The following is a 110026-nucleotide window of genomic DNA, read 5'->3' on the forward strand; positions in this document are numbered from 1 at the left end:
CGCGATCGGCGAGCTCAGCGGCAGAGAGCCCGTTGAGCGACCGCCACCGTCGGACGTTCTCGCCGAACTCGCGCAATTGCCTTTGCCGCCGAAGCGACGAGCGTTGAACCATGGAGACCTCCTGTACGGAAATCATTGCACAAATGGCACATATAGCAATGATTTCCGTACAGCAGAGCGCACCTACATCGACGCAGCGAACGCAGCCACCCGCGACCGCAGCCGAACGACCTGCTCGTCGCGGGCGGCGTCGGCGTCGAAGCCGAGGTACGCCTCGGGTGGACGGCGCCGGGCATTGGTGGAGCACTCGAAGTCGGCGCAGACGAGGGTGCCGAGCGTGTTGCCGTTGCGGCCCGAAGCACCGGAGCGCTTGGCGCTGTAGAACACGACCGGGCTCGGCAGCGTGACGTCCTGGAACCAGGCGCACTGGGCACGAGCGGTCGGCGCCACGTCGCCCTGCCGCAGGAGGATCGCGGTGACTCCGTCGCCGCCGGACCGGATCGCGGTGACTCCGTCGTCGGAGAACGAGATCGCGGTGACTCCGCCGCCTGCGGAGGGGATCACGGCGTAGGCCCGGCGCGGCATCTTGGGGTCGCGCCAGCCCAGGAAGTCGAGGGCATCCCACTCGATTTCGCCGAACGAGGGCGGCAGCGTCAGGTCGGAGACCTCTTTGCGGGAGGCGTTCGAGAACGAGGAGCGGATGGTTTTTTCGGTCAGAGGAAGCACGGGTGATCACCAGTCAGAAGAAGGCGCGCGAGGGCGCAAGAAATCGGAAGCCGGCGGTGGGAACACCGGAGAAGGGAGGGTCGGGGCTACCTGCCGCCGGCGAAAATGCCGCCGACGACCTCCCGACGCCCGCTGGGCTTCGCTGATCCGATGGTGTTCACGCCTCAACGGTAACCCTTGAAGGCGTTCCGTGGATCCTTGTCGCTACGCTCGCGTCGTGCTCGCCGCTCCTCGCGCCGATCGCAGCCGGACGACGACGGTCGCGCCCACGATGACGACGACAGCGACGATCGCGGCCACCGCGGTGGGTGTCGACTCGGGCGAGCCGGACACCCGCGCCTGGGCGATCCACGCGAGCCCCCACCCGAGCGACAGGGCCGGGGCGATGCGCCCGCGGCCGAGGGTGGCCACGGCGAGGCCCACCAGGCCGGCGACCGCGACGATGACGACCGCCCACAGATCGGGCGAGATGCCGAAACCCTCGAAGCCTTGTGCAACGAGGAGAGCGGTGACGTTGGCCGCCGTCGCCACCGACACCCAGCCGAGGTAGAGCCCGACTGTTCCGTCGGTGACGACCGCGTCGACAACACTCGCGGACTTCGTCGTCGCGGTGATGCGGAAGGAGATGACGAGCGAGACGAGCAGTGCCGCGATGACGGGCACACTCAGCCACAGCTGATCGAACTGGATGCTCAGGATCCAGGCCGCGTTCAGCACGAGCGACCACGCGATCGGGTAGCCGAGTCGGCGGTGCCTCTCCGCGGTCGCCTGCGCGGGCAAGAACTGCCAGACCGCGTAGGCGACGAGGCCGAGGTAGATCAGACCCCAGATCTGGAAGGCACCCGTGCCAGGAGCGATCAGTGTGGCGTCGGCGGCGAGCGCGCCACCTGCGGTATCGGCGATGGGAGTGCCGAAGAGCACGCCCGACCCGACGAACGAGCCGACGATCGCGATCACAGCGCTGACGGCGACCGTCAACTGCCGCCGGCGATCGCTTCGAGTGGGAGTCGACATGACGATCATCTTGCCCTAGACGGCTCGCCGGCGACCTGACGCGAATCGGCCGATGTCACAGCGCAGTTCTGGGGCAGGGCTGCAACGGTACGACTCGTGTTCACCACGTGGTCGCGTGTCGTTCCGCGCCGATCGCTATCGTCCGGCGCTGTGAAGAACTCGCCCCGTGATCCCGAGCACACGCCCCTCTCCCGCCGCGGCTTCCTCGTCGGTTCCGGCCTGGCCGGTGCTGCCGGCCTCGCCGGAGCGAACGCTCTGCAGAGCGCGCCCGCTGTCGCCGCACCACTCCCCCCGACCGCCGGCGCGGCCCTGCCGCTGACCGCCACAGCGGTTTCGACTCAGACGGCCGCGTCAGGAAAGTCGGGGCGCTGGAAGCCGGACACCACCTCCCCGCGTTTCACCGTCGCGGTGATGCCCGACACCCAGTACATGTTCGACGGGGCGGCGGTCGACGAGGCGCCGATGCGCGCCTCGCTCGAGTACGTCGTTCGCGAGCAGGCCCGTCACAACACCGTCTTTCTCGTGCACCTCGGCGACCTGACCCAGAACGGTGCGGCGTCCGAGATGACGGCGGCCGGGGCGGTCTTCGACGTGCTCGACCGAGCGCACGCGCCCTACAGCGTGCTCGCCGGCAACCACGACATCGACTCCTCGACCACCGACCAGCGCGGCCCGACGCCCTACCTCGACGTGTTCGGCCCGAAGCGATTCCGGCGAGCGCCGGGCTGGATCGGGTCGAGCCCCGACGGCTACAACAGTGCGCATCGCTTCACCGCGGCCGGTCGCGAATGGATCGTCCTCGCCCTCGACTGGCGGACGAGCGCGAGCGGCCTCGCCTGGGCCAGCTCGGTCTTGGCGGCACGACCGCACTCGCCGGTGATCCTCACCACGCACACGCTCGTCGACTCGGATCCGAACGGAGGCGCCGCGTTCGACGCCTACGGGCAGCAGCTCTGGGATGACTTCATCGCCGACCACGACCAGGTGTTCCTCACCTTCAACGGCCATTACTGGGGGCCGGGGCGCACCACGAAGCAGAACGCCGCCGGCCACGACGTCGCCCTGCACCTGACCAACTATCAGAACCGCTACTACGGCGGGGCGGCAATGATCCGGCTCTATCACGTCGATCTCGAACGGAACGTGATCGACGTCGAGACCCTGTCTCCCTTCTTGCTCGGCGGCGGCCTCGGCGACTCCAATGAGCTCGCGGCCCAGGAGCTCACGCTCAGCGGAGACGTCGACCGCTTCACCATGGAGGTGGACTTCGACGCCCGGTTCGCCGGCTTCGCGCCGATCGCACCACGCCCCTCTCGCCCGGCCGCCCGAATGCTGGTGCCGGGAACCCTCGCGTACTGGCGCTTCGACGGCCACTCGGATGGCGCCGCGCTCGCTTCGTCGACGCGAGTGCGCGACCAGAGCGGTCACGGGAACCACCTCGAAGTGGCCCCGCGGGCCGGCGCCGTCGCGGGGGCGCTGCGCTGGTCGAACGACCACCACCCCGACCAGCCGGGTGCGGGAAGCCTCGCGCTGCAGGGCGGTAAGCCCGCTGGCCAGCATCTGCAGACCGTGAACGCCGCACCGATCAACACACAGCGCTTCACCGGCGGGTACACCGTCGAGGCGTTCTTCTTCCTGCCGACGACATTCGACCCCAGCGCAAACGGCTTCAGCGCCCTGCTCTCGCAGTTCTCGAGTGCGGGCCAGGCAGGCAAGGCCCGGGGTGCGGGCGGCGACCCCGACGAGCCCGCGGTGACGCTGAGCCTCTCGGGCGACCGCGAGCTGCAGTGGTGCGTCTATCCGGCAAGCCAGGACGGCTCGCTGACGAACTGGGGGCACGAGCTCCCGCTAGGAAAGTGGTGGCACGTCGCCGTGGTCAACGACCGGTCACACACGGTGATGTACGTCGACGGATGCCCGGTGGTGAGAAACCCGTCGACGCGCAACCGTGGGCTGAGCACCATCGGCAAGCCGTGGCTGCTCGGCGGGTACCGCTACGGCGGCGTACTCGACCAAGTGTTCGTCGGGTCGATCGGCGACGTGCGGATCGTCGGCCGCGCCCTGGAGCCGGGCGAGTTCATGATCGCGTGATCCGGTGGGCGGTCGCCTCTTCGAGTCGTCGAAACCCCAAAATAGACATATGGACGAAGTCGAAACCTCGAAGCCGCCTGCGGCGTGCCTACCGGCGGCAAACGACGCCCCGATCAGCCGCGACAAGGCCGTTGCAGGGCTCGGTGTCGACCATCAGGGAGCCGACTGCCGCGCACTCGCGCACCGGCTCGGCTGCGAAGTCGTGGCGGTGTTCGTGGACAACGACATCAGCGCTTATGACCGCAGGAAAATGCGCCCGCCGTACTGGGCGATGGTCGAAGCGGTGCGATCGGTGCAGGTCCGCGGTATCGTCGCATAGCATCCGACCGTCTGCATCGCCGGGCGGCGGAACTCGAGGAGTTCATCACCGTGGCAGAGGCGCACAACCTCCATATCCAGAGGGCGCAGGCAGGCTCGTACGACCTCGCAATGCCAGCCGGCCGAATGGTCGCCCGCATGCTCGGCGCTGCCGCGCAGCACGAGGTAGACCACAGCCGAGAGCGCGTCCAGCGAGCCAAGGCGCAGGCCGCGGCGGACGGCAAGTACCGCGGCGGCATCCGCCATTCGGGTTCGAGAAAGACGGCGTGACGGTCCGGGAGTCAGAAGCCAAGGTCATCCGCAAGTCAGCGAAGGCCGTGCTCGCCGGGTGTAAGCTCGCCGCGCTGACGCGCGAACTGAACGAGCGAGGTGTGCCGACCACCGGCCGCCCTCGGAGTGGAAGTACGGCGCCCTGCGGGACATGCTGGTCCGGCCCCGGAATGCAGGACTTCTCGCTCGCGGCCTCCCAGGCAAGTCTGGCCAGGCGTACGCCTACGAGGAGATCGGCCCGGCCTCCTGGGAAGTGATCATCCCCGAGGACGAGTGGCGCGCACTCGTCACCATGCTCACGGACCCCTCTCGACGTCACCAGCAGGGCAACGAGAAGAAGTGGCTCGGCTCGGGCATATACCGTTGCGGCGTTCCGGTGACGAGCGAGGACGGCGCCGAGCACCCCTGCGGCGGTGTCCTCCGCGCGACGCCCCACGGGGTCACAGCCGTCCGCAAGTACGAGCGCCGGTATCTGTACCGCTGCTCGTCATCGGCGCACCTGACGATCGGCCAGAAGCAGACCGACGAGCACGTGCGGAATGCGGTCGCTGAACTCGTGCGCGACCCTCGGATCGTGGCCGCGATGAGCCCCGGCGACGCGCACCTCGCGGCCGACCGTGAGCGTCGAGTCGCCCTGACAGCGCGCCTCGAAGCGTTCGAGACGGGCTACGCGCTCGGGAACATCACCGGAGCTCAGCTACGGAAGTTCACCGAGCGCCTCGAGGGCGAGCTTGCGGACGTGGACGCCCGGCTCGCGCACGGCATCAGCCGGTCAGCGTCGTCGTCCGTACTCCGCGCTGCGGACCCTGGCGAGGCGTTCCTCGAAGCCCCGCTCGACGTACAGCGCGCCGTGCTCTCGACCGTGCTCCGCATTGAAGTCTTGCCGGCTACGAAGGGCGGTTCTGCATGGGACGCCGAGCGGCTCCGGATCAGACCAGTCGCGGGGTAATCCGGAGCCGCCCTCAGCGCTCCGACCTACGCGACGTCGGTCCACTTCCCGTCGACGTACGTAGTGAACTCGCCGGGAAGGTCCTCGCCGTTCGCATCGGCCCGCACAGTGACATCGATGTTGGTCTTCCGCCCACGAGGCTTCAGCGACGGGCGAGCGCGCAGCTCGTCCTTGTTCGACTTGATCGGCTTGCCGTCACCGCCGACGTACGCTTCCTCGTCCTGCACATAACCGAGGACGCTCTTGCCGTAGTACCGCCTCGCGGACATCAGCAGCGAGCCCCGACCCCATCCGACCGGCACCAGTAGCAACGGCTTGCCGTCGGCGACCGGCAACGAGACCCCGATCTCGTCCCACTCACGCGTCGACAAGTTCCAGAACTGCCTGCGGAACGACTCCACCCGGTGGCCTCCCGCCGTGAACTGCGGGAAGTCCGCGACCATCTGAGCGGTGAAGGCCGCGAGCGGGTGGAAGATGATGCGCGTCGTGATGTCCGACGTGATGTCCTTGTCGACCCCCTCGACGAAGAGCGGTAGTCGTTCCAGCCGCTTCAGAGCCCCGATCTCGAGTACTGCGCGCGCATCCGTGCGGAAGGTGTCAGCAATCATCGTGCCGACGGCGGCCGCACCACCGTGACCACTGAATCCCTCTGCGGCCATCCCGAGCCGGGTCTCCCACGGCTCAGTGAAGTGCTGCAGGAGGTCCTCACCGTGCCGGTTGGCGGCCACGGAGCTGGAAAGGATGTCGCCGGTCACCTGATCGATGAAGCTGTCCATGCTGCGGACGGCGTCCATTGCGAAGGGCTGCGGATTCTTGCTCAGCCGAACCGCGTGCGGATCGACGTACAGCAAGTTGTCGATGTTGATGTCAACGTCGACGAAGGGCAGGGATCCCGTGATCCCGTAGAAGTCGCTGATGCGGCTCATTGGTGTCTCCTCCTCAGGAGTGTGTGCCCGAGGAGAAGCCAGATGTGGCACATCTGTAGAACTTCTGTAAGCTGATAGGGACCACGACAGTCACCACCGAGCCCCTCAGGCCGGGTCCCTGGCTCAGTTCCGTGTCACCGGTGCTGAGCCAGAAGTCTTTAGTTGAGCTATCTGGTTCGAGGTCCTCCTGGACGATCAGTGCGGTAGCTCGCGACGCGATCGATGAGATCCATCACGAAGTCACGGTCTTGCTTCGAGAGCGTGAATAGATCGACATCGAGCGATACGCGGACGGAACCACCAGAGTCGAACTTGAGATTGTGATCCTGGGTGGTAGACGGCTTCTTCGCGTCGTGCTGGGCTTCCAGCCACTCATTCACCACGGGAGTCGACTTTGTCCTCTTCGCACCGGACGAGCTCACGTGCGTGACGTACCGACCCGCCATCGGCGTCTGGGGAGCATCTTCCGGGATCATTCCTGCGGCCTTCATGAGGTTGATGAACAGCGTCACCATGCGCGGTCGCTGACTCGGCGGCTGGAAGTAGGAGAAGACGTTCTCAAGTGCTCCGACTGATGCAGTTGTCGGATCGAGAGCTTCGAAGACGGGAGCGTATGCGCTTCGGAGGACGTCTCGGAGTGCCGCCTGCGACTCGAGCTTGCTGAACGAGGCAACCTTCGAGAACGCCGGCGTTGTGAAACCGGCGTCATCGACCAGGTCAAGGAGTCGAAGCGTCTGCAGCGTCCGCGGGACCAGGCTCTCCCGAATGCCAAGTCGCTCGAGCGCCTCGGAGTCGAGGTGGTCGAGCTTCCTGCCGTGCTTCTTCGCGTCGATCACTTCGAGCACGGCAGAGGACGGCGCGTAGGGCGCGGATCCGAACATTTCGATCATGAGTACCTCCTTCTCGTTACACTGTACACGACCGGGCCGGGCTTGTACACATAATTCGTTTCATAAAACGAGTTTTGCTCCAAGACCCGGCGTCGGGGTTTGACTCGGTCGCATCACTTCAGGGAGCAAACCGGAAATTTGCCGTTTGCAGGGCGGAATGTAGCATTCTCGAACTCCCGGGCTCGCGCGGCCTCAAAGCTGCTGAGAACGCCGCGTAGCGGCCTTTAAACGGGAAACTTCCGTTTGGCTCGGCCGCCAAATCCGCCAAGATGGAACCATCGAGCGCGAGGCCCAAAGGGCCGCGCCGGTAGAGGCACCGGACGAGCTCTTCCCACGACCCCGACAGACCGCGGCAGTGGAAGCGGGCTCCCGCAGTCAGCCTCGGATCCCGTCCTCTCACGCAGTCCAGCGCCATCGCTGTTCCTGTCGTGGGGCGGGGTGGTTCGCCTGTCGGGGCCGATACGACAGGGCCTAGAGCGTCCAGGGCAACGGGTAAAAACCCGGGGACTTCGTTCACACGAAGGACACCACCGTGACCAACGTCACTCCGTACCAGCCCGTCCCGCTGCTCGCCGCTGGGGGCCACTTCCAGGTCAGCCTGCAGACCGTCAAGAACTGGATCAGCCGGCTTGACGTTCGTGGCTATGTCGACGCCGAGGGCACCATCCTCGTCGATCTGCACGAGATCGAGCAGGCCCTCCTCACGGATGGGCGTCGTCCGATCAAGCCTCCCGAGGGGACGGAGTACCGGACTGGCCTGCGCGGCTGCTTGCTCTTCGGCGTCGGGTCGACGCTCGCCACGAGGAGAACGGGCGCGGGCGCTTGGGGGCCGCTGCGCGGCGCCGATCCTGGAACGCTCGGTGGGACGCGCCGTCCGGACATGATCTACGGCTACCTGCGCCCGGTGTGCAGCCGCGCAGGCCGACCCCGGCCTCGGCCCCACCGCGATGGAAAAGGCGTTCTTCGCGTTCCTCGGCGCCACGCCGCGGGAGCGGCCTGGCGACCACGCCGACTTGTTCGGCCGGACCACCGTGCAAGTCAACGGACTTCGCGCCTGGGGCGTGCTACCGGAGGGGACGGAACCGAACCCATCGCCTTGGGCCCACATCCCCGACTTGGCTACCCTCGCCGACGAGCCGCACCGCCTTCAGCCCTAAAGTGAGCCAAACGGCAAAAGTCCCGATCAAAAATCTGTCAAAAACTTGGTTTCGAGTCGCCGAAACCGCAAACCTCTTCTCGAGACAATACGCGCGCAAACGAACCGGCCGGAGGGGGTTGACCGCGTCCCCTGCGACCAGAAGAGTGTGCTGTTTCGTGTGAGCACGAGCTTTCCCCGTTCTCACCTCGCACCGAACACCAGGAGGCTCCCATGACTCAGGCACGTGACACCATCGCGCACGCGGTCCTGTTCGACATCGACGGCACGCTCGTCGACTCCAACTTCCTCCACGTCGACGCGTGGAACACCGCCTTCGTCGACCTCGGCCTCAGCGTGCCGTCGTGGCGCATCCAGAGCGCTATCGGGGCCGACGGCTCGGAGCTGCTCTCGCAGCTCATCGGGGATGAATCCGACGAGGTCAAGACGAGAGCAACGGAGCTGCACTCGACCCACTTCCAGAAGCTGACGCCACGTCTCCGACTGCTTCCGGGCGCTCGAGACCTGGTCAAAGCTGTCGCCGACCGCGGGTCTCGCGTCGTACTCGCGACGTCGGCTCCGCAGGAGGAACTCGATCACCTCCTCGAGCTGCTCAACATCGACGACCTCCTGTACGCGGTGACTTCGGGCGAAGACGTGGAGACCTCCAAGCCCGAACCCGACATCATCGCTATCGCCCTGGAGCGTGCCGGTGTCGATGCGGCCTCAGCGGTCATGGTCGGAGACGCTGTCTGGGATATCAAGTCGGCTACTGCAGCAGGCGTGCCGACCGTAGCCCTTCGCTCGGGCGGGACGGGACGAGCCGAACTGCTCGAGGCAGGTGCCGCCGCTGTCTACGACGATGCTGCCGACCTGACGCACCACATCGCATCGAGCCCGCTGGGGCGGCTCTGGGCCTAGGGCCCCGAGGGTAGGGCTCGGGGCCAGATCTTTGGGGCGCGGGGGCGGACGTAGATTAGCGCGTAGGAGCCTCAGGGGCACCACCCCGCAGGACAAACTGGCGCTCCATCGTGACTGTCTCGAGCCTCAGCAGGGGCCAACGTGCACTCCTCACCGTGGCCGGGGGCGAGGCACCCGAGGCGCCGATGGTGACCTCCGGTTCAGGTCAGGGCACTTTTGCATAGAGGCCGACCGCGCTGGCGAACTCGACGTGCTTCGGCACGGCTGCTCGGGCCTCGGCCGTCATCGGGGTCAGCTGGCCGGTGTACCACCAGGTGCGGCCGGGCGTAGACGTGGTCGCCACCGTGCGCACACTCACCGTGTAGTTGCCCGTCGGCACGGCGAACTTCACCGGCTGCAGGACGCCGGCCACTCCTCCGGTGCGCTGCGCGTAGGTCGCTCCGGTCGCGACGTTCGTAAGGGTCACGGTCGCACCGACAGTCGCAGCTCCGTCTGCCGGAGGGTTGACGCCGACGCCGATGTCGTACGCGGTATGGATGAGCCGCGTCGAGAGAGCGACGCGACTCGGGGCGGCGCCCGGCCGTTCGGCGTACACGCGAGTCATCCAGGAAAGGCTGGTGCGGAAGTTCTGGTCTCCGGTGAAGAGCTTGTAGACGTCGGATGCCAGTCCGACGAAGGTGTAGCGCCCGGCCTCATCGGTGGTGGTCTCGACCTCGGGGAACACGTAGCTCATCCCCTCGACGGTGACCTTGGTGCCGACGAGCGGTGCTCCGCTTGGCCCGGTGAGGGTGCCCGTCACGGTGGCACCCCTCGCAAGCTCCGCCGTGACGGCCGTGCTGATACCGGCCGAGACCCCCACGCTGTCGATGCGCGTCGGTGCGTAGGTGGCGGATCCTGCGCTCGGTGGTTCGATCGTCAGATCGTAGTAAGGAGTGGGCGGCAGGTCGGCGATCACTGCCCGACCCGCGGAGTCGGTCGTGGCCCTACGGAAGCCGCCGCCTTCGGGGGTGGGAACGTAGACGCTCGCCGTCGCCCCGGCCAGCGCGAGGGGGCTTCCGGCGACATCGACGAGCTGGACGCCGATGCTTCCCGTGGGTGCGGTAACGGTCGACGCGGCCGTGGCCGCCTGGGCGGGCAGAACCGCCAATGCGAGCGTCGCAAGCAGTGCTGCGAGCGCTGTCCGTGTGCCTGTCTTCGTCATTGCTCCCCGTTTCGTTCGCGCCGCGCGGGCGCAGCTACGACTCTTCGGGTGAGCCTTGAATCTGCGACAGTACCTGCCGCCCTCCCCCACAACAAGCCCTTGCCCGTCATCGACGAACGCCAGGCCGCGACAGGAGAGCTACTTCACTGGAGGTCTTTCAACTGGTCCATTTCGCTGAGCCGGTTGTTCGCCGAATGAGCGGCGGAGGTGAATCGGTTGATGACTCGCGCTGCGATTCGGCCCGCACGGCTAAACGCTCCAGCTGCGGCGCTTCACCCGAGGAGACGCGAACGAGTCGATCTTGCTCGTGGAGAGCCCCTGGCGGATCAGGGTTTCGACGAGGGCCGACGCGGCGGCGACCCCGTCGACGACCGGCACGGGCAGGCGGTCCCGCACGTGCTCTTCGAGGCCGGCCATGCCCGCGCAGCCGAGGCAGATGACTTCGGCCCCTTTCGCGATTGCTCGCTGTCCGGCCGCCACGAACGCTTCAGCCGTGGCGAAGGGATCCTCGTCGAGCTCGAGCACGCCGAGGCCGGTGTCTTCGATCGCGGCGCACCGGTCGATGAGGCCGGCGGTGGTCAGGCTGTCCTCGATCTGTCCGACGGCTCGCCGCACCGTGGTGACGACTCCGTATCGACGTCCGAGCGGCATCGCGAGGTGGGCGGCGGCCTCGGTGATGTCGACGACCGGGATCGACAGCAGTTCGGTTGAGAGCGTCCCGAATCAGGCCATGGCGACGAACGGGTCGATCACCGCCCACGTCGCAGTGGGGGCTTCGAGATGCGGCAGGTGTCCCGCGGCTTGGACCTCGGCGAAGAACGCCCCGGGGATCGCGGCCGAGACTCGGCGGCCGTACGTCGATGTGACGATCCGGTCGCTGGCACCGAAGACGACGAGCGTCGGCACTGTGATCTGAGGTAGGCGCGCGAGGAGCGTCGGGTCGCTCATGCTGGTACCGGCGATGGCGGCCATGGTCCGCCCGTTGGACTGCTGGATTGCGCGCTGCTCGTCGGTGAGGGTGGCCGGGTCGATATAGCCGCGCTCGGGATTGTGCCACGCGGCTTCGGCGAGCCCGCGCGCGTCGAGGCCAAAAAAGTCCGCGATAGGTTCACCGTCCACGACGGCCCCAACACCGTCGATGTTGACAACGGCACCCACGACGTCGGCGTAACGGGTGTCGGAAACAGCCTGGAGTGCCATTTCAAGAGCGATCCAACCGCCGATCGAGGAGCCGACCAGCACCACGTCATGCTCGCCCTGTTCACGGAGCTGTTCGAGGTAGGACGCAGCGAGATCGGCGACGGACGAGATGCTGTCCGGACGAGGAATTCCATCCCAGCCCGGGTGGGTTGGGGCGAGGACGCGCATAGTCGGTGCGAGGTGCGCGACAATCGGCGCGACGGTGCGGGGTCCGCCACCCCCATGGAGAACGAGTGCGGTGCGGGGCATGGACGTCTTGTCGGTCATTACTACCTCTTTATCTCAATATGTTTATCTACGTGTGCTGATACAGTAGCACCGTGACAACGAATCTGGAACAGCTCGGTCAGGCAATCAAACGAGCGCAGTACCGCAACCATCGGGCAATGGACGCCGCGCTGCGCGACGCCGGCGTGACGCTCGTTCAATGGGACGCGCTGCGCGCGATCGACAGAATGCCTGGCGCGTCCGGTCATGCATTAGCGGTCGCAACTTTTCAAAGCGATCAAGCGTTCAGCACCCTTGCAAACAGGATGGTCGACCGCGGGCTGATCGAACGGAACTCGGGTCACGGGCGCCGAATCGGCCACACGCTGACCACGGCTGGGCGGGCAGCCCTGGCCGAAGGGCAACGCATCTCGGCCGACGTGCTCGGCAACATATTCGCCCCGCTTGATGAACCCGACCGGGCCGCCCTGGCCAGAGCGCTCGACACCCTCGCGGGCGACAAGTCACCGTCTCGATAGCCGATCGTCTACTGAGACACGTCGACTGCGTTGCTCGTGCATTTCCGTCGTCGCTATGCAGCGTGACGAGTGACGTCTCGCTCCTGACGAAGAGTCACCACTGCGACGAGTGAGGCGACGAGGACGAGATCCCCGTAGCCGAGGGCGATGTGCTCCGGTGTGACTGACGTCGCGAGCCGACCGGCGACGAGGCCGGGCAAGGCGGCGCCCGTGTACGAGATCAGGTAGATGGTCGCCAGGAGGCCGGCCCGGTCGCTGGCCGCAGCGTGCGCGAGCACGGTGCGCATGCCTCCGGCGTTGGCCATGCCCTGGGCGATGCCGGCGAGGGCACTGGCGGCAAGGAACCAGCCGATCTGGCCGGTGGTCAGAGCGGTGAGTATCCCCGCGGTGGCCACCACGAAGGCTACGAGACCGACACGGACGGCGACGACGGAGCGCCACCGGCCGGTCAGCAGCCCGCCCACGGGGCTGAGGACGACGATCGAGGAGAAGACGACGGCGACGACTAGGGCACTGTCCGTGCCGAGCTCGTCGGCTGCGAGGACGGGTGACAACGCCTGGTAGAAACCGCTGAGCGACCAGGTCGCGACGAGACCGGCACCGACGGCGAAGAGGACGCGGCCGCGCCGTGAGGCACGAGGATGCGAGGGCGCAACGACCGCACCGCTCCCTCGTTGCGCTGCACGGACTCGGGGCTGAGGAGCAAGCCGACGGCTAGCACCACCAGCACCCCGGCGACGAAAGAGTAGATCAGGAGGCGCGGAGCCGGCTCGAACTCCACCAGCGTTCCCGACAGCAGGGCTCCGACCGGGATTGCGAACGGTGGTGCGTTGCTGGTGATCACGGCGCCGAGCCACCCCGGGCGCGCGGGTGCGAGGTCGAGCACGTACGATCCCAGCGCGCTCGTGGCGACTCCGCAGGCGAGCCCTTGGAAGACGCGTCCTGCGACGAGTTCGCCGAGGGTGTGGACGTTCAGGAACAGGACGCATCCGAGCGCGGAGAGGAGCACGGCGGCGATCGCGACCGGCCTGCGCCCGAGGTGGTTCGAGAGCCGGCCCGTGGTGAGCAGGGCGATGGCGGTCGTGGCGAGGTAGATGACGGTCGTGACGGCGAGGCCGGCGCTGGTGATGCCGTCCTCTGCCCGGTAGGTGTTGTAGAGCGGGATGGGCGTGCCGGACGAGAGGAATACCGTGACGAAGCTCGCCGCGACCACCGCGAAGCCTCTGCGGCGGGAGAGGCGAGGCAGTCGTGCGGGACGGCGGGCGGTGGGATCGACGACGCTCACGAGGCCGTGCGCGCGACGGCGGAGGTGGTCACGCGTCGACGGCTCACGCGTCGTCGCCCGCGAAGTCGGTGGTGCGGCTGACATCGGCCCAGGCATCGATCTCGTCGATGCGGCCCTGAAGTTCGTCTCGAACGATGGTGATCGCGTCGGATCCGAGCAGGAGCCGGAACGGGGCATCGTCAGCCAGGACGGTGTTGATGATGACTCGGGCGGCGCGGTCGGGATCGCCGGGCTGTGTGCCGTGGCTGGTGTCGTTCTCCTTCCGCCGCTTGCCGGCGGTGTTGGAGTAGTCGTCGATGACGGTCGCGGACTGGGCGAGGGAGCGCCCGGAGAAGTCGGTGCGGAACGCACCCGGCTCCAGGACCACGACGCGGATACCGAGGGGGGCGACCTCTCGGTTGAGAGCGTCAGACATGCCCTCGAGGGCGGCCTTGGTTGCGGTGTAGTACCCGGAGGCGGGGTTCGAGCGGGGTGCCCCGATCGAAGAGACGTTGATGATCGTGCCCGTACGCCGCTCGCGCATCTGCGGCAGTACCTGCTTGATGAGGTCGACGGGGCCGAAGAAGTTCGTGGCGAACAGCTCGTCGACCTCCTCGACGGCGGCCTCCTCGACGGCGGCACGGTAGCCGTGGCCGGCGTTGTTGACGAGAACGTCGACGGAGCCGAAGCGGTCGGTGGCAGCCGTGACGGCGGCGACGACCTGGTCGTGGTCGCCGACCTCGAGCGGGACGGCAAGGGCGTTGCGCGGGTGGGCGTCGACGAGGTCCTGCAGGTGGTCGGTGTTGCGGGCGGTGACGACGGCGTTGTCGCCGCGGTCGAGGACTGCACGGGCGAGGGCTGCGCCGAGTCCGCTGGATGCTCCGGTGATGAGCCAGGTGGCCATGTCGATCTTCTTTCGAGTGTGCGGCGGGTGCCGGGCGTCAGTTGTGTGTGCGGACCCGGTCGAGGTCGTCCTGCACGCGCTGCGGTTCCTGCTCGAGCGGGAGGTTCGCGGCGTCGTGGACACCGTCGAGTCCTCCTGCGGGATCGGGGTCGAGGGCGGCGAAGACGGGGGCGAGGTCGTCCTGCTCGGGGCCGCGCTCGGCGACGAGCTCGAGGGTGCGGTGGTCGGCACCGTCGTCGGTGAGGCTGTCGACGAGAACGCGGGCGATCTGGTGCCGGGCGATGACGCCGTCGGCCGGGTTGCCTGCCTGGTGGGTGTCGCCCTGGCGCATGGTGATCTGCAGTTGGTCGGCGTCGTTGTAGTCGAACCAGCCGGGCCGGACGATCGTGTACTGGTTGCCGCTGGCCCTGACGAGGCGTTCGCCTCGGCGTTTCCACTCGGAGCTGGGGTGCCGGACGGTCGCCCCGACCGTGGTCATCAGCGAGATCCGGACCGGGCGCCCGTCGAGGACCAGCAGGACGTTGCGGACGGCGCCGTAGTTGACGGCTTCGCCGTTGCTGTTGTCGCCGTGGGTGAAGACGACGGCGTCGATGCCGTCGACAGCAGCGGTGAGGGTGGAGGCGTCGGTGAGGTCACCGACGACGACTTCTGCGGCCGGGTCGAGGCCACGTGCGCTGGAGGCGCTGCGTGCGAGGGCGCGGGTGGTGTGCCCGGCGACGACGGAAGCGACGACGACGTGGCGGCCGATGCTGCCGGTGGCGCCGACGACAAGGACGGTGAGGTGCTGGTCGGTCATGGTGGGGCCTTTCATGCGAGGCCAGCGGCGGAGGGCCACTGGTCGAGGTCGGTTGCGGCCCCGTCGACTTCTTCGCCCTGGACGGCGAGCCCGTCGCCGAGGCGGGCGCCGGTGTCGAGGTCGCGGTAGAAGCGTGCCGTGGAGCCGAGGCCGCTGACGGCGTAGGTGACGAATGGGTGGACGTCCTTGCTGGCCAGGTCGATGGCCTCGACGAAGGTGGCCATGATCATCGGGGGCTGCACGTTCCAGATCGGGCTGCCCAGGAGCACCGTGTCGTACTGCGTGAGGTCCGGGAGGGCGCCTGCGATCGCGGGGCGTGCGTCGGCGTCTTGTTCCTCGGAATTGCGGGCGACCGTGGGGTCATAGGCGTCCGAATAAGGGTCGGCGGCCTCGATCCGGTAGACGTCGCAGTCGATGCGGTCGCTGATCATGCCCGCGAGGACTTCGGTGTTGCCGGTCTCAAGGGTGCGGCGGTCGCCGTACCAGTAGTTCTCGCCGGGCCGTGAGAAGTAGGCCAGAAGGATGCGGCTACGGGAGGACGGGTTCACGGGGGTTCCTGTCGAGGTCGAGGTGGCAGCCGGCCCTGCCGGCGCCGGTGGTGACGTCGTGCAAGCCGCGAGGGCCGCTGCGGCGAGGCCGGCGGCGGCGAGGCCGGCTCCGCGGAGGACGGTGCGGCGGCTGAGGGGGTGACCGTGGTCGTGGGGCATGAGCGTCGCTTCCGTGGTCGAGGGAGGTGTCGTTCGTGGTGCGGGGCGGGGTGCGACAAAGGGCGGGTGCGCCGCAGGCAACTGCGTCGCACCCGCCCTCTGCGTTGGCTAGCCGAGGGGTGGCTAGCTGAGGCGGCGGGCGGCGAGGTGCCGGACGGTCTCGGGGTCGGCGTGGTCGAAGAACTGCGACGCACCGGTGTCGAGGGCCTTGATGCTCTCGAGCTCGTCGGCGGTGAGCTCGAAGTCGAAGACGTCGAGGTTCTGCGCCATGCGGTCCGGGTTCACCGACTTCGGGATCACGACGATCTGACGCTGGGTGAGGTAGCGGAGGACGACCTGGGCGACGGACTTGCCGTGGGCGTCTCCGATCTTTGTGAGGACGTCGTTGGTGAAGAGGCCGTTCTTGCCCTCGGCGAAGGGGCCCCATGACTCGATCTGCACGCCTTCCTTGGTGAGGAGCTCGTGGTAGTCGTTGTTCTGCTTGAAGGGGTGGGTCTCGATCTGGTTGACGGCCGGGACGATCTCGTTGTTGACGATGAGGTCGATGAGGCGGTCGGCGGCGAAGTTGGAGACGCCGATGGCGCGGGCGCGGCCTTCCTTGTTGGCCTTTTCCATGGCGCGCCACTGGCCGTAGACATCGCCGAAGGGCTGGTGGATGAGGTACAGGTCGACGTAGTCGAGGCCGAGCTTCTGCAGGGAATCGTCGAACGCACGGGTGGTGTTCTCCTCCGCGGGGGCGTCCTGGATCCAGAGCTTGGTGGTGATGAAGAGCTCGTCGCGGGCGATGCCGGACGCCTTGATCGCGGCGCCGACGGCGTCCTCGTTGCCGTACGCGGCGGCGGTGTCGAGGAGGCGGTAGCCGGCGGAGAGGGCGCTCTCGACGGCCTTCTGGGTCTCGTCGGCGCCGACCTGGAAGACGCCGAAGCCGAGGATGGGCATTTCGATGCCGTTGTTGAGGGTGACTGTCTGCATGTGACCATCACACTCCCGCCTTCACGGGCGTGGGAGTGAGGGTTTATACCCTGTCTGGCAGACACTCCCACAGGTGTCGAACCGGTCGTACGGTGGCGGCATGGACAACCAAGCAGAGGCCAGCGACTTCCTCCGCACTCGTCGCGCGCGGATCACCCCGGAACAGGCCGGGCTCATCAGCGGTGGCCGCCGTCGGGTCGCAGGGCTCCGCCGGGAGGAGGTCGCGATGCTCGCCGGGACGAGTAGCGATTACTACACCCGCATGGAGCGGGGGCACCTCGCCGGCGTTTCCCTCGAGGTCCTCGAGGCCGTCGCTCGGGCTCTGCAGCTCGACGAGGCCGAGACGGAGCATCTCCACAACCTGGCCCGCGCCTCGAACCCGTCCCCGGTCCGGCGGCGCCCCAAGGCGCCTCAGTCCGCCGTCAGGCCGAGCCTGCAGCGGTTCCTCGACACCATCACCGGCACCCCGACGTGGGTGCGGAACAAGCAGATGGACATCGTCGCCACCAACCCCCTCGGCCGTGCCCTCCTCGCCCCCGTCCTCGACGACCCCGCGAGCCGCGGCAACAACGCCCTGTTCACGTTCCTCAACCCCGCCGCACGGATCTACTACCCCGGATGGGAGCAGGGCGCCAGCAGCATCGTCGCCACCCTCCGTACCGAGGCCGGCCGTGACCCGCACGACAAGGCCCTCACCGGCCTCATCGGCGAACTCGTCACCCGCTCAGACGAATTCCGCGTCCGGTGGGCGTCCCACGACGTCCGGTACCACCGCACCGGCGCCAAGCAGATCCACCACCCCGACGTCGGTGACCTCGAGTTCACCTACGAGGCGTTCGACCTCCCCGACAGCCCGGGCTGGTCCATGTACGCCTGCACCGCCGCGGCAGGGTCTCCCACCGAGGAACGCCTCGCCCTCCTCGGGAGCCTCACCGCCACCCCTGCCACGACCACGGTCGGCAACGACGCCGACCTCGACCACTGAACGAGAGCACCCGCATGCCCGACCAGACACCCGCCCAGCGCGCCATCGGCGACTTCGCCCCGAAGCTCGTCGACCTCACCGACGACGTCCTCTTCGGCGACGTCTGGGAGCGCCAGGAACTGCCCAAGCGTGACCGCAGCCTCATCACCGTGACGAGCCTCATCACGTCCGGTGCGTTCGAGCAGCTCCCCAGCCACCTCCGCCTCGCACGTCATAACGGCCTCACGGAGACCGAGATCAAGGAGGCGATCATCCAGCTCGCCTTCTACGCCGGCTGGCCCAAGGCCATGTCCGCGATCCAGGTCGCCAAGACCGTCTTCGCCGAGTGACCCACCCCGAAAGGCACCACCCATGAGCAACACCACCACCAGCACTCCACGCGACCGGGTCGCGGTCATCACCGGCGCCTCCTCCGGCATCGGCGAAGCCACCGCCCGCGCACTGCACGGCGCCGGCTACGCAGTCGCCCTCCTCGCCCGCCGCGTCGACCGGATCGACGCCCTCGCCGCGGAGCTCGGCGACGGTGCCCTCGCCGTCCAGGCCGACGTCACCGACCGCGACTCTCTCGTCGCCGCCGCCGACCGCGTCCGCGACGAGCTCGGCAGCGCCACGGTCCTGGTCAACAACGCCGGCGTCATGCTGCTCGGCCCGTTCAGCACCGACCAGCGCGACGACTACCGCCAGATGATCGAGATCAACCTCCTCGGAGCCATCACCACCACCGAGGTGTTCCTCGAGCAGCTCACCTCCGGCGAGGGCGACATCATCAACATCTCCTCCGTCGCCGGCCGCACGGCCCGCGCCGGCAACGGTGTCTACGCCGCCACCAAGTGGGGCATCAACGGCTGGTCGGAGTCACTCCGCCAGGAGCTGCAGCCCGCCGTCCGCGTCGCACTGATCGAGCCGGGTGTCGTGGCCACGGAGCTGCCGACCCACATCACGCACGAGCAGACGAACAGCAGCGTCAACGAGATGTATGCCGAAGCCACGGTCACCGCCGACGACGTCGCCGAAGTGATCGCTTTCACCCTGTCCCGGCCGCGGCACCTCGCCATCAACGAGATCCTGCTCCGCCCCGCCACCCAGGCCTAGAGCACCAGAACCCGGAGGATCGGGCGCCCGCTGATCCTTCACGTCCAGAACCACCAGCGCAGCGCCGCACCATCGAGAGGAACACCATGAAGTACACCCGACTCGGCAACTCAGGCCTCAAGGTCAGCAGCATCGCGCTCGGCTGCATGAGCTTCGGCGACCCCGCCAGCGGCCACCTGCCCTGGTCCCTCCCCCAGGACGACGCCCTGCCCTACTTCCGGCAGGCCCTCGACCACGGCATCACCTTCTGGGACACCGCCAACGTCTACTCCTACGGCGACTCCGAGCGCATCGTCGGCGAGGCCCTCCGCCAGTTCACCAACCGCGACGAGATCGTCCTGGCCACCAAAGCCTTCTTCTCCGACACCCCCGGCGACGGCCCCGGCCTGACCGTTGCCGGCCTGTCGCGCAAGGCGATCATGCAGCAGATCGACGCGTCCCTCACCCGCCTCGGCACCGACTACGTCGACCTCTACCAGATCCACCGCTTCGACCCCGAGACCCCGGTCGAGGAAACGATGGAAGCCCTCCACGACGTCGTCAAGGCCGGCAAGGCGCGCTACATCGGTGCCTCGGCGATGTGGGCCTGGCAGTTCGCGAAGATGCAGCACGCGGCGGACCTGCACGGGTGGACCCGGTTCGTGTCGATGCAGGACCAGTACTCGCTGCTCTACCGCGAGGAAGAGCGCGAGATGTTCGGCCTGCTCGCTGACCAGGGCGTCGGCAGCATCCCCTACAGCCCCCTGGCCAAGGGCCGCGTCGCCCGTCCCGCCGGCGAGCAGACCAAGCGCTCCTCCGACGACCCCGTCGGCAACAGCTTCTTTGCCGACACCGAGCGCGACCGCCCCGTCATCGACGCCGTGCAGCGGGTCGCTGAGGGACGTGGCGTGCCGATGGCGCAGATCGCGATGGCGTGGGCGCTCAACAACCCCGTCGTCACCGCACCGCTCATTGGTGCCACCAAGCCGCACCACCTCGACGACGCGGCCGCCGCCGTCGACATCGACCTCACCTCCGAAGAGATCACCGCTCTCGAGGAGCACTACACGGTGCGCGACGCCGGCGGCTTCTGAGCCCGACATCGGGCAGCACTCCATACCGACGACCAGCACCAAGAACGGACACCCATGACCCGCATCGGCACTTCTGACCTCGACGTCTCCTCCCTCTGCCTGGGCGGCAACACCTTCGGTTGGACGTCAGATCGCGACACGTCGTTCGCAGTCCTCGACGCCTACACCGCTGCGGGCGGCAACTTCATCGACACAGCTGACGTCTACTCCGCGTTCGCGCCGGGGAACGTCGGCGGCGAGTCCGAGACGGTCCTCGGCGAGTGGTTCACGACGACTGGCCGGCGTGAGGACGTGGTCCTGGCGACGAAGGTCGGCCAGCACCCGGAGTTCCGCGGTCTCGGCGCTGACAACATCACCCGCGCGGCAGATGCCTCTCTCGAGCGTCTGCAGACGGACCGCATCGACCTCTATTACGCCCACCGCGACGACCCGGACACCGCCCTGGAAGAGACCGCTGCTGCGTTCGACGCCCTCGTGCAGGCCGGCAAGGTACGCCACGTCGGGCTGTCCAACTACTCGGCCGAGCGCATCCGCGAGTGGATGGCCATCGCGAACAAGAACGGCTTCGCTCGCCCCGTCGCTCTCCAGCCGCACTACAACCTCGTCAAGCGCCACGAATTCGAGACCGAGCTCGCACCCGTCGCGACCGAGTTCGACCTCGGAGTCATGCCGTACTTCGCCCTCGCCAGCGGCTTCCTCTCCGGCAAGTACCGCAGCAAGAATGATTTCGACGACTCCGCCCGAAGCGGCTTCGCCTCCGCCTACCTCAATGACGAGAGCGTGCAGCTTCTCAAAGTGGCAGACGAAATTGCCGAAGCACACGACGTGACCATGCCGACCGTGGCCATCGCGTGGCTCTTGACCAAGCCGACCGTGGTTGCCCCAATCGCCAGCGGCCGGGTGACCAAGCAGCTTGAGGCACTGTTGGCCGCGATGAGGCTCGAGCTCTCGGCCGATGATCTCGACCGTCTCGACGCAGAATCTGCCCGCATCCCCGCGTGACTGCCGTCCGATAGCCGATCGGTCACCGACCACCGGCGGACGCTAGCCACTCCCCCGCAGCTACGGGGCACCGGCTGTATCGATAGGTCAGTCCGGAACTGATCTCGGTGAACGATCGGCTATCAAGACGGCAGTGACGGTCGCAACCTTTGACCCTTTCTCGGGAGGGTGACTGTTACTAACGTGGGGCCATGAGAGCCACGGGTGTCACGGTCGGTCTTCCTGTTCGCGATCTCGAGAGCGCGATCAGGTGGTATCAATCGGTCTTCAACCTGGGCGACCCCGATCTCGAGCCAGTGGAGGGCCTGGTGGAGTTCGATGTGGGGCCCTTCTGGCTCCAACTCGCACACAGGCCCGCTGATGCTGGCCACCGTGGCATCACGGTCAATATCAGCGTTCCTGATGCCGGTGCGGAGCATCAGCGCCTCGCCAACCTCGGTTATGACGTGAGCGAGCTGCAGCGTTTTGAGGGAGTTGTCGAGGTCTTCGAACTCCGAGACCCGGACGGAAACGAAATTGGCTTTGTTACCGAATTGGCCTGAGGACCGCGGGGCCGCGCTTGTCCAGCAAGGGATCGGCTAACGGACGCCGTAGCCCGAGGAAAAAACCCTGCTCCTCAGACGACTTCGGGTGGAGGATCGTGAGATGAATATTGAAGGCATGCCCGAGGACGAGCGTCTCGCAATCCTTGATTCGCTTGAGGCCCAACGCCCTGGTTCTTCGACGCTCGCGGGCGGTCCGCTCGCCGGGCCTGCAACGCCGAACCGTCCAAACGTTCCCATCTGGGAGTACGCGAGCCACGCAGAGCAACACCCCGACGTGGCGATTGAAGATCTCGTAGCCGTTCGATTTCCGGTCATCTTCTATGGTGGCGATGAATTCACTATCTACTCAGCGGCCGAGTACCTCCGGACAGACCCAGCGCCTCCACCCACGCCCATAGGCCTTGACTCAGTTATCGACATGTGGCGGCATCTTCACGCCGCCGGGATTGTCGCTTGGGACAGCGAAAAGAGAGCCGTCGAGCATCGACAGCCGATCGGCACGTACAAAGCTACGGTAGCCGAATGGGGCACTCACTGGCGGGCCAGAGAACAAACGGGCGGCAACGACGTTCCACGGGGCCGGTAGCCGATGGGCAATGGGACGAGTCGCCGGGAGGTTTTCGTACCAGCACGGAAGCGCTCGAGGGGCTGTGGTCGGGAGCCGGGCTTCAGCAGGGCCGGGGATGCCTGGGTGAGGACCGCGCATCCCCGGCTGATGTGGCTGGGTTACTTGCGTGTCGGCTGCGCCGGCGGGTCTGCGGGCATCGGGTGCTCCGTTTGCCACAGGTTGTCGACGTCCCGGAACTCGCGTGGGTAGCACTGGGTGTCGAATGTCTCGAGGCCGTCGGACGGTGTCGAGTACAGGTACCACGGCCCAGTTCCGCTGGGCTTCCCCGTCCACACACCGCCCGAGAACCAGGAGAGCGGGACGTTCGACATGGGGTGCCCGGCTTGCGCTGAACACGCCTCGAGCCGGTTGAACGCGGCGGTGTATTCCGTGAGGGTGACGACCCCGTCCGCGGTTTCGTCCTGTTGCTGCGCGGACGGGGTGGCGATGCTGGCAGCTTTCGCCCACGACGCCCACACCGCATACCGTGCCGAGCCCTCGGCGGAGACCTTGATGGACGCGGTCCCTGAGCTCACCGGTCGCATGTTCCACTGCGAACCCGTCGAATCGGTCTGCTCATCAGACGACGGTGTGCAGGGGACGGGGTCGCTGTCGGTTGTTCCGTTCACGGTCACGGTGATGGTGCCGGAATCGAGGCACTGCCAGATGTAGGCCACCCGGTCAGCGCCCTTAGGTCGGGTTCCGAGCGAAAGCGTCGATTGCCCCTGAGTCACTTCGAAGGCCGGTGTGCCAAGAAGAGCGCCGTGATTGCTGACTTCCACCTGGTACCGGGTCGAGGTCGCCAACGAGGTCTCGAGGAGAGCATTCGTGTCGGGGCCGGCGAACGCTGCCGCTGTCAACCCACCGGTCAGCGCTGACCCGAGAAGGAAAGCCCCGGCGACTGCAGCCGCGGTACTTCGGGATGGTTTCCGGAGACGTCGCCGGGGTGTTTCCGCCGCCTCGACAGAATCAACTTCTCCCATGAGGGCATCTCGCATCGAGGCCAGGCGGGGGGAGATGGGGTTGTCGTTCATAGTGTGCCTCCGAGGGTTTCCGCGGTTGTGTAGTGCTGATGTAGTCGCGCTTTAGCGCGGTGAAGTCGTGATTTGACGGTGCCCGGTGGGACTCCGAGGGCCGCCGCGGCTTCTCGCTCACTGAGGCCTTCCAAGACGCACAACGTCAGGACCTGTTGATCGGTTCGCGAAAGGGACCGGAGAGCCGCAGAGGCGGCTCCCTCGGTGAACCGGTCAGCCAGGTCGGGTGCGGGGTCATCGACCGGGAACCGGGAAAGGAATTGCCGGTGTCGCCGCGCTGACCGAGTGAGGTTGTGGGCGGTGTTCGTGGCCGTGACCAATAACCACGGCAACAACGAGTCGTCGATGAACCGGACGCGATCGCGGTGCCGCCACGCCTCCATAAAAATGATGGCGACAGCATCGTCCGCATCGGCGGACGCCGGGACAAGACCTGCGACGTGGCGCACCAGACGTGGCGCGTGACGGTCGAAGACACGACCAAACGCGCGACCATCACCCGCTACGGCTAGAAGCCAATCCGCCCGGTCCCCAGTGACTTGATCCATACCCGTATTGTCCGATCACCCCAGAAAGGTTCCACGACACGAGCACGGCACGTAGACATTCGTCCGATACCACCTGAGCAGCCCCGGATTCAAGCCGATCCGTCCTATGCGACTTCGATAGATGGTTCGTCGGGCGATCTTGCCCCGAGGTCGAGACGTGGGCGTATCCGATCAGCATCCGACGACCGGAGCGTTTAAACCCCCATCACCGGGCACTTTTGCGGGACAGGCATACGCGAATCCGCAGGCCAGGCGCCGATTGCCCTCGACCGACAAAGACGAGTTCAAGCAGGTGTGCCGATGAACGACCGGCTAACGGTCAATGGGAGGTGGAGATTTCACGCCTGGTGCTTGGGTCGAGAAAGGATTCGTGGCGGCTATGCAACTGCTGCGCGTAGCGTCCCGTCCATGAGCGATAACACGCAGTCCGGTCCCATCATGGATGGCAGCAACGACGCGACGAATGAGGAGAAGCTGTCGGGGTTGATTGAGCAAGTTGACCATGACCATGGCAGCGAGGGGGCCGAGAGTATGGCTGATCATCTGCGCGGTCGGATGGCCGAAACTGAGGTGGAACTCGAAGACCGGGGCGATACCGAAGACTGACACTCCCTTTCCCCGGGAGACCCCATTCCTCCCGGGGCCACCATGGGCATAGCGTGCACACCAGGCGCCTTCCATCTCATCTATAGAAGTAAGGAACAGCTCTCATGTCAGACGCATCAGAAGTCTCCGCTTTCACAACACTCCAGATCTCGGAGGGCGACAGGGTCCGACTGATCGGGAATGCGCCGAACCTTTTCAACGACGACAGAAAACCGGCCGGGGTCACGGTCACAGGCTTGGGATCCGAATCCGCTGAGGTGGGCGTGATCGTGGTCGACTCCGAAGCTGATCTTCGGGAGCGGCTGTTCACCGAACTCGACGGGCTCAAAGGGGCGAAGAGGGTGTGGATTTTGTCCCCGTCGGACAGCAGCGAGGCGCCCGACGCGGATGCTATTTCCGCTGAGGCCGACGTGGTGTCGTGGTCCGCTGCCCCGAGCATCACCGTTCAAGGATTTATTGCCGTGGAGCTCACCTTTAACAACTAGCACCAAAAGACGCCGAGCCCGATGGGGTCGGCGGCGTCTCCCGCAAACATCTTGGCGAACCGGGCAATGGGTCCCCTACTGGGAACCCCAACGCAGCCCTTGATCGGGACAGCGACACCACGTCCGGCGAAGACCCCCAAAACAACCACCCCGCACCATCTCAAATGAAGGAGAACATGTCATGAGCGACTCCCCGAACATCGACCCCGACCTCACCACGGACATTCCGGAAGACACCGCCCCAGATGACGCGCAGCAGGAAGCGCCCGACGTCGAGGTGACGTCTGCCGAAGAGGTCGACCCGGACGACGGTACCGATGACGACGACGTCCCCGTAGACAACCCTGCCGGCTGAACACAGCCAATCATGTGGGGCGAGCCGCGCCAGAAGGTGTGGCCCGCCTTTTGAACGGATACGCGGTCGGGCGTGACGAATGCCGGTCTCGACTCGTTTCCTTAGTGAAGGTTCTACCTCGTTCCCATCAAAGGAGATTCACCATGAGTGCTGCTGACAAGATTAAGAACGCTGCCGAGGACCTCGCCGGTAAGGCGAAGGAAGCCACCGGTAAGGCCACGGACAACGAGTCTCTCGAAGCAGAGGGTCACGGCGACCAGGCGAAGGCATCGGTCAAGAAGACCGGCGAGGACGTCAAGGACGTTTTCAAGTAACCCAGCATCACCCGCGCTGTTTCCGGTGCGGTCCGGGCGGTTCCTCCAGGTCGCGGTCAGCGACGTGTGAGGGGCCGCCCTTTCGCTTTCTTCCACGACGAGGTGTGTGATGCGTTCTTCTACCTACACCGATCGGCACCGACCCCGAAGTGTCTGGTTTGCTCTGGGCACCGGATTTGTGGTCTCAGTCTTGATCGTTGCCGTGGTGCTGTTGCCGATTCTTGGTTTGATCGGTGCCAGCGTGGGTGCGGTGTGGTTCATTCACTTACCCATTGCCCGGATCACGGTCACCGTAATCGCCGGCTACCTGTTGGCGTTGGGTTTTCTGGCCCTGATTCTTCGCCGCCGGAACGGGCCTCTTGCGTGGATTCTTGCCGTGGCCGCGATCATCAGCACCCTGATCGTGTCGATCTACCCGGCCGTCGCTGTGTCTCTGGTTGCGGTCCACGACGGGACGACGTTCGTACCGTGGGCAATCAACTGGATCCGCCACGGGATATCCCTCATCCCCTAACGGACAGGAAAGACGAAAGGACGCCGACCCCAGATGGGCGGACGTCCTTGACACTCGTGCTGGATTATCGGGTGCGCTTATTGGCGGCGTTCTTCGCCTTTGCTGCGGCGTTCTGTGCCTGCTGCTGAACGGACGGGGCCTTGTCGGCTTCGGCCTTCATCTTCGGGGCCTCTTCCTCCGCCTTGGTGAGGTAGGACTCCCAGCGGGCCTGCATGGGCTTGATCAGGCCACCGCCAGCACCGACGACAATGACACCACCAATGATGGCCAGCACGGTGATCAGGATCGGGGTGGTGACGGTGGTCGCGACGTCGATCTGGTTCAGGGCAGCGGTGACACCGATGAACAGGATGAACAGGCTCGCGATGTTGGCGAGGACTTTGCCGTAGGAGAGCCCGCCAAGGGTGCCCTGGATGAGCGTTTTCGCAGCAGCGGCGATCGCGGCGGCGATGACGACGATGATGATCGCGACGATGACCTTGGGCAGGAACCCGATGATCGCAGCGAGCAGGTCACTGACCGGGTTGGGGCCGAAGACCCCGAACGCGAACTGGAGCACAAACAACACCAACGCGTAGTAGAAGATCTTGGCGATGATGTCGGACGCATCCAGCTTGGAGTTCTCCAGCGCCTTCTTCACCCCGCCCCGTTCGACGAGCCGGTCGAAACCAACCTTTTCCAGCAGCTTCGACAGTGCTTTCGAGATCAGCTTCGCGACAATCAGGCCAACGATCAGGATGACCAGGAACAGCAGCAGTTTGGGGACGAAGTCGATGACCGACGCGAGGCCGGTCTGGAAGTAAACGGGCATGGGAGTGTCCTTCATTTCGGGTGGTTGTGCCGGATGGCGTAGTGGTGAAGTTGATGCCCGGCCGTTCGGGGCCGCCGGGTGGGTGCCTTAGTCGACGGTGTCGGTCTTGGTCCAGGTAAGGGTGAGCCGGGCGCCGTCTGCGAGCTCGTCAATGTGCAAGGTCAGGTCGGCATCGAACAGTTCGGACGTATTCAGGTCCGTGTCTGCGTTCTGCGACTGCGCAACCAACGAGTTCAAGGCAACAGCGACGGCGCGGCCCCAGTCCTGCGGGTGGCGGCTGGACGCGGTACTTTCCGCGGTGAAAACAGTCATGAGGTCACACTTTCCGGATCGAGGAGGCGCGCGAGAGCGCTGGAGTCAAGGGAGCCGAGGAGGGTCGCGACGTCGTCGTAGACCTCGGCGGCGCCGGCCTCCCGAAGAAGCGCTTCGGCGGTCCCACCGGAGAGCAACCCGATCGAGGTGACCCCCGCGATGGTGGCGGCTTTGATGTCCCAGACCGAGTCGCCAACCAGGACCGCGTGATTGGCGTCGACTCCTCCCTTGTTCAGTGCGGCGGCGATGATGTCGGGTGCGGGCTTGGCCTTTTTCACGTCCTCCGCGGACGTGACGGCGTAAGTGTCGTCGTCGATGTTCAGCAGGGTCAGGAGCCGGTCGAGTTCCTGTCGCGGAGCTGACGTCGCCAGCACCACCCGAATGCCGCGTCCCGCGAGCTCGGCGACAATCTCCTGGGCGCCATCGAGGATCTTCAAGCGGGGTGCGAGCTGCTTGTACCGCTTGTCATGCAGGCCCTTGACGTCATCCCGGGTCGATTTGGGTTCGTCACCGATCAGCTGGTCGAGGAGCTCGTTAGAGTCGGCGCCGATGGCTTGTTGGATCCGCCAGGCGGGGACGTTCAGGCCGGTGGAGGTGAACGCGTAATCCCAGGCTTCGACGTGGAGGAAGTTCGAATCGACGAGGGTGCCGTCGATGTCGAACAGGACTGCCGTCGGGTCGGCCATTAGGCGTCCCCGTCAGTAAGGCCAGCGCATGCTTCCATCACGGTGGGGTAGCTGCCCCGGGACAGGTTCTGCGCATCGGCGAGCAGGTACTCGTCACCATCCTGGGTGATAGTCCCCGCAACTAAGGCGGACCCTTCCAGCAAGACGTCCCAGGTGGTGGGCGAGGTCTGGTCGAGGGAGTAGGTGGGGGTGGTGTCGGAGTCAGCCATGGCGTCCTTGCGTCGGTGAGCGGCGGCGAAAAAGAGTGCTGTCACTAAGACAACGAGTGGAGGGCCTGTTTCGTCACAAAAGTGGGCCAATTCGACGAGTGTCCGACATGGTGCGGATGTCCCCAAAATGGGGGGCATCATGATTGAGTGTCACATGACGACTCCTAGACCTCGTTTCTTTGGAACCACATTTTTGTGTCCACGGTCGAGATCAAAGGGGTGTTGGAAGTGGCCGAAACATTGACTCGAGCCCGGTTGGATGATTTGGAGGACCCGGTCCTTGCCCGTCGGGCCGGTGATGGGGACGTGCGCGCGTTCGCGGTGTTGGTGCGCCGGCATGAGCCGGTGGTGCGGGTGTATGCGCGCCGCATTCTTGGTTCGGGAGCTGACGTGGACGATGTCGCCCAAGACACCTTCCTGACCGCTTGGCAGCAACTTCCCACCCTGGAAGACACCACCCGGGTTCGCGGCTGGCTGTTGACCATCGCGTCCCGGAAAGCGATCGACCGGGTCAGGGCACGGCGCGACCATTCGGACATCGACGACCATGAACAGCCCGCCCGAACCGAGGACGGCCCCGAACACTCCGCAGAAACCTCAAGCCGGCAACAAGCCCTGGGTGTCGCGCTGTCAACCCTCCCAACGGAGCAGCGGCAGTGTTGGGTGTTGAAAGAACTGGGTGGCTACAGTTACGACGACATCGCCGCGGAGATTCATCAGCCGGTGAGTACGGTGCGAGGTCTACTGTCCCGAGCACGGAAGAACATGATTCGAGAGATGGAGGTCTGGCGATGAGCGCTAGCCCCGAGCCCATCCCCGACCCGGCCGTGGAAAATCTCCTAGACCAAGACACCCCACCCGCTGCCGTCCTCGCTCTTGAGCCGGACGATCTCGACGGGTACACCGTCGATGACCTGTCCGACTACCTCGACGCCGGAATGACTCCCCGGGATCCGGTCATCGATGTGTCGCCGTCGTGCCAGATCGCTCTCGCGGCCCTGGCCCGGTTGAAGAAACTCACCGCATCATTCCTTGATGACGAGGCCGCGATGGAGGAGCCCCGCACCGACACCTGGATGTCATCGCTTCTGCAGAACATCTCGGTCGAGTCCCGTGCGGGCCGGCAGATTCCCTTCCGAACGGCCGACCTTCGCACCGAGCTGGTCATCACCGAAGGCGCCGTCCGTGGCCTGATTCGTGCCGCTGGCGACACCGTCTACGGAATCCTCGTCGGCCGAAGTGCCCTTGTCGGCGATGTCACCGTCCTGGATGAACCGATCACGGTCGACGTCGACGCGACGATTGTGTGGCGGAACAACATTCCCGACGCGGCCGAGCAACTCCGCCACGCCATCGAACAGACACTGGCAAGCAACACCGATCTCACTGTGGCGGGGATCACCGTGACGATCACGGATGTGCACGTCACCCCGACGGAGGAGTTCTGATGAGTGTCACCAGCCCTGATGCAGCCCTTGCCGACCAGCTCACCCTCCTCGTGGCAAACACGCCTGGTGTGACCCGGTTGTATGCCCCAACCCGGGTAGTCCCCGTTCTGGGTACCGCCCAGTGGGTCCTTGCGGATCTTGGTGCGCCGGTGCCGGCCGTGCAGGTGCAGGTCAACATCTCTGCGTCTAGGGTCACCGCGTCGATCGGTATTGACTTGTCCGCACCCGCTGGTGATATCGGGGCCGAGGTGTGTTCCCGGATTAAACAGTGCCTTGCATCAGCGGGCCGAGAGATGGACGTCAAGATCACCATCGCCTACGTCACCAACTAACCTCCCACCACTTCGCCTGACCTCGCCACGAGGGTCAGAAAATCTTTTTCGACGATTATGTGACGAATGGTCTTCTCGACTCGTTTCCTTAGTGACTGCCCCTCGTAAGAGGGTCCACCACTTGCTCCCGGGGTAGTTGATCCGCCACGACACCAACACGGTGTCTTGGACTTCATCAACTTCAGGAGAACGTTCATGTCGAACACCACCCCCACCCCCAACGCCGTGATCCCCGCGTCCTCGTCCAAGGCTGTTACCCCGGCGCACTCTACCGAGACCGGTACCACCAACATCAACGACGCCGTGGTGTCGAAGGTCGCCGGCATCGCCGCCCGCGAGGTCCGCGGCGTCCACGCCCTCGGTGGCGGCGCCGGTCGCGCCATCGGTGCCCTCCGTGACCGTGTCGGCCAGACGAACCTCGCCCAGGGCATCTCCGTCGAGGTCGGCGAGACCCAGGTCGCCGTCGACGTCACCCTCACCGCCGAATACCCCGTCGCCCTCCAGGACCTCGCCGAGAACGTGCGCAACGCTGTCGGCGACGCGGTCGAGAACATCGTCGGCATGGAGGTTGCAGAGATCAACGTGACCATCGCCGACGTCTTCGTCCCCTCCGAGGATGACGACGACGACTCCGACAGCCGCGTCAAGTGACCCCCACCATCACCGGCATAGCCGTCGCTGCAGCCCTCGTCCTGACCTGGATGACCCTCGGCTTCGGCGCGTTCATCCTCCTCGCCCTCGCCATGGCGGCCGGAGCGATCATCGGACGCATCGTGGCAGGCGACATCGAGTTCGCGGCCCTGCTGGACATCTTCAAGGGAAAGCGCTCCTCCTCATGACGATGACCGAAACGACCCCCACTTTCACTCGCAAGAACGAGTGGGAGAAGCTCCCGGGGCGGACGAAGATCGCACCGCGTGCGTTGGACCGGGTCGTTTCGGCCGTCACCGCCGACGCCCTCGGCGTCAACAACAAGAAGGTCTCCGTCGACCTCAACGACGACGACGGCAACCTGTCACTGACCGTGTCAGCACCAATCCGGGTTCCGTCGCTTGTTCGGATCGAGAACGAACCCGGGGTTGTCGACCGGCAGGGCGGCCCGCTGCTTGAGCGGGCCAAGACCGCGCAGGAGCAGATCCGCACCCGGGTGCAGCAGCTCACCGGCAACCAGGTCGCCCGGGTGATCGTGAAGATCACCGGGGTCGACATTCAGGAAGAAAGGCGCGTGCGATGAGCACCAAAAGCACGTATTCGCGGATCGCGCGCCGGGAAACCCACTCGCCCAGGTCAGTTCTCGCTATCGTTCTGGCCGTGGTCCTGATCCTCGCCGCCGCGTTTGCGGTCATTGAGATCATCTTGTCGATCGCCGGGCAGAAGCCGCTCCTGGTCACGCCCGGGAACGCAGCCAAGGGACTCGTCGGGGCTAACACCCTGCCCGTATGGATCTTGATCGTGGCGGGGATCATCCTTGCCCTGGTTGGGCTGTGGTTGATCATCGCCTCCTTCACCTCTGGGCGACGTGCCCGTCATCTGATTCAGACGGACCGGGCGGTGACGGTGATCGATAACGAGGTCATCGCCTCGGCTTTGGCCCGGCACGCGTCTTATGCGGCGAACACCGATCCGGACAACACCCGCGTGTCCGTGACGCATAACCGTGCCGTGGTCGAGATGACCCCGGCCACCGGGCGCACTGTCGACGAAGGTCGGATTAAAGACGCCGTCGACGAGCAGCTCGCTGCTTACGACGTCACCCCGAAACTGCGCTCGAAGATCGACATCAAGAAGGCTGGGAAGGTCGGCGCATGAATACCACCAATCGTGGCGCCAACCGGCTCCTCATCTTCGTTGTCGGCCTCGTCGTTCTGATCCTCGGTGCTGCCTCGATCCTCCTCGGGGTGCTCCCGACGTTCAGCTCCGGCTGGAAGTCGACAGCCCCGACAGTGTCGAAGAGCGTCTCCTCAACGTTCAGCGCGGCACCGTTGTTCGCGACCGGGTCCAGCTGGCTGTACATCGCCCTGATCGCCATCCTGGTGATCATCGTGATCCTGCTGGTCCGATTCATCGTCAAGCAGGGCAACGGTCACACGTCGGAGCTGTTCCACAACGACACCACCGAACACGGCTCCACCATCGTCAAAGCCGGCGTCGCCAAGGAAGCACTCCAGGAAGCACTGAAAGACCGCGACGACCTGGTGTCCTCCTCGGTCACCACGTATGACGTCCAAGGCACCAACGTCCTCAAGATCAGTGCCACGGCCCGCCGGGGAGTTTCCCCGAAGGACGTTTCCGACACGATCCAGACGCACCTGAAGGCGCTTGACCAGCTGCTCGGGTTCGAGGTGCCGGCGATGATCCAGATCTCCGGCGGGTTCCGTGCCCGCACCGCCAAAAAGACCCGCCTGTCCTAGAAAACGAGACCCACATGATTCGCCTCCTGAAATACCTTCCCGTGGTCCTATCCATCGTCAGCGTCATCCGTAAGACCCGAAAAGACGCGGCACTGAAGAACAGCAAATCGACCAAGGGCCGCCGCACCACGTTCCGGAAGTAGCCCCACCGCACCATCTACCTCCATCTGGAGGAGCATCACCCAAGTAGCACCTGCATGATCAGCACGCCACAGGGGTCTTTTCTAGCCCTTCACCGCCCGAACCGGTCCACCGCTAGAAAAGACCCCTCACGCATGCCCGCAACAACCACCCGCCGCCCTGCCCGGAAAACGCTGGCCAGCAGGATCCCGGCCAGTGTCTTCCGTGGCTTCTTGGTCGGTATCACTCTGCTGCTTCTCCTCGGTGGGTTCGGCGTCATCGCCATCCACCTCGACAGCAGCTTTGCTCCTGCCCCGGCCCCCGCCTCACATCCGTGACCTCTGGCCTCCTCGACGCCCTCCTCCAGTGGGCGCAGAGCTACGAACTTCCCTCCCCCACCCCGGCGGAGAAAGACGCACCACCGGTACCACCGCACCACCTGCAGAGCACCAACCCGAAAGCACCACACCTCTCTAGGGCGGACCGACATCGCTGTCGCCCTCAACCGGTAAAGGAAAACACCATGATCAGCACCAACGAAATCAACACCCTCCTCAGTGGCCGCGGCGACGTCGTCGACCCGCAGGGCAAGAAGATCGGCTCCATCGGCCAGATCTTCACCGACGACCGCACGGGCGAGCCCGAGTGGGTCACCGCCCACACTGGTCTCTTCGGCGGCGGCGAGTCGTTCGTCCCCCTGTCGGCGGCGACCGTGACAGGCAGCGACGTGCAGGTTCCCTACACGAAAGACCAGGTCAAGGACGCCCCGCACTCCGACGACAAAGACGGCTACCTCACCGTCGAGCAGGAGTCAGCCCTCTACGCCCACTACGGCCTCGAGGACACCACCACGAACCAGGCCGACGCCTACAACGACGGCGCCGTCTACGACCAGGACACCACCACCGGCACCGCCGGATACACCGAGACCGAGACCGGCCGTCCCACCGAGGGTCACGACACCTCCGGTGCGAACACGGACGACGCCATGACCCGCTCGGAGGAGCAGCTGCACGTCGGTACGCGTCAGACCGAGGCCGGCCGTGCGCGTCTGAAGAAGTACATCGTCACCGAACAGCAGAGCGTCACCGTCCCCGTCAGCCACGACGAGGTCACCATCACCCGCGAGCCCATCACCGACGCCAACCGCGGCGACGCGATGCGCGGCGGAGACCTCACCGAGGAAGAGCACGAAGTGGTCCTGCACGAGGACAAGGTCGTCGTGGACAAGGACGTCGTCGCCGTCGAGCGCATCAAGCTCGGCACCGAGGAAGTCACCGAGCAGCAGACCGTGACGGAGGACGTCCGCAAGGAGCAGATCGAGTTCGAAGACGACACCCACACCACCGGTCGCACCACGACCGGTGACCTCGACACCGACCGCGTCTAATCGCGAACACCCAACAGAGACGATCACATGAGTAGCAGCATTGGCGGCCCCGGGGCCGAAGACAACCGCACCCGCGGCAACGACGGACAAAACGACACCGAACACGGCCGAGACAGCGCCAACCGTGACGCTCTCGCCACTGATCGGCAGTCAGTCGTAGCCCGGGAGAAGGCCGAGTTCGGCGGAATGAAGTTCGGTTCGGCGTTCTTCGGCTGGTTGACGGCTACGGGGCTTGCCGTGCTGCTGCTCGGGATCCTCTCCGGCATCGGCGTCGGTGTTGCCGCCAGCAACAACGACGCCAAGAACGCGGCCGCGGACAACGCCACGACGACGACCATCGTCAGTGCCATCGTGCTGCTTGTGGTCGTGTTCATCGCGTACTTCGCTGGCGGCTACGTTGCAGGCCGCATGGCCCGCTTCAATGGCGTCCGTCAGGGTGTCGCCGTCTGGCTGTGGGCGGTCATTGTCACCGTGATCCTCGCGATCATCGGTGTCATTGCCGGCAGCCAGTTCGACGTCCTCAACCGCCTCGGGACCATCCCGACCGGAAGCATCAACGGGAACGCGACCGCCGGCGGCATCATCAGCCTGGTCCTCGTCGTGGTCCTCGCCCTCGTTGGGGCGATCCTCGGCGGCCTCGCGGGCATGCGGTACCACCGCAAGGTCGACAAAGTCGGCCTCGGCCTCTAACCCCCAGCCCTCGGGTTAGACCCCTGGCCCCAGACCCCGGCCAGGACGCACCAAGTGGTGCGGGCGGTGACCCCTAGCCGCCGCCCGCACCACCCCCTCTTTCCTCTTCGCCTGCAACCCGCTCCAGGAGTCTTCATGACGAACGACAACACCCCCAACGACAACATCAACGACGCAGCCGAAACCGCACATGACAAGATCGACAACCTCGCCCCGGAGGACCAGAAAGGCCAGGCCCACAACGCCGTGAACCAGGGACAGGACGCGGCCAAGCACGCTGCCGACAGTGCCCAGAAGATTACCGACGCTGCCGCAACTAAGGCCGGGCCGTTGCTGGACCGGGCCAAGAGCATCTACAGCAAGAATCCCCGCGCGTTCCAAATTGCCGGCGCGTTCCTGGTCGCTTTGACCGTGTTCCGCCGTATCCGCACCGCCCGTAAGTAAGCCACCAGCTGCGCCTCACCCACGGCTGCGGCAACACACTCGGGGCGGGCATCAACGGTGATGCCCGCCCCGTCCTCATCTCCCAGACCGGTGCACGTGCGGTCTCGACCCGAAACGAGCACCCCATGATCAACCCAGAATCCGTCCCCGACCTGCCCGGTGTCCCGGTCCTGGATGTCGATGGCGACATCATCGGCTCCGTCGAGCGTGTGTTCATCCATCAAGACACCGGAGCGCCCCTGTGGGTGTCGATCCACACCCACTTCGACGGCGCCCCCAACGCTTTCGCACCACTCGACGGTGCCCGCTTCGACGACGTACCCGGGTCTGCCCTCCACGTCGGCCTCCCCCGCACCGTCGTCGAGGACGCGCCCGTGATCACGTCCATCGACACCCTCACGACCGACGACGTGCATGCCCTCCGCGCCTACTACAGCAGTGCACGGGCCGCCACGACAACTGCACCGCCTCAAACCGGCCCAGACCTCAACACGGTAGATGTTGTTCGATCTGAGGAGCAGCTGCGGGTCAGCACCGTCTCCGTCCCGAAAGAGCGGATCCGGTTCGAGAAAGTCATCGTGACCGAGGAGAAAACCGTCACGGTCACCGTCCGCCGGGAAGAGCTCCGCATCATCCGCGAACCTGTTGAGGCCGGCACCGACATGGCTGTACCCGACGGTCAGGTGTCGGCGGCGGATCTGGACATTGTGCTGCACGAAGAACGCATCATTACCACCACCGAGGTCGTCCCGGTCGAGCGTGTCCGGGTTCGCGTCACGCAGGTCACAAAAGACCTACCTGTGACGGACACTGTCCGCAAAGAACGCATCGACCTCAACACCACCGCATCCTGACGCACACCTCCGATTTCCCACATTCCCCACCGCTACCCGAAAGCGAACCCGTGCCCGACACCGCTGCCGCCCCGATGGACCCCGACGGTTCCCGCAGCCCCGCCCGGATCAGCCGACTTGCGGCAGAAGCATTCGGCACATTCATCCTCGTCTTCGGTGGCGCCGGCGCCGCCCTCCTCGCGTCCCAGTTCCCCACCAAGGCGAACACCCTCGGGATCGGCTACGTCGGCGTCGCCCTCGCGTTCGGGCTCACTGTTGTGGGTGCCGGGTATGCCGTCGGTCACATCTCCGGCGGCCACTTCAACCCCGCCGTCACCGTCGGCTTGTTCATCGCCGGGAAGTTTCCCAAGATCGACGTCGGCCCCTACATTGCCGCGCAAATCTTCGGCGGCGCCATTGCATCCTCAGCTCTGGCGGTCATTGTCGGCGGCGGACCCGCCGGAAGCTTCCACCGAGCCCACGCGTCCGGGTTCGCCTCGAACGGATTCGGGAGCCACTCCCCCGGCGGTTACAACCTCCTCTCGGTGGCCCTGATCGAGGTCATCCTCACCGCGGTGTTCGCCTACGTCATCCTCGGCGTCACCGACAAAAACGCAGTCGACGGATTCGGACCCCTCGCCATCGGCCTGACCTTAACCCTGATCCACCTGGTCGCGATCCCGGTCGATGGCACATCAGTGAATCCGGCACGCTCCATCGCCACCGCCATCTACGGCGGCCCCGCGGCGCTTGGTCAGGTGTGGGTGTTCATCCTCGCCCCACTCGCCGGTGCCGCCCTCGCCGGCTACACCCACCGGACCCTGTTCACCCGCACCATGCTCCACACCCCTGACCACTGAAACGGACCAGCCCCATGAGCGACACTGTCACCGTCACCGAACTGAACGACGCCACCGACCCTGTCCTGGTCGACGTCCGTGAACCCAACGAATACGCCACCGGCCATGTCCCTGGTGCCATCAACATTCCCTTGGATGACCTGGCTTCCCGGGTCGAGGACGTTCCTGACGCGGAACCTGTATACGTCATCTGCCAGGCGGGGATTCGCAGTGCCCGCGGCGCCGACATTCTCATCGATCTGGGCTATCAGGCCGTCAGCGTCGACGGCGGCACCCAGGCGTGGATCGAGCACGACCTCCCCCTCGACACCGAATAACCAACCTGCACGATCACCAAAAGGAGCATCACCATGGCTGGACGTAACACTGTCATCCGCAGCATGCACGACCTCGGCCTTGCCGCCTGGTTCGGCGGCAACCTCATGGGAGCCACCGGACTCAACGGCGCCGCCGCCGGCGCCAAAGACCCCGTCGAACGCCTCACACTTTCCGCTCTCGGCTGGAAGAAATGGGCGCCGCTGCAGATTGCGGCACTCACCGTGCACGCAATCGGCGGAATCGGTCTCATCGGCGCCAACAAGGGCCGCCTCGCGACCCAAAAGGAAGGCCGCACGAACACCGGCATCAAGCTGACCCTGACCCTCCTCGCCGCAGGGACCACCCTGTGGTCTGGGCTTCTCGGGAAGCGTCTCGCCGATCACGCCGGCGAGGGCACCGACGGCACCACCGAACCGAAAGAGACTGCGTCGAAAGCTCTCGCGTCGGCGCAGAAGCAGCTGAAGATCCTCCAGTGGGCCACCCCAGTCCTCACCGGTGTCCTCATTGTCCTTGCCGCTCAGCAGGGCGAGCAGCAGCGTCCCGTTGCCGGGCTGCTGAAGTCCAAACGCCGCTAACCCCACACACCACCTCAAGGAAAAGGAGCCGGTCATGGAGATCGACAAGAACCAGATCATCGAACAGTTGAAAAGCCTCGGGAAGCACGACGAGGCCAAACAGGCCGAAGGTGAACTGCCCGACAAGGTCGACACCGACCAGCACGCCGGCCTGCTGGAGAAGTTCGGCGTGAACCCGCAAGACCTCCTCGGCAAACTCGGCGGCATGTTCGGCAACTAACCCGCACCGCCCTGGAAGGGCCTTCCCGCACATAACCCGCGGGAAGGCCCTTTTTGTGTCGGGCGGGAAAGCTCAGTGCTGAGAATTCGTTGAGCAGACGTGTGACGAATGGGTGCCGGGAACCGTTTATCAAGTGCGGCCCGAACCGCACCGCCCTCCTCACCCCTACGAGGAGGGCCCACTCCCGTCAAGAAAGATCACGCATGCCGCTGCTGCTGCCCACCATGCCGACCGTGTCCTTGGCCGAACCAGAACCCGGCTTCTGGGTCGCCAGCACCGCCGCCCCCTTCCTCGGCACCATCGAGCACGACGGCGCCCACTTCATCGTCCGTGACCGCTTTGGTCACGAGCAGGACCACCACACGACCCTTACCGCCGCTAAAAGGCACCTGCGAGACACAACCCTGGATGGGGTTGCCGCGTGAGTATCCAAACGGTACAGCCAAAGACACCTCTCCTTTGGTCGGGAAAGGGCAGCGCCGGGCAGGGCGCTGACGCTGTTACGCCCCTGTGGCATGAAGTCAACCCGGGGATGTGGGTTGGCCGTGTTGCCGGCGACATCGTTGCCTCCATCGAGCACGTCCACTCCTACATCCTCACCAACGCACGAGGCGACGTCCTCAGCAGCCACACCACACTTTTCGACGCACAAAACGCCACACCAACGTCTCCGACGTACCTTCGGAGCGGTCAGCGGTATCAGGGGACGACTAGCCGACATCGCATCACCGAGTTGGCCCTTATTGGGTCGCTTCCCGTGGCCGGCATCGCAATCCTTCTCATGATTCTCGCCCAGGCAGTCATCTCGTGAGCCTCTACAAAGGCCACCCCGACGTCCCCGCATACCGGGTCACTGGATACCCAAGGCGCCCACCCCAATACTCCTCGAAGAGGACACCTGCAATCGAGCCCCGTTACCAGGACTTCTTCACCTACGACCCAGAACGACTCCTGCAAGTCACGGCATAACGAACGGCTCGCCTCCCCACTTCCGCAGCCCTGATGGCGGGAGGCAGGTCAGCCGATCGGCTACGGGACACGTCGATCCCTCGGCGACTCCGGCGTCGTTGCGGGGTTTGCACCGTCTCGAATAGGTAGTCCGAATCGGATCTCGGTGACGGTGCCTTATTCGGAAATGGGAACCGGTAGGCGTGTCTCGGAGAACTATAGATATGCGAGACGTCTCACTGACTCTCGAAAGCGACTGGCAGGAACCGGCTTGCAGGCCTCAAGGATGCACGACGACCACCGATTACCGGACACCTCGGCAGCCCTGCGCTTGCAAAAGTCACCGGCTCGACCCCACTCGTCAACCGATCGCTCACGGCACTGAGATCTGACGACCTTAGGTACTCCCCGATGCCCGGTGTTGTCGCGTCCTCTGTAGAGGTTCACGTGCAGAATCGACTTCCTTCGAGCTATGGTCCCAATATGAGTGGTGTAGAGGGTGTGGCAGTTGGAGCAGCGGCGAAGGCTGCTGGGGAGGTCGTAAAGGCCGGGGCTGAAGGCGTGAAGGTCGACCGCGAAGTTCGAAAGGCCGAGCGACTAGCGCTGCTGGAAGAGGTCAAAAGCAGTCAAGGGTTCAAAGACGCTGCAGCGGTGCGGGGGAAGAAGATGGCCGTGCGCGAGCAGATGGGCCTGGCACTCTTCGCGCCGCTCGCGCGCATGTTCCGCATTCGGCAGGACTATTTCGAAGCCGACTTCGCGAAGGACTTCGCCGAGAAAGTGGCGGACGTGCCTGAGGAGAACCTCCAAGCGCCTAAGCCATCCATCGCTGCCCCTGCAATGGAGGGGCTCGGATACGCCCTCGAAGAGCCTGAGCTCAAGGACTTGTATTTGGCGCTCCTGGCCCGAGCTGCAGACGACCGGCACGCGTCCTCGGCGCACCCCTCGTTTGCGAAGTCATCCGCCAGTTGACTGCGGAAGAAGCCTCATTACTCCGGACATTCGACATGAATAGAGGGAAGATGCATCCAATGGTTCGCCTGAAAATCCAAGTCACTGGGGAGCTTGGGACGAAAACGGTTATGTCAAACGTCATCCGCTACGACAACCCTTCAACAGGCTTACCGCTGTACAACGCATATTTTCCGATGTACCTGGACAACTGGCAGCGGCTCGGCCTCGTGCAACACGATTATGGAACTAAGCTGACCGCTCCCGGGCAATACGACTGGGTGGAACAACGTCCAGAAAAGGCCGCATTGGAGGACATCGCAAACAGCGACGGAAACACGACTGTCGTTGAGAAGGGCGTGTTCGCCGTAACGAGCTTCGGTGCTCAGTTTGCACAGGCAGTAGGCATCATCGCTTCCTGAGATAAGCGCTGGCGCGGGCCAAGCAACAACGTGACACTGACCGGGTACCGCGTCAGCGAGAGTGCGCAGCGACAGCTAGTTCTGCGGAGGTCGGCGCAGTCCTTCCGGCGCGCGTGGCTTGGAGCAGGGCTGGCTCCCGACGTTGCATTCAGGAGCAGACGACCAGCGGAGACGAATTAGGCTGCGTGAGAGCACGTGACCACCGGCAGCATTGCTGTTGAATTGACCTGGTTTCCGAGCCCGCTCTTTCCCTCTGCGCCTCGTCCAAGGACGATGCTCTCGTGACGAGGGCCGAGCTTCAGACGCGGCCCAGATGACGGCTAGCGAGACGAGGTGGCTTGAAATATCTCGCAACGAGTCGTCTCGAAAAACTAAAAGTTTTTGGACGTCTCAGGTCGCGGTTCACCCGCTCAGAACATGCCTGAAAAGCCAGGGGTCGTCGTGTCTCAAGAAGTCGTTCCCGCAGTTCGATGGCCGGGCATGCTCACCCCGGACTTTACGAGACAGGGATTGATCATTACTTGCCGGAGGCGTTCGTGCCGACTGTGGTGTCGAGCCGGCGACATTCTTACTCTTCGGGTGAGGTGGCGGGAATGTTGCAGGTCGGGTCGAGGGCGGTGCGGATGAATGCTTCGACCATGGCCGCTCTCCGGGTCGGGGTGCTGTGAGCCACGAGCGAATAAATACTGAGACTGTCGATCAGGGCCACGAACAGTTCTGCGACCAAATGCGGGTCACGGGTTCTGAATTCACCATTAGTCACGCCCACGGTGATGATGCCCGCCACGAATTCGACCCACAGGGTTGTGCTTTCTCGTGCCACTTTCGCAACGACGGGGTTCCGGCGTCCCACACTCCACCCGTCTGCCCAGATCCAATCTTCCCTAGTGTGTTCCCCGGCAAAGAGGTCATTGGTCAGGTACTGAAGCGCTGCTCGAGCGGTGGTGAGAGTTTCTACGTGGGCGCGTGCTGCGGCGAGTTCGTCGGCGGCGATGTCCCGAAACATGCGCGCCGCCAGGGCTGGCATTGACGGTTCCTGCTGCGCGACAACGGCCGGCTCAAGCCCGGTCTGGGCCACGACACGACGCAACGTCACCGCCGGCAGACCCGCGTCGAACGCGATCGCCTTCGCGGCCTTGTCAATACGACCGGCCACCGGCAGGTTCGGGTCCTCGTAAATACGCACGCCTTGAACTTACGTAGCCGTGTCGACTTCGACTAGAACCCCAACCGGGTGCCCCTCAGCTCACACACACTCCCCGGACGCGTAATCGTTCCGGATGATGCACTCAGCATGGGCAGAAACACCCGCACCCCACCTGGGAGCCTTGCCCCGCTCGTTGGAAGCAGCTCGAGTCTGGGACGCTATCCGCCCGGGACGCCCGCATTCGACCATGACAGTGGAGCGTCGTGGACTCCCAGTAGTGGGGGCAGGACCCCGCTGGGGCCGCCTCCTAGCATGTGAGGATGGATCAGAACCCGACGGGTCTCCCTCACCAGGAACCCACCGCAACCGCCACCCCGCGCCCCCTGCCCGACACGGCCGTTCCCGTAGTTGGGGCGCTGGGATTGGAGCAGCACCTGGCGACGCTGGTGACGCTTTTAGGCGGACATATCTTCGGTGCCACCGGGTGGCAACAGACCCTCACCTCCTGGTCGGAGAACCCCCACATCCGGTTCGAGGAGATAGAAGCGGACCTTCTGCGGCTACTCGCCTGCGACACCTGAATCCCGCATACCTCCTGCGAAACTGTTCCCCTCCGCACCCCACTGAGCGTGACCGTCAGAATGTCCGCGATCCTGTTGCGCCCGCCCCCGTTACGGCTACGGTTGTGATGCCGGGGGGTGGTACCCCAGGCGAAGGCCCGCCTTACGTGGATGCTTCTGATCTGGCGCCCGTGAAGCGTGGCCGCGGGGTCTCCCGCCCGGGCGGGAGACCCCGCACTCACCGGTTCCGGTCCTGCGGCGCGAGGACCTTTTGTGTTTGGCCAGAGACCGCCCACCCTGCCAAGTGACACCGCGAGCCCTGCGAGTCCCCCACGTCCATCTAAGGCTTACTTGTCAGAACGGAGCGGTGTGAGGGCGTCGCCGAGGGCGCGGAGGGTTTTGGAGGCGGTGCGGAGGGCGGGGCCGGTGAACACCCCATCGAACGCGTTCTGGTAAGCGTCTCGGACGTGCTGAACGGCTGAGATTCCGGTGTCGGTCAGGTGGAGGGTTTGGCTGCGCCGGTCCGTCGGGTGGGGACGTCGTTCGACATGTTCCATTTTCTCGAGCCTGTCGACCATCGCGGTGATCGAACCCGTCGTGTGTTCGAGGAGAGTCGCGAGATCCCTCGGGGAGACGTTCTCGGTGCGGAACAGATACAGCAGCACACGAAGGTCGGTGGGACTGAGTCCCAAATCGGCCGATAGGTGGGTACTCATTCGCAGGTTTTGCGCCTGGAGGTGCTGATAGGCGCCGAGGAGCGCGAGGAGGTCGGCTTCGTTGACGTCGACCGGGGTGCGGGCAGAAGTAGTGTTCATGGTTTGGTCCTGATCCGGGCGGGCCGTCAGTGGGGTGGGGTTGTGGTTATTGTCCGGCGGCGTAGTGGTTGGAGATCTGCTGTGCGGTGAGGACGGTGGAGTAGACGGCGGCGTACCGCATCTGCCCGGTGAAGTAGTAGTTGCTGGCAGTGCCCGGCCAGCCGGAGATGGTGTCGTAACCGATACGGAAGTACCCGGTCGCGTTTTCTGCGGCGGTGTAATTCGCGTTCGATGCAACGAGGCCCCCGTCGACGTAGAGGCGCATACCGGTCGAGGCAGACATAGTCGAGGCAACGTGATGCCATTTTCCATCGTTGTACGCCAGCGGCGAGGTGACCACCTGGACGGCTGAGCTGTACGTGCCGAAGACGAGCTTCCCTGACGTGTTGAGGTAGATCTGTCGGTCGTGCTGGCCAGAAGAGCTCACCTGGTTGCTGCCAAAACCGATCAGCAGCCCGCCCGCGACGGTGGTTTTGAACCAGACCTCTTCACTGAACGTGGTCGGGTTCGCATACGACGTCGGCGTGGACAAGAAGCTGCTGCTGCCGTTGAGCACGTAAGCGCCGCCGGTGTCTCTCGAACACGCAATCGGGGTGGCCGTGCTGGTCGTCATCGTGCCCTGGTAGGTGCCGTTGGCCGAATTGCCATCACTGTCAACGGCCGTTGTCGACCCGGATGCCTCATTGAGGTAGTACTGGAACAGGGCACTGGATTTGTCGGCGGCTTCCGCATTGGTGCACTTGAAGTATTGGGCCGTTGCCGCAGTGTTGCTGCTGTTGCTGATCTTCGCGGTGAACCCGGCGATCGCGAACGGGGTCGCACCCGAGACCGCCCACACTGCAGCCACTATGAGCGCAGCAACACCGACCACCAAGAATCCGCGGCGGACCCGCGACAGGCGTACCCGACGGCCGCTGGTGTGACTTGGCCTCGCGTTCACGCGGCGGCCTGTTCTTTCGGAGGGAGGCCCACGATCATCGTCCACAAAAGCGGCAGGGAGCACACCCCAATGAGGATCACCCAGCCCCAGAACCCCAAGTGCAGGCCAGAGGACAGGCTGTAGAACGCTTGATGGGCGGACGCGGGGACAGTGACGTGTCCAACCTGCCCGGTGAGGAGATCCGCGTGGGTGCCGTGGACCGCCTGGACTCGGATGGGGAGAAGGCCGGTGGAGACAACGGTGGCGCCGGGGTGGCCGCCGGTCGTGGTGACTTGCTCCACAACAACCCCGGTGAATGGCTTCAACACGAACGCCGCGACGGAGACAGCAAGAGACATCCCAGAGATCCGGTAGGCACTTCTCCTGGTGGCGTTTTTCACTCGGGCGGTGGCGAGGAACACGACGACGGTGCCAAGGAGGACGATCGGCAGGCCGCGGATCAGCCACCCAAACCCGGGAAGGATGGTCGACGCTTGTCCGACGAGGTTGTGGTCGTTCAGCTGCCACGGGTCGGTGGCTCCGTTGATGTCGCCTCGGGTGGTGAGGAGACCGGTCTTGCTGATCTTGATGATCCGGTGTGTGTAGGTTTCGCCGGTGTCGGTGGGCGGGTGAAACGCGACCACGTCCCCGACATGCAGGTCGGCCACTGTGGTGGGGGTGGTGAGAACGAGAGTGCCGACGGGGGCAGCAGTCCCCATCGACGGGGTCTTGACGATGAACCAAGACCCACCGTGGAGGTGAAACAGCAACGCGGCAGCCACCAACGTCGTTGCTACTACGGCCACCAACGCTGAGAGAACCGTGACTAGGACGCTTCGTCGAAGCCGCGGAGTGATCCGCTCGAGGCCAATCGACTGGGGTGCCAGCGTGGTCGACGTCGTGTCGGGACGAACCACCGTCGACGCGAGTGCCGCGTCGTGCGGGGTGGTGTCTCGAATGTCCGTCACAGCGATGAGTCCGTTTCATGAAGGAGGGGCAGGGGCTCCGATTCGGCGGAGCCCCTGCCCAGGGGTGGGGCGAATGGCGACTAGCTGGCGTAGTTCCAGACGAGGGGCAGCGATGCCTGCAGGCCCTGGTACGTGTTGCCGGCGGAGGAGGCGAGGGTCACGGCGAAGCTGAAGCCGGTGGTGCCACCGGCGGCGACGGCGGGGAGGGTGTAGGCCGACGAGCCGGCGAGAGCGGCGAGCGTGCCCGAGTAGACGACCGTGTTCGCGGTGGTGTTGGTGATGACGACGGAGAGCTTCGCGCAGAGGTCGGTGGCGGTGCCGTTGGCGGCGCCCGAGTTCGACTGGGCGCAGGTGGCGCCGGGGGTGAGGGTGAAGGTGCTCGCGGCGACGGTGCCGGTGTTCTTGATGGTGACGGGCGTGGTGACCGTCTGGCCGGGGATCATCGTGGTCGATCCGCCGAACTTGTTGATCGTGGCGCAGGTGGCGGTGTTGTTCGAGACCGAGCCGCCGTCGGTGGAGGTGCAGGTGACCGTCGCGCCGGAGTTCTGCTCCTGCATGGTCAGTGCGCCGGTGGCGGCGGTGTTGTTCGAGTTGGTGATCTGCGCGGCGAAGCCCGACAGGGTGCCCGTCATGGTGACCGAGAGGAGGACGGCGGCGAGGACGCCGGTCGCCAGAGCGATCGGGGCGAAACGAATCCGCTTGACCTTGACGGGGGTGAGGTTCGACACGAGGTGGGCTCCTGAAGTAAATGAGGGAGAAGAAGAAAGGGCTGGTGACTTGTTCGACTATCGGTCGGCTTTGCCGTCTTGTAAGTCGTTTCTCAGGTGGTTTTGCAGTGCGTTAGGTCAATTGTGGGTTAGTTTGATGAGTGAGCAAAGTCCCCATTTAGGGGGCCTATCCCGAATCGTGTCCGCGTCCTTACCCTGACTATGCGGCCACGGATGGCCCACCCGAACCAGAGAGACCACGGATGACCTCGACAACCCGAACCCCCACACCTGCCCCTACGGACCCGGCCGAGATTTCGGCTGCCGTGGAAGCGCTCAGCGCCGCCCTCGTGGAGATTGACGCCTCCCACCGACGCATCCGGCACCGCCTCGCCCACGACCTCGGCTTCTCCACCGGTGAACTGACAGCCATCTTCCTCATCGGCAGCACCGAAAACTGCACCCCGAAACACCTCGCCGCAGAGCTTGACCTCTCAACCGGCGCCATCACCGCGATGGTGGACCGGCTCGACAAGGCAGGACACGTGGAACGGATCGCCCACCCCACCGACCGGCGAAGCCAACTACTCACCCTCACCTTCCGTGGTGAAGAAGCCATGGACAGCATCATGGGTCTCTACAACTCCGCTATCGAAGACGTCGTCAAGAACTCCCCCTGCGTGTTCGATGCCGGCCTGATCGACTGCCTCCGCCACGCCGCGAACGCTATCGACACCGCCGCGACCAGGGCCGGGACCGGGATCGCCGAGTAAGTCTGTGCGGACGGTCCACCTGCCAGGCATTAGGGCGATCGAGAAGCGTGCATCCCTGATTCGAATGGGAGAGCAAACCGCCTGATCCGGTTCTCCGAATGACCGCTGACGGTTGCAGGCCAGCGACTGACCAAGGGGGCACGTCATGACGGTCATCGTGTGGGACACGGTATTACCGACGAAACAGGGCGAGGCCAAGAGGGTTCAGCTCGGTTCGTGCATGCTTGAGCTCACGGTTGTTTCGGATCATGTGTGGACGATAACCGAACGCATTGGGGCCACCAGCATCAACCATGGCCGGCTCGTGTTTCACGGGCGTCACTACACGGCCGCCGTTCCCGGAGGGGCACCGATCGCGGCAGCGCGGTGGGAGCAAACGCTCCGGCTGCACCTCGGTATCCGATAACCCCTGGCCGGAGAATGAGAAGAGGCTCCCGGTCAAAGACCGAGAGCCCCTAAATCATTCCCTTGGTTGCGGGTGCGTTGGAATCAGCAACACACCCCGGGAACATCCCTCCCACTCCCACCGGCTCTTCCAAGGATGACAAAGCCGGAACAAGCGTATGAAGCCCCCACTGTGGTGATGCCCTCCCACGAGGAAACGCCCTGTTCAGTGGTGTGTGCTTCATGCCGGATCCCCCTCCGGCATGCATGAATCGAATCGCGAACACGAGTAGCGCGCAACCTCCCGGGATGACCCAGAACAGGTGCCAGCAGGAGTGCCTGCACCCTGAACTGGGCCTACAACCACCACCCCTTGGTTCATTAGCGTGTCGGCATGCCCGATACGTCAGCCTCGCCCGCGTCTACTGCTCCCCAAGTCGAAGCGCCGGCAACAGGTTCACTCCCCGGACCGGTTTCCGTGCTGCACACAACTGACACCAAATCGCGTCTCCAGGTCATCCAGGGCGCCATCACCGTATTCCGGCGGTTCGCATTCCATGAAGCCACGTTCGACCTCGTCGCTACCGCAGCGCAAGTCACCGTGCAGGAAGTCACGGCCCGGTTCCCCTCCTGGGATGATCTGCTGATCGCGACGATCGACTACTGGAACGGGCAACGGATGCGGCTCATCCTGCCCGTCGCGGAACGCTCCGGCGCTGCCGCGTTCCTCCGCGGCATCGTCCAAGCGAACATCGACGACCCGGCCCTCATGCGGTTACTGTCCGCGACAGTGAACGTCGCTGCAACCCCGGAGCACCCCATGGCATCGTTCCTCCAGGAGGAATACCACCGATTCCACCTCATGGTCGCCCAGCAACTGGCTGCCGACATCCGGGCCGGCAGGGAACCGTCCACCATGGAACCGGCCCGCGGCGCCGAACAACTCATCGCCCTCTACGAAGGCCTGCAATTGCAGTCGATGGTTCGGCCCACGATGAACCTTCTCGAAGCCTACGACCGGGCTGTGACCCGCATGCGGGCCGGGTGGAACCGCGAATACGTCGCCCCCGTCTGGGACCTCAGCGCCCACTAGCGCTTAGGCCCTCGTCCGCTTTCACGACTATGCGGCGGAGCTGGCCTGCAGACTCGACGCGCTTCGGAACGTCTGACACGACGGCCAGCCACCTCAAGACGTGCGGGCCATCACGGTGGGCTTGCGTCCGATCCGGCAGCACGCACCGCGCCTTACCCATGAACACGGCCTCTGAAACGGGAGCCCAGTGTCCTGCGACACCTCCGCAATCTGGGTAGAAGGTTGTCGCAGGACTCTGCGAGTTTTCCCTCAACGACGAGGCGCAGGCTTCGGTCACGGCGAAGAACACACCAGATTCGGGGCCAGGGTGTTCCCTCGGGACCTCCTCGCCCGCAACAGAAGCATGTTCACCGTACGTGTACCCCGCCGCCGTCCAGTGACCCCCGTTCTGGGGATAGCACTCTACAAATTCGACCGTATGGGTATGGGCATGAAGAGAGCGCCATCCAAGCGGTGGAAGCGTCTTGGAAACAACACAACCTTGGCCCTGCCAGGTCAGACCGGCCTATCTTTATTGCCACTCCGGTCGAGATCTTCTCCTGGAGCGGGTTGTACCCCTTCGGGGCAGCTCGAGATGGGGTGGCGCGGTTCGGGTCCGTTCCACCCCATCAACCGCCACAGGCTGAACGCGTCTTGCCCTCGGCAGGAAAGTGCGCGGTGGGGTATACCCCAAAACACCACACAAAAAACGGCCAAATCACGTCGCAATAGAGTCCCAATCCTTACTTGTGCGGCATAAGTGTGGGAGGGTCCAGACGTGTCTCCCCATAAAACGCAGACCGTTGCCTACGTCCGAGTGTCCTCGACCGACCAGAACCTTCATCGGCAGCTGGAGTCGATCGGCCCGGTCGATCGGGTATTCGAGGAGAAAGTGTCCGGCGGGTCCCGCACCGACCGGACTGCTCTTGCGGAGTGCATCCGGTACGTCCGAGACGGGGACGTTGTCCGGGTTGCATCCATGGACCGGCTCGCCAGATCGTTGCGGGACCTTCGGGACATTGTCGATGAGATCGCCAGGAAAGGCGCCACCGTCGTGTTCGTCAAGGAGCAGCAAACTTACGGCCGTGATGCGGAGGACGCGATGGGGCAACTGATGTTGAACCTGCTCGGGGCATTTGCCGAGTTCGAGAGGTCTCTCATCCGGGAGCGGCAAGCAGAAGGGATCCGGATCGCGAAAGCCGCCGGCAAGTACCTCGGCCGGGCAAAAAAGCTCACCACAGAGCAGGTCACCGAGGCACGTGAGCTCGTCGCGACAGGAGTGCCGAAAACGGTCGTGGCGCGAACGCTTGGTGTCGACAGGGCGACGTTGTACCGAGCCCTGGCAGGAACATTGTCCCCACCAACGGCCCGCGAGGATCCCGGCACAACCGCGCCTCGATAGAGGCTCAGGCATTCCTGCCTCACACTTGCGCCGCCCCCAAAACCTCGTCCCCTATAAGAGAGCTGCCGTTGGTCGTCTTTCTTCGGCGAAGGACGGTTGCTAAAGGTTCTGCCCCGCTCGTCGTTGCGCGGGACAGAACCGGTGCCGGCGGGGTGTTCATCGGCCACCCATTCTCAGAACGGCCGGACAAGCCCTGAACCTGACACCGCGGACAAACCCCATGGACTCATCCACTGCCGCCACCTAACACCCACCCACCATTACCTGACCACACCACGGGCCTGGACCGTAAAATTGGTCGAATGAGGCGCCATAAGAAGAACCCGTATGGGCCGCCACGACAACCGGGAACACCCCGCGTCATCTATGTCGCAGTCGCCATCCTGGCCGTGGCCACGATCACGCTTGTCGTCCTCGCCGCCCTCCACGGCTGATAGCCTGACCGGCCGAATTCTGAACGCACCAGGGCAAGGTGCAACCGTGTGGACCGACAGCAGTCCTGCCCTCAACCAGAAAATGGCCCGGCCTTCGGGTCACGAGCCGCCGAGCCAACCAGGCCACGGCAGAACAATGAAAGCCGCACCCGGTCCACCCGACGATACCCAACCTCAAGAGAGGCTGCCCAGTCGCCGCTGATTGACCTCCTGCTACGGCCCACCGGCGTCCCCATTAAACGAGGAACCCTTCGTCGCACCATCGTGGACCCGGACGGGTGGACTAGCCATAGACCGCGCACTACCGATGAGCCAATTGGTCCCATCCAGGACTAGCGGAATGCCGAAAGCCCACCGCACCTACAGGTGTGGTGGGCTCCCATCGGGCGCCCGGAGTTATCCACTCTCCGAGCTGATCTCATCCTCCATGCGAGAGGACAAGACTCTCCCGTGCCCGCCTTCGGGAACGAGCACGCATAAGGGGAAGAGCCCACCGCACGTCGTGCGGTGGGCTCTTCGAGAGGGGGTGTTACTTGGTGATCTGGGCGCTGATGGTGGCGACTCCGACGAGGAGGTCGGCCTTGACGGCGTCGGTCTTAAACGTGGAGTTCAGGAGCTTCGCAGCCGTTCCCGACACGTGGACGGTGGTGCCGGTGAGGACGCCGTTCTTGCCGTCCATGGTGAGGGGCTTCAGGGTGCCGCCGTGGAGGGAGAAGATGTAGGCCTGCTCGGCTGCGACCTTGCCGTTGACGAGGACATCGCCGTAGAGCTTGGAGTTACCCGGGTTGACGGTGAGGTCTTCGAGGGTGACCGTGGTCGAACCGGCCTTCAGGGTGAGGCCGGACCCGGTGTGCTGGAGGATTCCCTGCACGTAGGGACGGTAGTCGCCCTTGGGGTTCCAGTACGCCAGCGAGCCGCCGGTGATGGGGAACGAGATGTCCGTGCCGGAAAGCTTCGCGTTGCCGGAGGTGCCGGGGGTGAGCTTCAGGCTCTTCAGCGCGGCCAGGAAGTTGCTGTCGAGGGCGACGGAGGTGTCGCCACCGAAGACCTCGGGGACCGCGGCGAGGGGCGCGGGCACCGTCGAGGAGGAGGCGGCGAGGTGGACGTTCGAGGTCGGCGCGGCGTTGGCGGCAACGCCGGCTCCGATGACACCGGTGACGAGAAGGCCAGCGGCGGCGAAGCTGATTCCAGCTTTCGAGATCTTACGCATAACAAAATCCTTTGATGGGTGTTGCTTGGATGAATCCGGGACACCCGGTAGATGTTCCAAGGGCGTTTGCCCGATGTCAGGTGTTCGCGGCGCCACCCCGAAAGAGTTTGGTCACCCCTCACGAGCGTTACCCGTTCGTGACACCGCCAAACGAACCGCCGTACGCACCGCGGGGTTCTACCCCCGGAGTGGGGACACGGGAGTTTATGCAAAGTCATACAGTCGGTAAGTGCGGCGTCTTCCGCACACCACCCGCCTTCCTGGGTGCTACGTCAGGATTACCCGCCATGCCTCTTGCTCCCGCGACACCACTTGGCGCACCCCGCACCGACGACGAACTTATGTACCTCGTTGCGGAGGGCAACCGTGACGCGTTCGCAGCCCTCTATGACCGCATCAGCGGCCGGGTACTCGGTCTTATCCAGCGGGTCCTTGTGGATCCGGCCCAATCGGAAGAAGTTGCCCAGGACGTGTATCTGGAGGTGTGGCAGCAGGCATCCCGGTTTGATGCCGCCCGCGGCAAAGCCGTCTCCTGGATTCTTACCGTCGCTCACCGACGTGCTATCGACCGGGTTAGGTCTTCGCAAACGAGCCGAGACCGCGACTACGCAGTCGGAATCCGTGACTACGAACCGTCCGTCGATGACGTCGCCGAATCGGTCGAAGTCCGAATGGAACACCGTCGAGTCGTTGCAGCGATGTCTCGCCTCTCACAAGCGCACCGGGAAGTCCTGGAGCTGACGTACTTCCACGGGCTCACCAACACCGAAGCCGCCCGCGCCGCTGGTATCCCTCTCGGCACGATGAAAACGAGGCTCCGCGACAGCCTCATCGCCCTCCGCACACACCTCACCCAAGCCGCCTAAAACGACCACTCCCATTTCCAGATCTCTGCCGGTTCGGAAAAGGTGAACTTCACCGAGGAGGGACGGCGGATAAGTCACCGCCCCAGGAGTCGAAAGAGTTTTCTGTGCGTGCAGTTGCGATCAGAAAGGGTTGTAAAGCCGACACGGGGACATGAAAGTGCCGGCGTCACCCGAAGACGCCGGCACCTTAATCAGTTCATCAACGGCCGCTTATCCCAAAGCGATAACCGGACATGACAAGCCTAGGCGGTCACGCCCGGCTAACTAAACCCCAAGCCTGGTGATTTATTCTGTCTAGCTCCCGCGTTCAGTTTCCTGGTCAGCTCGCCAGTCCGCATTCAAGTACTGGGGGCGAGCCCACTCCGGTTTAGAGAGTCTGTGATCGCGGATAAAAGCACAGTAAGGCGTTTGCGTTCCCGCAATGAAAGACCCTCTAGGAAGGTTCGGAGATCGGTGCGGGAGTCCCCAAGGGTGTCGGCAAATGCCGTGGCTGCTTCTGGGGTCAGGTGCAATAGTTTGCTGCGACCGTCCCTCGGGTTCTCGGTGCGAGTCACCAAACCTCGCTCGATAAGACAAGCCACGATGATCGTGCCCGCACCGTTTGTCACACCAAGCACACGGGCAATGTCAAGGACACGAACGGGTTGACCGAGGTTCTCTAAGCGGGCCAGGTACTCCAACGCCGACATCTCGTTAGCCCGAATGTCAAAACGGTCCCGGAGCCTCCAGCGGAGCAGGGCGTCCGCCGTTTGCAGGGCCGACATTGCCTCCAGAAGAGGGATGAGGGCACCCGCCTCTTCAGTATTGTTCTTCACACCAGAGAGTAAATCCACGACAGCCATGATCAACCATCGCAGTCAGGGAGTGCGAGCATTGAAGACCACTCGCCAAGCGCCGGTCATCGCCCCCGGATGCGCGACGCCGCGGGGCGCAGGCCGCCTGAGACCGAACTGTTCCGCCGCCCTTAAACCAGTCGCCCAGCCCTGTACTCGGTGGATCAAACGCATCGGTGTCGAACAGCGCGCCCCGACCGGGGCGCGCTGTTCAAGAGGCCTTTGACGTCAGCAGTATTCGTACCGGTAGGCCGAATCGCCACTAGGGACCACGTCTCGGTCACGGAGGATGACGGAGATGGTTTTCCCTTGCGCTGCGCACGCGGCCGTGTATGCGCTCCGAGCGTTGTCCGTGTACTCAATCTCGATGACGTTGTTCCCATACACGCTCGTGTACGCGTCGCATTCGCTATTGAATTGGCACTCTTCCGCGATGGCGAAATCGAACTTGACTGTGTTCTTTCCCGCGGAACCGAGCTCAGTCGTGTTCTTCTGAGCGATCGCCAGACCATCGGCATGCGCGCGGGTGGCCAATAGGGTGGCGTATGCCACCGCGTTTGCCTTGGTCAATTTCCCGCTTGACCTCGTCCACGAGTCCAGGTTGTCCGGTTCGACAGCTTGATACCCCTTTGATTGACAACCATCAATCCACCCGTTGATGATGCCGGCGATACTGGTCCGCTTTGACGCAGTTGACGTGTCCAGAAGGTATTCCCCCGGCCAGTCGGGGTCTTCGACGTAGTTGCCGTTACTGTTTTTCAGCAGCAAATCCGAATGAGACCCGGTCCAGAAGGTTTTCTCGCCCGGCTGGGTTTGGAACGCGTTGACGTAGCAAATGTTGTACTTGCCTGACACCGGGTTCGCCGACCGATCCCGGTCAACGATCGACACCGTCGACGCCGGCGTGTATGCCCCGCCGATCTGGTAATCGAATTGGCCATTCACAGGCGGCAACACCGGCGTCGCGGCCTGCGCCGCCATCCCTGTGGAGGCAACACCAATCAGCGCCGTAACAACGGCAGTAGTGGCAAGCATTGTCTTGGTGCGACGTAACCGAAGAGCGCGCATGCGCAATTCCCATCTACAGGTACCCCGCCTCGAGCTAGTCTCTGGCGATCAGTACCGGATTCACCAACAAAACGTGGTTTACCGGCCGGGCTCCCCGTAACGAGCACACCATAGGAGACCTTTACTCTCCCCGCAAGACAGAACCGTCTACGTAGCCAAAGCGGTCACTACAAGTGCTCAAACCCACGACTCACCAGAGCACTCAACCCAGGGGTTCGGTGTCACCACGGCCCTCTGTCACCCACCGCGCCAGGCAACCTCGAGCGCAAAACGACTTCGTCTTGTCGCCTCGAGCATCCGATCAAGCACACAACAGCCGCTCGGATACTGGCCCCCTACCGAAATTCGAGCAGTACCCTCGCAAATCAAAGCCGACTTAGGGCTACGAACCCTCAGAGAGGACCCACTTGTGGGGAGGTCGACACCACTTGACCCGTGGCGGCTGACTTTTAAAGTATCCGAGGTGGCATTCACCGTGGCAAACCTCGGCATCGCACACCGGGCCCGGCCGCGACCGGCAAACACGCACCTCGAAGTCCCATCCATCTTGTTTACTTCACTCCCCCTTTTGGGGAATGACAGCAGGGACCGGTGGTGGTTAAGTCAGGGTGAAGCGGACCATGGATGGTCCCCAGATACGGAGTACCTGATGACCACGACGGTCAACACCACACCCAACCCCAAAACCAAGCCCGAGTCTCTGCCTCCCGAGAGCAACGGGAACACCACCGCGACTATCCGCCTCGCTCTCTTCGCGTTCAACCATGCGCACCGCGTCTTTCTCGATACTGCCGCCCAACAACTCGGGGTGGGAACAACCGACCTTGACGCTCTCCTGCAACTCGCCCAAGACGAACCGGTCACCCCAGGACAGCTTCGCGCCCACCTGCAACTCACGACCGGCGCAATCACCGCCGTCACCGACCGGCTAGACGCCGCCGGGTACCTCACCCGCCTGCAACACCCCACCGACCGGCGCAGCCTGCTCCTCGTCCTCACCCCAACCGGCCGGAACGCCGTCAACCATGTTCTCCACCAATACGAGACAACACTCACTGCCCTCTCCGAAAAACCGGCAATGATCCAGCAGCTCACCACGCTGACTTCCGCCGTCCTCCACGCCAGCAAGGCCTAACACCCCTCTCCCTCTGACGTCGTCCACTGGGCGCGGCGTGACGATACGACTCTGAGGTCCACAACCCTGGCCGCCTCCAGGACAAGGATGGGCGTACCAATCCAGGGGGCAGTGTGGAACCGATCGACCTTGACGACGCGCAACTGCCACGTATCAACGGGCAACACACCCTTGTCCGGCTAAACGGCCGCGTCTACCGGGTTCGAAACGCCCGTGCCGGCGTGTGGGAGATCACCGAAACCCTCGGCAGCATCCTCATCGGCCATGGACACCTCCACACCACCGGTACCACCTATCAGATCGTTACTCCCACCAGCCAGGGTCCAAAACATCCGCGGTGGCAGCACGTCGTGAGGGAACACCTCACCGTCCGCAAAGACCTCAAACGGTAATAGGCTCCCCCACCCGGTACCCGATCCCTTCCGGGTCTAGCACGGAATTGGAAAGGCCAGGCGTGGCGGCTTGCGTGACTGTCGCATAGAGCCGCCCCGTTCTGGGGCATGACAATACAGCCAAGATGGCGTTTCATAAAGACACTCCATTACGGAGAATCTCGACCGTCAACCTATTTGCCCGTGGAGGCGTCACCGTGCTCATCGCCCTCGTTAGTATCGTTCTCCTGCTCGCTGCCACGACAACGACTGTGATTCTTGCCCGTAAGAATTCGACGACTGGGACGGTCCAGGACAGCAGCGAAAGGCTCCGGGCTCTTCGCGAGACCCACCGCCGTTCCCTCCAGGCCCGCTAACTCTTATGACCCGAACAGTCCCGCCCACCCGTTGGGCATGCCGGTGCATCGACGCCGCAGGATTCACCCTGCTGCTGACGGGCGCGGCTCTCTTCGTCAACGGCGAGGCTGCCGGCGTCTTCCTTCTCACCGCCGGTTTTCTTGTATGGCCGACGGAATGGGCCACCAAAACCAGGCTTCGGAAGCGTGCAGCATCTTCTGCGCCAAGGCCCGCCCCGCGGTCGATCCCATTGCCCGCCGCCACACCTACCCTGTGGGTCCAAAAACGCGTTTAGGTTTCGTTCGGTTAATGAAGGTCGACCGTTTGAGGAACGAGCAGCTGCGTGGAAGGATCAACCATGACCGCCCACCCCGATGACTCCTACGAGGCAGTCGCTCCTCTGTCTCAAACCTTGCATCGCCTCGACGAAGCCCACCGCAGATTCCGCAGCCACGTTGCGAGAAGCCTTGCAATAACGCCGGCCGAGCTCACGGCCCTCCTGGTGATCGCAGTCACCCCCAAGATCAGCCCAAGCAGCCTCGCTGCCGACCTCTCCACCTCGGACGGAAACACGACGGCGCTCATTGACGGCCTGGAGGACGCTGGCCTGCTGCGCCGCGTCCCCAGCCGCACCCCACCCCACCTCGTCACTCTGGAACTCACCGACGACGGACAGCGCACACTCGTGAGAATGCGCACCGCGTACCGGACCGTCCTCGGTCACGCAGACACCGACGGGTCACTGACCGCGATCCTGCCGCAACTCGACAACATCACCACCACCCTCAACACAGCCGCGAAAAACGGGTACCCGACCCTTTAACTGGGCACGCCACATGCGACCCGGTTGCTGCGTCAGGGGACGTGATACCGCGGTCTCAAGCCTCACGTTCGAGCGCGCGGGCGCGCCGATAGAACGTCGACCGGGACAAACCAAGATCCCGAAGAACGCTTGCCGCGGCCTCTCCCCCGTCGATCAACCGCAGTGCATTCTGGATCTGCCGATCTGACACTTTCTGCGGGCGTCCCCCGAGGTCGCCACCAGCCGTTCGCCGTTTAGCAACAGAGTCCGTGATCCGCTCCCGTTTGATGTCAAGCTCCATCTGCGCCAAAGCCGACATCACCGTGAACACCATCGACCCCATCGGAGTCGACGTGTCCACATCCCCTCCCCCCAGGTTCAACACCCGAAGACCCGCTGACCGCGACCTGAGTCCCTCGGCGAAGTCGAGCATGTTCTGCGTCGACCGGCCAAGACGATCAAGAGTCGTCACCACGAGGGTGTCCCCGTCATGGATCGCGTCCAGAGCTCGATCAAAGGCCGGCCTCGACGCTCTAGTACCCGAAATACCCTGGTCGATGTAGAGGTCATCGCGGCGCACACCGGCAGCCAGAAGGTCAGCTTCCTGCCGATCCGTATCTTGCTGCTTCGTCGACACCCTCGCGTACCCGATCAGCTTTCCCAACTAAGACCTCCAGGTGTCCCAAAACCAACGATGAACACATAAATTCAAGCAGGGACTTTCGGCACATAGATATGGGAAGTTCGGTATGGCGGAAATCCGGACTTAGATCGGTTCACGAGATCGAGCCCGTGAGACATCCCATATCCCTAGGGATATAGGACGTTCATTCTTGACACTTAAGCCACGCCCAGAGAGCTCGATTGCCTTGCAGCAGCTCGTCCTTCCCTGCCCATTGCTCGAAGTCCGACGTGGGAGGGGTGCCCGGGTGGCTAAGAACCGATTGGAATCGCCGCGCAAGTCATGCCCGCTCGTAGGTTTTGCTCGCACCAATTCTGGAGGTCGGAAAACCAGGAGAGGGCGGCAACGGCCGCGCACGAGAAGGCCACCAGAAACGACGACAGAAGTGTTTCTGGGCTCACATTCACTTCGTACCGTTTTAGCACGCGACCGATCGCGCTAAAAAGATCATGATCACCCACCGCCGAGCCGAGGCCCCGAATCTCTTTCTCGGCCGCTCGTGCCTCCTTCACCACACCATCATGGGTTTCGAGAGGGGCGGCCGATCGAACGCAGACAATTCTTGCCATCGCTTCGACGTCAAAATCGCGAACTTTCAAGCCACCGAACGAAAAGCGCGAGAAGTCCAATCCCAAGCTGTTCCGCGAGTTCACAATTCGAACGGCGGCGAGTTTCGTCGCCAGAGCGCGAGCATCGTCCCCGATGATCTCCGCGTTTGGAATTGACCTTGTCCCCTGTGAAATCGGGCGCCGACGCGCGGACCGTGTATGCGCGTAGATAACCCTATACAGAGCATCAGGCTCAGCCACAATCAGATCCATAAAGAGATCGTGGTGTTCACTTGCGAAGACGTTCTCCAGGTCGTCCACCCCGCTGTCCCCTGTAAACCCGTCATAGTCGCGGTCTACGAGAAAGCGAACCCCTTTTAGTCCCCGAGAATTAGCTAGTTCCGCGGTGCTAAGGACTTGCGCACGCCCGCCAGTACCAGCCATTAGGTGAAGGTCGGAGGAGCAGTGGTCTTTAAGGGCGTCGTAGTCGTCCGGACCTTCCACCACCAGCAGGAGGGACTGACTCTCCTTGATATACATGGCGACTGTTGCAAAGAGCGTGTTGGCTGTGAGCGCCTCCCTCAAGAGAACGCCACCTCGGGTGGCCCCAACCGGATCGCGCGATCCCATTGATCATTAATAATTTGCGGCGAATGCGTAGCGACGACAAAACGGAATCCGGCAAGGGCCGCGATGCGACGGACGTCGGGAATGAAGGCCAATTGCCACACGATGTGCAGGGAAATCTCCGGCTCGTCGACGAGGACGATGGCTCCCCTAGGTACGTTGAAGAGCAGATCGATCATAAGAATGATCTCGTGTTGCTCGCCCGAGGAAAGCGAGTCCAGATCAATTTCACGCGAATCAACGGCATGCTCCACGGTCAACCCGTCGCCGTCCGTGACGCGGAGCTGCTTGTTCAGCAGCCGGCTATTGATGATCTGTTCCAGCAACTCGATCTTCTGAAGCAGGCCTTCGAATGGAGCCAGTTTTTCATCAGCGTCACGCAGATAGAGATCCAGGAGCTTGAGCTCCCAGTCCTCGAGGGTCCGGGCCGGTAAGGAAAGCTCGTCTTCAAGCGCTACAGAAGCCACGCGGCCGAGCCTGCTGCGGAATTCATTCTGCTCGTCGTAGCGCGCTCTGATGCTGTCGGCGTCCAAATTTAAGTTCGTCGCCTCTGTGCCCAGCACGCGATTAGGAAATGTTCGGTCAAGGCGCTGCGTGATGCGCGAATGCTCGGTCTGCGCCTCATTGACGAGTTGTTGCAGTTTTCCGCTTGTTCCGTGATCCGAGATTGGGGACGCCGCTGCCCCCTTGTCGCGGATATGGATCGGAATCCTCCAGGACGCGGCCGCGTTTCTTGTTCAATCCGCAAACGCTGAGTCTCGATCAAATAGCTGGGCACCTTGCCCGCAAACTTTTTTAACGCATCGGGCGTTGGGTTTCCATCGGGACCTCGCCGCCCGTACCTGTCTCTAAGTTCATCAACATGAACGATCTCACCGTCCCCGGGGTCTTCCCAAAGGTCTTCACTGATCTGGCGGTAAGGCAGAGCCCCTCGAACCCACTTCGTGAATTCATCCTCTCCGTACGTCCAGGACACGACCATACGTCCGGCTTTGCGAAGCGCAATAGCTACAGTTCCGCGGAATTGAGTTTCATCTTTATTCGTCCCGCTAATCCTCTCGGCCGCCAATTCTGAGCCGTCGGAGTACTCCAACGTGGCCGTCTCGAACGGCAGCAGCAACAATGCAGACCCTCTTAGGCGAGACAGCGCATCAATGACCTCGAGAAATCGAGTCTTTCCCACACCGTTCGGACCGTAGAGGATGACAAATTCATCTCCGTCTCGAATTTCAAACGCATGGTTGTACTCGCCGAGAACGCGCGTTGCCGACGCTCGAACAAGAAACGGCTCCTGTGTAGTCACGGACTCACTATTGCAGGTCGAGTCCTTCTCAGGCACGAATCAGTCTTCGGACTCGAATGTCTCCTACTTAGCGCCCTACGTGTCTCGAAACCATGGTGTGCCAAGACGCATGGCTTTCGGGAGTCGTGAGAAGGACTCCACCGGTCGCAGCACTTCTAGATCAACGATCAGATCTGTTGCAATTGGGAATCCAGAACTCCAGCGCAACGCCTATTAGGCCGTCGAGCTGGGTGGCATTGAGGTGTACCTCTGAGCATCACCTCGCCAGTCGAACCCCGCCTTACTTCCGGTAATACGTATTCTCGGAAGCTGATGGCGGGAGGTGACGTGAAGAGAGGCCGAGTGGCGCCGCGCACACAACTCCTCCCCTTCGCGTACAACTTGTCGCCGGGCGCTACCGCGACGGGTCTTCCTCCTGAGCACTTGCCATCGCTGAGTCCGGCCAACTCGTCACACGCGTCCGAATAGCGCACCTCCACTGCGAGTGGTTGCGGACCAACCTATGTGAGACTGCTGGGTTAGCCAGCAGGCGGGTGACAACGTCAGCGAAGCCGTGACGGCGGACGTAGCGGACGGCTCCGTAGTCGTTGCCGTCGAGCCGAGTGCAGTAGACGATCGGCTGCCAGAGCGGACAGGAGCGGACGAAGCACCCCGTCTGAGGAAGTTAGCCGTACCCTCCGCCTATGGCCAACCGCCCGAACGAGCGAATACTGCGAGCGATGCACCTGGCGAGCAAGATCTCCACCGCCACTGAGCACGTCGCCCTTGGACTGAATCGAGCAGCGAGCCCCTCATGGCAGGCACGTCAGCCAGGAGCTGTAATCACGCAGCTTTCGCAGGGCGTCGAGCGATAGCTGAAGGTCACGTACCTGCTCGGCAAGGAGACCGCTGGGCGTGCAGTTGACCCGAAGTTGGGCGCTGGAGCCGGAGGACACGCCATCAGCGAGCTAAACACCCGAAATTTGTCTGCTCTCGCCGTTGCGTCCGCGTCGTCCGCTCCGTACTTACGCCAGATACTCGCGAATACTATGAATGACCTCTACTGGCAGGACGTACTCGCTGCGTCGGATGCGTGGGCTGCAACGTCCGGCCGCTACGGCGATCTCGACGCACTACGTGGCAAAGAGTCCCAAGTAGATTCCGGTTGGGCCCCGTGGGAAGAGGCGGAACGCCGAGCGATAGCCGAGGTGAGAGGATGAAAAAGACTGTCCAACGAGTCTGACCGCCGGCCAACTTCTCGTTTTGCATAGCGTGATGCGCTGGTGGCGCACGCTTTACAGGTGCTGGCAGCAAGGCCCTATCGGAGCGGACGGAAAGACGTTTGCTAGCGGCGTCAGTCCGCAGAACCTCCACCTGGATGCGGCACTCGCGGATCTAGTCGCCCGACGTTAGGCCCTCGTTCTCGAACGGGCGGAACCAACAAGCCACCGGCGAGTGGACGCCGTTCATCTCGATACAGGATCAGTACAACCTGGTGCAGCGTGAGGAGAAGCGGGAGATGCATCCGTTCTGCGCCGATCACGGCATCGGAGGATCTGGTCGCCTCTCGCGCGATGCAGACTCGCCCGACCTTCGGGTGCGACAGGCAACAGCGGTGAGCAAAACGAACCAGGTTCACGAATGTTCCGCCAGGCGGAAGAAACGGTGAAAGTCATCGTCGAGATCCGCCGACACAGCGGCACGGCATGGTGTTTTCGCGCGGACAGGTGGCGCTCGCATGGGCGCGTCAACACGACGTTGTCACCTGCCCTATCGTCGGAAGGACCAAGACGCGCCACCTCGACAATGCCGTTTCGTCGTTGACAGTGGAGTTCAGCGACCTCGACCGTTTTCGACGCAAGAAGGCTACGGCATCGCGCCGACCAGGAGGCTACTGGCTCACCAATACACCGCGACAACCTCGCCGACAAGTCCGTAGACGAGCTTGTCGGCGCTCAGGAGGCTGCTCGAGGCCGGTGCGGCCTCCGGTGTGCCAAGGGTAGTGAGTCCCTGACTGCGGAGCACCTCCGAACGGCGCGCCGCGACGTCGTCGCCCGATGGCAGCGCGTGCCCCAACTCAGTTGCGAGAGCATCGAGCACGGCGAACGCGGTGTCGACAGCAGTTGCGGACGGAACCAGCAGTGCCAGCTGTGAAGCAGCCGCGGCAACCAGTGTCGCCAACGTGTCCGCTTGCGCGGCCGGAACCATCGTCCGAAGGTAGGTGTCAAGCGCAGCGGTGAGCTGTGCTTCCGTGTCCCCGCCGGCCGGCCTCGCTTCAGACGCAGACGCCTCAAGCTTGCCGGTCAGTTCCTGCAGCGACTCGTTGATCGAGGATACGGCCGGGTAGTTCCGCAGCGCGTTGAACAGCTTTAGTGGTGTCCACCCGGCGACGACACCAGGTTCCGCAAGACGTACCAGCGCAGCGTGCGGTGCCTCGTCGAAAAGGAACCGCCGCTCGTCCGCCCAGAAGCTTCCCGTGTCCATCAGCGCGTGCAGGTACAGCGGGTGTGCTGCAGCCGAGGCTGCGACGACAGCGGTTCCTGCCTCATCGACACCCCAGCCCACCACTTCCGCTCGAAGTGGCACCTGGTTGATGAGCAGCTGCTGCACCAGCTGCCCGAGCGCCTCCGCCTCCTCCAAGCCGGAGGTCTCATCGGGGAACTGCTTCGTCAGTTCAGCGATAGTGCCAAACATTGAGCCGAACCGGTACAGCGGATCCGCTTGCAGGAGGACGTTCACCTGAATCAGGCGTCCGCGCTGCAGCAGCCCCGTCGCGGCCGTGTCCTTGGTGCCGTCCCAAATGAGGTCCGGGGCGTTCGGTTCGGTAGTCACCCGTCGCAGTTCGCGGCCGAGAAAGTCACGGAACAGCGACTGCTTCGACCCTTGCCGTTCCACCTGCCGCGATGAGGTGGTGGTGGTCCGAACTCCGGCGTCGACCTTTGCCGCTATCACACCCGGAACAGAGTTGCTCGCCCCAGCAGACAATGACGACTCACGGGAGCGTCCGCGGGTCTCAACGATGCGAGCGTCCTCAGCGCCGTACCGCCCAACGTACAAACTACGTAGCGCCACCTCATCGAGGTAAACGAACTGGCGAAGTTCCCCGAGCGGCAGCACCAGACGGTCGAGGGCCCGCAGCGCCGCTTGTCGGTACTTGAATCGGAACCACCCTCGAATTCGGCGGAGCAGGTTCACGTGTTCTCCTGTCGGGCGTTCCACATCGTTCGGGCTCGTTCGAAGCCCATGATGAAGTGGTCATTGTGGATGCTGCTACGCCCGGCGGTCACCGCGAGCTCGCCGGCGTGTTGCCACACCGACCAAAGATCGGCAGCGGACCAGTCGTCAGTGTTCGCGGCAACGTACGCGTCATCTAGGGGTCCGGTGGTCTCTGGCCGACGTGCCTGAAGGATCGCGAGACGGTCAGACTCGCCGGGATGGCGGAAGGTGATCTCACGGTCGAACCGTCCTGGCCTACGCAGGGCGCGGTCGATGTCGTCGATTCTGTTTGTCGTGCCAATGGTGACGACATTCGTTCGTGTGGTGGCGCCGTCCATGTTCGTGAGGAACACATTCACCAGCCTCGATGCGGAGTCGCGGTCCGAGTCACGCGACTTCGTCATCACGTCGATCTCATCGATGAAGACAATGGATAGGGGCTGCTTCGCCGCGTCCGTGTAGATGGCCTCCAAACGTCCTTCGCTCTCACCGACAAGATGACCGCCGAGTGATGCAGCGGTGACGAGGTAGAGCGCTGCACCGGATTGCGCGGCCATGATCTGCGCGAGATGGGTCTTCCCTGTGCCGGGTGGTCCGGCGAAGATCAGCCCCCGCAGCTGCGGTACGCGAAGTGCTGCCAGCGCGGCTCTCGCGGTTGGGTTCAGTTGCGTGGCGGAAAGGTTCTGCGCTTCAGCGATGATGTCGGGGAAGCCTGCGAACTGGTCCCAGGAGAGCGTTGAGTCGATCTCCCTGCGCAAAGATCCGGCATCGAAGTCGTCGCCGCGATCTAGTTCGATCGGGGCCACCCGCACCGGCGTTGTTGCCGCGACAGATGTGATGCGGAACTGATCGTTGAAACGCACTGTGTAGTCCTCGCCGACGGCGACGTCGTCGGGAACAGACAGGGATGTCAGGCCGCCGTCGGCTTGAACGATGACCTTGCCGGGTTCGACGTGCTTGATCACGCCGATGCGTTCCTATTCCGTCCAGTCGTCGTCCGTCCCGGTATGCCAGGTGCCGTCAACGCTGAACAGCACATCCCCGACGCTCAAGCCCGCGTTCATGAACTCAGGTTCCGGCGGGATGATCGCGCCGGTGACCGTCCGCAGGAACGGCAGTCCATCAGTGAAGTGCGACACTTTCGCCACGAATGAGCCCATCAGCGACGCACCTCGACAACGGTGTCTGCGCCTCGGATGCCCCGCTCAAACGTCGTTGGCCGTGTGGTTCGCTCCACCTTCACGCTTCGGCGGCCTCGGCCTCAGGGCTGCGCAGACGGAACCACGGTTCTTCAGCTTCGGCCGAGTATGCCTCGACGTAGTAGAGCCGCCCGGGCTCATGATCGGGCTGCAGGTAGAGCCGCTGGTCCCGGACGACCGGCCTCCACGCGTCAGCCTGCTGCGTCTGGGTGCCTGGCACTCCGTCGATGATGATCTTGGGCTTGTCCATGACGTCCTCTCGTCTTCGATACGAACGCTACACAGTGCCGACAGCCGCACACCCGCGTGTTGAAGTAGCCCTTGGGCGTGTCGTATCGGCCGAAAACTAAACCTCGTCTCCACAACCATTAAGGACACGTGTTCCCGCTACCGGCTGCGCAACTCGTCTGCCCGAAAGTGTGGAGCAGCGGGTTCAGCACTTAAGTCCGAAGTAGCCAGGTGGGCCTGGTGGCTTCGCGAATTCTACGACCTGGCCGAAGCTGAGGTGCGCGATGCGCATCGGCTCCACTACAACGCGCTCCGTGCAGCACTCGGTGCGGGACTCCCCTTCGACGACGCGTGCGCTGCGGCGTTCCAGACCGTCGTCGAGCTCACCCGCGTCGACCGGGACTCAAAGGGCCGAGTGATCGGCCTCATGATCGCGGCCACAGCGATCGTGTACCAGGCTGACCTGGTGACCCACAACCCGAAGGACTTCGCCGGCCCCGGGTCGGTGTTGAAGGTCGTCGAGGTCTGAGGAGGAGCCGTGCCAGAACCAGCCGCCTCCGATGGCCACCCGCAGGTCGGCTCGATGCACAAGAACGGCGACCGCATGTACGGCATCGCCGGCCCCTACGCCAGGGTCCTCGCCGCACGCGGGACGCCGAAGCTGTCGAGCCTCTACCACTCCACCGTCACCGAGGAGCTCCGGAGTGTGCGCGTCGGCGACACCCTTCGTGTCGAGTGGGACGGTACGCACTGGTGGGCGTCGTCGCCCACGGGCCGCGTGGGCCGGCTCACGTGGTCGAAGGGCGTGCGTGACGGGACTGCGTACGCACCGGACGGCCGGAGCCCGTACGACTTCGATGACGGCACCCTGCACGTGCAGACCGTGACTCTCGATCGCGCCGGGACGGTCGTCGACTGTGGTGGCTACGTGGTCCCAGACGAGCACGACCCGGCCGACTGGCCGATGACACCGATGCCGAATCCGAGGGAACGAAAGCTCCGCGTCGAGACTTCCACGCAGCCGGCGCCACCGACGGCAGTCGCATCAGCTGAACCGACCGATCAGCCGCGCTCGTTCCTCAGCCGGTTGTTCGGCCGCCGCTGAGTCGCGCGACCGCTGGTCAGGCGGGCGGGAAGTGGCCGGCGATTGCAGCGGCGGTCGCGGCGACGTCGACCGGCCCGTCCGACGCGATGAGCAGCTTCACGAGCTTCTTCGGCCAGAGGACATCGACGCCACGAGTACGGAACGAGCCGCCGAACATGGGCCAGTCGGCGTCGACGAAGCAGAGCGCGCCGGTCACGGGGACGGCACCCACCTGCTGGCCGAGCATGTCACTGACGAGCGACACCTGACGGAGCACACCGTCTACAAGCTTCGTCCGGTCGCCGCCGACGATGAGCTTTTCGACGCGTGGCCGGAACAGCCCGCCCTCGACGCGCAGCTCGGGTCGCTTGTCTTGGTAGCGCTTAGCGTCGACGACCCGGACGCCGGCGCGGGTGACGACGATGTGATCGATGTTCGCCCGAGTCCGCGGGATGCGTCGGTCGTGCAGCACCATGAGCTGGTCCGAGGCGATCGCCTCGAGGTGAGCCCCGACCTTCGACTCCCCCGTCGCGCCGGACTTCCACGCCGCGGTGCTCTGCTTCTCGTCCGTGAGCGCGACGGCGATGCGCCCGAGGCGGCCCTGGCCCCACTTCTCGCGGATCTTCGCCTCGTCGTTCGCGCGTCGGCGCTCGTACTGACGCTGCGCTGATGCTCCCGCCGAGTTCCTGTCGTGAGTGTCCATGCTCTCCATCCATCCAGGTGTGGTGCGTCGGTGCGAGCCCCAGTCGGAGGCGCAGGTTTGAACTCTGATGCCGATGCATGAGCGCGCCCGCCGGTGAGCGAACGAGTTCGGCTCGGCTCGTCGCGACTTCGGGAACGGTTGCGGACTGAAGCCGATAAGAGACCACGGACTGCAGCAGGGGCATCAGCTCTTCACCGACGCGAGTGCGGCCAGCGGTCGCAGCTAGTCAACGAAGGCGCGCGCAGCGACGCGCCCGACCGCCAGAAAATGCCAAGATTCGATTCGATTGATAGACGAGCAGTTTCGACGAAAATTACCTAGGCCGGTCGCGAACCTCCGTGCGCCGCTCCCTAGTCTCCTGACAGTGAACCCACCACAAGAGTCTCAGGACGCAATCAACGCCGCCCCGCAAACCACGTGCGACGCAGCCCCAGCGATCGCCCACGCCGGCAAAGGAAATGGATCGTGAGCGAAGACACCGGCACGGGATTCGGCCCGACGATCGAAGCAGACGCCTTCCGTCAAATCCTGCATCGCGAGACCGCGCGCATCGTCGCCAATCGACTGAGCGCGTCACCTTCCTCCGGCTACAGGACTTGGGAGGACCTCAGCCGTGAGGAACGAAGCAACATCACGGGCTGGGTCGAGCTCGTGTTCATCGCGCAGATCGAGGCGTACGGTCCGGCGCTGCATCTGGCCGGCGTGCAGGCCAACGTTGAGTAGGCGCCGAGCGGGTTGGTGGCTCAACCGTACAACCCCTCCGCCAGCGAGCTGGGCGTACGTCGTTGAAGATTTCCTTGCTCCCGACCGTTCGCGAGAGTGGGCGCTTGCAGCCGCGCTCTTCATCGCGGAGTACACGGACGCACACCGACAAGGACCGACGTTCAGTGAGTTATTTACCCATCTCTTGCCGGACACGAAGGGGGTTCCGTCGCGACGTCCCGAGGGTGTGAGCTCGCGCGAGCAATCTCACGCCATGGGCTACTTCCGGCTCTACGTCGTGCGCCGATGGCGTGACTACAACTTGTTTTTCTGGAGAACCGGGATCTATCGAAGCCTCAACGTCCGCGCGAACTTGGTCAGGCAGGTACGTCAGTTCGAACAGAATGAGCAGAGCAAGCTTGACAAGTGCGGTCGCCTAGAGCGGCGCCGCCACCATTGAGATCCGGTCAATCGCCGCGCGGCCGCGCCCCGCTGAAGACCCGCGGCGATGTACCGCAACGCATCCGCCTGGGCAACCAGGCTCCTCCGGTAGTGCAGAGGAGCCCGGCTGCGCGTGCCGTGGATTGATGCCGTCGGACGCTACGTCCCGATCCGGCGAATGCGCATCACGATGACGCACAAGCACGACCGCTGCGCCGAGACCGGAGGGACCTGGGCACCAGCCCCGGGGACCCGGGCAAGCAGCCCTGATGACCAGAAGGCGGTGACGAGAGTGGCGGTGTGAAGCGGTGCGTTGAGAAAGCGCACCATAAATGCACCAGAGTCACCCCCTCGAACAGGAAAACCCCCGCGCGAACGGGGGTTTTCTGTGGCGGTACCGGTGGGATTTGAACCCACGGTGGAGTTAACCCCCACACATGTTTTCGAGACATGATCCTTCGGCCGCTCGGACACGGTACCGAGAGCGAGTTTAGTACAGATTCGGGAGCTTGCCGAATCGCCCGGGTGAGCTGTCGGATCCTGCGCTCTGGCCAGGCGCAGACGACCGAGCGGCCGCACACCCGCGAGGGCGTATCGTGCCGGAATGACCAACACGAAGGCGATCGCCGGAGCGGTCGGCGGAGCAGCCGCAGCAGCCGTCGCGGGCACGGCCTACTACCGCCGCTTCATGGCCCGCCGCCAGGTCGCGGCCGATGTGCTCAACAGCACGCTGCCCGTGCATTCGAAGTGGTGGCGCGAGCGCTTCGCCCAGCAGGGAGCACTCAGCTACGTGGCTCTCGGCGATTCGGCAGCCCAGGGCATCGGTGCGTCGGCTCCGTCGCGCAGCTACGTCGGCCGCATCGGTCAGCACATCAAGCGCACCACCCGCTCGACTGTAGGAGTCAAGAACCTCGCGGTGAGCGGCTCCACGACGCGCCTGTGCAAGATCAATCAGGTGCCGCGCCTCGTCGATCTGACTCCCGACATCGTCACGGTCGCGATCGGTTCGAACGATGTCGGCGAGTTCAACGCCGCGAAGTTCGAGAAGAACATCCGTGTTATCTACGGAGCCCTCCCCCCGCACGCGATCGTCGCCGACCTGCCGTTCATGCTGCTGCCCGACCTCGAGAAGAAGGTCGCCGTGGCGAACGAGATCGTGCGCCGTGTGGCCGGGGAGCTCGGCCTGACCGTCGCCCCGCTCTATGCGACCACCCGCCGGCAGGGCTACATCGGCACTTACCGCAACACCGCGAAAGACCTGTTCCACCCGAACGACAAGGGCTACACGGTGTGGGCGTCGGCGTTCTTCCCCGCCATCGACGCCCGCCTGGCCCGGATCGCCGCCGAACGGGCAGCAGCCGACGTGACCGCGTCGCGCCGGGTCACGAGTGTTGCTTCGGCCGTCGCCGACCGGGCTCACGGGGCTGCGATCGCGCGGTCCGACGACGACGTCACCGCGACTTCCTGAGCCGAACCCCAAACCCGACAAACCAAGGATCCGCGGCCACCCCCGCTCGCTCCACCCGCACCAGCCGGGCCCCTGTGAGCATCACCCGCCGGTGTCGGTGGCACCACCTAGAGTTGCCCCATGGCCCGCCCCACCTCCACTTTCCGCTGCACCGAGTGCGGCTGGTCGTCGATCAAATGGGTCGGCAAATGCGCCGAGTGCCAGTCGTGGGGCACCGTCGTCGATGCGTCGGCCGCTGTCGCCTCCAGTCGTGGTGTCAGCGCGATCGCGGTGCCCGCCGATCGTGCCGCGCGACCGATCACCGAGATCCCCGCCGAGAGTGTCTCGCACTGGCCGAGCGGCATCGCCGAGTTCGACCGGGTGCTCGGCGGCGGCATCGTTCCCGGGGCCGCGATCCTGCTCTCGGGCGAGCCGGGCGTCGGCAAGTCGACCCTGTTGCTCGAGGTCGCGTCGCGTGCCGCCGCGCAGGGTGCTCGTGTGCTGTACGTCACCGCCGAAGAGTCGGCCTCGCAGGTGCGGCTCCGCGCCCAGCGCACCGGCGCCATGCACCCCAACCTCTTCCTCGCCGCCGAGGTCGATCTCGCCGTGATCCTCGGCCAGATCGAGCAGACCAAGCCGTCGCTCGTGATCGTCGACTCGGTGCAGACCGTGTCGTCGTCGGCCAGCGAGGGCATGGCGGGCGGTCCGTCGCAGGTGCGCGAGGTGGCCTCGACCCTGGTGCGCGTCTCGAAAGACCGCAACCTGCCGATCCTGCTCGTCGGTCACGTCACCAAAGACGGCAGCATCGCAGGTCCGCGCTTGCTCGAGCACCTCGTCGACGTCGTCTGCCAGTTCGAGGGCGACCGTCAGACCGCGCTGCGCTTCATCCGCGCCCACAAAAACCGCTTCGGTCCGACCGACGAGGTTGGCTGCTTCGAGATGACGGGCGACGGCATCGCCGAGGTCAAAGACCCGTCGGGCCTGTTCATGTCGCGGGGCGGTGCCCCCGTCTCTGGCACCTGCATCACCATCTCGATGGAGGGCCGCCGCGCCCTGCCGGTCGAGATCCAGGCGCTCATCGTCTCCAGCACGGCGCCGCAGCCGCGCCGCGTGGTCAACGGCGTCGACGCCTCCCGCGTCGCCATGCTCCTCGCCGTGCTCGAACGCCGCGCGGGCATCCGCCTCGGCGATGCCGACGTCTACGTCTCGACGGTCGGCGGCATCAAGCTGACCGAGCCCGGCGCCGACCTCGCCATCGCACTCGCCCTCGCCTCGGCCAGCCGCGAACGCGCCTATCCCCACACCCTGGCGGCCGTCGGCGAGATCAGCCTCGCGGGCGAGATCCGGCCCGTCTCCTCCGGCAAGCAGCGCGCCTCCGAGGCCGCGCGGCTCGGCTTCACGCAGATCATCGACTCGTCGTCCGAGCACCTGCGCGAAGCGCTCCGGCAGGCGTTCTCGAGCGCGTCCAGCGACCGCGACCGCGAGCTCGACGCCGCGTTCTAAGCCCCGACCGTTCAGGAGTCTGGCAAAACCGGCCGATCCGGGCCCCCAAACCGTCCCTCCGCCCCACTTCTGCCAGCGTTCTGAACCGTCAGCCTACGATTTCGGCGCTTTTAGGCTTGCAACCCGCTTCAATCGCCCGATTCGGTAGGCCGAAGGCCCGCCAGCCCGCGCCTACGCGCGCAACGCCCGCAGCAGATCTTCCGGGTTCGCGGCCATCGTGTGCGGCCCGGCGATGTCGAAGAACACCTGCTCCAGCACGTCCAGGTGCGCTTCGATGAAGTCGCGCAGCTTCGCCCCGTCGTAGAGCATCACGAGGCGTATCTTCTCGTTTGGCACCATGGCCTTGTACGTCTCGGCCGACGAGAACAGCAGCAAGATCCGCTTGTCAGTGTTCTCCCGCCCGAAGACCCGCACCTGCTCGTCTTTACGGTCGGCGAGCACTAGGCGCGGTACGACGACCACGTCGTTGCGGAGCGCGAACGCGACCGCGGCGACGTCTTGCGCGGCGAGCGCCTGCTCGAGCTGCTCCGAGCGGAATTCGGGTTTCGGGGATGCCATTCGATGGTGCCGTTTCAGTTCAGGATCATGAGCGCCGACGTGGCCGATTTGATCGACCCGACGGCGACGGACAGGTGGTAGCTGGCTCCGCCGGCCGGCACCGATGCCCGCGAGCTGTTGCAGGTCGACGACGACGATCGCGTGCGATCCCAGGCGATGGCCGGCGTCGTCAGCGTCTGGCCGGCTTTCACCGTGATCTTCTGGTGCGTGCCGTTGACCTGGCAGTCTTTCGACGACCAGTACGTCTCGGCGCCGGAGGTGATCGACAGCACCTGCTCAGCCGATCCGAGATCGAGCGAGCACGCCGACGTCGACGTGTTGGTGATCGACATCGAGATCTGCGGCTGCTCCAGCGAGGTGTACGAGGCCTGGTCGGCGACGGGCTTGAGCGTGATCACATCGGCGTCGCAGGTGGCATTCGAGGCCGAGGCCGTGGGGGCGTCGGTCGCTTTCGACGTGGCGGCGGCCGAGGGGACGGGCTTCGGCGTGGCAGGGCGCGAAACCGCAGGATCCGACGTGGTCGGGGTCGAAGCGGGCGTCGCGTCGGATCCTGAACCCGGCTTTGCCACGATCAACACGACGATGAGCATCACGAGCACCAGCACCCCGATGACGATCGCGCGGCGACGCCAATACACCGAGCTCGGTTCCGAGCCGACGGGATGCTTGATCGACGACATGCGCACAGGGTAAGCGCCCGCCGGTACCGCGACCCGGATGTGCCCGGCGAGTCACGCGGGCGTGCGGCGGATCGTCAGGCGGAGCCCCGGTCAGACGGGTCGATCGCGGCTCAAACCGGGGGCAGCACCTTGAGCATGCGCGTGTTGCCGAGGGTGTTCGGCTTGACGCGGGCGAGGTCGAGGAATTCCGCGACGCCCTCGTCGGACGACCGCACGAGCTCGGCGTAGACCTCGGGCGAGACGACCGATTCGCCGATCTCGAGGTAGTCGTGCTTCACGAAGAAGTCGACCTCGAAGGTGAGGCAGAAGATACGGCCGACGCCGAGCGAGCGAGCGTCGTTCTCGAGCCCCTCGAGGAGCTTGTGGCCGACGCCGTGATGGATCCACTCGGGGTCGAGCGCGAGGGTGCGCACCTCGGCGAGGTCGTCCCAGAAGACGTTGAGGGCGCCGCAGCCGATCGGCACCCCGTCGGGGTCGAGCGCGATCTGGAACTGCTGGATGCTGCCGTACAGCGTGACGTTGTCTTTGCCCAGAAGGATCCGACGGCTCACGTACGGCGCTATCAACCGTTGGATGTGGGGCACGTCGCTCGCCAGCGCCTTGCGGGTGGTGATAGCGGCAGACGTCATAGTCGCAAGCCTACGGGAACGCCGAAGGCGGCCCTCCCAGTGGGAGAGCCGCCCTCGAAGTGGTGCGGTTGCGACCTACGCCTCTTCGGCGCCCTTGTCGAGCACCAGGACCTCTTCGCGGCCCGGCTGACGCCCGGTCTCGAAGGTGAACTTGCCGTCGACGTAGTCGACCTTCACGTGGTCGCCGGCGTTGAGCTCACCCTGGAGGATGTGCTCCGACAGCTGGTCTTCGACCTCGTGCTGGATCGCACGACGGAGGGGACGAGCACCGAGCGACGGGTCGAACCCGACCTTGATGAGCTGCTCCTTGGCCGCGAGCGAGAGCTCGGCGGTCATGTCGCGGTCGAGCAGGCGGTCGGAAAGACGCTTCACGAACAGGTCGACGATCTGGAGAAGCTCCGGCTGCGTGAGCTGCGGGAACACGATCGTCTCGTCGACGCGGTTCAGGAACTCGGGCTTGAAGTGCTTCTTGAGCTCCTCGGTGACCTTCGAGCGCATGCGCTCGTAGGAGGTCGCCGTGTCGCCCTCGATCTGGAAGCCGACGGGGCCGCCGGTGATGTCTTTCGTTCCGAGGTTGGTCGTCATGATGATGACCGTGTTCTTGAAGTCGACGACTCGACCCTGACCGTCGGTCAGACGACCTTCTTCGAGCACCTGGAGGAGCGAGTTGAAGATGTCGGGGTGAGCCTTCTCGATCTCGTCGAACAGAACCACGGAGAACGGCTTGCGGCGGACCTTCTCGGTCAGCTGGCCGCCCTCTTCGAATCCGACGAACCCGGGAGGGGCACCGAACAGACGCGAGACGGTGTGCTTCTCGCCGTACTCCGACATGTCGAGGCTGATGAGAGCGTTCTCGTCGTCGAAGAGGAACTCGGCGAGCGCCTTGGCAAGCTCGGTCTTTCCGACACCGGTCGGGCCGGCGAAGATGAACGAGCCCGAGGGGCGCTTCGGGTCTTTCAGACCGGCGCGGGTGCGTCGGATCGTCTTCGAGAGCGCAGCGATCGCCTGCTCCTGGCCGATGACCCGCTGGTGCAGCGCCTTCTCCATGAAGACGAGACGCGAGGTCTCTTCTTCGGTGAGCTTGAAGACCGGGATGCCCGTGGCCTGAGCCAGGACCTCGGCGATGACGCCCTCGTCGACGGTGCCGGATGCTCCGACATCGCCCGAACGCCACTGCTTCTCGAGGCGGAGACGCTCACCGAGGAGCTTCTTCTCCTCGTCGCGAAGCGAGGCGGCCTTTTCGAAGTCCTGATCTTCGATCGCGGCCTCCTTCTGGCCGCGGACGACAGCGATCTTCTCGTCGAACTCTCGCAGCTCCGGCGGGGCCGAGAGGATCGAGAGACGCAGGCGGGCGCCGGCCTCGTCGATCAGGTCGATGGCCTTGTCGGGCAGGAAGCGGTCGGCGACGTAGCGGTCGGCGAGGTTCGCCGCGGCGACGATCGCGCCGTCGGTGATCGAGACCTTGTGGAACGCCTCGTACTTGTCGCGCAGCCCCTTGAGGATGTTGATCGCGTGGGGCAGCGAAGGCTCGTGCACCTGGACGGGCTGGAAGCGTCGCTCGAGGGCGGCGTCTTTCTCGAAGTGCTTGCGGTACTCGTCGAGCGTGGTCGCGCCGATGGTCTGCAGCTCGCCTCGGGCCAGGAGCGGCTTGAGGATCGAGGCCGCGTCGATGGCGCCCTCGGCGGCACCCGCACCCACGAGGGTGTGGATCTCGTCGATGAAGACGATGATGTCGCCGCGGGTGCGGATCTCTTTGGTGACCTTCTTCAGGCGCTCTTCAAAGTCACCGCGGTAGCGGCTTCCGGCGATGAGCGACCCGAGGTCGAGCGAGTAGAGCTGTTTGTCTTTCAGCGTCTCGGGCACGTCGCCCTTGACGATCGCCTGGGCGAGGCCCTCGACGACGGCGGTCTTGCCGACGCCGGGCTCACCGATCAGCACGGGGTTGTTCTTGGAGCGGCGGGAGAGGATCTGCATGACGCGCTCCATCTCCTTCTCGCGACCGATGACCGGGTCGAGTTTGTTATCGCGCGCAGCCTGGGTCAGGTTGCGACCGAACTGGTCGAGCACCTGCGACCCACCCTGCGGGCCAGCCTGCGTTTCTCCGCCCACTGCAACCGCCTCCTTGCCCTGGTACCCCGAGAGAAGCTGGATGACCTGCTGGCGCACCCGGTTCAGGTCGGCGCCCAGCTTGACGAGGACCTGTGCGGCAACCCCTTCACCCTCGCGGATGAGGCCGAGCAGGATGTGCTCGGTGCCGATGTAGTTGTGGCCGAGCTGCAGCGCTTCGCGCAGGCTCAGCTCGAGGACCTTCTTCGCACGGGGCGTGAAGGGGATGTGGCCGGTCGGCTGCTGCTGGCCCTGACCGATGATGTCTTGGACCTGCTCGCGCACGGCGTCGAGCGAGATGCCCAGCGACTCGAGCGCCTTGGCAGCGACGCCTTCGCCCTCGTGAATGAGGCCGAGCAGGATGTGCTCGGTGCCGATGTAGTTGTGGTTGAGCAGCTTCGCTTCTTCTTGAGCGAGGACGACAACGCGACGGGCACGGTCGGTGAATCTCTCGAACATCTTCAAACTCCCTTGGTGACGGGCTGGAACGTCACCGATATGACGGTCGACGCCCCGAGGGGGTGGGCGTCGCGTATGTCGAGAGTAACCACGGCACGGGCGGGAGTCTGCCCCTGTTCGCTGGCGGCGTGACGGTCTTCCAAGCGTCGCTCACTAGCCTCGGGTCATGGGCAACTACACGGTCGGTCTGATCCCGCATCCCACGAAGCCGGTCACGCCGTCGATCGACGTGCTGCGCGAATGGCAGGGGCCGGCCGGCGCCCACCTGATCGCGCTGACCGACGATGCGGCACGGGTCGGCGAGGGCATCGAACTGGTCGACGAGGCCACGTTCGTCGAGCGGGTCGACGTCGTCGTGTCGCTCGGTGGTGACGGCACGATGCTGGGGGCCATGCGCCTGGTCTCGCAGCGCCCTGTGCCGGTGCTCGGAGTGAACTACGGCAACGTCGGGTTCTTGGTCGAGATCGAGCCCGCCGAACTGCCGGGAGTGCTCGACACGCTCGCGTCGAACGAGTTCTCGCTCGAGTCGCACCACGCAATCGAGGTCGTCGTCTCGTCGACGGGATTCGAATCCTCCTTCCTGGCCTTTAACGACCTCTCCGTGACGCGCCGACCCGGCCAGGGCGTCGTCACCGCCGATCTACTTGTCGACGGCACCCCCTACGGCTACTTCAAGGCCGACTCCGTGGTCGTGTCGACGCCTGCGGGCTCGACGGCCTACAACTACGCCGCGGGCGGCCCGGTCGTCAGCCCCGCTGTTGCCGCGACGATCGTGACCCCGGTCGCTCCGATGGCCGGGATCGACCGGACCATCGTGCTCGGGCCCAAGGAGCTCCTCAAGTTCGTGGTCGGCGCGGGCACCCGGTCGGCGGCTCTCGAGCTCGACGGACGCGTGGTGTCGGACGTCGGCGAGGGCGCTGTCATCAAGGTGCGCCTTCGTGAAGACGCGGGGATCGTGGCACGCCTCGACGCGGGTCGCCACGGCCGCAAGGGTCGACTGAAGCTGAGCCTCATGGACCTCCCGCTCCGAGAAGACCAACTGCTCGAGTTGGTCCCCCCGGCGGTCCGGGCCCGCTTCCTGCGCCAGCACTGACCTGCTCGCAGACCCCTCCCAGCCCAGGCTCGGGCTCTAGCTCTGGCTTGCGCTCTAGCCGCCGAACACCTCCCCCAGGCACTCCGCGAACAGCTGATCGACGTCGCGCACGAACCCCCTCCGCGCGAACCACGCGGCGACGTTTCGGCAGTCGCGTTCGAGCAGGGCCACCCCGTTCGGATTGCTCACCACGTCGACCAGCTGCGGCAGGTCGATGACCACGACCCGCCCCTGGTGCACAAGCAGGTTGTACGGCGAGAGGTCGCCGTGGGCATACCCGGCTCTCGCGAACCCGAGCAGGATCTCGACCACCTGTTCATACAGCGGCTCGAGGTCGGCCCCGTCGGCCTTCGTCTGAGCCAGGCGCGGCGCAGCGGTAGCCCCGTCGCCGATGAACTCCATCAGGATCTCCGTGCCCGAGATCTGCATCGGGTACGGCACCGGCAGACCTCGCGCGTAGAGGCGAGAGAGAGCCTCGAATTCGGCCCAGGCCCAGAGCCCGGCCTGGACCGAGCGGCCGTGGGCGGATCCTCGTGCCATAGCCCTGCCGTCTCGGGTATTGCGGGTGCGGCGGCCCTCGCGGTACTGAGCGCCGCGGTGGAAATCGCTGGTCTCGGGGCCCCGGTACCGCTTCGCGGCGAGAACCGAGGATCCGGCACTCCCGTCGCTCGGCCGCACGTCGAGGGGCACTCGGCGTTCGATGAGAAACACGTCGGCCTCCTTGCCCGACTTGACGATGCCGAGTTCGGTGTCGATCGCGGCGGCGCTCGTCACGACCCAGTCGGGGAACGGGCGTGGGCCTCGTTCGAGCGGTTGCGTGGCCGGCCAGGTCGACCAGCGTTGGCCGTCGCCGAGAGCGGCTTCGGTGAAGGTGGGTACGACGAAATCGTCGGAAAAAGTCAACGGATGTCTCCAGGACGGAGGTCACCGCGGCTCTTAGGAGGCGGCGACCTCGGGGAAAGAAGGATTCATGGCGCTCTCGTTCGATGCAGTCATGGTCTTCACCTCTTTCGGTCGCTCGTGGGCGTTCTCCGCCGGTGCTCGTCACGCTAGCGCCTCCGCCCCGATGTGTCGAGAGAGACGGTCGATCAGCGCCCTGGGCGCACCGAAGTCGTCGTCGGTCACTCGCAGCACTCGCCAGCCCGCGTCGTGGAAGCTCTCGTAGCGCAGCACATCTCGACGCCACTGGCCCCGGTCGCTGCGATGCTGATCACCCTCGTACTCGATCACCTTCTTCTGCCGTCGGTACACGAGATCGCCGTGCCCCAGCACCCTCCCGCCGTCGTCGGTGACCTCTCCGTTGAGCTCGGGTGGCTCGGGCAATCCGCCCCGCACGATCAAAAGCCTGAGCTCGGTCTCTTTCGGCGACCACACGTTCGGCCGGATCCACCCCAGGGCCTCCCGCAGCCGTCGGGCCCCGCGCCGGCTACCCCAGCGCCGAGCCGCCGCCTGCAATCGCTCGACCGGGAGCTCCCTCGCCGCTTCGAACGGCGACGATCGCCCGGCGAGCGCGTCGCCCATGATGACGACGGCGTCGAGCGGCAGGAGCGCGGCGCACTGCAGCCAGCACGTGACGGGGTCGACCACGGGGAGGATGTCGACGAACCGACCGCGTACACCCAGGGAGCGATGGGCGACGACACCCGGGCGGCTCGGATGCGCCCCACTCGGGCTGATGACGTGCAGCGGGCCGGATCCTGCGCGCCAGGGAAGAGGGAGACCCCACAACGCGGCGGCCGTGAGGTGGCTGAACAGATGATCCGACCGCAGAGCGGGCATGAGCGCCGCACACCGTTCTTCGATGGTGGAGACCGGCCCCGCGACGCGAATGCCGTGATGCGGCACTAGAAGATCGGGGGCGTCGATCCGTGCCCGGCGGAGGCCCAGCGCGCGTGCCTCTGCCACGACGAAGGGAGCGCCAAGCAGGAGGGGAGGGAGGGGAGATCTCATGCATCAAGCCTGGCGATCGGGGCTACCCCCGGACGGCGAGCACCCAATTCTGTGGAGAGATGCGGGCGCGTAATTCCCTGTGGGGGCTTGGCCGCGTTTTCGAGTGCCGCCTAATGCAGCCGCCCTGCCTCGGGCGGCGGCATTAGGCGGCACTCGCGCAGCAGCCGCCGAACCCCCGCACCCCGAGTGACGGCAAATGCCGCCGGGCAAGGCCGGGAGACGACATTAGGCGGCACTCGACGGGCGGGCCGACCGAGCGCCGACCACCACCCACCACCCACGGCAAGGCCCGCCCGTGCTCAGCACGGACGGGCCTAACAACGCCGACAAACGGGACGGGGCGGCCCCGGGAGACGCTCTTACTGCAGGTACAGCTGCAGGTCTTGCGACACAGCCTTCGCGAACATGCGCAGGCGGGCCCGCGACTCGACGCGCGAGACGGCCTGGCGCGATGAGTGGACGCGCTTGGAGATCTCGTCGAGGGTCATCGGCTGGTCGTCGTCGAGGCCGAAGCGCATGCGGATCACGCGGGCTTCGTCGTCGGGCAGGCCTTCGACGAGCGAGTGGATGTCGCGGTTCAGCAGCGACGTCTCGGTCGCTTCGCCGGGCGAGGGGGTCTCTTCGTCTTCGATGAAGTCGCCGAGCTCGGAGTCTTCGGCGTCGCCGACGACGGTGTGGATCGAGACGGGCTCGTGCGAGCGCGACTTGAGGTCGACCAGGTCGGCGACCTCCATCGCGACCTCGGCGGCCACCTCGTCGACGGTGGGCGCGCGGCCCAGGTCGACGGTGAGGTCGCGCTCGGCGCGAGAGATGCGGTTGATGCGCTCGACGGTGTGCACCGGGATGCGGATGGCTCGCGCCTTGTCGGCGAGGCCGCGGGCGATGGCCTGGCGGATCCACCAGGTGGCGTAGGTCGAGAACTTGTAGCCCTGCGTGTAGTCGAACTTCTCGACGGCACGAACGAGGCCGAGGTTGCCCTCCTGGATGACGTCCATGAAGGGGAGGCCACGCTGCGTGTAGCGCTTGGCGATCGAGACGACCAGGCGGAGGTTCGCCGTGATCATGCGGTCTTTGGCACGCTCGCCATCGTGGATGAGCCAGCGGTAGTCGCTGCGGTCGGAGGCCGAGACCTTGCCGGCGGCGTCGAGCTCGGCGAGCTTCTCCTCGGCGAAGAGGCCGACCTCGATGCGGCGGGCGATTTCTGTCTCCTCCTGGGCGTCGAGGAGGGGCATGCGGCCGATGTGGCGGAGGTAGTCGCCGACCTGGTCGGTCGAGGCGCCCCGCACCTGCCCGAGGACTTCGACTTCGACGTCGTCGTCAGTGGAGGTGGTGGTCTGTGCGGCGGTGGTGGCGCCCTTGGTGTTCGCGCGGACGTTGCTATCGATAGTTGTCGACATGTTTTCTTCTCCATCCCTAGCGAAATCAGGCCCCTGCTGAGACCCCGATTCGACGGTGAAGCTCCGATGCTCGGATGTTTTCGCCGCACTACGAGTCTTCCGAGCGGGTACAGCCCTCCCAAAATCGTTCAGGGCGTTCCCAAGTAATCTTTGGGGACGCTCCCAGAAAAGACGGCGTAATGGGGTACGCCACTGCACATTCTTTGACATGCAGTGCTGTTCAGGTGTACGACCCGTTCTCTCTCAACGGGGTACGCCAGAGCCAGGTAATAGCGCTGATTTCCCAAGGTTCCGTACCCCGCTCTCGCTGATTGGGGGACGCCGGGGGTCACGAAGGTGTCCGGCGCATTTCGTGCCGATATCCAGAGCCCCGCCCAGAAGGGGGACACCAGGATCCGCGACACCGCCGCTCGACCCACCGTTCGTCCCGCACGACGACAACACCCCCGCACTCGAGGTGCGGGGGTGTCGGTTGCTGCGGGGGTGTCGTCGCGGAAGCCCGCTTATGCCGCCGGCCGGGCCTCTTCAGCTTCGGCCTTCGCGCGCTCCTCGGCCTCGATGGTGGCGTACGCCGTTCGCTCGTTCTTGTCGGCGCGGAAGATCGCGCGCATGGCGAACCAGAAGATCAGGCCGACGAGGATTGTCGGGGCGATCGAGAACACGATCCCGCCGACGAGGGAATCAGGCATGCCTCCAGGGTACGGTGCCGAAGCCCAGACGCCTACCGAGCCGAGTGGCCTTCTCTCGACGTCGGCTGAGACGATGCGACGGGGCCGGCCGTGTCTCCGGCGCGAAAGGAGACGGGCAGCACGACTCCGCCGGGTGATCCCCCCTGCAGCAACTCGCTCACCAGCCTGCCGGCCACTCGGCCTCGTTCGCGGAGGGGTTGCTCGACGGTGGTCAGGCGTCGGTCGAGCCACGGGAGGTCCGCGCCGTCGAAGCCCGTGATCGTGAGATCCCGGGGTACGTCGAGGCCGCGGGCCGCTGCCGCGCGCAGGGCTCCGGCCGCCAGCAGGTCGTTTTGGGCAAGAAGCGCCGTCGGGGGCCGGTCGACGTCGAGAAGACGGGCCGCCGCGGCTTCTCCGGCCTCGAGGTCGCGCCCACCCGCCTCGACTCGCAGGGCGTCCGGGAACACTTCGGCCGTGGCGGCGAGGCGACCCCGGATCGTCCGGTTCGCGATCGCCTCCAGTTCGAACGCGATCGGCACGACCTGGCCCGCGGGCGCGGACGCACCGAGACGGGTCGTGCGCATCACCACGCCGACCCGGGTATGCCCGAGCGACCGGACGTGCCGCGCCAGCTCCGCCGCCCCGCGGTCGTCGTCGATGCCGACGAGCACGATGTCGTCGGCATGCGGTCCTTCGATGCCGACCATGGGGATCCTTCGCGCCCGGAGGCCCGGCAGCAGATCGTCGAACTGCTCGCCGCGCGCGAGAAACACCACGGCATCGATCGGCATCGAGTCGAGGAGGCGCGACGAGCTCGCCCCCGCGCCGATCCGTCCGGGTACGAGCAGCTGGCCGACGTCGAGGGCGTCCAGCTCTTCGCTCAGGCCGTCCATGGTCGCGATCGTCACGGGGCTCTGGAACGCACGTCGGATGCTCTCCGCCACGACCACCCCGACGATGCCGGTTCGTCCGCTCTTGAGGGAGCGTGCCACGGGGTTCGGCCCCGCGTAACCGAGCTCGCCGGCGGCCGAGAGGATCCGGGCACGCGTGCGATCCGTGATGGATCCGGTGGTGCGGAACGCGAGGCTGGCGGTGGAGGTCGACACTCCGGCACGGGATGCCACGTCGGCGATCGTGACGGAGGACCGCCGTCTGGTACTCGTCACGCTTCTCCTCGACTGAGCCGGGATCGGCTCTGGCCGCCCCCGAAATCACTGTAGTGAGAGCCTTCGCCACCGTGGTCCGTGTTCGTGAGCACCACACCGAATCGCAACGTTTCGTTAAGACGGTCGCAACCGCCTCTCCCGAGAATCGAAACGGTGCGATTAGCCCCCCGAGTCGCCCTGAAGGTCGGTTCCCGCAACCCTGCGCGGAGTCCGATCGAACGAACCCCACCCCCAACCGAAGGAAGCCCCTCCCGTGTTCAGACGCCGCTCCATGCTCTCCGTCGCCGCGGCCGCGACCGTCACTCTGGCCCTCGCCGGCTGCGCGCCCACGACAAGCGCCTCCGCTGGGGGCGATTCCCAGTCCGCCGGTGCCAAGGGCACCGTCACCGTCTTCATCTCGGGCGACACCAACATCCAGACCCTCTGGCAGGACGCCCTCATCCCCGCGTTCGAGAAGGCCAACCCGGGAACCACCGTCAAGACCACCCTCGATCTGCACGGCGAGCACGACGCGCAGACGCTCGCCAAGCTGGCCAGCGCCACCAAGGCCGGAGACGCCCCGGGGTACGACCTCATCGACTCCGGCTTCATCCAGGCGGCGGGCGACTCCGGGCTCCTGACCAAGGTCAGCAGCACGACGATCCCGAACCTCGCATCCGTCCCGTCGACGACCGTCGCGGCGGGCAAGGGCTACGGCATCCCCTACCGCGCCTCCAGTGTGCTCCTCGCCTACGACTCCACCAAGGTGAGCACCCCACCCAAGACTCTCGACGCGCTCCTGGCCTGGATCAAAGCCAACCCCGGCCAGTTCGCCTACAACTCGCCCTCGACCGGCGGTGCTGGCGGCGCATTCGTGACCACCGTGCTCGACCGGTACCTGTCGGACGCCGACCGCACCACCCTCGAGACGAAGTACGACAAATCTCTCGAGTCGAAGTGGGACAAGGGCTTCACTACGCTCGCTGCTTTGAACTCCTCCGTGTACCAGAAGGGGGTCTACCCGAACGGAAACCAGCAGGTGATCGATCTGCTCGGATCGGGCGGCATCTCGATGGCGCCGGTGTGGAGCGACCAGGTCATCTCCGCCCAGGACAACGGGACCCTCCCCAAGACGATCAAGTACACCCAGATCTCCGACCCCGCCTTCACTGGCAGCCCTTCGTACCTGGGGATCCCGAAGACGTCCACGCACGCGGCGATCGCCGAGAAGCTCGCCGACTATGTCCTCTCCCCCGCGGGCCAGGCTCTGATCGCCTCCAAGATCGCCGGCTACCCCGTGGTCAAGGTGGACGGTCTGAAAGCGTCGACCGTCGCGAAGTTCTCCGGCGCCGACCCGAACAACCTCCGCCCCGGGTACTACAGCGAGACCGCGTCTGACATGAGCAACCTCTGGGATCAGAAGGTCCCCGGCCAGTGACCGCTCTTCGATCCGGCGCGGGTGCGCGGGTCGTCGCTCGTCGGAGGGTCTCTTCGGAGTCCCGCCGGCGGGCCCTCGGCCTCACGCTCTCGCTGCCTCCCGTGCTTCTCCTCGCGGTCTTCGTCGGCATTCCGGTGGTCTTGGCGATCGGCTTCAGCCTCGGCCACAACGGCGGCCTGAACTCGACGATCGCCGACATCGGAACAGGCACCCACTCCGCCACGAGCTGGTGGGGCACCGGTCAGGCCTATGTCGACGTCTTCACCGATCCCCGCTTCCTCCGCGATCTCGGGGTCACCGTCTTCGTCACGGTGGTCTCGACGCTCCTGGTGATCGCGACATCGCTCGCCATCGCCCTCAACCTCCGACTCCGAGGCGGGCGTCTGGCCACCGTCTTCGCCGGTCTTGCGGTCGTTCCCCTCTTCATTCCCGTGGTGATCGCCTCCTGGGCCATCCTGACCTTCTACTCGGCCGACGGATTCGTCCGCACTGCCTTCGCCCTGGTGGGGCTGGAGGGGCCGACCTGGGGATACACGACCATCGCCGTGGTGATCGGCTCGGTCTGGACCTCGTTGCCGTTCGCGACGTTGATGGCGACCTCAGGGCTCCAGTCGGTGCCGGACGCGATGATCGAGGCGGCAAAGGATGCCGGGGCGTCCACGAGATCGATCGTGACGCGGATCCTCGTGCCCCTGGCCGGTATTCCGCTCGTCATCGCGACGACGTTCACCGCAATCGGGATCCTCGGGCAGTTCACCGTCCCCTACTTCACCGGGCCGAATGCGCCGACCGTGTTGGGAGTCGACATCTCGAAGTACTTCCAGGCCTTCAACCGGCCGCAGGAGTCCGCCGTGATGGCCGTCGTCGTCTTCGCTCTGGCCTCGGGCATCGCGTTCGTCTACGTGCGGGCCAACTTCCGGTCGGCGAAGAAGGAGGGCCGGATCTGATGCGCGCCTCCCTGTTCGGCCGGCGCGCCACCTCTCTGGTGTTGTTCGCCCTCGTGGCGGTCTTCATCCTGGGCCCGCTGCTGTGGCTGGCCGCTCACGCCTTCGCCACCTCGTGGACGTATCCCAGCCTTCTTCCCGAAGGGCTCACGTTCCACTGGTGGTCGGTCGTGTTCAGCGACCCCCAGCTCGCGGCCTCCGTCAAAAACTCCCTCTACTTCTCCCCGCTCACCGTTCTCGTCTCCGCGATCGTGTGCCTGCCCGCCGCCTACGCGTTCTCTCGCTTCGAGTTCCCCGGCAGACGCGTCTTCCTGATCGGTCTCTTCGCGACCAACGCCTTCCCGAAGATGGGCCTCTTCGTCTCGATGGCGTCGCTCTTCTACGGCCTCCACCTCATGAACACGATCGCCGGCATCGTGATCGTGCAGTTCATCGGCACAGTCGTGTTCATGACCTGGATTCCGGCGGCGGCCTTCTCCTCCGTGCCGAGGGCGCTTGAGGAAGCCTCGCGCGATGCGGGAGCCGGAGCGTTCCAGACCTTCCTGCGCGTCACGCTGCCGCTCGCTCTTCCCGGGATCCTCGTCGCGCTCCTCATGTCGTTCCTCGCCTCGTTCGATGAGGCGCAGGGCACGTATCTCGTGGGCGCCCCGGTGTTCATGACGATGCCGACCGAGATGTACTCCCTGGTGCTCAACTACCCCAAGCAGGTGGCGGCCGTGTTCGCGATCCTGCTGTCGATCCCCTCCGTCGCCCTGCTTCTCGTCGCCCGCAAATACATCCTCGGCGGACGCTTGGCCGAGGGCTTCCAGATCCGATAGGTGCCCCACCATGACCCTCGAAACCTCCCGCCACACACTTCCCGTCGCCCCGCTCGGGGCCGCGTCCCCTTCGGCAGATCACAGGGCGGGCCTCGTCGTCTCCGGTCTGACGAAGTCGCTCGGCGGACGCACCATCGTCGACTCCTTCGACCTGCGTCTGCGACCGGGCGAGCTCGTCACCCTGCTCGGCCCGTCCGGCTGCGGCAAGACGACGACCCTCCGCATGATCGCCGGGTTCCTCGCGCCCGACAGCGGAACCGTCACGATCGACGGCCGCGACGTGACCGACCTCGGCCCCGAGAAGCGACCGAGCGCGATGGTGTTCCAGAACTACGCCCTGTGGCCCCACCTGACCGTCTTCAAGAACGTCGCCTTTCCCCTCACGGTCAAGCGTCTGCCGAAGGCCGAGGTGACGGCACGAGTCATGAACGCGCTCGAGACGGTCGGCCTCACCCACCACGCGCAGTCCCGGCCGGCGCACATCTCCGGAGGCGAGCAGCAGCGCGCCGCCCTGGCACGCGCGATCGTGCAGGAACCCGGCCTGCTGCTGCTCGACGAGCCCCTGTCGAACCTCGACGCCCAGCTGCGCGTGCGCGTTCGAGAAGAGATCCGCGAGATCCAGCAGCGCCTCGCGATCACGACGGTGATGGTCACTCACGACCAGGAGGAGGCCCTGGCCATCTCGGATCGGGTGGCCGTGATGAACGGGGGCCGCGTCGAGCAGGTGGACGCCCCGTCGGCGGTCTATGCCGCCCCCGCGACGTCGTTCGTCGCGTCATTCATCGGAAGCATGAACGTTCTCACGAGCGCCGAACTCGATCGGGTGCGGCACGGCCGGGCCGAAGCCGCCGGGCCCTCCGAGACCGGCGGGCCCTTCGCCGTCGGCGAGCCCTTGGAGGCCGGCGAGCCTTTCAACGCAGAAGGCGAGACGTGGGCGGTGCGCCCCGAGCACGTCGTGTTTCGGCCAGTGCCGGGCGGTCCGATCGAGGTCCGCCGGATCCTGCCCCACGGCCACTTCACCGAGGTCGTCCTCGACGCCGGCGGTCTCGAGCTGCGGTCCGTCGTGACCGGCGAAGCCCCGCGTGAGGGCGATCGCGGCGACGTCACCCTGACCCGGGTGCAGCACTACCGCGACGGGCTCCTCACGGCGAGCGGAGAGGCCCGATGACCCTGGTCGCAGCGCACCGCGGTGACTCCTCCCGCTATCGCGAGAACACGATTGCCGCCATCCGCTCGGCGCTGGCGGCCGGTGCCGACATCGTCGAGATCGACGTCCGCCTGACCGCCGACGGCGACGTCGCGCTCCTTCACGACGCGACCCTGGAGCGGCTCTGGGGTGACCGTCGGGCACTCTGCGAGGTCTCGAGCGACGCCATTCGCGGCTTCGACGGGGGCGACCTCCGGATCCCGTTCCTCGACGAGGTCCTGCCCCTGTTCGACGGGTCGGACACCGTCCTCCTCATCGACATGGACTCCGACGTGCCGGCGCCGGCCGCGCACCGGGTCGTCGCGCGGCACACCGGCTCCGCCCGCATCGCCTGGTGCGGCGACATCGACGCCCTTCGGCTCCTCCGCGGCCTCGACCCTGACGCCGAGATCTGGCTGCCCTGGTCACGTTCGACGCCTCCGACCGCGAACGATCTGGAGGAGCTCCGGCCCGCCGTGGTCAACCTCCCCCACCTCGTCGTCGGCACGGCGCTGGTGACGGCGGTCCATCGTCTCGGTGCCCGCGTCTCGTGCTGGACCGTCGACGACGCCGTCCAGGCCCGCCGTCTCCGGGCGATCGGCGTCGACTCGATCACGACCAACGACCTGACGAGGATCCGACAGGAGGTCACCGGCGAACTCATCCCCCTCTCTTCAGCCGATGAGCGCCGTCGTCACCGCCTCGTCGCGCGCGAGCTCGCCGAGTGGGCCGTCGACTACGTCCGGACGCACGCGATCCTCCGCGTCGACACGAAGGCCAACCCGGCCGACCACGTGACCGAGGTCGATCGGTCGATCGAACTCGGCGTCCGCGAGATCATCGGCGCCCAGTTCGAGGATCACGTCTTCATCGGCGAGGAGTTCGGAGGAGCGGAGGCCGACGGGGCGCCCTGCTGGTATCTCGACCCCGTCGACGGCACGGCGAACCTCGCCAACGGAGTGCCGTGGACGAGCTTCTCGCTCGCCCTCGTCGAAGACGGCGTGCCCGTCGTCGGCGTGGTCGCCGACCCGTGGAGAGACCTCGTGGTCGAGGCGGCCGCCGGCGAGGGCGCCTGGTCAGCCGGGCGGCAGCTCGATCTCGGCTCCGCCCCCAGCTCGTCGCCCGCCTCCTCCGACCCTCTCCGCGGCGCCATCGTCTCGACCGAACTGGCCGGGCACCGACCGTGGCCGGGGCTCATCCGGCTCATCGACGAGCTCGCCGCCCGCTTCTGCACGACCCGCATCATGGGCTCGGGAACACTCACCGTCGCCGGGATCGCCCTCGGCTACGGAACAGCGTCGGTGATCGGATCCTTTGGTCCCGTCGACCACCTGGCTGCCTGCCTCATCGTGCGGGAGGCGGGCGGTGTCGTCCTCGACGAAGACGGGCGCGACACGCTCTTCCCGGCCCAGGGCGGCGTGCTCGCCGCTCGCGATCGGGCCTCCGCCGAGGCGCTGTTCGCGCTGTGGACCAACGCCACCGCCTGGGCCTCCTACGACCCGATCGGGGTGTGAGGGCCGCTACTTGACGAGCGGGAAGAGGATCGTCTCACGGATGCCGAGCCCGGTGATCGCCATGAGCAGACGGTCGACGCCCATGCCCATCCCACCCGTCGGCGGCATGCCGTGCTCCAACGCCTTCAAGAAGTCTTCGTCGAGGCGCATGGCCTCGACGTCGCCGCGGGCGGCGAGCTGCGCCTGCTCTACGAAGCGCTCGCGCTGCACGACGGGATCGACCAGCTCGGAGTAGCCGGTCGCGAGCTCGAAGCCGCGGACGTAGAGGTCCCACTTCTCGACGACGCCCGGCTTGCTGCGGTGCGCGCGCACGAGCGGCGAGGTATCGAGCGGGAAGTCCATCACGAAGGTGGGGCGCTCGAGCGCACCCTTGACGAAGTGCTCCCAGAGCTCCTCGACGAGCTTGCCGTGGGTCTCTTGGGCGACGCTGATGCCGAGGTCGGAGGCCATGGCCTGCAGCTCGGGCAACGGGGTGTCGACGGTGACGCGGGTACCGGCGGCCTCGCTGAGCGATTCGTACATCGAGATGCGATCCCAGTCGCCGCCGAGGTCGAACTCGGTGCCGTCTGCCCAGGTGACCACGTGGGATCCTGCGACCGCGAAAGCGGCCTTCTGAATCATCTCTTGCGTGAGGTCGGCGATCTGGTTGTAGTCGCCGTACGCCTGGTACGCCTCGACCATCGCGAACTCGGGCGAGTGCGTCGAGTCGGCGCCCTCGTTGCGGAAGTTGCGGTTGATCTCGAAGACGCGCTCGATGCCACCGACGGCCGCGCGCTTGAGGTAGAGCTCGGGCGCGATGCGCAGGTACAGCTCGGTGTCGAAGGCGTTCGAGTGCGTGGCGAAGGGCCGGGCCGAGGCGCCGCCGTGCATCGTCTGCAGCATCGGGGTCTCGACCTCGAGGAACTCGTGCTCGTCGAACGTGGCGCGGAGCGACTTCATCACGGCCGCGCGAGTGCGAACCGTGGCGCGCGCCTGCTCGCGGACGATGAGGTCGAGGTAGCGGCTACGGACGCGCGTCTCTTCGCTCAGCTCGGAGTGGAGGTTCGGCAGCGGCAGGATCGACTTCGAGGCGATCTGCCACTCCTTGACCAACACGGAGAGCTCGCCCCGCCGCGACGAGATGACCTCGCCCGACACGAAGACGTGGTCGCCCAGGTCGACCATGGCCTTCCAGCGCGCGAGCGACTCGTCGCCGACCTCGGCCAGCGACACCATCACCTGGATGCGTTCGCCGTCGCCCGACTGCAGGGCCGCGAAGCAGAGCTTGCCGCCGATGCGGAAGTGCACGATGCGCCCCGCGAGACCGACGATGTCGCCGGTGGCGGTGTCTGTCTCGATCTCGGAGTACTGCGCGCGAACGGCCGGGATCGTGGTGGTGACCGGCACGGCGACCGGGTAGGCGCCCTCGCCGGATTCGATCAGGCGCAGGCGCTTCTCGAGGCGGACGGCCTTCTGCTCGAAGACCTCGTCTTCTGTCAGGTCGGCAGGCGCGTCGGTCATCGCTCGAACTCCAAAGATCAGGTGAGGGGGCCGTCGTCGTCGAAAGACGGCATCTCGATGGTACCGGGGCCGAGCGACCCGTCGGCTGTGCCCAGCGCGCGGTCCATCGCGGATCGCACGAGGGGCGCGATCACCCGACCGGGTTCGTCGAGTCCAAGTTCGCGGAGGATGCCGACCGACTGCGACACGATCGCGGCCGAGAAGGTCGTCGCCGTCTCGACCGCCTCGGCGTACTTCGCCCGGTCGGCGTCGGCGACGACGACCGGCTCGGCGCCCATCTCGACCACGAGCGCCTGTCCGATCGGCAGCACGGGGCCCGGAGCCGTGACGGCGCAGTAGGCCTCGCGCAACCGGACGAGGTCGATCGTGGTGCCGGTGAACTGCAGGGCGGGGTGGATGGCGATCGGGATGGCTCCCGCGGCCCGCGCCGGGTCGAGCACCGAGAGACCGTGCCCGGGCGACGTGTGCACCACGAGCTGCCCGGCCTGCCAGGCCTTGGTCGCAGCGAGCCCCGAGACGAGGTCGTCGAGCTGGTCGTCGGGCACGGCGAGAAGCACGAGCTCGCTCCGCTCGACGATGTCTTGCACCGACAGGATCGGTACGCCGGGCAGGATCGCGTCGGCCCGGTCGCGGCTCGCCTCCGACACGGCCGAGATGCCGACGATGGCGTGCCCGGCTGCGGCGAGCGCGGCTCCGAGGATCGGCCCGACGTGGCCGGCACCGACGATTCCGACACCCAGTCGCCCCGAGGGTCGGTCGGCCGGGCTCACGAGGTCTCTCCGTCGACACGGCGGAACGAAGGATCCGGCGCCGGCCACTGCTGACCCGAGGTCTCGGGCGCATCCCCGACCCCCTCCAGCCACCGGTGCGTCTGGTCGGCTCGAGCCGCGCCCACGGCGTGTGCCGCCGACGTCTCGAAGAACTCGGCCGCCTGCGCCTGGTCGAGCGCGCCGATGCTCGCGGTGATGGGGCCCTGCACGGTGTGGAACTGCAGGGCGGCCAACCCGAGTCGGCGCAGAAGGGGGCCCTGCGTGATTCCGACACTCTGCACGCGCGGCAGCGGAACGACGATCAGTTGGCGCCAGATCGCCCCCTTGCGCAGCAGCACGGCACCCGGGGCCTCGCGGAAGCCGTTGCGGCGCCACGAGAACCAGCGGAGCACGGCGGCCCGGCGGGGCGAGTTGGTGAAGCCCCCCTCGTCGCCGCTCGATGTCATGCCCGCCTCGATGAGCGACAGCGTCTCGGACGACTTCTCGACCGCCAGCTCGGGCTGCGCCGCGACGACGTCTTCGGCGGTCGTGTGCCCGGCAGCGAGCGCCTCGGCCGCGTCCGCCTCGGCGGCCGAGAGCCCGACGAGCTGCGGCAGGATCAACTCGAGCACGCGCGTGACGTCTTCCTTGCTGCCCACGGGCAGGATCGTCGTGTTGGCCTGGTTGTCTGCGCCCTTGGTCGACGAGTGCGAGGCACGGTTGATCTTGACCTCCCACCAGCCGAACGGCCGCCAGGCGAGGGGCTGGCTCAGGCGGATGGAGTGCACCCGGCCGGGCGGTAGCGTCTCGTTGCTCGTCGAGAGCAGACCCCAGCCGATCCGGATCCCGTCGGGTGTGGAGGCGATCGAGTAGCGCAGTGACTTCACCACACGACGCGAGTAGTAGCTGAACGACCCGAGGAGCGTCGGGAAGAACACGAAGAGCAGGAAGTACTCGCCCGTCGTGACGATGCTGACCACGACGGCCACGATGATCGCCACCAGAAAGAGCGTGAAACCGCTGAGCACGGCCGAGCCGATGAGGCGCCCGAGGTGCATCCGCACGACCGAGCGCGGTTCGGTCTCTCCTTCGCCGAGCGGCTCGGCGAGGAACTCGTTGAGGCGCTTCTCGAGCACCCCGCTCGCGCCGGTCGGCTGCGCGATGTCCGGCTGCGCTCTCCCCGCTGCTTCGCGCTCTGACTCCGCACGACCACTGGCCCTGCGCAGGATCTCGGACCGCACCTCTTCGGCCGACGCCGAGCGGAGGTAGGCGAGCGGCACGTTCGCGTCGTTGCCCGCCTGGTTGATCTCGAGCTTCGCCGCCCCGAAGATCCGGGCGAACAGCTGCCGCTGCACGTTGATGCCCTGGATGCGGTCGAGGCGAGCCCGACGGTTGGTGCGGAAGAAGACTCCGCTCCGGACTTCGACGGTGTCGGCGGTGACCCGGAAGGTGTTCATCCGCCATGAGACGTAGAAGATCGCGACGATCACGACGAGCAGAGCGACGATGCCCAGCACGACGAACAGGAGGAGCCCGTGGTCGACGGCATACCCGACCGGATCGTCGCTCTGGCCACCGCGGCGGCCGTCGGGCCCGGGCAGAAAGAGCTCGACGAGCTGCTCCCGTGCGCTGTTCAGGAAGATACCGATGATGACGATGAGCGCCAGGCCGCCCTTGAGCAGCGGGGTCGCCGGGTGCAGCCGGTGCCACTCGCCGTCGGTGAAGTCGATGGCGGGCGCGGCGGGTTTGGCCGACACTCCGGGTTTGGTCGGCGGCCGCGGGGGCTCCGGCGGGTGTTCGGGCCCGGGCGTCCAGCCGCTCACAGGCCGGCCCGCCGCGTCTCGGCCAGCTCGACGAGCTTGTCGCGCAACCGATCGGCCTCGGCGGCGGGGACCCCCGGGATCGTCACGGCCGACGCCGCGGCCGCGGTGACGAACTTGAGGTCGCTCAGGCCGAGAGCGCGCACGACCGGTCCGCGGTTGACGTCGATCAGCTGCATGCGGCCGTAGGGCACGGCGACGAAGCGCAAGAAGAAGATGCCGCGGCGCACGAGCAGGTCGTCATCGCGCAACTGGTAGCCGATCGATCGGACTCGGCGCGGCGTGAACGCGACCAGGAGGATCGTGACCACAAGGATCCCGGCCGTCAGCGCATAGCCCCACCACTGGCCCGCGAACCACGTAAATGCCGACACCCCCGCCAGCACGAGGCCGCTCAGCGCGTAGCTCGCCATCTCGGGCCACTTGTATTTCGGCGAGATTCGGGTCCAGGTGGCACCGTCGAGGTCGAGTCGGTCGGTCACTGGGGGCTCCTGAGGTCGTGGCTGCTCTGCCTATCGAGCGGGCTGCCGTTTACTGCCGAAGGCTACCGGACGCCTCCGTCACCGGTCTCTCCCCGGCAATCCTGAACTCAGGCTCGCCGGTGGCTAACTCAGGCCGTGGCGGCAAAACTCGTCCTGACTTCAGGGTCACGGTCTCCCTGGCCTCCTGAAATCAGGCCGCCGACCGGAGTTCTCCTGAAGTCAGGAGTGCCGCCACCCCAGCGCGTCCCAGCCGGCCCTGAATTCAGGGCCAAGCCCACTAGAACCGCGCCTGCTGCGGCTGCCCCTTGTCGGAGTCGCCGTCCTCGGGCGGGATCGAGCACATGTGCTCGGCGACGAGTCCGGCCACGAGCAGCACCACTCCACCGACGACGCCGACGACGGTCGGCACGAGCGAACTCGCGGGAACACTGACGCCGCGGGTCAGCATGTAGATCAGCATGCCTCCGACGAAGCCGCCGAACAGCGCGCCCGAGAGGCTCGACGCCTTGGCGATGAGCACGACCCGGGTCGCGTAGTAGGCATCGATGCGCTCTTTCGTGCGGCCCCGAGCCACGCGGAAGACCGGCACGGCCAGCGAGATGACGATGGCCGCGATCGCCAGCAGCACGAGGCCGAGCGTGATCGACGGAACCGCCACCGGGCGCTGCGTCGAGGCGAGAACGGCATTGAAGACGAAGCCTGCCGCGAGGGCGACCACGAGGAAAGCGACGACGGTGGAAGGGCTCGTGCGCTTCATGGGGTGACTCCGGTGTGGTGGTCGGCGAGGTCGGCGTCGAGGCGAGCGGCCCCGGCAACGCGAGACACCGGGTCGGAGAGCTGCGCGAGGAGGGGGGCGATCGGGCCGGATCCTGGGATCTCTGCTTCGGGGTCGACCTGCAGCCAGGGCTCGAGCACGAACGAGCGTTCGGCGGCTCGGGGGTGCGGCAGTGTGAGCCGATCGGTGTCGAGCACGATGTCGTCGTAGGCGATGAGGTCGAGGTCGAGGGTGCGGTCTCCCCAGCGTTCGACGCGGAGCCGGCCCTCGTCGTTCTCGATGCAGTTCAGCTGGTCGAGGAGCGCCTCGGGCTCGAGCGTCGTCGCGAGCAGCACGGCGCCGTTGAGGTAGGCCGGCTTGCTCTCGTCGAGTCCGTCGACGGTGAGGGCGACGCTCTCGATGGGAACGGAGGCAGCCACGACCTCGACTTCGGGGGTGGCTCGTAGTGCGCTCACGGCACGGCGCAGCGTGGCGTCGCGGTCGCCGAGGTTCGACCCGAGAGCGACCACCGCCTTCGACGGGGCCCTCACGCGCGGCTCCGCTCGATCGTGATCGAGACGTCGGTGAACGGCACCGTGATAGGTGCTCCCGGCTTGTGCACGGTCACCGTGGTGCGCAGGGCGGCGCGGTGAGACAGGACGGTTGCCGCGATGCGCTCGGCGAGCGTCTCGATCAGGTCGACCGGCTCGTGCTCGATGTCGTGCACGATCTGCTCGGCAAGGATTCCGTAGTGCACGGTCTGGTCGAGAGCGTCTCCCGACGAGGCGGCCGTCGCGTCGATCTCGACGACGACGTCGACGACGAACTCCTGGCCGTCGGCCCGCTCGAAGTCGAAGACGCCGTGGTGCCCGGTCGCGCGGACACCCGTGAGGGTGAGTCGGTCAGGCACGAGAGCCTTCCTGCCAGGCGTCCCACACGTCGAGTGCGGCGCGGGTGGATGCGACATCGTGCACTCGCACGCCCCAGGCACCGGCCTGAGCGCTGAGCGCCGAGATGACGGCGGTGGCGGGGTCGCGTTCGCCGACGCCCGCCTCTTCGGGAAGAAGTGCCCCCAGGAATCGTTTGCGCGAGGCCGCGACCAGAACCGGCAGTCCGATCTCGGAGAGCTCGGCGAGATGCCCGAGGAGCTGCCAGTTGTGCTCGGCGCGCTTCGCGAAGCCGAGCCCCGGGTCGATCACGAGGCGATCCGGGTCAACGCCCTGCACGACGAGCTCGGCGACCCGCTGGAACAGCTCCGCCTTGACCTCGGCGACCGCGTCGCGGTAGACCGCGCGGGAGTTCATGGTGTCGCTGTGGCCGCGCCAGTGCATGGCGATGTACGTCGCGTCGGTGTCGACCACGACCTGGGCCATGTTCGGGTCGGCGAGGCCGCCCGAGACGTCGTTGACGATGTCGGCACCGGCCTCGACGGCGGCGAAGGCGGTCGCGGCGTTCATCGTGTCGATGCTGATGCGGAATCCGAGCGCGGCGAGCTCGCGGATGACGGGGATCACACGCCGTTGCTCTTCGTGCACCTCGACGCGAGCGGCCCCGGGTCTGGTCGACTCGCCGCCCACGTCGATGATGTCGGCACCGTCGGCCACCAGCGAGCGGGCGTGCGCGATCGCGTCGTCGTATCGGGCGTATCGGCCGCCGTCGCTGAACGAGTCGAGCGTCACGTTGAGGATGCCCATCACGAGCGTGCGTGCCGGAGGGGCATCAGCGACGGCGGGCGCAGCCACGGGGCCGGCGCGACGGACGACGGCGATGGCGCGGGTCGCGACGTCGTCAGCCGCCGCCGTCGGCGAGGGGGTGTCAGGCGGGAGCGTAGGATCCTGGTGGTCGCCCACCGACGAGACCTGCGGGGCGCGACTCGGCTCGGCGCCCGGCAGAGCGAGGGGTTCGATGAACAGCCCGCCCGCGATCAGTCGGCGGCTCGGGATCGCCGCCCGATCGTCGGGAACGCTCTGCTGAACCGCCCCCTCGATCGTCGCCGGGGGCTTGACGGCGTCGGCCTCGCGACGGCCGCGGGCCACGCGGCGCAGGGCTTCACCCTGAGCGGCGACCGTCGCCCGGTCGGCGGCCAGTTTTTCGGCGGCCACCGCCTCGGGGGCGACCACGGGGTTGGCACGCCGGCCGCTCGGGCGGGGCGCCGGGGGCGGCGATGCCTCGGGCGCCGGGCTTGCGGGGCGGTCCGATCGACGAGTGTCGCGCTGAGGCCAGGTGGCGCCGGGGTACCGCTTCGCACCACGCGGCCGCAGCCACGTCTGCTCGATCTCGGGGTGGAGGTCGGGCGACGTGGCTGCGGTGGGGTCGAGGTCACTCGTGGGAGCGCGATGCGCTCCCCGAATCGTCTCGTCGGGGGTGGGCTCGGTCACGGCCTAGGCGGGAGCGATGCCGGGGGTCGTGCGGGGCGGACGCTTACGAAGCGAGGGCTTGGACTCGGGCTCGGAGTCGACGCCGCCGTCGACGGCTCCGGCATCGACCGGGATGCGCGACGGGATCTGGATCGCCGGCAGGTTCGACGACGGACGCTTCGAGCTCGACAGCCACTCGGGGCGCTCCGGGAGCTTCTTGACGTCTTTGAAGATGTCGGCGAGCTCGTCGTGGTCGAGCGTCTCTTTCTCGAGAAGCAGCGCCGCGAGGCGGTCGAGGATGTCGCGGTTGTCGTTGATCACGGCCCAGGCCTCGTCGTGCGCCTGCTCGAGCAGGAGTCGCACCTCGGTGTCGACCGTCTCGGCGATCTTCTCCGAGTAGTCGCGGTCGCTGCCGTCGCGGCCCATCATCATCTCGCCGGAGCCGTTGCCCAGCTTCACCGAGCCGACCTTCGCGCTCATGCCGTACTCGGTGACCATCTTGCGAGCCGTCGAGGTGGCCTTCTCGATGTCGTTCGACGCACCCGTGGTCGGGTCGTGGAAGACGATCTCTTCGGCGACGCGACCGCCCATGGCGTAGGCGAGCTGGTCGAGCAGCTCGTTGCGCGTGACGCTGTACTTGTCTTCGAGCGGGAGAACCATCGTGTAACCGAGGGCCCGGCCGCGAGGAAGGATCGTGATCTTCGTCACCGGGTCGGTGTGACGCATCGCGGCGGCTGCCAGAGCGTGGCCACCCTCGTGGTACGCCGTGATGAGCTTCTCGCTGTCTTTCATGACGCGGCTCCGTCGCTGCGGGCCGGCCATGACTCGGTCGACTGCCTCGTCGAGGGCGCGGTTGTCGATCAGCTGCGCGTTGCTGCGAGCCGTGAGCAGCGCGGCCTCGTTCAGCACGTTCGCGAGGTCGGCACCGGTGAAGCCCGGCGTCTTGCGAGCGAGCACCTCGAGGTTGACGCTGGCCGAGAGCGGCTTGCCCTTGCCGTGCACCTCGAGGATCTGCTTGCGGCCCTGGAGTCCGGGTGCGTCGACACCGATCTGACGGTCGAAGCGGCCCGGGCGCAGGAGCGCAGGGTCGAGCACGTCGGGGCGGTTCGTCGCGGCGATCAGGATCACGTTGGTCTTGACGTCGAAGCCGTCCATCTCGACCAGGAGCTGGTTGAGGGTCTGCTCGCGCTCGTCGTTACCGCCGCCGATACCGGCGCCGCGGTGGCGACCGACGGCGTCGATCTCGTCGATGAAGATGATGGCCGGGCTGTTCTGCTTCGCCTGCTCGAACAGGTCGCGGACGCGGCTGGCGCCGACACCGACGAACATCTCGACGAAGTCAGAACCGGAGATCGAGAAGAATGGCACGCCGGCCTCGCCCGCGACGGCGCGAGCGAGGAGGGTCTTGCCGGTGCCGGGAGGGCCGTAGAGCAGGACGCCCTTCGGGATCCGCGCGCCGACGGCCTGGAACTTCGCGGGCTCCTTGAGGAAGTCTTTGATCTCTTCGAGCTCCTCGATCGCCTCGTCGGCGCCCGCCACGTCACCGAAGGTGACCTGCGGGGTCTCCTTGTTGTTGAGCTTCGCGCGCGACTTGCCGAACTGCATGACCTTGCTTCCGCCGCCCTGCATGCTCGACAGGAGGAACCAGAAGATCACGCCGATCAGCAGGAACGGCAGGAGGATGCCGAGCAGAGACAGGAGCGGGTTCGACTGGGAGACGACGTCGTCGTAGCCCTTGTTGTCGCTCGAGCCGGAGTATTTGGCGTCGGAGACGGCCTGGACCACTTCGGAACCGCGGTCGGTCGCGTAGTAGAACTGCGCCGTCGACTTGTCGTTGAGAGTCAGGTCGACGCGTTGCTCGTTGCTGTAGATCTGGGCCGAGGCGACCTTGCCACCGGACAGGTCGGCGAGACCCTCCTGGGTGGTGATCTTGGTGGTGCCGCCGGCGTTGATGACGCTCCAGCCGATGCCGATGCCAACCAGGGCGATGATGACATACAGCCAGGGGCCGCGAAGTAAGCGCTTGAAGTCCATAGAGATCCGGGGGGCGCCCGACACCTTTCTGCAGGAAAGAACGTGAGTTGTAGGCTACCTCGCCGTTCCTTGCCATCGGATGGGTGTTCGCCGTAGGCCTAATAGGCGGCGCCAGTGAGCGGTCCGCGCGTCGCGCCAGAAAGAATCAGCTGTACACGTGAGGGGCGAGGATGCCGATCGCCCGAAGGTTTCGGTATCGCTCGTCGAAGTCGAGGCCGTAGCCGACCACGAACTCGTTCGGAATCTCGAAGCCCGCGTACTTCACGTCGACCTCGACCTTGGCCGCTTCCGGCTTGCGGAGGAGCGCGAAGATCTCGACGCTCGCCGCCCCGCGACCGCGGAGGTTGGCGAGAAGCCACGACAGCGTGAGCCCGGAGTCGATGATGTCTTCGACGATGATGACGTCGCGCCCGTGCAGGTCGGCGTCGAGGTCTTTCAGGATGCGCACCACGCCCGACGACTTCGTGCCCGAGCCGTACGACGAGACGGCCATCCAGTCCATCGTCGCCGGAATGCGCAGTTCGCGAGCGAAGTCGGCCATGACCATGACCGCGCCCTTCAGCACGCCGACGAGCAGCGGGTCGCGCCCCTGGTAGTCGTGCTCGACCTGGCGCGCCACCTCGGCGATCTTCGCGAGGATCCGCTCCTCCGTGTAGAGGATCGAGGTGAGGTCGCCCTCGATGTCGCTGGTCTCCATGAGGAACGGTGCTTTCGTGTCAGGGGTGGTTCTGGCGGTCCGCGGCGGCCTCGAAATGCAGGACTCCACCGCTCCTCACCACTGTAATGCCCGGCAGCGAGACGGGACCCTGGCCGTGCCAGTCGGTGACCAGGCGCGCCACCTCGAGGGTCTGGGCCCGACTCAGGGTGACGTCGAACTCGCTCGAGACGGCGAGCCGGATCAGGCGCTGCCGCAGCGCCGCCGGGTTCGCCCGCAGCCCCGAGACGCTCAGCGAGATACCCGCCTCGGCATGATCCGCCAGGTCTTCCGCTTGCTCCTCGGCCATGTGGTCCAGGGCCGCACTGTCTTCGCGGAGCTGATCGGCCGTGCGGGTCAGAGCCTCGGCGACACCCGGCCCCAGTTCCCGCTCCAGCAGCGGCAGCACGGTGGTGCGAATGCGCACGCGAGAGAACGCAGGATCCGAGTTGTGCGGGTCGATCCACGGGGTCAGCCCCGAATCCGCGCAGAAGGCCTCGGTCGACTCGCGTCGCAGACCGAGCAGCGGGCGCGCATACAGTCCGGCGCGAGGCTCCATGCCCTGGAGGCTCAGCGGCCCCGATCCTCGAGCCAGCCCGAGCAGCACCGTCTCGGCCTGATCGTCGAGCGTGTGGCCGAGCAGCACTGCACGCGAACCCGTCTCCCGCGCAACTTCGGCGAGCGCCGCGTACCGCGCCGTGCGCGCCGCGGCCTCGGGCCCGCCCTCGGTACCGACGACCACGCGCCGCACGATCACGGGTGACAGCCCGAGCGCTTCCGCCTGGGCTGCGGCCGCGGCGGCCACCTCGGCGGAACCGGCCTGGAGGCCGTGGTCGATCACGACCGCACCGGCGCGCAGACCTCCGTCGAGGGTCGACAGGCCGCCGCCCGCGCCGCGCTCCTTCGACGTGGAGCCGACGCGCGGCGCCTCGAACGCCGTAGCGGCCGCGAGGGCGAGCGAATCGGGGCCGCCGCTGAGAGCGACGAGCACATCGGCCGAGGCGCCGGTTGTTGCGGGCGTGGCCGACGGATCCTTCGGTTCGGATCTGGGGCCGGTGGCGATCTCGGCGAGCGCCTCACGGACGGCACGGCGGACATCGGCGATAGCGGGAGTCAGGCGAGGTCGGGACGGCACCTTGTAACGTTATTGCAGGCGTGCCATCGCCTTCCCCACTTATCTAGGAGCAGCCATGACCGCGTATGACGTCGTCGTCGAAATCCCCAAAGGATCCCGCAACAAGTACGAGGTAGACCACGAGACCGGTCGTGTCTACCTCGACCGCGTGCTCTTCACCGCGTTCGTCTACCCGACCGACTACGGCTACTTCGAGAACACGCTCGGCCTCGACGGCGACCCCGTCGACGCGCTCGTGCTGCTCGAGTACCCCGTGTTCCCGGGCGTCGGCGTCTCGGTGCGTCCCGTCGGCGTGTTCAACATGAGCGACGAGGCCGGCTCTGACGCGAAGGTGCTCGTCGTGCCCGCGAAAGACCCGCGCTGGGCGCACATCCAAGACATCGACGACGTGCCGGAGCAGACGCGCGCCGAGATCGCGCACTTCTTCGAGCGCTACAAAGACCTCGAGCCCAACAAGTGGGTCAAGGCCGATGGCTGGGGCGATGCCGCTGAGGCCGAGGCCATCGTCGAGGCCGGCTTCAAGAAGTACGAAGAAGAGGGCGCCGGCTCGGGTCACTAGACCCCTCAGATCGGCCTGAACCCGCACGTTCGGCGTCAACACCTGCCCTAGGGCTGGTGTTTATGCCGGGCGTGCGGGTTTTGCCATGCTGGGCGCGGCGAGGGGGGTGCAGCTCAGCCGACGGGGCGACCCACGTACGAGAGCTGGAAGTAGCGCACCGCCACGATCCGCACCTTCGCGCTGGGGTTCGGTGCTTCGAGCATCTGACCGCCGCCGATGTACATGGCGTCGTGGTACATGCCGTCGGTGCCGTTGTAGTAGAAGAGGATGTCTCCGGCCCTCATCGACCCGATCGACACGAGTCGACCCTGGCCGTTGAGGTAGTCGTACTGCCAGCGCACGGAGTGCCCGCCGATGTAGACGCCGGCGGCGTTGTACGAGCCCATCATTAGGCCGGAGCAGTCCCAGACGTCGGGGCCGGCGCCGCCCCACACGTACGTCTTGCCGAGCTGGGCCTTGGCGAATGCCATCGCCGTCGTGACGGCTGCGGGTGTTCCGGTCGACGCCGGCGGGGTGGGCTTGGGTGCCGGTGCCGGTGCTGGCGCAGGTGCGGGCGCGGGCGCGGGCGCCGGTTTGCTCGGCGCGGGGGCGGGCTTCTTCGTCGGCGCGGCACTTCCGCCGGTGCTGCCCGACGACGCACCCGAGCCTGAAGAGCTCGAGCCCGAGCCAGAGCCCGACCCAGACCCCGAACCAGAGGATCCGGCGCCCGACCCCGCCGACCCGCTGCCGCCCGCGCTCGACCCCACTGAGCCCGACCCTGCTGAGCCCGACCCCGACCCCTTGCTGCTGCCCGTGGCGGACCCGGCCGGGCTCGCATCCGCGATGGTGCCCGCGGCCTTGCCCGCGTAGTACTTCTTCTGAACGGCCGCGGTGGTGCCCTTGAGGAAGGCCACCTGCTCGATCAGCTGGTCTTGATTCTTCTCTTGCGTGGCGACAGCCGCAGCCGCCGTCGAGGCCAGGGAGTTGGCCCGCTCGAGCGCTGTCGAAGCCGCGGCCTTCCGGTCGGCCAGAGCCTTTTCGGCGGCACCGGCCTGATCGCTGAGAGACGCCGCGACGTTTTCGTCTTGTTTCGCCTGCTTGAGGAGGCCGCTCGTGCGCGAGGTAAGGCTGGTCATGGCGCCGAGCTGGTAGAGCAGGTCGCCGGCCTTGTCGGACTCGGTGAGCATGGTGACGGTGAGCTGGCCACCGCCCGCGTGCGAGAGCTCGGCGACGAGCTGCCCGACCTGCTGCTGTGACTTCGTGGCGGTGGAGGCCGCGGCCTTCTGCTGCTTCTTCAGCCCGGCGAGGGTCTGCGCGGCCTTCTGCTCGGCCAGCGAGGCGATCTGGTACCGCTCGCCCGCTCCGAGAGCGCTGTCGTTCGCCGAGGACGATCGCTGCTGCAGTGTGGTGATGGCGCCGTCGAGCTCGGCCACCGCTTTGGCCGCCTTGGTCTCGTGGCCCTTGGCGGCCTGCACCTCCGACCACGACGGGTACGGCGAGGCCTGTGCCGGAGTGGCCACTCCGAGGGCGGTGGAGGTGACGACGCCGGTGCAGACGGCGAGAACGAGGAGCACACCCAGTGTGCGACGCGGGGGCGTCACAGAGCGATCGATCTGGGTGTGCGGGGTCTCATTACAGAGTCACTCCTCGTGCGGCCATGAAGGGGACGGCGTCTTGCGCCACCGTGTTAACGCGGGTCTCGAAGTGGAGGTGGCATCCGGTCGACCAGCCGGTCGAACCGACCTGCGCGATGATCTGCCCGGCCGTCACGGTCTGACCGACCGAGACGTGGATGCCTCCGTCGACGATGTGGCCGTAACCGGTGTTGATGCCGTCGCCGTTGTCGAGCAGCACGAAGTTGCCGTAGCCGCCGTAGGGGCCTGCGTAGATGACCGTGCCGGCGTGGGCGGCGTAGATGTTCGACCCGCACGAGGCGCCGAGGTCGGTGCCGGCGTGCAACTGGTAGACGCCGATCGCCGGGTCGAGGCGGTACCCGAAGCCGCTGGTGATGTAGCCGCCGGCGGGGCGAGTCCAGCCCTGCGCGTTGGCTACACCGGTGGCGCCACTGGCCTTGGCGGCCGCGGCCGCGGCCCTTGCCTGAGCCGCGGCGATCTTCGCCTTGCGGATCTTCTCGCCCTTGTTGTACTTGGTCTGCGTGAGCACACGATCGGCCTTGATCGACGCGAGCTGCGCCTCGAGGCGAGAGGCGTTGGCCGACTGCTCGTCGACAGCCGCCTGCGCCTCTTCAGTGGCCGCCTGGGCCGTCTCGAGGGCGGCGTCGGCCTTCGCCTTGAGATCGCCGAGGGCCTTCGTCGCGACTGTCGCCTGATCGGTGAGACCCTGCGCCGTGTTGCGGTCTTGGACGGCCTGCGAGTAGATGCCGTTGGCCTGCTCGGTGAGCTTGCTCATGGCCCCGAGCTTGTAGAGCAGGTTGCTGGCTTTGCCGGGGTTCGCGATGAGGTCGGACGAGATGTCGTTCGAGCCGGATCGCCCGAGCTGCGCCGCCAGCTGACCAGCTCGCGTCTCACTCGACTTCGCGACCCGATCGGCCGAGTCGGCCTTCGCCTGGAGCTTGGATCGGATGTCTTCCTGGTTGTCGTAGGCGAGCTGAGCCTTCTGGAGCTCGTCACCCTTCTCAGCCTGGACGGCTTGCTTGGCCTTCACATCGGCGTCGAGCGAGACGAGAAGCGCCCGGATCGACTTCACCTCGCGGTTCTTCACCGCCTGGTTCTGCACGGCCACCTGCACGTCGTGCCACGAGGGGTACTTCGTCGCCGCACTCGCCTCGAGGGGAGTGCCCAGCACGGCACCGGCGGCGAGAAGGGCGCCCACCGCGAGCATGGCCACGGGGCCTCGCGCGCGCGATCGACTCCGACGCGGCCCTGTGGGGCGAGCGGTGCGAGAGGAGCGGAAGAAGAGAGTCATTGTTCCCGAATCGTCGTCACGGTGAGGTCGGAACCCGCGAGTCACACCGTCAACACGAGCAACAGTAGCAACGCAGGGTCTGCCACCCAAGGGACGAAACGACCCTCGGAGCGGCACAGCAACCGACCGGGCTCCCCGTCGGAAAGCCTCGATTACTGCATGAAGCTAATGCTGGCACGGGTTGCCGGGGGTGCACCCGGTCGGAGTGGCGCATCTGTGGACAAATCGGACGTCCCCCCAACTGGGGAGACGAGGGGCCCAGGATCCGACGGCGCGGCAGACCCGGATCCTCGCGATTTTGCATTTCCGGTCTCGATCCGTATGCTTGTCCCTCGGTTGCTGGAATGCCTTCAAGCCTTCACGGCCCCATCGTTTAGTGGCCTAGGACACCGCCCTTTCACGGCGGCAGCACGGGTTCGAATCCCGTTGGGGTCACAAGGCAGTAGTATCGAAGACAACGCTGGAGCAAGTCGCAGCACCGCAACAAACACAGATTCATCAGCAACATCGTTTGGCCCTGTAGCGCAGTTGGTTAGCGCGCCGCCCTGTCACGGCGGAGGTCGCCGGTTCAAGTCCGGTCAGGGTCGCCAAGGCTGGGTAGCTCAGTTGGTAGAGCGTTCGACTGAAAATCGAAAGGTCCGCGGATCGATGCCGCGTCCAGCCACGTGCTAGTCATCACGACTCGCAGAAGCACAGAAAAGCCGCCCCCTGGGGGCGGTTTTTCGGTTAACCGCTGCCCCGCCCGCCACTTTCCGGCCCCGACACCGCCTTTCGACGGTGTTTTCGCCGAAACGGGGTGCCGAATGAGCGGCAGGGCATTTATACCTCAGGCATGTATACTTCAGATGCCGGCGTGAGGGTTCGCCGAGCAGGCGGGAGGCTGGGTACGGCCGGCCTCCCGCCCCCGCCTACCTGCCGGCACCAGCCGTCGCCGACCAGCTCGGGTTGCCTCCCGAGTGCCGCCAAATGCCGCTCACGCCCGCGGCGACGAGGCATTTGGCGGCACTCGGCAGCCCAGCACGCGGCAGCGCGGCACCCGGCGCCGCACGCGTCAGCGCAAGCCTCAGCGCAGCTCGTCCAAGACAGCCGCGAGCTGCTCCACTGCCCAGTCGAGCTCCTCGCCCGTCACCACCAGCGGCGGCGCGAGACGGATCGTCGACCCGTGCGTGTCTTTGGCCAGGACGCCGCGACGCATGAGCCCTTCGCAGACCTCGCGCCCCGTGCCGATTGCGGGGTCGATGTCGATACCCGCCCAGAGTCCCGCCGTGCGAATGGCGACCACGCCGCGACCGAGGAGGCCGTCGAGCGACTCTCGCAGCCGCGCCCCGAGCACCGACGCACGCTCCTGGAACTCCCCCGTCGACAGCATCGCGACGACCTCGCGGCCCACCGCAGCGGCCAACGGGTTGCCTCCGAACGTCGACCCGTGTTCGCCGGGCCGGATCACGCCGACCACCGCAGCATCGCCGACGACGGCGCTGACCGGAACGATCCCGCCGCCGAGCGCCTTGCCGAGCAGGTACAGGTCGGGCACGACGCCGCTCAGGTCGGAGCTGACGGTGGTGCCGGTGCGGCCGAGCCCCGACTGGATCTCGTCGGCGATCATGAGCACGTTGCGAGCCGAGGTGAGCTCGCGCACCGCCGGCAGGTACTCCGCCGGCGGGATGACGACTCCGGCCTCGCCCTGGATCGGCTCCAGCAGCACGGCGACGGTGTCGTCGTCGATGGCTGCGGCGAGCGCGTCGACGTCGCCGTACGGCACCGAGACGAATCCGGGGGTGTACGGGCCGAAGTCGGCGCGGGCCTCCGGGTCGCCCGAAAAGCTGATGATCGTCGTCGTGCGGCCGTGGAAGTTGCCGTCCATCACGATGATCTTCGCGCGACCGTCCGCCACGCCCTTGACCCGGTAGCCCCAGGCCCGAGCAATCTTGATCGCGGACTCGACGGCCTCGGCGCCGGTGTTCATCGGCAAGACCATCTCTTTGCCGAGAAGGGTGCCGAGCTCGGCGGCGAACGGCCCCAGCTGATCGTTATGGAACGCCCGGCTCGTGAGCGTCACCCGGTCGAGCTGCGCCCGGGCGGCCTCGATCAGCCGCGGATTGCCGTGCCCGAAGTTGACGGCCGAGTACGCCGCGAGGCAGTCGAGGTAGCGATTGCCCTCGACGTCGGTCACCCAGGCGCCGTCACCCGAGGCGACCACGACGGGCAGCGGGTGGTAGTTGTGGGCGAGCGTGCGCTCCTCGACCTCGATGGCGGCTGACGACGAGCCCGACGACGGGGGAGCAGAGGATCCGGCCGAAGCCGCTCCGGTCGACGTCGTCATCGCCGCAACTCGAGGGTGCAGCACTTCACGCCGCCGCCGCCGAGGAGCAGCTCTGAGAGGTCGACGCCGATGGGGTTGTAGCCGCGCTCGCGCAGCTGCTTCTCGAAGCCCTTGGCGCGGGCGGCGATCACGACGTTGTAGCCGTCGCTGTACGAGTTGAGGCCGAGGATCGCGGCGTCTTCTTCGCTGACGAGGATCGCGTCGGGGTAGCGCTCACGCAGAATGGCCAGCGAGGGCTCGTCGAAGGCGCTCTCGAGGTAGGCGATGTTGTTGTGGCCGTCGACGGGCTCGGGGTCGAGCACGGCGATCGCCGTGTCGAGGTGGTAGAAGCTCGGGTTGATGAGTTTCAGCGTGATGACGGGTCGACCGAAGATGGCGGCCAGTTCTTCGTGCGACGTCGAGTCGCTGCGGAAGCCGGTGCCGGCGAGGATCACGTCGCCGACGAGGAGGAAGTCGCCCTCGCCCTCGTTGATCTGCTCGGGCGCTTTGACGTCGTAGCCGTTGGCGCCGAACCACTCCATGTAGGCGGGGCCCTCGGGCTGGCGCTCGGGGTAGGTGAAGCTGGCCCCGTAGGCCTTGCCGTCGAGCACGAAGCCGCCGTTGGCCGAGTAGACCATGTCGGGCAGGCCGTCGATCGGGTCGATCAGCTCGACGTCGAAGCCGAGGCCGACGTAGGTGTCGTAGAGCGTCTGCCACTGGGCGACGGCCTTCGAGGTGTCGGTCGGGTCTTCCGGGTGCATCCACGGGTTGATGCGGTAGCTCACGGTGAAGAAGTCCGGTCGGCACATCAGGATGGTTCGGTGGGACGCGACGCGCGTCGGGACGGTGGTCTGCTGGGAATCGGTGTCGATGCTCACGCTTGCCAGTGTCACACGTCAATCGCGCATGCTGGAAGCGTTAGACGCAACTATCCTGCAGGATCCCCCGGCTCACGCAATAAAAGGCCGGTACAGTCGCGACGTGGACAATCTCGACTTCAGCATCATCGACCTGCTCCGTCAGAACGCCCGCGCCGGCTACGGCGACATCGGCGCGGTGGTCGGCCTCAGCGCCTCGGCCGTCAAGCGGCGGGTGGATCGCATGGTCGGCGACGGGGTCATTCGCGGGTTCACCGTTCAGGTCGACCCGGCCGTCGACGGGTTGGCGACGGAGGCCTATGTCGAGTTGTTCTGCCGAGGGACGGTGTCGCCTGCAGAGTTGCAGCGGATCCTGAGCACTGTTCCCGAGGTCGTCGACGCCGGAACGGTGACGGGCAGCGCCGACGCGATCGTGCACATGCGGTCGCGCGACATTCCGTCACTGGAGGGCGCGCTCGAGCGGGTGCGGAACGCGCCGAACGTCGATCACACGCGAAGCGCCATCGTGCTGTCGAAACTGATCAACCGGCAGCCCGCCTAGTCGGCACTGCCTAGAAGCGCAGTCGCTCCAAGGCCGGCACCGGATTGCCGAACCGGTGCGCAGTCAGCGAGATCGCCTGCTCCCGGAGGAACGGCAGCAGCTCGACCCGCCCCGCTTCGGTCACCTCGCCGGCGTAGATCGCGACATCGAGGCTGCCCTCGACCGCTCGCGCCAGCGCCGACGCGTCGCCCCCGATGAGGCGGATGCGGACTCCGCGGTACGTCGATGGGCCCGGGCCGTCGAGCCTCGACGACGGGTCTCGGGCCAGAAGTGCCGCTCGGTCGAGCGAGACGGTGTTCTGCATGCCGAGCTGGATCAGACCGGAGTCTCGGGTGGCCCGCTCGATCAGGGCGAGGTCGTCGTCGACGGGTTCGTCGGGTGCGCCCTGGAGGAGGCCCGCCGCGGCGCGCGCGAGCCAGAGCCCCTCGTTCTCTACGGTGATGTCGTCGACCCGCACCGGCGTCGAGTTGGATCGCAGCAGCTGCACGAGCGTCGACGGTAGGGGCTGGGCCGCACTGATGGTGAGGGCCGAACCCGAGACCGCCGCGGCGATGACGACGCGGACGAGGTCGGCCATTCGAGCACCCGTCGACAGCCGCACGATGACCGGCACCGGAAGGTACCTCAGCACGTTGCGCTCGACGCCGAGGGCGGAGACGTCGCTCGAGACGGCGAAGCGCTCACGCCAGGCCCGGAGGTCGGAGGCCGCGGCGGAGCGAACGAAGTCGAACTCTTCGAACGAGAGCACCGAGCGGGTGGCCTCGATGATCTCGACTCCGACGCCCGGAACCCCGTCGAGGCTGATCGACGTGGCCGGCTCGCGCGCGACGCGCTTCCAGTCGGTGAGGGCGGCCACGTGGTTCGGCCCCCCGGCTTTCGCCCCGGTGCCGACCGACGAGCGCTTCCAGCCGCCGAAGGGCTGCCGGCGGACGACGGCCCCGGTCGTGCCGCGATTGACGTACAGGTTGCCGGCCTGCACGCGGCTCGACCAGATCGCGATCTCGTCGGGGTCGAGGGACTGCAGACCGGCGGTGAGGCCGTACTCGACCGCGTTCTGCCACTCGATGGCCTGCTCGAGCGTCTCAGCGCGCATGATGCCGATCACGGGGCCGAAGTATTCGGTGAGGTGGAACTCGCTGCCCGGCCGGACACCCTCGCGAATGCCGGGGCTCCAGAGCACGCCGGTCTCGTCGAGGGATTTCGGGGCAAGGATCCAGGATTCGCCTGCCGACAGCACGCCGAGGCCTCGTGCGAGCTTGCCCTCCGGCGGGTCGATCAGCGGGCCCATCCTGGTCGTCGCCACGTCGGGGTAGCCGACCCGGATGCTCTCGACGGCGTCGATCAGCTGACGCCGGAAGCGGGCGCTCTCGCCCACGGAGCCGACGAGGATCACCAGAGAGGCCGCGGAGCACTTCTGGCCCGCGTGCCCGAAGGCGCTCGAGACGATGTCGGCCACGGCGAGGTCGAGGTCGGCCGTCGGGGTGACCACGATCGCGTTCTTTCCGCTGGTCTCGGCGTTGACCGGCAGATCGGCCCGCCAGGAGCGGAAGGTGGCGGCGGTCTCGAAGGAGCCGGTGAGGAGAACCCGGTCGACGGCGGGGTGGGCGATGAGATCGCGACCGAGGGCCTCCTCGTCGAGGTCGACCAGGGCGAGCAGAGAACGGGGCACGCCCGCCTTCCAGAGGATCTCGGCGACGACGGCCGCGGAGCGATGAGCCTGGGGTGCTGGCTTCAGGATCACCCCGCTCCCGGCCGCGAGGGCAGCGAGGATCCCGCCCACCGGGATCGAGACCGGGAAGTTCCAGGGCGGGGCGACCACGGTGACCCGCGGCGGGACGGCGATCGCGCCGTCGACGAGGTCGAGTTCGCGAGCCAGCTCGGCGTAGTAGTGGGCGAAGTCGATCGCCTCGGTGACTTCGGGGTCGCCCTCCGCCATCGTCTTGCCGGTCTCGCTCGCCATGACCTCGATCAACTCGGCGCGGTGGGCCGCCAGGGCCATTCCGGCCAGGTCGAGCAGCTCGGCGCGCGTCGACCCGTCTTCACGGCCCCACTTCACCCCGGCCTCGGCCACGCGCGCAATGGTCTCTTCGAGGGCGCCGGCGTCGTCGATCCAGGATTCGTCGATCGTCTCGACTCCGAGCTCGGAGGTGCCCGCGCGACGGAGGAGGCGTCGGGCCCAGGTGCGATTGGCCTCGAGCGAGGCGTCGGTGTCGCTGCTGTTCGAGAATCCGCCGGTCGTCAGCGCCGCCGGAGCCGTCTCGGAAGCGAGTCGCCGCGAGCGGTCTTGACGACGGTTCGGCCGGGGCACCCGGTCGTCGAGCGCCTCGAGCGAGGCGAGGAAGCGCGATTTCTCCCGGTCGAAGACCTCCTGGTCGGTCGCCAGGTCGAAGGCCCCCGAGAGGAAGTTGTCGGGTGACGCGCTCTCTTCGAGGCGCCGCACCAGGTAGCTGATGGCGGAGTCGAACTCGCACGGGTGGACGACGGGCGTGTAGAGCAGGAGCTCCCCCACGTCGGCCCGGACGGCCGCGGCCTGAGCCGTCGTCATGCCGAGCAGCATCTCGAAGTCGACGCGGTTCGTCACCATGCGCGCTTTGGCGAGGTTCCAAGCGTAGGCGACGTCGAAGAGGTTGTGCCCCGCGACGCCGATCTTGACGACGGCCGCGTTGTCGAACGTCAGCGCCCAGTTGAGCAGGCGCTTGTAGTTGGTGTCGGTCTCGACCTTCGACGACCAGGTCGCGAGCGGCCAGCCGTGCACCGCGGCGTCGACCCGCTCCATCGCGAGGTTCGCCCCCTTGACGATCCTGACTTTGATCGGGGCACCGCCGCGTGAGACGCGACTGCGCGACCAGTCGGTCAGCAGCTGGAGAGAGGCGAGGGCATCGGGCAGGTAGGCCTGGAGCACGATACCGGCCTCGAGGCCGAGCATCTCGGGGCTGTCGAGGATCCTGGTGAAGACATCGATGGTGAGATCGAGGTCGTGGTACTCCTCCATGTCGAGGTTGATGAACTTCGGCGTGGGTGACGCCACGGCGAGCTCGTAGAGCGGCCGGAGGCGATCGACGAGGCGGTCACTCGTCTCTTCGAACGCCCAGAGCGAGAGCTGGCTGGCGACGGCGCTGACCTTGATCGACACGTAGTCGACGTCGTCGCGCTCGAGGAGATCGCGGGTGCCCTGGAGGCGGCGATCCGCCTCGGCCTCGCCGAGCACGGCCTCGCCGAGGAGGTTGAGGTTCAGCCGCGACCCGTCGGCCCGCAGCTTCGTGAGCGCGGAGCCGAGCCTCGACGGTGTCGCATCGACGATCAGGTGCTCGACCATCTTGCGAAGGGCCCGCCGGGCCAACGGCACGGTCGGCCAGGCGGCGCCGGATGCGATACCGCCACCCGCCGAGAACGCCGCGCGGAGGTGCCAGGGCAAGAACTTCGGGATCGAGTGGCTCAGCTCTTCGAGACTGCGGGCAGCCACGGTGAGGTCTTCGGGGCGCACGACTCGGTCGACGAAATCGAGGGTGAAATCGAGGCCCTCGCGATTGCGCAGCACGCCGGCGAGACGAGCCGCCGACGGGTCGATCTTGACCTCGGACGATGCCTCGAGCCAGCGCCGAACGGTCTCGACGGTCTCGGAGGCGAGGTCAGTGGTGCGCACGTCGGACATGATTCGAGGATATGCCGCACCCCCGTCCCTACACTGGGCGAATGGCCGAGGGATTGACGGAAGAGGACTGGGCCGTCTGGGACGCCTTCTACTCGATGCGCCGCCGCCTCGATCGAGCCCTCGAAGTGCAGCTGCACGAAGAGAGCGGGGTCTCGGCTCCCGAATACGAGATGCTCGTCGGCCTGGGCCGCTCCCGTGACCGCCGGCTCCGAGTACGCGACATCGCCGAGCAGATCGGCTGGGAGAAGAGTCGCGTCAGCCATCAGGTCACCCGGATGGAGAGGCGTGGGTTCGTCCGCCGAAGCGACTGCGATTCGGATGGCCGCGGCACCTGGGTGGAGCTGACCGCCGACGGCAGACGCGCGATGCTGGAGGCGAGCCGCGGCCACAACGAGGCGATCAAGCGCTACTTCGTCGACCTGCTGGGCGATGACGCCGATCGGTTGTCTGCGTTCTCGGAGCGGGTGCTCGGAGCCCTCCGGGCGGAGTCTGACCCCCGGCCTTAGGTGCTCGCAGCACCGTGCCCCGAGCGCTGGCTCGAACTCAGTGGCCGCGGTGATCCTGGATCGTCATGCGCGGGCCGAACCTCGGCTTGCGGAATCCGCTCACCCCGATGAGTCGCATCACCCTCTCGCGATTGCCCCGCCACGGTTCGAGGAGCTCGAGCATGCCGTCGTCGTCGACCGGCTTTCCGATCAGCGCCCAACCGACCAGGGCCGGGAGGTGGTAATCGCCGACACTCGGCGAATCGGGGTCGCCGTGAGCCCGCTGGCTCGTCTCGGCGGCGGTCCAGATGCCGACGCCGACGACGCTCCGCAGCCTTCGCTGCACCTCGTCGCCGCCTCGGCCGAGCGCGAGAGTGCGCTCGAGGCCCGGCGCGACCGCGCACACCCGCATGATCGTCGCCGATCGTTGCGGGCCGACCCCGGCACGGTGCCACTCCCAGCTCGGGATCGACTTGAAGGTCGAGGCGTCGGGCGGCACCATCAGCTCCGACAGGCCCGGCACGGTGGCGACCGGCCCCGGCGCAGCCTCGCCGAAACGGCGGACGAGATAGCGCCAGGCACCCCAGGCCTCCCGGCTCGTCACCTTCTGCTCGAGGATCGCCGGAACGAGCATCTGCAGCACCTGATTGGTGCGAGTGAGCCGAAGGCCCGGGTTACGTCGCCGGGCCTCGGCGAGGAACGAGTTGGCCGCGACGTCGAGTGACGACCAGTCGTCGCCATGGCCGAGGAGATCGGGGACCGCGCCGATCACCCAGTCGGCACCCGCGCCCCAAGCAACCGCCTCGATGCTGGATGAGCGTGCCGTCAGCCGGAGCGTGGCGGCGCCCAGCGGGGTTCGGACAGCGCGCCAGACCGAGCCGTCGACCACGCGGAAGGTCGGATCGCCGGCGCCCCGAGAGAGCGAGCGCACGGTCTGGCCGAG

The 110026-nt window shown here is 65.9% G+C and carries 124 protein-coding genes, 4 tRNA genes and 1 pseudogene (2 of these 129 cut by a window edge); 66 read left to right on the top strand and 63 right to left on the bottom strand.

Going from position 1 to position 110026, the window contains the following annotated elements; translation table 11 throughout:
- The 3 genes from EDF39_RS01125 to EDF39_RS01135 form a co-directional block, all read right to left on the bottom strand.
- Positions 1–112, bottom strand: the beginning of a protein-coding gene (locus tag EDF39_RS01125) for a helix-turn-helix domain-containing protein (RefSeq protein ID WP_158613111.1). The gene continues 185 nt to the left of window position 1, outside the view; the window shows 112 of its 297 coding nt (coding positions 1–112); the start codon lies at positions 110–112; its stop codon lies off the left edge, out of view.
- Positions 113–183: 71 nt separating this feature from the next.
- The gene (locus tag EDF39_RS01130; protein WP_123939767.1) at positions 184–726 is read right to left on the bottom strand and encodes an FBP domain-containing protein; all 543 of its coding nucleotides are present in this window, start codon (positions 724–726) and stop codon (positions 184–186) included.
- A 204-nt stretch (positions 727–930) separates the two neighbouring features.
- Positions 931–1740 (bottom strand): tryptophan-rich sensory protein, encoded by an 810-nt coding sequence (locus EDF39_RS01135; RefSeq protein ID WP_123939769.1) that lies wholly within the window; start codon positions 1738–1740, stop codon positions 931–933.
- A 150-nt stretch (positions 1741–1890) separates the two neighbouring features.
- Here EDF39_RS01135 and EDF39_RS01140 point away from each other — a divergent pair, with 150 nt between their 5' ends.
- The 4 genes from EDF39_RS01140 (at position 1891) to EDF39_RS01155 (ending at position 5368) form a co-directional block, all read left to right on the top strand.
- The gene (locus EDF39_RS01140) at positions 1891–3831 is read left to right on the top strand and encodes a LamG-like jellyroll fold domain-containing protein (protein ID WP_123939771.1); all 1941 of its coding nucleotides are present in this window, start codon (positions 1891–1893) and stop codon (positions 3829–3831) included.
- A 49-nt stretch (positions 3832–3880) separates the two neighbouring features.
- Positions 3881–4150, top strand: a complete 270-nt coding sequence (locus tag EDF39_RS01145; protein WP_123939773.1) for a hypothetical protein — start codon at positions 3881–3883, stop codon at positions 4148–4150.
- An 11-nt stretch (positions 4151–4161) separates the two neighbouring features.
- Entirely contained in the window at positions 4162–4419 is a 258-nt protein-coding gene (locus EDF39_RS01150; RefSeq protein WP_255410114.1) for a recombinase family protein, read from the top strand.
- 151 nt (positions 4420–4570) lie between these two features.
- The gene (locus EDF39_RS01155; RefSeq protein WP_123939777.1) at positions 4571–5368 is read left to right on the top strand and encodes a hypothetical protein; all 798 of its coding nucleotides are present in this window, start codon (positions 4571–4573) and stop codon (positions 5366–5368) included.
- A gap of 26 nt (positions 5369–5394) precedes the next feature.
- Here the strand turns inward: EDF39_RS01155 and EDF39_RS01160 are convergent, their stop codons facing one another.
- Together EDF39_RS01160 and EDF39_RS01165 are read right to left on the bottom strand one after the other, a co-directional pair.
- Positions 5395–6294 carry a hypothetical protein gene (locus EDF39_RS01160; RefSeq protein WP_123939779.1) on the bottom strand — a complete coding sequence of 300 codons (900 nt, stop codon included), beginning with the start codon at positions 6292–6294 and terminating at the stop codon, positions 5395–5397.
- A 167-nt stretch (positions 6295–6461) separates the two neighbouring features.
- A complete protein-coding gene (locus tag EDF39_RS01165) occupies positions 6462–7184 on the bottom strand; it encodes a DUF5343 domain-containing protein (RefSeq protein ID WP_123939781.1) in 723 nt (240 codons plus the stop codon).
- 1369 nt (positions 7185–8553) lie between these two features.
- On the opposite strand from EDF39_RS01165, the gene EDF39_RS01170 reads away from it, so the two are divergent.
- Positions 8554–9240 (top strand): HAD family hydrolase, encoded by a 687-nt coding sequence (locus EDF39_RS01170; protein ID WP_123939783.1) that lies wholly within the window; start codon positions 8554–8556, stop codon positions 9238–9240.
- A gap of 205 nt (positions 9241–9445) precedes the next feature.
- Here EDF39_RS01170 and EDF39_RS01175 read toward each other — a convergent pair whose 3' ends face one another.
- The 3 genes from EDF39_RS01175 to EDF39_RS01185 form a co-directional block, all read right to left on the bottom strand.
- The gene (locus EDF39_RS01175; RefSeq protein WP_123939785.1) at positions 9446–10441 is read right to left on the bottom strand and encodes a carboxypeptidase-like regulatory domain-containing protein; all 996 of its coding nucleotides are present in this window, start codon (positions 10439–10441) and stop codon (positions 9446–9448) included.
- A 249-nt stretch (positions 10442–10690) separates the two neighbouring features.
- On the bottom strand, positions 10691–11143 hold the full coding sequence (locus EDF39_RS01180; RefSeq protein WP_370275167.1) for an aspartate/glutamate racemase family protein: 453 nt from the start codon (positions 11141–11143) through the stop codon (positions 10691–10693).
- Between the two features lie 21 nt (positions 11144–11164).
- Positions 11165–11908, bottom strand: a complete 744-nt coding sequence (locus tag EDF39_RS01185) for an alpha/beta fold hydrolase (RefSeq protein ID WP_123939789.1) — start codon at positions 11906–11908, stop codon at positions 11165–11167.
- Between the two features lie 53 nt (positions 11909–11961).
- On the opposite strand from EDF39_RS01185, the gene EDF39_RS01190 reads away from it, so the two are divergent.
- Entirely contained in the window at positions 11962–12387 is a 426-nt protein-coding gene (locus EDF39_RS01190; protein ID WP_123939791.1) for a MarR family winged helix-turn-helix transcriptional regulator, read from the top strand.
- A gap of 53 nt (positions 12388–12440) precedes the next feature.
- On the opposite strand, the gene EDF39_RS01195 is transcribed toward EDF39_RS01190, so the two are convergent.
- From EDF39_RS01195 to EDF39_RS01220, 6 genes are all read right to left on the bottom strand, one after another.
- Positions 12441–12941 (bottom strand): MFS transporter, encoded by a 501-nt coding sequence (locus EDF39_RS01195; protein ID WP_123939793.1) that lies wholly within the window; start codon positions 12939–12941, stop codon positions 12441–12443.
- Positions 12893–13756 carry an MFS transporter gene (locus tag EDF39_RS01200; RefSeq protein ID WP_158613112.1) on the bottom strand — a complete coding sequence of 288 codons (864 nt, stop codon included), beginning with the start codon at positions 13754–13756 and terminating at the stop codon, positions 12893–12895. The genes EDF39_RS01195 and EDF39_RS01200 overlap by 49 nt, the downstream gene beginning before the upstream one ends.
- The gene (locus EDF39_RS01205; protein WP_123939797.1) at positions 13716–14555 is read right to left on the bottom strand and encodes an oxidoreductase; all 840 of its coding nucleotides are present in this window, start codon (positions 14553–14555) and stop codon (positions 13716–13718) included. Before EDF39_RS01205 ends, EDF39_RS01200 begins: the two co-directional genes overlap by 41 nt.
- Before the next feature lie 37 nt (positions 14556–14592).
- A complete protein-coding gene (locus tag EDF39_RS01210) occupies positions 14593–15351 on the bottom strand; it encodes an SDR family oxidoreductase (protein ID WP_123939799.1) in 759 nt (252 codons plus the stop codon).
- 11 nt (positions 15352–15362) lie between these two features.
- Positions 15363–16058, bottom strand: coding sequence for a flavodoxin (locus EDF39_RS01215; protein WP_123939801.1), 696 nt, complete (start codon positions 16056–16058; stop codon positions 15363–15365).
- 123 nt (positions 16059–16181) lie between these two features.
- On the bottom strand, positions 16182–17030 hold the full coding sequence (locus tag EDF39_RS01220; RefSeq protein WP_123939803.1) for an aldo/keto reductase: 849 nt from the start codon (positions 17028–17030) through the stop codon (positions 16182–16184).
- Positions 17031–17130: 100 nt separating this feature from the next.
- On the opposite strand from EDF39_RS01220, the gene EDF39_RS01225 reads away from it, so the two are divergent.
- The 7 genes from EDF39_RS01225 (at position 17131) to EDF39_RS01255 (ending at position 22313) form a co-directional block, all read left to right on the top strand.
- Positions 17131–18015, top strand: coding sequence for a helix-turn-helix transcriptional regulator (locus tag EDF39_RS01225; RefSeq protein ID WP_123939805.1), 885 nt, complete (start codon positions 17131–17133; stop codon positions 18013–18015).
- Between the two features lie 14 nt (positions 18016–18029).
- Positions 18030–18344: a carboxymuconolactone decarboxylase family protein gene (locus EDF39_RS01230; protein WP_123939807.1), complete on the top strand. Its 315-nt coding sequence runs from the start codon at positions 18030–18032 to the stop codon at positions 18342–18344.
- A 22-nt stretch (positions 18345–18366) separates the two neighbouring features.
- Positions 18367–19107: an SDR family oxidoreductase gene (locus EDF39_RS01235; protein ID WP_123939809.1), complete on the top strand. Its 741-nt coding sequence runs from the start codon at positions 18367–18369 to the stop codon at positions 19105–19107.
- Between the two features lie 86 nt (positions 19108–19193).
- Positions 19194–20180 carry an aldo/keto reductase gene (locus tag EDF39_RS01240; RefSeq protein WP_123939811.1) on the top strand — a complete coding sequence of 329 codons (987 nt, stop codon included), beginning with the start codon at positions 19194–19196 and terminating at the stop codon, positions 20178–20180.
- 54 nt (positions 20181–20234) lie between these two features.
- Positions 20235–21182, top strand: coding sequence for an aldo/keto reductase (locus EDF39_RS01245; protein WP_123939813.1), 948 nt, complete (start codon positions 20235–20237; stop codon positions 21180–21182).
- Between the two features lie 191 nt (positions 21183–21373).
- Positions 21374–21724, top strand: coding sequence for a VOC family protein (locus EDF39_RS01250; protein ID WP_123939815.1), 351 nt, complete (start codon positions 21374–21376; stop codon positions 21722–21724).
- A gap of 103 nt (positions 21725–21827) precedes the next feature.
- Positions 21828–22313, top strand: coding sequence for a hypothetical protein (locus tag EDF39_RS01255; RefSeq protein WP_123939817.1), 486 nt, complete (start codon positions 21828–21830; stop codon positions 22311–22313).
- A 140-nt stretch (positions 22314–22453) separates the two neighbouring features.
- Here the strand turns inward: EDF39_RS01255 and EDF39_RS01260 are convergent, their stop codons facing one another.
- Both EDF39_RS01260 and EDF39_RS01265 read right to left on the bottom strand, forming a co-directional pair.
- Positions 22454–23368 (bottom strand): hypothetical protein, encoded by a 915-nt coding sequence (locus tag EDF39_RS01260; RefSeq protein ID WP_123957792.1) that lies wholly within the window; start codon positions 23366–23368, stop codon positions 22454–22456.
- Positions 23365–23916, bottom strand: a complete 552-nt coding sequence (locus tag EDF39_RS01265; protein ID WP_123939821.1) for an RNA polymerase sigma factor — start codon at positions 23914–23916, stop codon at positions 23365–23367. The genes EDF39_RS01260 and EDF39_RS01265 overlap by 4 nt, the downstream gene beginning before the upstream one ends.
- 408 nt (positions 23917–24324) lie before the next feature.
- Here EDF39_RS01265 and EDF39_RS01270 point away from each other — a divergent pair, with 408 nt between their 5' ends.
- The 5 genes from EDF39_RS01270 (at position 24325) to EDF39_RS01285 (ending at position 26190) form a co-directional block, all read left to right on the top strand.
- Positions 24325–24522 carry a hypothetical protein gene (locus EDF39_RS01270; protein ID WP_123939823.1) on the top strand — a complete coding sequence of 66 codons (198 nt, stop codon included), beginning with the start codon at positions 24325–24327 and terminating at the stop codon, positions 24520–24522.
- A 104-nt stretch (positions 24523–24626) separates the two neighbouring features.
- On the top strand, positions 24627–25007 hold the full coding sequence (locus tag EDF39_RS01275) for a hypothetical protein (protein ID WP_123939825.1): 381 nt from the start codon (positions 24627–24629) through the stop codon (positions 25005–25007).
- Between the two features lie 181 nt (positions 25008–25188).
- Complete coding sequence (locus tag EDF39_RS17405; protein ID WP_158613113.1) at positions 25189–25362, top strand: hypothetical protein; 174 nt, start codon at positions 25189–25191, stop codon at positions 25360–25362.
- 143 nt (positions 25363–25505) lie between these two features.
- Complete coding sequence (locus EDF39_RS01280; RefSeq protein ID WP_123939827.1) at positions 25506–25676, top strand: CsbD family protein; 171 nt, start codon at positions 25506–25508, stop codon at positions 25674–25676.
- A gap of 109 nt (positions 25677–25785) precedes the next feature.
- A complete protein-coding gene (locus EDF39_RS01285) occupies positions 25786–26190 on the top strand; it encodes a hypothetical protein (RefSeq protein WP_123939829.1) in 405 nt (134 codons plus the stop codon).
- 64 nt (positions 26191–26254) lie between these two features.
- Here EDF39_RS01285 and EDF39_RS01290 read toward each other — a convergent pair whose 3' ends face one another.
- From EDF39_RS01290 to EDF39_RS01305, 4 genes are all read right to left on the bottom strand, one after another.
- Entirely contained in the window at positions 26255–27016 is a 762-nt protein-coding gene (locus EDF39_RS01290) for a hypothetical protein (RefSeq protein ID WP_199726114.1), read from the bottom strand.
- A gap of 72 nt (positions 27017–27088) precedes the next feature.
- Positions 27089–27313, bottom strand: coding sequence for a hypothetical protein (locus EDF39_RS01295; RefSeq protein ID WP_123939831.1), 225 nt, complete (start codon positions 27311–27313; stop codon positions 27089–27091).
- Positions 27310–27999, bottom strand: coding sequence for an HAD family hydrolase (locus EDF39_RS01300; protein ID WP_123939833.1), 690 nt, complete (start codon positions 27997–27999; stop codon positions 27310–27312). The genes EDF39_RS01295 and EDF39_RS01300 overlap by 4 nt, the downstream gene beginning before the upstream one ends.
- Positions 27999–28208 carry a hypothetical protein gene (locus EDF39_RS01305; protein ID WP_123939835.1) on the bottom strand — a complete coding sequence of 70 codons (210 nt, stop codon included), beginning with the start codon at positions 28206–28208 and terminating at the stop codon, positions 27999–28001. The genes EDF39_RS01300 and EDF39_RS01305 overlap by 1 nt, the downstream gene beginning before the upstream one ends.
- Before the next feature lie 195 nt (positions 28209–28403).
- Between EDF39_RS01305 and EDF39_RS01310 the strand changes: the two genes are divergently transcribed.
- The 21 genes and pseudogenes from EDF39_RS01310 to EDF39_RS17680 all read left to right on the top strand — a co-directional run bounded on the left by EDF39_RS01310 (position 28404) and on the right by EDF39_RS17680 (position 40167).
- Positions 28404–29003 carry an RNA polymerase sigma factor gene (locus tag EDF39_RS01310; RefSeq protein WP_233572923.1) on the top strand — a complete coding sequence of 200 codons (600 nt, stop codon included), beginning with the start codon at positions 28404–28406 and terminating at the stop codon, positions 29001–29003.
- Complete coding sequence (locus tag EDF39_RS01315) at positions 29000–29656, top strand: Asp23/Gls24 family envelope stress response protein (RefSeq protein WP_123939837.1); 657 nt, start codon at positions 29000–29002, stop codon at positions 29654–29656. Before EDF39_RS01310 ends, EDF39_RS01315 begins: the two co-directional genes overlap by 4 nt.
- Entirely contained in the window at positions 29656–29988 is a 333-nt protein-coding gene (locus tag EDF39_RS01320; protein WP_123939839.1) for a hypothetical protein, read from the top strand. Before EDF39_RS01315 ends, EDF39_RS01320 begins: the two co-directional genes overlap by 1 nt.
- A gap of 195 nt (positions 29989–30183) precedes the next feature.
- Positions 30184–30639 carry an Asp23/Gls24 family envelope stress response protein gene (locus EDF39_RS01325; RefSeq protein ID WP_123939841.1) on the top strand — a complete coding sequence of 152 codons (456 nt, stop codon included), beginning with the start codon at positions 30184–30186 and terminating at the stop codon, positions 30637–30639.
- Positions 30636–30827 (top strand): hypothetical protein, encoded by a 192-nt coding sequence (locus EDF39_RS01330; protein ID WP_123939843.1) that lies wholly within the window; start codon positions 30636–30638, stop codon positions 30825–30827. Before EDF39_RS01325 ends, EDF39_RS01330 begins: the two co-directional genes overlap by 4 nt.
- Positions 30824–31222 carry an alkaline shock response membrane anchor protein AmaP gene (locus EDF39_RS01335; RefSeq protein ID WP_233572924.1) on the top strand — a complete coding sequence of 133 codons (399 nt, stop codon included), beginning with the start codon at positions 30824–30826 and terminating at the stop codon, positions 31220–31222. Before EDF39_RS01330 ends, EDF39_RS01335 begins: the two co-directional genes overlap by 4 nt.
- Positions 31219–31797: a DUF6286 domain-containing protein gene (locus EDF39_RS01340; RefSeq protein WP_123939844.1), complete on the top strand. Its 579-nt coding sequence runs from the start codon at positions 31219–31221 to the stop codon at positions 31795–31797. The genes EDF39_RS01335 and EDF39_RS01340 overlap by 4 nt, the downstream gene beginning before the upstream one ends.
- A complete protein-coding gene (locus EDF39_RS01345) occupies positions 31794–32399 on the top strand; it encodes a hypothetical protein (RefSeq protein ID WP_123939846.1) in 606 nt (201 codons plus the stop codon). Before EDF39_RS01340 ends, EDF39_RS01345 begins: the two co-directional genes overlap by 4 nt.
- Before the next feature lie 14 nt (positions 32400–32413).
- Positions 32414–32542 (top strand): hypothetical protein, encoded by a 129-nt coding sequence (locus EDF39_RS17750; RefSeq protein ID WP_255410101.1) that lies wholly within the window; start codon positions 32414–32416, stop codon positions 32540–32542.
- 132 nt (positions 32543–32674) lie between these two features.
- Positions 32675–32857, top strand: coding sequence for a hypothetical protein (locus EDF39_RS01350; protein ID WP_123939848.1), 183 nt, complete (start codon positions 32675–32677; stop codon positions 32855–32857).
- 185 nt (positions 32858–33042) lie between these two features.
- Positions 33043–33909 (top strand): YsnF/AvaK domain-containing protein, encoded by an 867-nt coding sequence (locus EDF39_RS01355; RefSeq protein ID WP_123939850.1) that lies wholly within the window; start codon positions 33043–33045, stop codon positions 33907–33909.
- A 27-nt stretch (positions 33910–33936) separates the two neighbouring features.
- Positions 33937–34599 carry a hypothetical protein gene (locus EDF39_RS01360; protein WP_123939852.1) on the top strand — a complete coding sequence of 221 codons (663 nt, stop codon included), beginning with the start codon at positions 33937–33939 and terminating at the stop codon, positions 34597–34599.
- A 135-nt stretch (positions 34600–34734) separates the two neighbouring features.
- On the top strand, positions 34735–35043 hold the full coding sequence (locus EDF39_RS01365) for a hypothetical protein (protein ID WP_123939855.1): 309 nt from the start codon (positions 34735–34737) through the stop codon (positions 35041–35043).
- 125 nt (positions 35044–35168) lie between these two features.
- On the top strand, positions 35169–35897 hold the full coding sequence (locus EDF39_RS01370; RefSeq protein ID WP_123939857.1) for a YsnF/AvaK domain-containing protein: 729 nt from the start codon (positions 35169–35171) through the stop codon (positions 35895–35897).
- 74 nt (positions 35898–35971) lie between these two features.
- Positions 35972–36736 (top strand): aquaporin Z, encoded by a 765-nt coding sequence (aqpZ, locus tag EDF39_RS01375; protein ID WP_123942196.1) that lies wholly within the window; start codon positions 35972–35974, stop codon positions 36734–36736.
- 14 nt (positions 36737–36750) lie between these two features.
- The gene (locus EDF39_RS01380; protein ID WP_123939859.1) at positions 36751–37053 is read left to right on the top strand and encodes a rhodanese-like domain-containing protein; all 303 of its coding nucleotides are present in this window, start codon (positions 36751–36753) and stop codon (positions 37051–37053) included.
- A 33-nt stretch (positions 37054–37086) separates the two neighbouring features.
- Positions 37087–37629 carry a hypothetical protein gene (locus EDF39_RS01385; protein WP_123939861.1) on the top strand — a complete coding sequence of 181 codons (543 nt, stop codon included), beginning with the start codon at positions 37087–37089 and terminating at the stop codon, positions 37627–37629.
- Between the two features lie 34 nt (positions 37630–37663).
- Entirely contained in the window at positions 37664–37849 is a 186-nt protein-coding gene (locus tag EDF39_RS01390) for a hypothetical protein (protein WP_123939863.1), read from the top strand.
- Positions 37850–38052: 203 nt separating this feature from the next.
- Complete coding sequence (locus EDF39_RS01395; protein WP_123939865.1) at positions 38053–38274, top strand: hypothetical protein; 222 nt, start codon at positions 38053–38055, stop codon at positions 38272–38274.
- Positions 38271–38660, top strand: coding sequence for a hypothetical protein (locus EDF39_RS01400; protein WP_123939867.1), 390 nt, complete (start codon positions 38271–38273; stop codon positions 38658–38660). Before EDF39_RS01395 ends, EDF39_RS01400 begins: the two co-directional genes overlap by 4 nt.
- Positions 38661–39514: 854 nt before the next feature.
- Positions 39515–40167, top strand: a pseudogene (locus tag EDF39_RS17680) (DUF4393 domain-containing protein).
- 568 nt (positions 40168–40735) lie between these two features.
- On the opposite strand, the gene EDF39_RS01415 reads toward EDF39_RS17680, so the two are convergent.
- Complete coding sequence (locus EDF39_RS01415; RefSeq protein WP_123939873.1) at positions 40736–41353, bottom strand: TetR family transcriptional regulator C-terminal domain-containing protein; 618 nt, start codon at positions 41351–41353, stop codon at positions 40736–40738.
- Between the two features lie 281 nt (positions 41354–41634).
- Here EDF39_RS01415 and EDF39_RS01420 point away from each other — a divergent pair, with 281 nt between their 5' ends.
- On the top strand, positions 41635–41895 hold the full coding sequence (locus EDF39_RS01420; RefSeq protein ID WP_123939875.1) for a hypothetical protein: 261 nt from the start codon (positions 41635–41637) through the stop codon (positions 41893–41895).
- A gap of 326 nt (positions 41896–42221) precedes the next feature.
- Here the strand turns inward: EDF39_RS01420 and EDF39_RS01425 are convergent, their stop codons facing one another.
- The 4 genes from EDF39_RS01425 to EDF39_RS01440 form a co-directional block, all read right to left on the bottom strand.
- Positions 42222–42689 (bottom strand): MarR family winged helix-turn-helix transcriptional regulator, encoded by a 468-nt coding sequence (locus tag EDF39_RS01425; RefSeq protein WP_123939877.1) that lies wholly within the window; start codon positions 42687–42689, stop codon positions 42222–42224.
- A gap of 46 nt (positions 42690–42735) precedes the next feature.
- Complete coding sequence (locus tag EDF39_RS01430; RefSeq protein WP_233572925.1) at positions 42736–43560, bottom strand: LamG domain-containing protein; 825 nt, start codon at positions 43558–43560, stop codon at positions 42736–42738.
- Between the two features lie 65 nt (positions 43561–43625).
- Entirely contained in the window at positions 43626–44576 is a 951-nt protein-coding gene (locus EDF39_RS01435) for a signal peptidase I (protein ID WP_158613116.1), read from the bottom strand.
- A gap of 80 nt (positions 44577–44656) precedes the next feature.
- Complete coding sequence (locus EDF39_RS01440; protein WP_123939883.1) at positions 44657–45304, bottom strand: hypothetical protein; 648 nt, start codon at positions 45302–45304, stop codon at positions 44657–44659.
- A gap of 242 nt (positions 45305–45546) precedes the next feature.
- Between EDF39_RS01440 and EDF39_RS01445 the strand changes: the two genes are divergently transcribed.
- The 5 genes from EDF39_RS01445 (at position 45547) to EDF39_RS17755 (ending at position 49348) form a co-directional block, all read left to right on the top strand.
- On the top strand, positions 45547–46056 hold the full coding sequence (locus EDF39_RS01445; protein ID WP_123939885.1) for a MarR family winged helix-turn-helix transcriptional regulator: 510 nt from the start codon (positions 45547–45549) through the stop codon (positions 46054–46056).
- Between the two features lie 145 nt (positions 46057–46201).
- Entirely contained in the window at positions 46202–46462 is a 261-nt protein-coding gene (locus EDF39_RS01450) for a hypothetical protein (protein ID WP_123939887.1), read from the top strand.
- Positions 46463–46918: 456 nt separating this feature from the next.
- Entirely contained in the window at positions 46919–47533 is a 615-nt protein-coding gene (locus tag EDF39_RS01455; protein WP_158613117.1) for a TetR/AcrR family transcriptional regulator, read from the top strand.
- 757 nt (positions 47534–48290) lie between these two features.
- A complete protein-coding gene (locus EDF39_RS01460; protein WP_233572926.1) occupies positions 48291–48914 on the top strand; it encodes a recombinase family protein in 624 nt (207 codons plus the stop codon).
- Between the two features lie 302 nt (positions 48915–49216).
- On the top strand, positions 49217–49348 hold the full coding sequence (locus EDF39_RS17755) for a hypothetical protein (protein ID WP_255410102.1): 132 nt from the start codon (positions 49217–49219) through the stop codon (positions 49346–49348).
- A gap of 529 nt (positions 49349–49877) precedes the next feature.
- Here EDF39_RS17755 and EDF39_RS01465 read toward each other — a convergent pair.
- Positions 49878–50558 (bottom strand): hypothetical protein, encoded by a 681-nt coding sequence (locus EDF39_RS01465; RefSeq protein WP_123939893.1) that lies wholly within the window; start codon positions 50556–50558, stop codon positions 49878–49880.
- Positions 50559–50845: 287 nt separating this feature from the next.
- Here EDF39_RS01465 and sigK point away from each other — a divergent pair, with 287 nt between their 5' ends.
- Entirely contained in the window at positions 50846–51424 is a 579-nt protein-coding gene (gene sigK, locus EDF39_RS01470) for an ECF RNA polymerase sigma factor SigK (protein ID WP_123939895.1), read from the top strand.
- Positions 51425–51762: 338 nt separating this feature from the next.
- On the opposite strand, the gene EDF39_RS17865 is transcribed toward sigK, so the two are convergent.
- The gene (locus EDF39_RS17865; RefSeq protein ID WP_123939897.1) at positions 51763–52266 is read right to left on the bottom strand and encodes a MarR family winged helix-turn-helix transcriptional regulator; all 504 of its coding nucleotides are present in this window, start codon (positions 52264–52266) and stop codon (positions 51763–51765) included.
- A gap of 219 nt (positions 52267–52485) precedes the next feature.
- The gene (locus EDF39_RS01480; RefSeq protein ID WP_199726115.1) at positions 52486–53325 is read right to left on the bottom strand and encodes an endo alpha-1,4 polygalactosaminidase; all 840 of its coding nucleotides are present in this window, start codon (positions 53323–53325) and stop codon (positions 52486–52488) included.
- Positions 53326–53974: 649 nt separating this feature from the next.
- Between EDF39_RS01480 and EDF39_RS01485 the strand changes: the two genes are divergently transcribed.
- The 3 genes from EDF39_RS01485 (at position 53975) to EDF39_RS01495 (ending at position 56011) form a co-directional block, all read left to right on the top strand.
- Positions 53975–54460 (top strand): MarR family winged helix-turn-helix transcriptional regulator, encoded by a 486-nt coding sequence (locus EDF39_RS01485; protein WP_123939899.1) that lies wholly within the window; start codon positions 53975–53977, stop codon positions 54458–54460.
- A 113-nt stretch (positions 54461–54573) separates the two neighbouring features.
- Positions 54574–54852, top strand: a complete 279-nt coding sequence (locus tag EDF39_RS01490; RefSeq protein WP_123939901.1) for a hypothetical protein — start codon at positions 54574–54576, stop codon at positions 54850–54852.
- Between the two features lie 694 nt (positions 54853–55546).
- Positions 55547–56011 carry a MarR family winged helix-turn-helix transcriptional regulator gene (locus EDF39_RS01495; RefSeq protein WP_123939903.1) on the top strand — a complete coding sequence of 155 codons (465 nt, stop codon included), beginning with the start codon at positions 55547–55549 and terminating at the stop codon, positions 56009–56011.
- 55 nt (positions 56012–56066) lie between these two features.
- Here EDF39_RS01495 and EDF39_RS01500 read toward each other — a convergent pair whose 3' ends face one another.
- The 7 genes from EDF39_RS01500 to EDF39_RS01530 all read right to left on the bottom strand — a co-directional run bounded on the left by EDF39_RS01500 (position 56067) and on the right by EDF39_RS01530 (position 63794).
- Positions 56067–56654, bottom strand: a complete 588-nt coding sequence (locus EDF39_RS01500; protein WP_123939905.1) for a recombinase family protein — start codon at positions 56652–56654, stop codon at positions 56067–56069.
- Between the two features lie 269 nt (positions 56655–56923).
- Positions 56924–57760: a hypothetical protein gene (locus EDF39_RS01505; protein WP_123939907.1), complete on the bottom strand. Its 837-nt coding sequence runs from the start codon at positions 57758–57760 to the stop codon at positions 56924–56926.
- Positions 57761–57801: 41 nt separating this feature from the next.
- On the bottom strand, positions 57802–58410 hold the full coding sequence (locus EDF39_RS01510) for an AAA family ATPase (protein WP_158613118.1): 609 nt from the start codon (positions 58408–58410) through the stop codon (positions 57802–57804).
- 2618 nt (positions 58411–61028) lie between these two features.
- Complete coding sequence (locus tag EDF39_RS01520) at positions 61029–62324, bottom strand: hypothetical protein (RefSeq protein WP_123939912.1); 1296 nt, start codon at positions 62322–62324, stop codon at positions 61029–61031.
- Positions 62321–63310 (bottom strand): AAA family ATPase, encoded by a 990-nt coding sequence (locus EDF39_RS01525; protein ID WP_158613119.1) that lies wholly within the window; start codon positions 63308–63310, stop codon positions 62321–62323. Before EDF39_RS01525 ends, EDF39_RS01520 begins: the two co-directional genes overlap by 4 nt.
- 12 nt (positions 63311–63322) lie before the next feature.
- Complete coding sequence (locus tag EDF39_RS17375; protein WP_158613120.1) at positions 63323–63493, bottom strand: hypothetical protein; 171 nt, start codon at positions 63491–63493, stop codon at positions 63323–63325.
- A gap of 91 nt (positions 63494–63584) precedes the next feature.
- Positions 63585–63794, bottom strand: coding sequence for a hypothetical protein (locus tag EDF39_RS01530; RefSeq protein WP_123939916.1), 210 nt, complete (start codon positions 63792–63794; stop codon positions 63585–63587).
- A gap of 255 nt (positions 63795–64049) precedes the next feature.
- Between EDF39_RS01530 and EDF39_RS01535 the strand changes: the two genes are divergently transcribed.
- Together EDF39_RS01535 and EDF39_RS01540 are read left to right on the top strand one after the other, a co-directional pair.
- Positions 64050–64301, top strand: coding sequence for a type II toxin-antitoxin system VapC family toxin (locus tag EDF39_RS01535; protein ID WP_123939918.1), 252 nt, complete (start codon positions 64050–64052; stop codon positions 64299–64301).
- Positions 64302–64310: 9 nt separating this feature from the next.
- Positions 64311–64877, top strand: a complete 567-nt coding sequence (locus tag EDF39_RS01540) for a hypothetical protein (RefSeq protein ID WP_123939920.1) — start codon at positions 64311–64313, stop codon at positions 64875–64877.
- A 16-nt stretch (positions 64878–64893) separates the two neighbouring features.
- Here EDF39_RS01540 and EDF39_RS01545 read toward each other — a convergent pair whose 3' ends face one another.
- The gene (locus EDF39_RS01545) at positions 64894–65559 is read right to left on the bottom strand and encodes a nuclease-related domain-containing protein (RefSeq protein ID WP_233572927.1); all 666 of its coding nucleotides are present in this window, start codon (positions 65557–65559) and stop codon (positions 64894–64896) included.
- Positions 65560–66024: 465 nt separating this feature from the next.
- Here EDF39_RS01545 and EDF39_RS01550 point away from each other — a divergent pair, with 465 nt between their 5' ends.
- Positions 66025–66282, top strand: a complete 258-nt coding sequence (locus EDF39_RS01550) for a hypothetical protein (RefSeq protein ID WP_123939924.1) — start codon at positions 66025–66027, stop codon at positions 66280–66282.
- An 809-nt stretch (positions 66283–67091) separates the two neighbouring features.
- Here the strand turns inward: EDF39_RS01550 and EDF39_RS01555 are convergent.
- Positions 67092–67182: transfer RNA gene (locus EDF39_RS01555), tRNA-Ser, on the bottom strand.
- Between the two features lie 124 nt (positions 67183–67306).
- Here EDF39_RS01555 and EDF39_RS01560 point away from each other — a divergent pair.
- Together EDF39_RS01560 and radA are read left to right on the top strand one after the other, a co-directional pair.
- Positions 67307–68170, top strand: coding sequence for an SGNH/GDSL hydrolase family protein (locus EDF39_RS01560; protein ID WP_123939926.1), 864 nt, complete (start codon positions 67307–67309; stop codon positions 68168–68170).
- Between the two features lie 120 nt (positions 68171–68290).
- Positions 68291–69652, top strand: coding sequence for a DNA repair protein RadA (gene radA, locus EDF39_RS01565; RefSeq protein WP_055964531.1), 1362 nt, complete (start codon positions 68291–68293; stop codon positions 69650–69652).
- Between the two features lie 171 nt (positions 69653–69823).
- Here radA and EDF39_RS01570 read toward each other — a convergent pair whose 3' ends face one another.
- The 4 genes from EDF39_RS01570 to EDF39_RS01585 all read right to left on the bottom strand — a co-directional run bounded on the left by EDF39_RS01570 (position 69824) and on the right by EDF39_RS01585 (position 74084).
- Positions 69824–70210 carry a dehydrogenase gene (locus EDF39_RS01570; protein ID WP_123939929.1) on the bottom strand — a complete coding sequence of 129 codons (387 nt, stop codon included), beginning with the start codon at positions 70208–70210 and terminating at the stop codon, positions 69824–69826.
- A gap of 14 nt (positions 70211–70224) precedes the next feature.
- Positions 70225–70890: a hypothetical protein gene (locus EDF39_RS01575; RefSeq protein ID WP_123939931.1), complete on the bottom strand. Its 666-nt coding sequence runs from the start codon at positions 70888–70890 to the stop codon at positions 70225–70227.
- Positions 70891–71000: 110 nt separating this feature from the next.
- Complete coding sequence (locus tag EDF39_RS01580) at positions 71001–71519, bottom strand: amino-acid N-acetyltransferase (RefSeq protein WP_055964522.1); 519 nt, start codon at positions 71517–71519, stop codon at positions 71001–71003.
- Between the two features lie 75 nt (positions 71520–71594).
- Positions 71595–74084 (bottom strand): ATP-dependent Clp protease ATP-binding subunit, encoded by a 2490-nt coding sequence (locus tag EDF39_RS01585; RefSeq protein ID WP_055964520.1) that lies wholly within the window; start codon positions 74082–74084, stop codon positions 71595–71597.
- Between the two features lie 166 nt (positions 74085–74250).
- On the opposite strand from EDF39_RS01585, the gene EDF39_RS01590 reads away from it, so the two are divergent.
- Positions 74251–75177, top strand: coding sequence for an NAD(+)/NADH kinase (locus tag EDF39_RS01590; protein WP_123939933.1), 927 nt, complete (start codon positions 74251–74253; stop codon positions 75175–75177).
- Positions 75178–75231: 54 nt separating this feature from the next.
- On the opposite strand, the gene EDF39_RS01595 is transcribed toward EDF39_RS01590, so the two are convergent.
- The 5 genes from EDF39_RS01595 to EDF39_RS01615 form a co-directional block, all read right to left on the bottom strand.
- The gene (locus EDF39_RS01595; RefSeq protein WP_123939935.1) at positions 75232–76080 is read right to left on the bottom strand and encodes a serine protein kinase RIO; all 849 of its coding nucleotides are present in this window, start codon (positions 76078–76080) and stop codon (positions 75232–75234) included.
- 141 nt (positions 76081–76221) lie between these two features.
- A complete protein-coding gene (locus tag EDF39_RS01600) occupies positions 76222–77127 on the bottom strand; it encodes a hypothetical protein (RefSeq protein ID WP_123939937.1) in 906 nt (301 codons plus the stop codon).
- A 359-nt stretch (positions 77128–77486) separates the two neighbouring features.
- The gene (locus EDF39_RS01605; protein ID WP_123939939.1) at positions 77487–78524 is read right to left on the bottom strand and encodes a sigma-70 family RNA polymerase sigma factor; all 1038 of its coding nucleotides are present in this window, start codon (positions 78522–78524) and stop codon (positions 77487–77489) included.
- Between the two features lie 503 nt (positions 78525–79027).
- Entirely contained in the window at positions 79028–79213 is a 186-nt protein-coding gene (locus EDF39_RS01610) for a hypothetical protein (RefSeq protein ID WP_055964510.1), read from the bottom strand.
- Between the two features lie 32 nt (positions 79214–79245).
- Complete coding sequence (locus tag EDF39_RS01615) at positions 79246–80358, bottom strand: substrate-binding domain-containing protein (RefSeq protein WP_123939941.1); 1113 nt, start codon at positions 80356–80358, stop codon at positions 79246–79248.
- A gap of 253 nt (positions 80359–80611) precedes the next feature.
- On the opposite strand from EDF39_RS01615, the gene EDF39_RS01620 reads away from it, so the two are divergent.
- Genes EDF39_RS01620 through EDF39_RS01640 form a run of 5 tightly spaced genes read left to right on the top strand, consistent with a single transcriptional unit; the run spans position 80612 to position 86237 of the window.
- Complete coding sequence (locus tag EDF39_RS01620; protein ID WP_123939943.1) at positions 80612–81775, top strand: extracellular solute-binding protein; 1164 nt, start codon at positions 80612–80614, stop codon at positions 81773–81775.
- Complete coding sequence (locus EDF39_RS01625; protein ID WP_123939945.1) at positions 81772–82722, top strand: ABC transporter permease; 951 nt, start codon at positions 81772–81774, stop codon at positions 82720–82722. The genes EDF39_RS01620 and EDF39_RS01625 overlap by 4 nt, the downstream gene beginning before the upstream one ends.
- Positions 82722–83537, top strand: coding sequence for an ABC transporter permease (locus tag EDF39_RS01630; RefSeq protein ID WP_055964499.1), 816 nt, complete (start codon positions 82722–82724; stop codon positions 83535–83537). The genes EDF39_RS01625 and EDF39_RS01630 overlap by 1 nt, the downstream gene beginning before the upstream one ends.
- 10 nt (positions 83538–83547) lie before the next feature.
- Positions 83548–84705, top strand: coding sequence for an ABC transporter ATP-binding protein (locus EDF39_RS01635; protein WP_123939947.1), 1158 nt, complete (start codon positions 83548–83550; stop codon positions 84703–84705).
- On the top strand, positions 84702–86237 hold the full coding sequence (locus EDF39_RS01640; protein WP_123939949.1) for an inositol monophosphatase family protein: 1536 nt from the start codon (positions 84702–84704) through the stop codon (positions 86235–86237). Before EDF39_RS01635 ends, EDF39_RS01640 begins: the two co-directional genes overlap by 4 nt.
- Before the next feature lie 6 nt (positions 86238–86243).
- Here EDF39_RS01640 and lysS read toward each other — a convergent pair whose 3' ends face one another.
- The 11 genes from lysS to tilS form a co-directional block, all read right to left on the bottom strand.
- Positions 86244–87737 carry a lysine--tRNA ligase gene (lysS, locus tag EDF39_RS01645; protein ID WP_123939951.1) on the bottom strand — a complete coding sequence of 498 codons (1494 nt, stop codon included), beginning with the start codon at positions 87735–87737 and terminating at the stop codon, positions 86244–86246.
- A 17-nt stretch (positions 87738–87754) separates the two neighbouring features.
- Entirely contained in the window at positions 87755–88507 is a 753-nt protein-coding gene (locus EDF39_RS01650; RefSeq protein WP_055964494.1) for a Rossmann-like and DUF2520 domain-containing protein, read from the bottom strand.
- Complete coding sequence (locus EDF39_RS01655; RefSeq protein ID WP_123939953.1) at positions 88504–90243, bottom strand: PH domain-containing protein; 1740 nt, start codon at positions 90241–90243, stop codon at positions 88504–88506. The genes EDF39_RS01650 and EDF39_RS01655 overlap by 4 nt, the downstream gene beginning before the upstream one ends.
- 62 nt (positions 90244–90305) lie before the next feature.
- On the bottom strand, positions 90306–90788 hold the full coding sequence (locus EDF39_RS01660; protein ID WP_233572928.1) for a PH domain-containing protein: 483 nt from the start codon (positions 90786–90788) through the stop codon (positions 90306–90308).
- Positions 90789–91065: 277 nt separating this feature from the next.
- Positions 91066–91545: a DUF3180 domain-containing protein gene (locus tag EDF39_RS01665; RefSeq protein WP_123939955.1), complete on the bottom strand. Its 480-nt coding sequence runs from the start codon at positions 91543–91545 to the stop codon at positions 91066–91068.
- Positions 91542–92093, bottom strand: a complete 552-nt coding sequence (gene folK, locus EDF39_RS01670; protein ID WP_123939957.1) for a 2-amino-4-hydroxy-6-hydroxymethyldihydropteridine diphosphokinase — start codon at positions 92091–92093, stop codon at positions 91542–91544. The genes EDF39_RS01665 and folK overlap by 4 nt, the downstream gene beginning before the upstream one ends.
- Positions 92090–92452: a dihydroneopterin aldolase gene (gene folB, locus EDF39_RS01675; protein WP_233572929.1), complete on the bottom strand. Its 363-nt coding sequence runs from the start codon at positions 92450–92452 to the stop codon at positions 92090–92092. The genes folK and folB overlap by 4 nt, the downstream gene beginning before the upstream one ends.
- On the bottom strand, positions 92445–93236 hold the full coding sequence (gene folP / locus EDF39_RS01680) for a dihydropteroate synthase (RefSeq protein WP_123942202.1): 792 nt from the start codon (positions 93234–93236) through the stop codon (positions 92445–92447). The genes folB and folP overlap by 8 nt, the downstream gene beginning before the upstream one ends.
- A 687-nt stretch (positions 93237–93923) precedes the next feature.
- Positions 93924–95933, bottom strand: a complete 2010-nt coding sequence (gene ftsH / locus EDF39_RS01685; RefSeq protein WP_123939961.1) for an ATP-dependent zinc metalloprotease FtsH — start codon at positions 95931–95933, stop codon at positions 93924–93926.
- A gap of 145 nt (positions 95934–96078) precedes the next feature.
- A complete protein-coding gene (gene hpt, locus EDF39_RS01690; RefSeq protein ID WP_123939963.1) occupies positions 96079–96630 on the bottom strand; it encodes a hypoxanthine phosphoribosyltransferase in 552 nt (183 codons plus the stop codon).
- A gap of 19 nt (positions 96631–96649) precedes the next feature.
- Positions 96650–97762: a tRNA lysidine(34) synthetase TilS gene (tilS, locus tag EDF39_RS01695; RefSeq protein ID WP_123939965.1), complete on the bottom strand. Its 1113-nt coding sequence runs from the start codon at positions 97760–97762 to the stop codon at positions 96650–96652.
- A gap of 55 nt (positions 97763–97817) precedes the next feature.
- Between tilS and EDF39_RS01700 the strand changes: the two genes are divergently transcribed.
- A complete protein-coding gene (locus EDF39_RS01700) occupies positions 97818–98321 on the top strand; it encodes an inorganic diphosphatase (protein WP_055964466.1) in 504 nt (167 codons plus the stop codon).
- A gap of 113 nt (positions 98322–98434) precedes the next feature.
- Here the strand turns inward: EDF39_RS01700 and EDF39_RS01705 are convergent, their stop codons facing one another.
- Complete coding sequence (locus tag EDF39_RS01705; protein WP_123939967.1) at positions 98435–99901, bottom strand: NlpC/P60 family protein; 1467 nt, start codon at positions 99899–99901, stop codon at positions 98435–98437.
- A gap of 31 nt (positions 99902–99932) precedes the next feature.
- Positions 99933–101225: a M23 family metallopeptidase gene (locus tag EDF39_RS01710; RefSeq protein ID WP_123939969.1), complete on the bottom strand. Its 1293-nt coding sequence runs from the start codon at positions 101223–101225 to the stop codon at positions 99933–99935.
- Positions 101226–101587: 362 nt separating this feature from the next.
- On the opposite strand from EDF39_RS01710, the gene EDF39_RS01715 reads away from it, so the two are divergent.
- The 3 genes from EDF39_RS01715 (at position 101588) to EDF39_RS01725 (ending at position 101889) form a co-directional block, all read left to right on the top strand.
- Positions 101588–101660: transfer RNA gene (locus tag EDF39_RS01715), tRNA-Glu, on the top strand.
- A 78-nt stretch (positions 101661–101738) separates the two neighbouring features.
- Positions 101739–101815 (top strand) — tRNA-Asp (locus tag EDF39_RS01720).
- 1 nt (position 101816) lies between these two features.
- Positions 101817–101889: transfer RNA gene (locus EDF39_RS01725), tRNA-Phe, on the top strand.
- A gap of 399 nt (positions 101890–102288) precedes the next feature.
- Here the strand turns inward: EDF39_RS01725 and rocD are convergent.
- Positions 102289–103548: an ornithine--oxo-acid transaminase gene (gene rocD, locus EDF39_RS01730; protein ID WP_123939971.1), complete on the bottom strand. Its 1260-nt coding sequence runs from the start codon at positions 103546–103548 to the stop codon at positions 102289–102291.
- Positions 103545–104336 carry a dimethylargininase gene (ddaH, locus tag EDF39_RS01735; protein ID WP_084816360.1) on the bottom strand — a complete coding sequence of 264 codons (792 nt, stop codon included), beginning with the start codon at positions 104334–104336 and terminating at the stop codon, positions 103545–103547. The genes rocD and ddaH overlap by 4 nt, the downstream gene beginning before the upstream one ends.
- 172 nt (positions 104337–104508) lie before the next feature.
- On the opposite strand from ddaH, the gene EDF39_RS01740 reads away from it, so the two are divergent.
- Entirely contained in the window at positions 104509–104946 is a 438-nt protein-coding gene (locus tag EDF39_RS01740) for an Lrp/AsnC family transcriptional regulator (RefSeq protein WP_055964454.1), read from the top strand.
- A 10-nt stretch (positions 104947–104956) separates the two neighbouring features.
- Here the strand turns inward: EDF39_RS01740 and EDF39_RS01745 are convergent, their stop codons facing one another.
- Positions 104957–108598 carry a bifunctional proline dehydrogenase/L-glutamate gamma-semialdehyde dehydrogenase gene (locus tag EDF39_RS01745; protein WP_123939973.1) on the bottom strand — a complete coding sequence of 1214 codons (3642 nt, stop codon included), beginning with the start codon at positions 108596–108598 and terminating at the stop codon, positions 104957–104959.
- Positions 108599–108639: 41 nt separating this feature from the next.
- Between EDF39_RS01745 and EDF39_RS01750 the strand changes: the two genes are divergently transcribed.
- Positions 108640–109104 (top strand): MarR family winged helix-turn-helix transcriptional regulator, encoded by a 465-nt coding sequence (locus EDF39_RS01750; RefSeq protein ID WP_158613121.1) that lies wholly within the window; start codon positions 108640–108642, stop codon positions 109102–109104.
- Between the two features lie 37 nt (positions 109105–109141).
- Here the strand turns inward: EDF39_RS01750 and EDF39_RS01755 are convergent, their stop codons facing one another.
- Positions 109142–110026, bottom strand: the 3' portion of a protein-coding gene (locus EDF39_RS01755) for a DNA-3-methyladenine glycosylase (RefSeq protein WP_123939977.1). The gene runs 90 nt beyond the window's last position; 885 of the gene's 975 nt are visible here — the last part of the coding sequence; the start codon falls outside the window, past its right edge — the gene reads right to left on this strand; it ends in the stop codon at positions 109142–109144.

Origin of the sequence: Frondihabitans sp. PhB161 (genome assembly GCF_003814635.1) — a bacterium.
Taxonomy (GTDB): Bacteria; Actinomycetota; Actinomycetes; order Actinomycetales; family Microbacteriaceae; genus Frondihabitans.

Coding starts and splice junctions, on each gene's coding strand:
- EDF39_RS01610 (WP_055964510.1), bottom strand. CDS start 79,213: ATGCCTGATTCCCTCGTCGGCGGGATCGTGTTCTCGATCGCCCCGACA.
- ddaH (WP_084816360.1), bottom strand. CDS start 104,336: ATGTGCCGACCGGACTTCTTCACCGTGAGCTACCGCATCAACCCGTGG.
- EDF39_RS01395 (WP_123939865.1), top strand. CDS start 38,053: ATGCCGCTGCTGCTGCCCACCATGCCGACCGTGTCCTTGGCCGAACCA.
- EDF39_RS01145 (WP_123939773.1), top strand. CDS start 3,881: ATGGACGAAGTCGAAACCTCGAAGCCGCCTGCGGCGTGCCTACCGGCG.
- EDF39_RS01170 (WP_123939783.1), top strand. CDS start 8,554: ATGACTCAGGCACGTGACACCATCGCGCACGCGGTCCTGTTCGACATC.
- EDF39_RS01185 (WP_123939789.1), bottom strand. CDS start 11,908: ATGACCGACAAGACGTCCATGCCCCGCACCGCACTCGTTCTCCATGGG.
- EDF39_RS17405 (WP_158613113.1), top strand. CDS start 25,189: ATGAGCGACTCCCCGAACATCGACCCCGACCTCACCACGGACATTCCG.
- EDF39_RS01220 (WP_123939803.1), bottom strand. CDS start 17,030: ATGCAGACAGTCACCCTCAACAACGGCATCGAAATGCCCATCCTCGGC.
- EDF39_RS01285 (WP_123939829.1), top strand. CDS start 25,786: ATGCGTTCTTCTACCTACACCGATCGGCACCGACCCCGAAGTGTCTGG.
- EDF39_RS01305 (WP_123939835.1), bottom strand. CDS start 28,208: ATGGCTGACTCCGACACCACCCCCACCTACTCCCTCGACCAGACCTCG.
- EDF39_RS01250 (WP_123939815.1), top strand. CDS start 21,374: ATGAGAGCCACGGGTGTCACGGTCGGTCTTCCTGTTCGCGATCTCGAG.
- EDF39_RS01210 (WP_123939799.1), bottom strand. CDS start 15,351: ATGACCGACCAGCACCTCACCGTCCTTGTCGTCGGCGCCACCGGCAGC.
- EDF39_RS01365 (WP_123939855.1), top strand. CDS start 34,735: ATGACGAACGACAACACCCCCAACGACAACATCAACGACGCAGCCGAA.
- hpt (WP_123939963.1), bottom strand. CDS start 96,630: ATGGAGACCAGCGACATCGAGGGCGACCTCACCTCGATCCTCTACACG.
- EDF39_RS01600 (WP_123939937.1), bottom strand. CDS start 77,127: ATGAGATCTCCCCTCCCTCCCCTCCTGCTTGGCGCTCCCTTCGTCGTG.
- EDF39_RS01245 (WP_123939813.1), top strand. CDS start 20,235: ATGACCCGCATCGGCACTTCTGACCTCGACGTCTCCTCCCTCTGCCTG.
- EDF39_RS01350 (WP_123939848.1), top strand. CDS start 32,675: ATGCCCGCAACAACCACCCGCCGCCCTGCCCGGAAAACGCTGGCCAGC.
- EDF39_RS01420 (WP_123939875.1), top strand. CDS start 41,635: ATGGATCAGAACCCGACGGGTCTCCCTCACCAGGAACCCACCGCAACC.
- EDF39_RS01340 (WP_123939844.1), top strand. CDS start 31,219: ATGAGCACCAAAAGCACGTATTCGCGGATCGCGCGCCGGGAAACCCAC.
- EDF39_RS01545 (WP_233572927.1), bottom strand. CDS start 65,559: ATGGACACTCACGACAGGAACTCGGCGGGAGCATCAGCGCAGCGTCAG.
- EDF39_RS01335 (WP_233572924.1), top strand. CDS start 30,824: ATGACGATGACCGAAACGACCCCCACTTTCACTCGCAAGAACGAGTGG.
- ftsH (WP_123939961.1), bottom strand. CDS start 95,933: ATGGACTTCAAGCGCTTACTTCGCGGCCCCTGGCTGTATGTCATCATC.
- EDF39_RS01230 (WP_123939807.1), top strand. CDS start 18,030: ATGCCCGACCAGACACCCGCCCAGCGCGCCATCGGCGACTTCGCCCCG.
- EDF39_RS01135 (WP_123939769.1), bottom strand. CDS start 1,740: ATGTCGACTCCCACTCGAAGCGATCGCCGGCGGCAGTTGACGGTCGCC.
- EDF39_RS01390 (WP_123939863.1), top strand. CDS start 37,664: ATGGAGATCGACAAGAACCAGATCATCGAACAGTTGAAAAGCCTCGGG.
- EDF39_RS01450 (WP_123939887.1), top strand. CDS start 46,202: ATGACGGTCATCGTGTGGGACACGGTATTACCGACGAAACAGGGCGAG.
- lysS (WP_123939951.1), bottom strand. CDS start 87,737: ATGACCGACGCGCCTGCCGACCTGACAGAAGACGAGGTCTTCGAGCAG.
- EDF39_RS01700 (WP_055964466.1), top strand. CDS start 97,818: ATGACCGCGTATGACGTCGTCGTCGAAATCCCCAAAGGATCCCGCAAC.
- EDF39_RS01585 (WP_055964520.1), bottom strand. CDS start 74,084: ATGTTCGAGAGATTCACCGACCGTGCCCGTCGCGTTGTCGTCCTCGCT.
- EDF39_RS01570 (WP_123939929.1), bottom strand. CDS start 70,210: ATGGCATCCCCGAAACCCGAATTCCGCTCGGAGCAGCTCGAGCAGGCG.
- EDF39_RS01320 (WP_123939839.1), top strand. CDS start 29,656: ATGAGTGTCACCAGCCCTGATGCAGCCCTTGCCGACCAGCTCACCCTC.
- EDF39_RS01445 (WP_123939885.1), top strand. CDS start 45,547: ATGACCTCGACAACCCGAACCCCCACACCTGCCCCTACGGACCCGGCC.
- EDF39_RS01315 (WP_123939837.1), top strand. CDS start 29,000: ATGAGCGCTAGCCCCGAGCCCATCCCCGACCCGGCCGTGGAAAATCTC.
- EDF39_RS01225 (WP_123939805.1), top strand. CDS start 17,131: ATGGACAACCAAGCAGAGGCCAGCGACTTCCTCCGCACTCGTCGCGCG.
- EDF39_RS01480 (WP_199726115.1), bottom strand. CDS start 53,325: ATGCGCGCTCTTCGGTTACGTCGCACCAAGACAATGCTTGCCACTACT.
- EDF39_RS01265 (WP_123939821.1), bottom strand. CDS start 23,916: ATGGATCAAGTCACTGGGGACCGGGCGGATTGGCTTCTAGCCGTAGCG.
- EDF39_RS01290 (WP_199726114.1), bottom strand. CDS start 27,016: ATGAAGGACACTCCCATGCCCGTTTACTTCCAGACCGGCCTCGCGTCG.
- EDF39_RS01590 (WP_123939933.1), top strand. CDS start 74,251: ATGGGCAACTACACGGTCGGTCTGATCCCGCATCCCACGAAGCCGGTC.
- EDF39_RS01635 (WP_123939947.1), top strand. CDS start 83,548: ATGACCCTCGAAACCTCCCGCCACACACTTCCCGTCGCCCCGCTCGGG.
- EDF39_RS01240 (WP_123939811.1), top strand. CDS start 19,194: ATGAAGTACACCCGACTCGGCAACTCAGGCCTCAAGGTCAGCAGCATC.
- EDF39_RS01665 (WP_123939955.1), bottom strand. CDS start 91,545: ATGAAGCGCACGAGCCCTTCCACCGTCGTCGCTTTCCTCGTGGTCGCC.
- EDF39_RS01300 (WP_123939833.1), bottom strand. CDS start 27,999: ATGGCCGACCCGACGGCAGTCCTGTTCGACATCGACGGCACCCTCGTC.
- EDF39_RS01325 (WP_123939841.1), top strand. CDS start 30,184: ATGTCGAACACCACCCCCACCCCCAACGCCGTGATCCCCGCGTCCTCG.
- EDF39_RS01640 (WP_123939949.1), top strand. CDS start 84,702: ATGACCCTGGTCGCAGCGCACCGCGGTGACTCCTCCCGCTATCGCGAG.
- EDF39_RS01260 (WP_123957792.1), bottom strand. CDS start 23,368: ATGAACGACAACCCCATCTCCCCCCGCCTGGCCTCGATGCGAGATGCC.
- rocD (WP_123939971.1), bottom strand. CDS start 103,548: ATGACGACGTCGACCGGAGCGGCTTCGGCCGGATCCTCTGCTCCCCCG.
- EDF39_RS17750 (WP_255410101.1), top strand. CDS start 32,414: ATGATTCGCCTCCTGAAATACCTTCCCGTGGTCCTATCCATCGTCAGC.
- EDF39_RS01380 (WP_123939859.1), top strand. CDS start 36,751: ATGAGCGACACTGTCACCGTCACCGAACTGAACGACGCCACCGACCCT.
- EDF39_RS01295 (WP_123939831.1), bottom strand. CDS start 27,313: ATGACTGTTTTCACCGCGGAAAGTACCGCGTCCAGCCGCCACCCGCAG.
- EDF39_RS01505 (WP_123939907.1), bottom strand. CDS start 57,760: ATGTATATCAAGGAGAGTCAGTCCCTCCTGCTGGTGGTGGAAGGTCCG.
- EDF39_RS01200 (WP_158613112.1), bottom strand. CDS start 13,756: ATGTCAGCCGCACCACCGACTTCGCGGGCGACGACGCGTGAGCCGTCG.
- EDF39_RS01485 (WP_123939899.1), top strand. CDS start 53,975: ATGACCACGACGGTCAACACCACACCCAACCCCAAAACCAAGCCCGAG.
- EDF39_RS01745 (WP_123939973.1), bottom strand. CDS start 108,598: ATGTCCGACGTGCGCACCACTGACCTCGCCTCCGAGACCGTCGAGACC.
- EDF39_RS01580 (WP_055964522.1), bottom strand. CDS start 71,519: ATGACGTCTGCCGCTATCACCACCCGCAAGGCGCTGGCGAGCGACGTG.
- EDF39_RS01275 (WP_123939825.1), top strand. CDS start 24,627: ATGTCAGACGCATCAGAAGTCTCCGCTTTCACAACACTCCAGATCTCG.
- EDF39_RS01345 (WP_123939846.1), top strand. CDS start 31,794: ATGAATACCACCAATCGTGGCGCCAACCGGCTCCTCATCTTCGTTGTC.
- EDF39_RS01710 (WP_123939969.1), bottom strand. CDS start 101,225: ATGACTCTCTTCTTCCGCTCCTCTCGCACCGCTCGCCCCACAGGGCCG.
- EDF39_RS01215 (WP_123939801.1), bottom strand. CDS start 16,058: ATGCCCCACGACCACGGTCACCCCCTCAGCCGCCGCACCGTCCTCCGC.
- EDF39_RS01370 (WP_123939857.1), top strand. CDS start 35,169: ATGATCAACCCAGAATCCGTCCCCGACCTGCCCGGTGTCCCGGTCCTG.
- EDF39_RS01630 (WP_055964499.1), top strand. CDS start 82,722: ATGCGCGCCTCCCTGTTCGGCCGGCGCGCCACCTCTCTGGTGTTGTTC.
- EDF39_RS17865 (WP_123939897.1), bottom strand. CDS start 52,266: ATGGCTGTCGTGGATTTACTCTCTGGTGTGAAGAACAATACTGAAGAG.
- EDF39_RS01255 (WP_123939817.1), top strand. CDS start 21,828: ATGAATATTGAAGGCATGCCCGAGGACGAGCGTCTCGCAATCCTTGAT.
- EDF39_RS01155 (WP_123939777.1), top strand. CDS start 4,571: ATGCTGGTCCGGCCCCGGAATGCAGGACTTCTCGCTCGCGGCCTCCCA.
- folP (WP_123942202.1), bottom strand. CDS start 93,236: ATGGGCATCCTCAACGTGACGCTCGACTCGTTCAGCGACGGCGGCCGA.
- EDF39_RS01465 (WP_123939893.1), bottom strand. CDS start 50,558: ATGCGTAAGATCTCGAAAGCTGGAATCAGCTTCGCCGCCGCTGGCCTT.
- EDF39_RS01360 (WP_123939852.1), top strand. CDS start 33,937: ATGAGTAGCAGCATTGGCGGCCCCGGGGCCGAAGACAACCGCACCCGC.
- EDF39_RS01175 (WP_123939785.1), bottom strand. CDS start 10,441: ATGACGAAGACAGGCACACGGACAGCGCTCGCAGCACTGCTTGCGACG.
- EDF39_RS01530 (WP_123939916.1), bottom strand. CDS start 63,794: ATGGACAAGCCCAAGATCATCATCGACGGAGTGCCAGGCACCCAGACG.
- aqpZ (WP_123942196.1), top strand. CDS start 35,972: ATGGACCCCGACGGTTCCCGCAGCCCCGCCCGGATCAGCCGACTTGCG.
- EDF39_RS01280 (WP_123939827.1), top strand. CDS start 25,506: ATGAGTGCTGCTGACAAGATTAAGAACGCTGCCGAGGACCTCGCCGGT.
- EDF39_RS01165 (WP_123939781.1), bottom strand. CDS start 7,184: ATGATCGAAATGTTCGGATCCGCGCCCTACGCGCCGTCCTCTGCCGTG.
- EDF39_RS17755 (WP_255410102.1), top strand. CDS start 49,217: ATGAGGCGCCATAAGAAGAACCCGTATGGGCCGCCACGACAACCGGGA.
- EDF39_RS01605 (WP_123939939.1), bottom strand. CDS start 78,524: ATGTCGACAACTATCGATAGCAACGTCCGCGCGAACACCAAGGGCGCC.
- sigK (WP_123939895.1), top strand. CDS start 50,846: ATGCCTCTTGCTCCCGCGACACCACTTGGCGCACCCCGCACCGACGAC.
- EDF39_RS01560 (WP_123939926.1), top strand. CDS start 67,307: ATGACCAACACGAAGGCGATCGCCGGAGCGGTCGGCGGAGCAGCCGCA.
- EDF39_RS01750 (WP_158613121.1), top strand. CDS start 108,640: ATGGCCGAGGGATTGACGGAAGAGGACTGGGCCGTCTGGGACGCCTTC.
- EDF39_RS01425 (WP_123939877.1), bottom strand. CDS start 42,689: ATGAACACTACTTCTGCCCGCACCCCGGTCGACGTCAACGAAGCCGAC.
- EDF39_RS01160 (WP_123939779.1), bottom strand. CDS start 6,294: ATGAGCCGCATCAGCGACTTCTACGGGATCACGGGATCCCTGCCCTTC.
- EDF39_RS01355 (WP_123939850.1), top strand. CDS start 33,043: ATGATCAGCACCAACGAAATCAACACCCTCCTCAGTGGCCGCGGCGAC.
- EDF39_RS01205 (WP_123939797.1), bottom strand. CDS start 14,555: ATGGCCACCTGGCTCATCACCGGAGCATCCAGCGGACTCGGCGCAGCC.
- EDF39_RS01270 (WP_123939823.1), top strand. CDS start 24,325: ATGAGCGATAACACGCAGTCCGGTCCCATCATGGATGGCAGCAACGAC.
- EDF39_RS01235 (WP_123939809.1), top strand. CDS start 18,367: ATGAGCAACACCACCACCAGCACTCCACGCGACCGGGTCGCGGTCATC.
- radA (WP_055964531.1), top strand. CDS start 68,291: ATGGCCCGCCCCACCTCCACTTTCCGCTGCACCGAGTGCGGCTGGTCG.
- EDF39_RS01495 (WP_123939903.1), top strand. CDS start 55,547: ATGACCGCCCACCCCGATGACTCCTACGAGGCAGTCGCTCCTCTGTCT.
- EDF39_RS01575 (WP_123939931.1), bottom strand. CDS start 70,890: ATGTCGTCGATCAAGCATCCCGTCGGCTCGGAACCGAGCTCGGTGTAT.
- EDF39_RS01385 (WP_123939861.1), top strand. CDS start 37,087: ATGGCTGGACGTAACACTGTCATCCGCAGCATGCACGACCTCGGCCTT.